A 106,115-nucleotide genomic window follows, 5' to 3' on the forward strand; every position below is an offset into this window, starting at 1 on the left:
CCTTGGCGCGCGCGGCGATGATCGAGATTTCGCGCTCGAAGGGCACGAAGCTTTCGAGAACCATCGGCACCGAGCCGAGGTCCGCATAGGCGCCATCGGCCTTGTCGTCGCTGGAGCGGAACACGCGCTGGCCCTTGCCGTCGTAGCCCATGCGGCGGGTCTTCAAGACACCCTTGCCGCCGAAGTCTGCAAGTGCCGCTTCGAGATCGGACTGGCTGTCGACCGCGTGAAACCTTGCGGTCTCGATGCCGCAGCCGTTGAGGAACTGCTTTTCAACAATCCTGTCCTGCGCCACTTCCAGGGCCTTGGCCGGCGGGTAGACCGGAACCGACTGCTGCAGGAACTCGGCTGCCTCGACCGGTACGTTTTCAAATTCGTAGGTCACGACGTCGCAGCGGCTGGCGAGATCGGCCAGCGCCGTCCTGTCGTCGTAGGCCGCCGTGATCTGTTCGTTCGCGACCTGGGCGGCCGGGCAGTCGGCCTGCGGCTCAAGGATGATGATGAGGTAGTTCAGGCGTGCGGCAGCGATCGCCAGCATGCGGCCGAGCTGGCCGCCGCCGATTATGCCGATGGTGCGGATCGTCATGATGTTTCTCAGGGTGCTTCGTCGATGGGATATTCGGCGACCGATGCGGTGTGGTGCGCGCGATAGGCGTCGAGCCGGTCGGCAAGGTCATCGTCGGAAAGGGCAAGCACCGCTGCAGCAAGAAGGGCGGCATTGATCGCGCCGGCTCGGCCGATGGCCAGCGTGCCGACGGGAATTCCGGCCGGCATCTGGACGATCGAGTAGAGGCTGTCGGTGCCGCTCATCGTTTTCGACTGGACGGGCACGCCGAACACCGGAAGCGGCGTCAGGGCCGCCGTCATGCCCGGCAGGTGGGCAGCGCCGCCGGCACCGGCGATGATGACCTTGAAGCCCTCGTCGCGGGCGCTCTTGGCGAATTCGTACATCCGGTCCGGCGTGCGGTGTGCCGAGACGATCCGTGCTTCGTAACCGATGTCGAGCGTATCAAGCGTGTCGGCGGCGTTCTTCATGGTCTCCCAGTCGGACTGGCTGCCCATGATGATGGCGACTGCGGGTCTTTCTGACATTCCAGGCCCTTTAAGGTGAACTCAAGCGATGATGTCGGGAATGATCTGGTCTTCGATCTGGGTCATCCGGTCCTTGATGGCCAGCTTCTTCTTCTTCATGCGCTGGATGCGAAGAGCCTCACAGCCGACCTTGATCATGGCATTGATCGCGGCGTCGTAATCTTCGTGTTCCTGGCGAAGTTTCGCGAGTACCAGCCGGTTATCCGCCTGTTCCTGATCACGCATGCTCAGTCCCCATTCTTTACGCCGGCTTTTTGCAAACCCCGGCTTCATCCGCAAGCTCCTACCATCAAACCGCGTTAACTGGAAGTTAGCCGACGCCACGAATTTGCCGCTGAGAGACCATGATTTCTCCTTCGACAAAGCGGACCAACCGTGTCACACTTCTGTTGCAAACCTGAAGCCTTGGCTCAGAGGAGTGCCAAGGCAGGTACCTAAGGAAGGAACATGCCACATGACCGTCCAGGCGCATATCGCATCGCTTGAAAAGAAGCACGGCGACCTCGAAGAGGAACTCCAGTCCGTTCTCGCATCTCCATCCGCCGACGATCGTGAGATCGCAGAGCTCAAGCGCCGCAAGCTGCGCATCAAAGACGAGGTGGAGCGGTTAAAGACCGACACCCGTCATTAGGCGATCAAAAGCGCCACGCGCCTCACGTACATTCGTGAGAGGGTGCCCACAGCGGCACGATAAATTCCAAGACTAAAAGCAACAGTTCTGGTCGTAACGTCACAGTCGCGGCCAGAATTCACGTCCAGAACTGGTCGAGCCACAGGTTGAGCCGGGTGAAGCCGCTGCCGTTCACGGCATAGATGCGCCGCGTTCCCTCTGGTGTGACAGTGACGAGATCGCTGTCCAGCAGTGCTTTCAGATGCTGCGAGACGGCCGGCCTGCTGATCGGCAGTCCTCGTGCAAGTTCATTCACGGTTTTCGGCGCGCGTCTCAGCTCTTCGAGGAGATGGCGCCGGTTCGGGTCGGCAATGGCTGAAAACGGATCGAGTGTCATAGTTTGAAGCTAAGCATAACTTGACGAAGCAGCAACCGTTTTCGTGTCTCGCGACCGGCGGAAGGCCTTATTGTAATTGGGTTTTTTATGACGTTCGGATGGACCGGTCAGATCGGCAGGCCGTCCCACAGAAGCTTTACGCCGGCAACGAGCGCGAGCGCGTAGGTCATCGGATAGAACACTTCCGACTTCAGACGCTTGACGATCGCGGCACCGAGCATGGTCGAGACCAGGGCTGCCGGCAGCAATGTCGCCGAGATCGTCAGGTTTTCGGCCCCCAATGCGCCAAGAAGGAAATAGGGGATGATCTTGACGGCGTTGACGATGGCGAAGAAGCGGATGCTGGCCCCGGTGTATTTCTTCGGATCCAGCTTCATCGGCAGAACGTAGATCTGGAAGGGCGGGCCTCCGGCATGCGCCACGAAACTGGCATAGCCCGACAGCGCGCCCCAGAACGTGGCGGCCGCCGGACGATGCGGCAGTGCGGCGGCCGGACGGTTCTTATCCGGGCCGTAGACCTGCCAGAAGTAGCGGAGGGCGAAGAAGATGGTTGCTGCCGCAATGACGATCCGCAATGCGTCGTCGGAGACATAGGCCGATGTTGCCCAGCCGAGCGCGATGCCGATGACACCGCCCGGCAGGATCATCAGCAGGGTTTTACTGTCGTTGAAATGGCGCCAGGACCAAAGCGCCACGATATCCATCAGGATCAGGATCGGCAGGAAGATCGCCGCCGCTTTGACCGGGTCGACGGCAAGCGACATCAGCGGCATGCCCATCAGGCCGATCGCGCCGCCAATGCCGCCCTTGGAAAGCCCGACCAGCATCACGGCGGGCACCGCTGCTGCAAAGAAGGCGAGGCTGAGCGTATCGGAGGAAAATATGTCTGGCATGGGCACTTCAGGCTTGCACCGTTGAGGCGGGCAGATGGGATGAGCGGTTGATTGCGCAATCCTTCCGGTCTATCGAATCATTCAAGAGAAAACGAGTGCGGATCGCCGGGTTGCGGTTCGCTGCATGGGAAGAAACATGAAGAAACAGGAAGAGCGTTGCCGTCTGGTGCTGATCGTGCCGCAGGATGCGGATGCGAAAGCGCAGGCGGACCGGTTGGAGAAGGCGCTTGCGGGCGGCGATGTCGCCTCGGTGATCCTGCCGCAATACGATGAAGACGATACCGCGTTCCAGGACCGCGCCGAACTCATGGTGCCGATGATCCAGGCTGCGGGTGCCGCAGCGCTGATCGCCGGAGACAGCCGCGTCGCAGGTCGCGTCAAGGCAGATGGCCTGCATATGGCCGGTTCGATGGAAGAGCTGGAAGAAACGATCGAGAAATTCAGCCCGAAGATGATCGTCGGCGCCGGTGGTGCATCCGAGCGTCACACGGCGCTCGAAGTGGGCGAGCGCCGCCCCGACTATATTTTCTTCGGCAAGCTCGATGGCGACATCAAGCCGGAGGCGCATCCGAAGAACGTCGCGCTTGCGGAATGGTGGGCTTCGATGGTGGAAATTCCCTGTATCGCCATGGGCGGCACGGACATTTCCTCGGCGCTCGAGGTTGCCGAAAACGGAGCGGAATTCGTGGCTTTGAGACTGGCTGTCTTCGATCATCCCGAAGGACCGCAGGAAGCAGTTCGACTGGTCAACGCCGATCTGGACGAAAAAGCGCCACGGTTTGAGGCTTGATGGTCTCCATGCCATCGATTCGTCGCGCCTCATCCACCGTCCTGATGCTTGCCGCCAGCCTTTCGGCGTCGGCCGTCTTGCCGCATCCGGCAATTGCGCAGGTGCAGCAACCCGGTGCGGTGGAGCAGGAGGGGCCGACGGCGGCGCAGTCGCGTCAGGTGGTGACGAGACCGGTCGCGCCGGATGCAATGGGCGTCGAACGCGGTGCACAGCCCGATGGCATCGTGCCGTCCGCCGGTGTCGAACTCTATCAGCGCATGGGCGTGACCTTGCCGCCGCTGCCGCCGGAGAAGCCCTATACGGGCCCGATCGACGAGGCCTATGGTGCGTTCCAGCGCGGCTTGTACGTCAAGGCGCTCGATGTCGCACTGAAGCGTGCGTCGGCCGGCGATGCGGCGTCGCAGACGCTTGTCGCCGAAATGATGAGCAAGGGGCTCGGCATCAACCGCGACGCAAAGACCGCGGCCTTCTGGTACGGGCAGGCTGCCGAGCGCGGCGATCCTGCCGCCATGTTCCAGTATTCGCTTCTTTTGATGAGCGGCCGTTACGTGCCCGCCGACAAAAAGAAGGCCGACGACTATATGCGCAAGGCTGCGGAAGCCGGCAATTCGTCGGCGCAGTTCAACTGGGGCCAGATCCTGGTGTCGGACAATCCGGGCGATAAAGGTTTCAAGCTGGCGCTGCCATTCTACGAGCGGGCGGCAAAGCAGGGCGTGGCGGATGCGCAATATGCGGTGGCCCAGCTCTACGTGAACATGAAGGGCGTGCCCGAGGAGAAGAAGGCCGAGGCTCGCCGATGGCTGGAGCGCGCGGCGAAGGCCGGGTTCGACACGGCGCAGCTCGACATGGGCATCTGGTTCGTCAACGGCGTCGGCGGCGAGCGCAACTACGACAAGGGCTTCGAATGGCTGCGGATTGCGGCCCATCGCGGCAATGTGGTTGCCCAGAACAAGCTGTCGCATCTCTATATCGAGGCGCTGGGCACGCGACCAAACCCGGTCGAGGCCGCCAAGTGGTATGTGCTTTCAAGGCGTGCCGGGTTGCAGGATGCGGCGCTTGAGGATTTCTACCTCGGCATCAACGACGAGCAGCAGCGCCAGGCGATCGACGCGGCGAACCGCTTCCGCCGCCAGTAGTCAACCGCCAGTAGTTCAAGTGGTCAGGCGGTTGCCTTCATCGCCGCCAGCGTGAACAGGGCGTGGCGGATGATAAAGCCGTGGGCAAGCGCCAGGATCAGCAGCGTTACCAGCCAGACGATCAGGTAGATGCCCGGCGAGGCCTTGATACGGCCGCCCATGCGGGGGCCAAGTGCGAACATGGCCGTCACGAACAGCGCGCAGGCCGGCAGCAGCAGCAGCGCGATCATGGCTGGTGCCGTGCTGGTCGGTGTACCGGTCAGGGTGAAGTGGATCGGCAGCTGGGTATCGGCCGGCAGAGCAGAGATCAGACCCAGCGACAGCATGGTCATCACGCCCACAAGTCCGAGGCTGATGCCGAATGGCAATGCGATCTTCACGGTGATACTCCTAAAATCTCGATAGCCGGCGTTCTGGCAGATCGCAGGCAGGCGGGCAATGTCGCATTTTGTCCGTTCACGCGGGGTTTGTCGGCTTCGACTTGAATTTCCCTTGGTTTTGTGGTCTTGAACCGGCCAATCAAGACAATTCGCCACAGACACGTCCCGGCTGATGCATGTTCGGGACCATACGATCAGGATTTCCCGCATGGCCCGCTCAGCCCTTCTCAACGTCATGGTTCAGGCCGCCCTCAAGGCTGGCAAGTCGCTCTCCAGGGATTTCGGCGAAGTTCAGAACCTGCAGGTTTCGGTCAAGGGACCGGGCGATTTCGTGACCCAGGCGGATCTCAAGGCGGAAAAGATCGTCCATGACGAGCTGATGAAGGCGCGCCCGACCTACGGCTTCCTCGGTGAGGAAAGCCAGGAGGAGAAGGGCACGGACGGCGCTCACCGCTGGATCGTCGATCCGCTCGACGGCACGACCAACTTCCTGCACGGCATTCCGCAGTTCGCGGTGTCGATCGCGCTGGAGCGCAATGGCGAAATCGTCGCCGGCGTGATCTTCAACCCGGGCACCGACGAACTCTATACGGCAGAAAAGGGCGGCGGCGCGTTCTTGAACGACCGTCGCATTCGCGTTGCCGCACGCCGGGTCCTGTCCGATTGCGTGGTTGGTTGCGGCGTGCCGCATCTCGGCCGCGGCGATCACGGCAAGTTCCTGGTCGAACTGCGCCATGTGATGGGCGAAGTGGCGGGCGTTCGTCGCCTTGGCGCTGCGTCGCTTGATCTTGCCTATGTCGCTGCCGGTCGCTTCGACGGTCACTGGGAAATTGGTCTTTCGCCGTGGGACATTGCTGCCGGCCTCGTCCTCATCCGCGAAGCGGGCGGCTTTGTCAGCGACATCAAGGGCTCGACCGACATGTTCGGCACCAAGAGCATTGTTGCCGGCAACGAGCTGATCCAGAAGGCGCTGCTGGAAGTTTCCAATCGTCCGGTTCCGTCGCGCTGATTGCTGATGCGGTGACGGCCGGAGTGCTGCTTGTCATTTGAAATGGCGAGGAAAAAACTTCGGCTTGTCCCGGTCTTTGCACCGTGGCGACACTTCAATTCGTCGCAATTTTGCTCTAGCCTCCGCGCGACGCGACCCAGAGGCGAGGCTTATTATGGCGAATGCGACAGTGGACGATCTGGACGAAACTGAAGCTAACCGCCGCCGTTTTACCGAAAAGCTTTCCAACCCGGCTTCCTTCCTCTGGACGATGCTGATCTTCCTGATCATCGTCGGTTTTGTCTGCTCGATCCTGTACCGCCAGGCCGCACAAGCGTTCCAGACCAATCCGGGTCTGAACGGTCTGATCCTCGGCGTCCTGTTGATCGGTATCGTCCTGGTTTTCCTGCAGGTCATCGGCCTCATTCCGGAAGTGCGCTGGTTCAACTCGTTCCGCGCTGCCGGCACCGTCGACAAGGTGGGCCGCGAGCCGAAACTTCTGGCGCCGATGCGCTCGCTGATCGGTGGTCGCCGCAAGACGGCGCTTTCGACCGCAACCTTGCGCTCCATTCTCGATTCGATCGGCACCCGCCTCGACGAATCGCGGGATACGTCCCGTTACCTGATCGGGCTCCTGGTGTTTCTCGGCCTGCTTGGCACGTTCTGGGGCCTGATCGGCACGATCGGATCAATCAGCGACGTCATCGGTGCGCTCGATCCGGGCGCCGGCGGCTCCAACGACATTCTGTCGGCAATCAAGACCGGTCTTGCGCAGCCGCTTGCCGGCATGGGCACGGCGTTTTCGTCGTCGTTGCTTGGTCTGTCAGGCTCGCTGATCCTCGGCTTCCTCGATCTCCAGGCAGGACGTGCGCAGAACCGCTTCTATACGGAACTCGAAAACTGGCTGTCATCGGTGACCGATACGGGATCGGACGCGCCGGTTGCGGCGGCAGGGCTTTCAGCTGGTTCCTCCGGCGAATTCAAGACGCTTGCCGACGAGCTGCGCAAGATTGCGGCGGCTCAGGGCAGAACCGGCAGCGGTGATGTCCAGCAGAACGAGAAGTCGCTTGCTGCCATGGCAAACCTTGCCGAAGGCATTCAGGGGCTGGTCAAGAACATGCGCAACGAGCAGCAGATGCTGCGCGACTGGATTGAGGCGCAGCAGGAGGAGTCCAAGGCCCTGCGGCGTACACTGGACCGGCTCTCCGACAAGATCGGTCAGTCCGACAAGATCGGGAGCAAGTAGACCATGGCGCTGGGCAAGAACCGTCGCCGCCAGCACGGCGTGGACTACTGGCCGGGCTTCGTCGACGCGCTGACCACGCTTCTGATGGCGATCATGTTCCTACTGACGGTGTTCGTGCTGGCGCAGTTCCTGCTCACCCGCGAGATTTCCGGTCGCGACGAGGTTCTGAACCGGCTGAACAGCCAGATCGCGGAACTGACAGAGCTTCTGGCGCTGGAAAAGGGCAACAATCAGGATATCGAAGACCAGCTCGCCAACCTGCAATCGTCGCTGGCGGTTGCTGAAAGCGACCGGTCGCGGCTGCAGCAGCTTCTCAACCAGGGCAGTGGTGCAAGCGACGCGGCCAATTCCCGGGTGACCACTCTGACGGGTGAACTCTCCAACGAGCGGCAGGTCAGCGCCCGGGCGATGAGCCAGATCGAGCTTCTCAACCAGCAGATCGCGGCGCTGCGGGCCCAGATCGCCGCCGTCGAACAGGCGCTGCAGGCGTCGGAAACGAAGGACGCCAACTCGCAGGCACAGATTTCGGATCTTGGTCGTCGCCTCAACGTGGCGCTTGCGGCCCGCGTGCAGGAGCTCAATCGCTACCGCTCCGACTTCTTCGGGCGTCTGCGTGAGATTCTCTCCGATCGCGAAAACATCCGCATCGTCGGCGATCGGTTCGTGTTCCAGTCGGAAGTTCTCTTCCCGATCGGCGGCAACGAACTCGATGCGGCCGGTCTCGTGGAGATGGACAAGCTTGCCGCCGCACTGCTCGATCTCGCCAAGGAAATTCCGGCCGAGATCAACTGGGTGCTGCGGGTCGACGGACATACGGACAACGCGCCGCTTTCCGGCACCGGACGCTACCGCGACAACTGGGAGCTTTCGTCTGCGCGCGCGACGTCGGTGGTCAAGTATCTGATCTCGAAGGGCGTGCCGGCCAACCGGCTGGTGGCCGCGGGCTTTGGCGAATTCCAGCCGATCGCGGCTGGCGATACGCCGGATGCTAGAAACCAGAACCGCCGCATCGAACTGAAGCTTACCGAACGCTGACATGACCTACAGCAAGCCTGACATCGACGCGATCGCCAAGGCGGTGGCAGATACGCCTCGCCGCGATAACACCGCCTATCACGAGGCGATGGCGCAGGCGCGTCGGGCGTTCGAGGAGGCGCAGGCTGCGTTCGGCGAGCAATCGGTGCAGCTGAAGATGAAGACCAAGATCAAGCGCAATGGCGATCATGTCGTCAAGTGGACGTTCAAGCGCGCGAAGTGATCAGGCGGCTGCGCTCTCGCCTCAGGCGGAGACATCGGGATAGCGGAATCCCAGCCGATCGAGGCCGCGGCGCACTTCCGGAGCGGCCATGAACAGTTTCCACAACAGACCCGAGCGGTGGTTCTCGATCATCGCGACGATCGGCCCCTGGTCGATAGCGATGTAGGTCGACGCGACCCAGCCTGTCTTCGGCGCAAACGCGTCGGCGAAGCCGAAGCGGTTGACCAGCCGTCCGTTCTCGTAGGCAAGGAGCGCGCGCAAGGCTTCTTCCGCATGGCCGGGCACGAAAGGAAAGCTCGACAGTGCTGCAGACGGTGCAATCGCGCCGAAATCGACCAGCGGCGAATTGGCGGCGTAGCCGGCCTGGGCTTCCGATGCCGTCAGGCCCCAGACGCCGGCTGCGGCATATTCCGGCACGGTCAGGCAATAGGCGCGGTTGATCCGTGAATGCGCGACAGCCTGGCGCCAGTAATCGGCGTAGCGATCGGACAGGCCGCGTGGATTGAGCGCACAGAAGGAATATTGCGACAGGAACAGCGGCCCGCCCATGGGTTCGCCCAGCGGCAGCTGTATGCCGAAATATTCCTCGCCGTTCTTCATGGCGCCGTTGCGTGCCCATCCGCAGTGATAGTTCTGCGGATCGATCGGAAACGTGTCCGAGCCGGCGGCAAAGACATAGGTTGAAAGCGCCTCGTTCCAGCCGGTGATCGGCAGGTTCATCGCCCATTCGTTGATTGGGCTCCAGTGCCAGTAGATCGGGCCGTCGGTCTTGCCGCGGGTGTACCAGGTCCACTCGACCTCGTCGAACAGCCGGGTGATCGCGGTGCGCAGCGATTTTTCGGAAATGGTCTCTGCCGCGAAATATTCCCGGGCGCAGATCAGGCCCTGAAGGAGAAGCGTCGTTTCGACGATGTCGCCCCCATCATCCAGCGCCGAAAACGGAATCATTGCGCTGGTAGCGGGATTGATGAAGTGAGAGAACGCGCCGTGGTAGCGCGGTGCCAGTTCGAGGCTCTCGACAATCGTGGTAATGCGAACCAGCGCCTCGTCGCTGGTGATCCAGCCGCGCTCGCAGCCAACCAGGATCGCCATCAGGCCGAAGCCGGTGCCGCTGATCGAGATCGCGTCGATACCGGGCGTGCCGTCGAGAAGGCATTTGTCATAAGGGAGGCCGCTCTGCGCATGGGCACCATCCCAGAAATACCGGAAGGTGCGCTGCTGAACGTCATCGAGCAGACTATCCAGATCTGCGGAGATGATGGGGGTCGCGTCCATCAGATCGCGCTGACGGAAGTTTGCTCGAGATCATGGAATTGCAGCCGCGCCAGCTTCGCATAGAGACCGCCAGCCGCCACCAGGCTCTGGTGCGTGCCTTCCTCGACGACGCGACCGTTTTCCAGGACCAGGATCCGGTCGGCTTTCAACACCGTCGCAAGGCGATGGGCGATGACGAGCGTGGTGCGGTTGCGCATGAGACCGTCGAGCGCCTTTTGCACCAGTGTTTCGCTTTCCGCATCGAGCGCCGAGGTGGCTTCGTCGAGCAGCAGGACGGGAGCATCCTTCAGGATGGCGCGGGCGATAGCAATCCGCTGGCGCTGGCCGCCGGACAGGGTGATGCCGCGTTCGCCGGCGAGCGTGTCATAGCCGTTGTCGAGCTTCGCGATGAATTCGTCTGCTTGGGCAGCGATTGCTGCGGCACGCACGGCGTCGCGAGTCGCGTTCGGTACTCCGAAGGCGATGTTGTCGTGGATGGAGGCCGCAAAGATCGTCACGTCCTGCGGTACGATCGCAAGCCGTGAGCGGATGTCTTCAAGGGTCGCATGGCGGAGGTCGACGCCATCGAGGCGGATCGATCCGGCTGTGGGATCGTAGAAGCGCAGCAGCAGCGAGAAGATCGTGCTCTTGCCGGCACCGGAGGGACCGACGATGGCAACGGTTTCTCCGGGCGCCACATGCAGGGAAAGCGCATTGAGCGTGATGGCGCTGACACGGGCGGGATAGGCGAAGGAGACGCTGTCGAACGCGACATCGCCGCGCGGGGGTGAGGGGAGGGCTTTCGGGTGTTCCGGTTCACGCACGGCGGACACTTCATCCAGCAGTTCGGACAGCCGTTCGGCGGCGCCGCCTGCAGAAGACAGCTCGCCCCAGACTTCCGACAGTGTGCCGAGCGAGCTTGCCGCAATCACCGAATAAAGCACGAACTGGCCTAGCGTGCCCGGTGTCATCGTGCCGGCAAGCACGCTCTGGGCGCCGTACCAGAGGACGCCGACGATCGAGCCGAAGATCAGCACGATGCCGAAGCCGGTCAGAAGCGCGCGGGCGCGGATCGACTTGCGGGCGGCTTCAAAGGCATTCTCCACCGTGTCGCTGTAGCGCGAGGTGGCGACAGCCTCGCCGGTAAAGGCCTGAACGGTGCGGGTGGCGCCGATCGTTTCAGCTGCATAGGCGGAAGTCGCGGCCAGCATGTCCTGGGCGGCACGCGACCGGCGGCGCACCGAGCGGCCGAAGCCAACGAGGGGGAACACGATCAGCGGGATGGCGCCAAGCGCCAGAGCCGAGAGTTTAGGGCTCGTATACACCATCATGCCCATCGCTCCGAGACAGAGGATGGTGTTGCGCAGGGCCTGCGATGCGGCAGAACCAAAGGCGGACTTGATCTGGGTCGTATCGGCGGTCAGTCGCGAGACGATCTCGCCGGACTGGTTGACGTCGAAGAAGGAAGCAGACAGCCGCGTCACATGCGAGAAAACCTCACGGCGCAGATCCGCCACCACGCGCTCGCCGATGGTGATGACATAATAGTAGCGCATGCCGCTTGCGATCGCGAGAAGGACCGCCAGCACGAACAGCATGACAAAATAGTTGTTGATGAAATGCCCGTCAGAGGATGCGAATCCATGATCCACCATGCGGCGGACGGCCAGCGGCAGCGCAAGTGTGGTGCAGGCGGCAAGGACGAGAAAAAAAGTCGCGCCGGCGACCATGGCTCGATAGCGGGAAAGATAGGGGAGCAGTCGGGAAAGCGGCTTGAGACTGCGGTTTTTCTTCTGATTTTCTCGGCTTTCGGCCATGTCGTCTCCATGGCCCCCGGGCAGCGGAATCTCAGCCTTTCGGGGACTTGTACTTGCGGCGCCCTTCCTGTATAGGCTCCGCATCCAATTGGGAAGCCGTGACCGCGCCGGTTTGCGGCTTCATTCATTAAAGAAGGTTCTTGCTCGCGCAATGCGACGAATGGACCTCGCAGAGCAGGAATATCGACATGAAGGCTGGCATCCATCCCGACTACCACAAGATCAAGGTCGTCATGACCGACGGTACCGAATACGAGACGTTCTCGACCTGGGGCACCGAAGGCGCCACCATGAACCTCGAAATCGATCCGACATCGCACCCGGCCTGGACCGGCGGCAACCAGCAGATGCTGGACCGCGGTGGCCGCGTTTCCAAGTTCAACAAGCGTTTCGGCGGTCTCGGCCTCTAATTGCTTTTTGCATTTTGACAAAAGAAGCCTGGCGAAAGCCGGGCTTTTTTGTTTTTCTAGGAGGCATGGAGGAGAATGTCGATCTTTTGTCGAAGCTACCCCATCCGCTTCGTCGCGTGCTGATCTTCGGCAATGGCGGATCGGGCAAGACGTGGCTTGCGACCAGATTGGGAAAGGTGCTCGGCCATGCTCCCGTCCACCTGGACGATGTCCGTTGGGAGCCCGGACGGTACGGCATCGGCCGCGACAGGCAGGTCGTGGACGAGGACGTGCGCAGCATCGCCGCACGAGATTTTTGGTTGATCGAAGGCGTGTATGGCAGGCTTGCCAGTCTCGCGATCACGCGGGCAACGACACTGATCTTTCTCGACTTGCCCGACGACGTCTGCCTCGAAAACATTCGCCATCGCGGTCTTCAGGGCGGGGGAAGCGTTGCGTCCTTCGAAGAGCTACTCCATTGGGTGGCGGGCTATCGCTTCCGACACAACAACTGGAATTCATTCGAGGCGCATGACCGGATGTTCAGCGCCTTCGAGGGCCCGAAACATCGGCTTGACTGTCGTGACAGTGTCAACGCCTATCTGGCGTCGCTATCTCTATAGTCCCAAACGCAAAAAGGCAGGCCAATGCCTGCCTTTGGACCGTCGACGTTCAGATCTCAGCCACCAAATGCGGTGTGAAGCAGGTTCTGCTGGGCGCGGACGCTGTTTTCGTTGTCGGAGATGACAACGGCTTCCGGGGCGCGATAGATTTCGCGGTCCAGAAGAGCGACGCGGTTCTGCAAACGAAGCGAGCGTTCGACAAGATCACGGAAGCTTTCCGGCAGATCGAGCCAGCCCGGAGCATTGCGATCGACATTGAAGCCGTCGAGACGCACCTTGCTCTTTTCCGAAAGAACCTGATCGCGGCTCATCTCGCCGTTGTTGACGGCACGCTGGAGCAGAAGCCACGACGCCATCTGCATCAGGCGAGTTGTCAGACGCATGGATTCAGCTGCATACAAAACTGAGGCCATGCGCGGCAGAACCTTGGATGCAGCACGACCCTGACCGTCCAGATAGCTTGCTGTCTCTTCAACAAGAGCCATGCCTTCGGAGTATAGTGACTTGAACTGGGCAGAGCTTGCGGCGCGGCCCGCAAAACTCACTGTGTTCAATCCCTGCTCGGACATCGAATTCATTCCTGCTAATGCTTTCTTACTCAGGCAATGGCGAAGTGGCTCAAAAAGTTCCATCTGGCCCGCTGAATGAAGTGAACATGATCCTTATACTGGAAATCCGCAAGGCGTTTCTTAATGAAAGGTTAATACCCACAGGAACCGGTAAACGCCCTCGATCTTCTTGAAATGAAACAGATCTTGCGAAAGCGCAAGTCCCCTGAAAATGGCCTTTGGCACGGGTTTTTGATGGCTGCGTGAGCTTGTACGGACTGACAGCCAAAAAAAAGAGCCGCAAAAGCGGCTCTCAAGGTAAAACAGGGAGAAATCAGACCATTCGCCGAGCGGTGAAACTGTCTGAGTCCGGCAGAACCGAACATCGCTATATTCTCTGTTAATGATTAATGTTTGCTTAAGATTGGTCGTGGTTTTGCGGTTTATTCTTAGTGCGGCACATCAGGTCCGGAAAAAGCTGTCAGCGGCCTTGCGACCCTCAGCCTTCCTCGCCTTCTCTGCTTCCAGTCTCGCGATCTCTTCCTGCAGGATGGTGATGCGCATCTGCAGTTCGTCCGCAGAGAGCAGCGATAGGTCGGCGCCGATCTCGTGAGCTGCGGGTTTCTTCGGGCGGTCGTCGTCGAGAAATGACATTTCAAGCCTCCTTGGCCGTTATGGCGTCGTCTGCTGTTCAGACGCGGCCGCATCCTTGGGTCTTGCACGCGGATCGAGCGACAGGCCCTCGGGTGTCGCGAGCGGTCCGTTGGTTCCTGTCACCGTCGTGTAGGCGTCGCGTTCGCCGGCAGGGACGGGTGCGCGCTGCCGGCTTCGGACGATCGCATAGACGGTGATCATCAGATGGGCGACAGCCGTGACGCCGAACAGGGCGTGCGGGCCGGCCCAGGTCATGACAGGACCTCCAAGCGTCGGGCCGATGATCGTCCCGATGCCGTAAAGAAGCAACAGGCCGCCGGAGACCTTTACGAAGTCCTCGGGCTGGGCGAAGTCGTTGGCATGGGCAACGGCGATCGGGTAGAGCGCGTTTGCGGCGGCGCCATAGGTCGCGACGAGGATAACGATCGTGTAGACGTTGGTCGGCGCAACCAGCACAACGGCAAGGCCTGCCAGAGCACTGACGCCGGAGAGGACTGCAAGGACATGACGGCGGTCCAGCCTGTCCGACAAACGACCCGCCGGAAACTGCATGATCGCGCCGGCAAAGATGGTGATCGATACCATTGCGGCGACCGATCCCTTGTCGAGGCCGACCTTGGTAGCGAACACGGCGCCAAGCGTGCCATAGGCGCCGTTGGCGATGCCGACCAAGAGAATGCCTACGCAGGAGATTGGCGAGTTTCGAAACAGTCCCTTGAGATCCAGCCGCGCGCGTTTCAGCGGTTGTGGTGACGCAGCCTTGGACAGCGTCGTCGGCAGGGCGGCGATCGAGTAGAGGATGCCGCAGACCATGAACAGCGTCGGCAGCGTCACATCGGCAAACGGCACCATCAACTGGCCACCGACAACGCCGAACAGGGTGATGGAGATATAGAAGGAAAAGATCGTGCCCCGGTTTTCCGGTGTGGCACGTTCGTTGAGCCAGCTTTCGATGATCATCGACGTACCGGCAGTGCAAAAGCCGGTGATTGCCCGCAGGATGAGCCACGCGACGTCATCGACCAGCAGGCCGGTCATAAGCACGTTGAGGCAGATCAGGGCCAGAAAGCCGGAGAAGGCGCGAACGTGCCCGATGCGGCGCACGACATTCGGTGCCACGAAGCAACCGATGACGAAACCTGAGGCCCAGGTTGTGCCGAGCAGGCCGAGAACCTCGTTCGAGTAGCCTTCGATCGAACCGCGCACCGGCAACAAAAGACCCTGCAGGCCATTGCCGAGGAACAGAAAGAGCGTACCAGTGAGGAGGGCGAGAACGGGAAGGAGATTACGGCTCATCGTCTATACTGTCAGCTCTCTTCGTGGTCGGTGATCCGCCCTGCCGTGCCGGAGCGATGTTGCGCAGACCGGCACAGGACGTTAACGAAGGTAAGGCAGATCAGAGATCATGACGCAACAGACCCCGATTCTCCTCCCGGTCTAACTGTGGTGGAGAGCAAAAATGTCCAGCCTGTGGCGAGCCTTTGAAACAGTGACGAAAGACAGATGACAAAAACAATCTCCGTCCTGTTGATGCTGGCCATGGTCGTGCAGATCATCAAGCCATTGAACCTCCCGGGCCTCAGGCGCCGGATGGATTTCTGGAAGCTGGCGCTGGTCGCCTTCGCGCTCTGGTCCTTAGCACTGCTGCTGCGCGAGTTCGTCGGCTGATTACAGCTCGATCCGGCCGCTCATCACCTTCACGCAGCTTCCGCTGATCCGCACATCGGTGACGCGACCCTGTCTTTTGACCATGGCGAGCTCGATCACGCTGCGGCGGCCCATCTCCACACCCTGTTCGACGGTCATGCGGATATCGGCTTCGGTTTCAGGGGCAAGCGTCGCGAGGAACGCGCCGAGCGCTGCAGACGCGCTACCCGTTGCCGGGTCTTCCGGCACATTGTCGAGCGGTGCGAACATGCGGGCACGGATATGCAGGGGATCCTTGGCATCACGGACATAGAGAAACAGCGAAAACTCCATCTGATCGCCCGGGCTGATCTCGGCTGCGCGATGGAATGACGTGAGATCCGGCCTGGCCGCGGCGAGCGCCTGCAGGCCGTCCAACTCAGCAATTGCGAATGGCAGGCCGACCGATGCGAAGACGGGTGCGTGATTGTGCATGACGACATGCCCGACGCCGATGGATGCGCAGTCGGCGATACGTTCAGGTTCGATCTCGGCGCCCAGTTCAAGTGGCCGCGGTGCCCGGATGGTTGCGCCGACAACCACACCGCCCTCCCGGATCAGGTCGATCTCGACCAGTCCGGCGATTTCCTCGAAGCGGAGCATTTTGCCTAAAGCGTTGCCGAACAGGTCGGGCAGATTGCCAAGGACGAAGGCAGTTCCGACATTCGGATGGCCGGCAAAGGGAACCTCTGTCGTCGGCGTGAAGATACGCACGCGCGCCGTGTTGGCTGGATTGTCCGGTGGAAGCACGAACGTGGTTTCGGAATAGCCGAACTCCGTTGCGATCGCCTGCATCTCGTCGCCCGAAAGGCCGCGGGCGTCTGTGATGACCGCAAGCGGATTGCCGAAGAAGCGCTGGTCGGTAAAGACATCGACGGTGACGAAATCGGCAACAGGCATGGACAGGCTCCCCAGTTAAGAACCCAACTTCTAGAGCCTGCGATCTCCCATCACCAGACAATGGTTTTGATGGAAGACATCAATCCTGATTGTCTGGGCAGGGTCTGGAAACGAGAAAGGCCGCACCCCCCGGTGCGGCCTCTTCCTCCCATGAAAAGGGCCAGAGCTATTAAAGCTGAGGCGGCCTTTTCCAGGTTCGTGTTCCCGATGCCGCAGCATCAGGGTTAGAGCATCAGGCCTTGTTGACGCTCGCGGAATAGATCCCGTCGATGGTTTCAGCCAGGCTCGCGTCGAAATCTGCATCGCTCATCGAGACGCGCAGGTTTTCGGTGAGCGCGCGCGAGAAGCTCGCGATCATGTCGCGGTTGTGGCTCAGCTTTTCGCAGGCATCGACGCGGCTGTAGCCGCCGGACAGGGCAACGAGGCGAACGACCGACTTGTGAGCGGCGAGATCCGCATAGAAATCGGCGACCGTTGGGATCGTTACCTTCAGCATCACGTCTTCGCCCGGACCGAGCGTGTCGAGCTGCTGGGCGATCTCGTCGCGCAGGATGGTCTCAGCTTCAGCCTTGGTCGGGCTGTTAATGAGGATCTCCGGTTCGATGATCGGAACGAGGCCCTGTGCGATGATCTGGCGCGCGACTTCGAACTGCTGCTGCACGACGTCAGCGATGCCGGCCTTGTCGGCAGAGGCAATCACCGAGCGCATCTTTGTGCCGAAAATTCCCTTTTCGCGGCCGCGGATCAGGAGAGCGTCAAGATCGGGCATCGGCTTCATCAGCTGCACGCCGTTTTCTTCGGCAGCAAGGCCCTTGTCGATCTTCAGGAAAGGGACGACGCCGCGCTTTTCCCAGAGGTAGGAGGGAACAGGTTCGCCATCGACATCGCCATCCATGGTGCGCTCGAACAGGATGGCGCCGACAACCTTGTCGCCTGTAAAGGCCGGTGCCTTCATGATGCGGGCGCGCATGGCGTGCATCAGGCGAAACATCTCTTCGTCGCCCTGGTATTCGGTTTCGGCAATGCCGTAGAGCAGCAGCGCTTTGGGTGTCGAACCACCGCTCTGATCAAGCGCCGCAATGAAACCGGGCGCCGACCTGACTTTGTCCAACATCTTCGCGTCTACCATAATCGCTCCTATCCCTCACAATGGCGCGTTGCGCGCGTGTGCCCATTCAATCTTCGGAGAGCCCGATATTGAAGAGCATATCCGAAGTTCTCTTCCGCCGATAACAGAAGTTCTTTTAAAGGGAAATGATGCTCTAAGCCATTGAAACGATTGAAATCGTTTCAATCGTTTAAAATATTGAATTTCTTTAAATCCGCCTTGCCGATCGGGCGCGGAAGCCTATGTCCCGCGCCTCTGACCCACCAAGAGGCATTCTCCGAACGCTGGCCGATCAGGCCTTTGTCAGAACCGAAACGCCGGGCAGTTCCTTGCCTTCCATCCATTCCAGAAAGGCGCCGCCTGCGGTCGAGACGTAGGAGAAATCGTCGGCCACGCCTGCATGGTTGAGTGCTGCCACCGTATCGCCGCCACCGGCGACTGAAACCAGCCTGCCGGCCTTCGTCTCAGCGGCTGCGAATTTTGCAGCGGAGACGGTCGCTGTGTCGAACGGGGTGATCTCGAAGGCGCCGAGCGGGCCGTTCCAGACCAGCGTCGAGGCCTTGCCGATCCATTCGTTGACGGCTTCGACGGATTTCGGGCCGACGTCGAGCATCATCGCGTCAGACGGGATGGCATCGATCGCGACGGTTTCGTTTGCGGCATTCGCCTTGAACTCGCGTGCCACGACGCCGTCTGTCGGCAGCACGATGGTGCAGCCGGACGCTTCGGCTTCCGCCATGATGGCGCGGGCAGTGTCTGCAAGGTCATGCTCGCAAAGCGACTTGCCGACATCGATGCCTTGTGCGGCAATGAACGTGTTGGCCATGCCGCCGCCGATCACCAGCGCGTCCACCTTCTTCACCAGGTTCTGCAGCAGATCGATCTTGCTCGACACTTTGGCGCCGCCGACGATGGCAACGACCGGGCGGGCAGGCTCGCCAAGACCCTTTTCCAGCGCTTCGAGCTCAGCCTGCATCGTGCGGCCGGCATAGGCGGGCAGGCGGTGGGCAAGACCTTCCGTGGAGGCATGAGCGCGGTGGGCGGCCGAGAAGGCGTCGTTGACATAGATATCGCCGTTCTTTGCCAGTTCCTCGGTAAAGCCGCTGTCGTTCTTTTCCTCGCCCGTGTGGAAGCGGGTGTTTTCGAGAAGCAGGACATCGCCGTTCTTCATCGAGGCGACAGCATCCTCGGCTTCAGGGCCGATGCAGTCGGATGCGAAGAGGATCTTCTGACCGAGCACCTGATTGACGGCCATGACGATCTGGGACAGCGACATGTCGGCGACCGGTTCGCCCTTGGGGCGGCCGAAATGGGCGAGCAGGATGACCTTGGCGCCTTTCTTCGACAGTTCCGTGATCGTCGGAGCAACGCGCTCGATACGGGTCGCGTCCGTCACCTTGCCGTCGCTCACGGGAACGTTGAGGTCGACGCGGACGAGAATGCGCTTACCTGCGATATCGGTGAGGTCGTCGAGGGTCTTGAAGGCCGGCATGGTACTGATCCCGTTGCTTGATAAAGGGTGGCGGGACCATACTATTCTTGTCCGACGGCGCAAGGCTGTCGGCTCAACGAAATAGCCTTTGCGCCGGTTGCCGGATGGCGGCCAGGGTTCAGGCGGAGGGGCGGCCGGGCACCGGCTTGCCGCGATACTTGCGGATCTGGTCCCTTATCCGGTGGGCGATTTCGCGCATGTTGATGAAGATCGGCAGCTTGGTGGCAGGCTCCACCGGTTCCAGCGAGACGCCGATCTTGGTGACATGGTCGAGCTCGTCGGTTTCCCGGACGATCAGCACGATCGAGCCGAAGCGCATGCGGTCGGCATATTCCGTCTTGCCGCCCAGCCGGGAATGCATCAGTTCGCCGATCGTCATTGCCTGCTCGGTTGCCGAGAGCAGGCCCGGACCATAGGCGAGGTCCAATTCGGTTGCGGGCCGTGTCGGCGAGATGGCGAAGGCGCCGAAGAACTCGGCATCGTCATCATCGACAGGCACGCGGCTCGCAAACAGCCGATCGAGCAGTTTCGTGTAGTTCGGCGTCACGAACAGATAGACCTGATCGTTCTCCCGCAGGCGTCCGGCATACTGGTAGCGCAGGCTGCGGCCGTCGCGGATCACCAGCGAGGGCATGGCCCAGCGGGGAATGCGTTCGCCGGACAGGATCGGGCTGTCTTTGAGGACGCGGTAGGAGATCAGCTCATGCGTCGCCTTGCCGGGAAGATCGAGTTCCAGCTTGTCGACGGCGCCGATCCGCGGCGGAATGATCAACCCGAGATACCGCGCCACCGGCTTGATCGTCCAACCCTGGAGAAGAAGCGAGACGAGCACGATGATGAAGGTGACGTTGAAAAAGACGGACCCGTTTTCGGCGCCGGACAGGATCGGCGTGATGGCGAGCAGGATGGAAACCGCACCGCGCAGGCCGACCCAGGAGAGAAAACCGATTTCCTGCTGCGTGAAGTCATAGGCCATCAGGCTGATCCACACGGCAATCGGGCGGGCGACGAAAATCAGGAACAGCGCCAGACCGATCGCCGGCACGAGCAGGATCGGGAACTGGGATGGTGTCGCGAGCAGGCCGAGCACCAGGAACATGATGATCTGCGCCAGCCATGTCAGCCCTTCGTTGAAGCGCGTGATCTGATGCTTGGCGAACATCTTGCGATTGCCCGAGTAGATGCCGGCCACATAGACCGCAAGGAAGCCGCTGCCGCCCATCGCACCAGTAAAGGCGAACACGAGCAGCGCAAGCGTCAGGACGAGGATCGGCGCCAGACCCCGATCGGAGGTGAAGCGGTTCAGCACCCAGACGATCATCAAGCCGCCGAGCAGGCCGAAGATCACGCCGAGCCCCATTTCCTCGAGGAACATGACGACGAAATGCAGATCGAGGCCGCCGAAGCCCTGGCCGGTGGCGAGAAGTTCGGACAGCGCGATCGTCAGGAAGATCGCCATCGGATCGTTGGTGCCGGATTCCACTTCGAGCGTGGAGCGTACCTTGTCGCGGATGTTGATGCCGCCGATGCGCAGCAGGAAGAACACCGCAGCAGCGTCAGTCGAGGCGACGATCGACCCGAGCAGGAAGCCTTCGAGCCAGCTGAATCCAAGGAAATACTTCGCCGCGACACCGAAGACGCCGGCGGTCAACAGCACGCCGACGGACGCGAGCGTCAGCGCCGGAACCGCGGCTATTCGGAAGGAGTGGAGCGAGGTGCCGAAGCCGCTGTCGAACAGGATGATGGCGAGCGCCAACGACCCCAGCATGAAGGTGAAGGAGTAGTTCTCGAAGCGGATGCCAAGACCATCGACACCGGCGAGCAGGCCGATCGACAGGAAGACGAGAAGCAGGGGAGCGCCGAACCGGAAGGCAAGCAGGCTGGAAAAGGCCGCAGCCAACACCAGAACCGTGCCGACCAGCAGGATGATGTAGAAAGCCTCCAAAGTCCCCGTCCTTCCTCTCGCCGCCGTTTACGGAAATCCATCCATCAGGCCCGGCGATTGCCGAATCCTGTGCCGCTGCCGCGATGCGGCAAGATAGCCATGGAGCAGATCCCGGTCAGTGGCCGGGCGATTCGATGTGCATATTCAAATAGACGGGAACAAATCCGGCAAGAGAAGGGCCGGGGCTAAGAAAAATCACGCCGGTGCGAAGTGAATGGTTGGCGCAGGCCGGTCCGGCAGCGACCTCGGCCACGATGGCGTCATTGTCGGTCAGCACGTCGTGAAGGTTGGTTTGGTCGCGGACACGCCGAAGAGCTGCTCGCAGCGCAGGTCTAAGGAGCGAAAAGCATTTCCCTTCGCTGCTATTACTCAGCGGCGACCCTGCCGATCACCGTCAGTGGATCGGCCGCACGTGCCGTGACGAACAGGAGTTCGCCGCTGGCAGGAACGATGTTGGTAAGCCCGGTTATGTTGACCTGGTGGGTGACCAGCACAACCGGCCGGCCGGGCGGCAAGCCCGTCATCCAGGCGCGCAGGGCCTGCGTCTGCGGCCTGCCATCTTCGGGACTGCCGAAAAACGAGTTGAGCAGCGGCTGCGGCTCGACCGGTCCAAGACCAAGACCTTTAGCGGTATCGAGGCAGCGGCACCACTGGCTGGAAAAGACCCGCGCCTGCGCCACGCCGTTCTCCCGGAAGAGCGTGCCGATACGGCCCGCCTGAGCGATGCCCTGTGCGGAGAGATTGCGCTGCGTGCTGCAGTCCCCGATCGCAAAATTCGCTGGATCGCCGGTTCCGGGTGCAATCGCGTGACGAAGCAGCACCAGAGCCGCGCCAGTGCGAAGCTCTGCCCAAGGATCGGATTGCGCCCTTGCATTGCTGGTCAGGGCAAGAGCGGAGGCGATCAGCAACTGGCGTCGCAGAAACATGGCGTATCTCCCGGTGGTGCTGGCGTTTGTCTGTCCAAAGCCAATACGTGCAATGATACCGCGTGGTTTACACCCTCACGGAAAATAACATCCCTCGGATGGGGTATGTACCGACGCCGGCAGTCATGATCGCAATTGGGTCGTGCCAGAAAGTGTGCTAAGCGCCGGCGAAACAATGACTGGAGCATGACATGAGCGAACCGACCGTAGCCGAAGCGACAAACCGAATTTATGAATCGCTTCAGGCCAACAATGCCGATCTCGACACGCATATCGCCACCCTCAAGGCAGCGCTTAACCAGGCTGGCCAGAAGGAAGCTGAGTTCGACCCGGCGCGGATCGTGCAGAACAATCGCCAGGGCCGCAAGTTGATGCAGGCCTATTTTCGCCAGCGCGGCGTGACGGTGAAATTCACGGCGTCCTGAAGGATTTTTGCGCGGGCGACCTCTCCCGAGCATGTCTCATAACGTAAAACCCCCTCCTTTTAAGGGGAGGGGGTTAAAAGCCTGAGCGTCAGGACCGGTCCTTGAGAACCGGCATTGGCGTTTCAGAGATTAGATCAGCTTGCCCATGGCAACTGCGGTGTCCGACATGCGGTTGGAGAAGCCCCACTCGTTGTCGTACCAGGTCAGGATGCGCACGAACGTGCCTTCGAGAACCTTCGTCTGGTCGAAGGCGAAGATCGAGGAGTGGCTGTCGTGGTTGAAGTCGCGCGAAACCAGCGGCTCGTCTGTGTAGCCGAGGATGCCCTTCAGCTTGCCGTCGGCGGCAGACTTGATGGCATCGTTGATTTCGGCAACCGTCGTGGCGCGCTTCGCAACGAAGTTGAAGTCGACAACCGACACGTTCGGGGTCGGAACGCGGATCGACGTGCCGTCGAGCTTGCCCTTCAGTTCCGGCAGAACGAGGCCAACGGCCTTGGCTGCACCGGTCGAGGTCGGGATCATCGACAGAGCCGCTGCACGGGCGCGGTAGAGGTCCTTGTGCATCGTATCGAGGGTCGGCTGGTCGCCGGTATAGGAATGGATCGTCGTCATGAAGCCGTGGTCGATGCCGACGGCGTCGTTCAGCACCTTCACGACCGGAACCAGGCAGTTCGTGGTGCAGGATGCGTTGGAGATGACCAGGTGGTCCTTGGTCAGCTGGTCGTCGTTGACGCCGAACACGACCGTGAGGTCGGCATTGTCGCCGGGCGCCGAGATGATGACGCGCTTGGCGCCAGCCGTCAGGTGGGCGGCGGCCTTGTCACGGGCGGTGAAGATGCCGGTGCATTCGAGCGCGATATCGACGCCCATTTCGGCGTGCGGCAGCTGGGCCGGGTCACGCACTGCGGTCACCTTGATCGGCTTGCCGCCGGCAACGATGATGGTGTCGCCTTCGACCTTGACGTCCGCCGGGAACTTGCCGTGGATCGAGTCGTAGCGGAGAAGGTGGGCATTGGTCTCGACCGGGCCGAGATCATTGATCGCGACCACTTCGATGTCCGTGCGGCCGGATTCGACGATCGCGCGCAGGACGTTGCGGCCGATACGGCCAAAGCCGTTGATGGCAACCTTTACAGTCATAGAGTTCTCCCGAGAAAATAGTTTGGCAGCTGGACGGGGCGGGCGTTTTACCGTCGCCCCGTCGTTTGAATGATCAGTCGAGCTTTGCTTCGGCCGCAGCGACGATGGCGTCAGCCGTGATGCCGAAGTGCTTGAAGACGTCCTTGGCAGGACCCGAAGCACCAAAGCCCTTCATGCCGACGAACGAACCTTCCGGACCGATAAAGGCATCCCAGCCTTCGCGGACGGCTGCTTCAACCGCAATCTTGACCGGCGAGTTGCCGAGGATCTCGCGGCGATAGTCGTCCGGCTGTTCGAAGAACAGTTCGGTGCAGGGCACGGAAACGACGCGTGTGCTGACGCCCTTTTCCTCGAGCGTCTTTGCCGCCGCAATCGCCAGTTCGACTTCCGAACCGGAAGCGAAGATGGTGACCTTGGCATCCGCATTGCCCGACAGCGTGTAGGCGCCGAGCGTGCAGAGGTTCTTTTCCGAATACTCGGTGCGGGCCGGTGCAAGGTTCTGACGCGTCAGCGCAAGAGCCGACGGACGGTCCTTGGTTTCAAGCGCGATCTGCCAGCATTCGGCTGTCTCGGTCGCATCGGCCGGACGGAACACCATCAGGTTCGGGATGGCGCGAAGGCTTGCCACCTGTTCGACCGGCTGGTGGGTCGGGCCATCTTCGCCAACGCCGATCGAGTCATGCGTCAGGACGTGGATGACGCGAATGCCCATCAGGGAGGCGAGACGGATCGGCGGACGGCAGTAGTCCGAGAAGATCATGAAGCCGCCGCCGTAGGGGATCAGACCGCCATGCAGGGTAACGCCGTTCATGGCGGATGCCATACCATGTTCGCGGATGCCCCAGTGCATGTAGCGGCCGGAGAAGTCCGTCGGCGTGATCGAGACCATCTGGCTGGTCTTGGTGTTGTTCGACGGCGTCAGGTCGGCGGAGCCGCCGAGCGTTTCCGGCACGAAACCGTTGATGACTTCCAGAACGTCCTCGGAGGCCTTGCGGGTCGCAACGGTCGGCTTGGTTTCAGCGAGCTTCTTCTTGAAGTCGTTGATGGCGGCGTCGAAACCTGCAGGCAGGTCACCGGCAAAGCGGCGGTCGAATTCGGCCTTGTGGGCAGACGCTGCAAGGCGGCCTTCCCAGGCCTTGACGGCTTCCAAAGAGCGGACGCCGGCTTCGCGCCAGTCGGACAGAACGTCGTTCGGGATGACGAAGGGTTCGTATTCCCAGTTCAGTGCCTTGCGGGTTGCAGCAATTTCCTCGGCGCCGAGCGGCGAACCGTGAACCTTGTGGCTGCCGGCCTTGTTCGGCGAACCGAAGCCGATCGTGGTCTTGCAGGCGATGAAGGTCGGGCGGTCGGACTTGTGGGCCTGCTCGATCGCGTCTGCGATGGCGGCCTGATCGTGACCGTCGATCTCGATCGTGTTCCAGTGCACGGCCTTGAAGCGGGCGATCTGGTCCGTCGAGTCCGACAGCGACACGGCACCGTCGATGGTGATCGAGTTGTTGTCCCAGAACAGGATCAGCTTGTTCAGCTTCAGGTGGCCGGCGAGTGCGATCGACTCGTGGGAGATGCCTTCCATCAGGCAGCCGTCGCCGTTGATCACATATGTGTAGTGATCCTGCAGGTCGGCGCCGAATTCTTCGCGCAGCTTGCGTTCGGCGATTGCCATGCCGACGGCGTTGCCGATGCCCTGGCCGAGAGGACCAGTGGTGGTCTCGATGCCGGTCGCATGGCCGTATTCCGGGTGTCCGGCAGTCTTGGAGCCGAGCTGGCGGAAGCCTTTCAGGTCGTCCACCGACATGTCAGGGTAGCCGGTCAGATACAGTACCGAGTACAGCAGCATCGAGCCGTGGCCGGCCGACAGCACAAAGCGGTCGCGGTCGGGCCAATGCGGCTTGGTCGGGTCGAATTTCAGGTATTTGGTAAACAGGACCGTTGCGACGTCAGCCATGCCCATGGGCATGCCCGGGTGTCCGGAATTCGCCTTTTCGACGGCATCCATGGCAAGGAAACGGATCGCATTGGCCATCCGGTCGTGTTGTTCGCGAGAAATCATGGCTAATCCACTATCGTCCGAGTGTCGGTCAGGCCCTATGATCGGGCCTCGTCAGGAAGCGTCCGATCCATATCAGGTGGGGCGCGCAAGTCAACAAAAGGCGGGCCACCGGTGGCACATAATGATCGGGTTTAGCACAGTCTGCCTGCTATTTCGGCAGGGCCGCCGAGTGCCCTTGATCAGCGACGATCCACAGTTCGATGCGGTATCGTCTGCGTGTTTTATTGACCGGCTTTCAAGCGGTGAATAGTCTACGGCGCTTGTTGGCGAGGCGCTGCCGTACGATTCGGCGCCGATCGCGACCTCACGGGATATACGCATGCCGGCAGAAAAGACGGTGGATCTGGCGCTTTCGGAACTTCGGGCTGCGATAAGCGGGCTGGAGAATGCCGTCGATGTGCGCATCGAGCAGCAAAGAGACCAGGGCGAGATGGAAGGCGAGGTCAAGCGCGTGCATGCCGATCGATCGCGCCTGGCGCAGGAGCTGGATCAGTCGCAGTTTCGGGCCAATCGTCTCGAAGAGGTCAACCGCGAGGTTTCCCGCCGTCTGGTGACGGCGATGGAGACGATCCGCGCGGTTCTGGACCGGTAAGGAAAAAGAGATGGCCCAGGTAACGGTAACGATCGACGGCAAAGCCTATCGGATGGCTTGCGAAGAAGGCCAGGAACAGCACCTGACGGACCTCGCCGACCAATTCGACCGCTATGTCGGACATCTGAAGGGCCAGTTCGGCGAGATCGGTGATCTTCGCATCACGGTCATGGCCGGGATCATGATCATGGATGAGCTTTCCGAGCTGACCCGCAAGGTCGGTGCGCTCGAAGGCGAGGTGCAGTCGCTGAAATCCAACCGCGCCGGTGCCGCTGAAAACCAGAGCCGCAGCGACGAGCTTGTCGTCTCCGCCCTGAGCGAGCTTTCATCCAGGCTGGAAGGCCTGACCGCCAAGCTCAACGGCCGTGTGCCGGCGAACTAAGATCGTCTCACGTCGGTGTTCAGCGTCGTTGAAAGCCTGCAAAAAAAATGCCTCGCGATGCCACTGGCGCGCCATCGACTTCAGCCTTATATTGAAAATGCGTTCTGCGCTTCTCGACAGGAACCACAATCCCTGGGGCCATACTCGATCCAAAGGGAGCTGTCCCTGGCCAGGCCCGTGGGCTTGGACATATGGCGCCCACCTACGTTTGTAGGCACCCAGGATCGTAAAAATCCATCGGTCGCCGCGGAACGCACCTTCCAGATTTACGGGCTCGATCATTTATCATGGTCGAGCCAAAAAAACGAAAAACCCCGCTCAAGGCGGGGTTTTGCACGTCTAGTCGATGGGATGCTTACGAACGCTTTTCGATCGAGCAGACCAGGACGCGGGAGAGAACGCGCTCATAGCCGACGATTTCGCGAGCGATCCGCATAACGCGGGCATGGTCGCCACTGGAGCTGACAACGCCTTCAAGAACAATGAAGTCGCCGGTCACGTCGACAGTGAGGTTGCTGCTGTCGAAGTTGGGGAGGTAACTCAGTTCCGTTTCGATAGCGGTCTTTTCCATCATCATGCCGTGGTCATGGGCAAAGGCGAATGAAGCGGTAGGCTGAAGGCTGCTCAAGAACATTGTCGAAACTCCCAACATGAACGTCTGATGAATGAACTGTTGTCTTACGTTTATGTTCCGAATGTGTCCGCGCTTTTTCTAATTTCTTTTTCCGGTACACGAGTTCGTCAGATTGCCAGTCCGGTTTTCCCCTGATGTGGCATCAGGCGCCCCTGTCTGACGCTTGACAATGGCCGCGCCGTTTCCGAGTAAGTCTGCGTGTTTTCAATCGGCGGACTTCTTCATGCCCAACGCAAAAGCCACGTTCGCCCGCTCGTCGCTCCTGATGCTCGTCATCGGCGCGGCCATCCTGCTCGGCATCGTGATGTCTTCTTTCTTCCTGGCGCAGATGACCAGGACCTATTTCGATGACGTCACGAAGCTGAGAGCATTGCGGGCGACCACTGCCGATCTGCTTTTGCTTGTGCAAACCGCCGAGACCGGACAGCGCGGCTACCTGCTGGTGCAGGATCCGCTGTTCCTCGAGCCCTACCGGACATCCATCGGTGCGCTGCCGCTCCAGCTGCAGAAGGTGGAGCGGACGGCGGCCAATCAGGACATCGTCAGCGTTCCGCTGGACGAGATCCGCAGCCTGATCGCGCTAAAGACCAATGAGATGCAGGCGACGCTGTCGCTCGCAAGTTCGGGTCAGGTCGAGCAGGCAGTCGCCATCGTTCGCAACCAGTCGGGCCTTGAGGCCATGCAGAAATTGCGCGCCCTGCTTGGCGGCGTGATCGGCGAACTGGATGGACACCTGATTTCCGGCATTGGCGAGATTCGCGGAAGTTCCGAAAAGCTGCAGTGGTTTACCGTCGGCGGCGGTATTCTGATCATTCTCGTTCTCGGCGGAGCGATTGCCATCGTCTTCCAGCATGTCCGCCAGCTTCAGAAGGCCCGTGCCGAGGTGGAAACCTTGAATGCCGGATTGGAGGAGCGGGTCAACGAGCGTACCGAAGACCTCATCCAGGCAAACCGCGAGATCCAGCGCTATGCCTATATCGTCTCGCACGATCTGAGGGCGCCGCTTGTCAACATCATGGGCTTTACCAGCGAGCTGGATAGTTCGCTCAAATCGATCTCCGCCTACGTGCTTGCCGATGACGTCAAGCCGAGCGAACTTCAGGTGAGGGACGCCCGGCTTGCAGTCGAGGAAGATCTTCCAGAGGCAATCGGTTTTATCCGTTCGTCGACCAAGAAGATGGATGGCCTGATCAACGCCATCCTGAAGATCTCCCGCGACGGTCGGCGTGAGCTGAAGCCGGAGAGGATCGACCTGAGCGAACTGCTGGAGGCAACTGCCGCGAGTGTCTACCATCAGGTCAACGAGGGCGGCGGCGAAGTGGCGATTTCCACGTCGGCCGCAAAGACCCTCGTCACCGACCGGTTCTCGCTGGAGCAGGTTTTCGGTAACCTGTTCGACAATGCGGTCAAATACCAACATCCTGACCGGCCGCTGGCGCTGTCGATCACGTCAACGCCGCTCGGGCGAAGCTTCGTCCGGATCGAGGTTGCCGATAACGGGCGCGGCATCGCGCCGGAAGACCACGAACGGGTGTTCGAGCTGTTCCGCCGTTCCGGGGTGCAGAACCAGCCCGGCGAGGGCATCGGCCTTGCGCATGTGCGATCATTAGTCAGAAATTTAGGTGGCGAGATTACGATCACGTCAACCTTGGGCGGCGGTGCGACATTCATCATCCGTCTGCCCACCGATCTGTCCCAATATGTCAGGAGTCATGGGTCATGAATGCTGCCGGCAAAGAAGTTACCATCGTTATGGTCGAGGACGACGAGGGGCATGCGCGCCTCATCGAAAAGAATGTCCGTCGAGCAGGCGTCAACAACGAGATCGTACCGTTCACGAACGGAAACGCAGCGCTCGATTATATTCTCGGCGCTGACCGCCTGGGAGCGGCCAATGCGGATCGGTATTTGCTGATCCTTCTCGACCTCAACCTCCCCGATATGTCGGGTATTGACATACTTGAGAAGGTGAAGTCCAACCCTCACTCGAAGCGACTGCCTGTGGTCATCCTGACCACGACCGACGACGAGCGAGAGATCCAGCGGTGCTACGATCTCGGTGCCAACGTTTATATAACGAAGCCAGTGGATTATGAGAGTTTCGCGCACGCCATCAGACAGCTCGGTCTGTTCTTTGCCGTGATGCAGATTCCCGGACAATGACGAGACGTGATGCAGCACACCATTCTCTACGTCGATGACGACCTTGCCCTTGCGCGGCTTGCCGTGCGCAATCTGGGTCGCTTCGGCTATCAGGTCGTCCATGCCGTGGATCTGTCCGCGGCAATGGAGACCGTTGAGAAGGGTGGCGTACACGCAGTGGTTCTCGACCACTATCTCAGCACCGGTACCGGCCTCGAAATCCTTCACAGGCTGAACGAGATGGGGGCGGGGCTCCCGGTCATCTACGTCACCGGTTCAAGCGATGCGACGATCGCGATCGACGCGCTGAAGAACGGCGCGTCCGACTATGTCATCAAGACGGTGGGCGACGAGTTCTGGCCGCTGATGCAGAGCGCGATCGGCCAGGGGATTGCGACCGCCGAGCTTCGCCGCGCCAAGGAGCGCGCCGATCAGGAGATCCGGCTTGGCAAGGAACGCGCCGAGGTGCTGTTGACGGAAGTCAACCACCGCGTCGCCAACAGCCTGGCGCTGGTTGCCGCGCTGATCCGCCTTCAGGTGTCGAGCAGCAAGAACGACGACGTCAAGGCGGCCCTGTCGGAGACGCAGGCGCGCATCTCCGCGATCGCCGGCATGCACCGCAGCCTTTATACGTCCGACGACGTGCGCCAGGTGGAGATGGACAAGTATCTCGGCACTCTGGTCAAGGAAGTGCAGGGTACGGTCAACGATCACCAGAGCGCGACGATCCTTTTGCAGGCCGACGAACTCGCGCTGAAGTCCGACCGGGCCGTCTCCGTCGGGATGATCGTGACCGAACTTCTCACCAATGCGCTGAAATATGCCTATCCGCCGGGCGCTGAGGGCGAGGTTCGCGTGCTTCTCAAGCGGCAGGATGATGACAAGGCGCTGCTTGCGGTGGAGGACGACGGCGTCGGCTGGAAGGAAGGCGACATGCCGAAGGGCACGGGTCTTGGCAGTCGGATCGTCAAGTCGATGGCGGCAACGCTTGGTGCTTCCATCCAATATGTGCCGCGCGAAAGCGGCACCCGCGCCGAACTGCTGATCGACCTGACGGCGTGATTTCTCCCTTTCCGACCGGACGCTGGCAAGTTCCACAGTGACGGCCATTGCATTGGACGCATGCTGACCCTATGATTTCCACCGCGAGCGAAGGTGCATAGCTCCGAGAACCCCCAAGGATTGCGGGCGGTTTTCCGAACTGTGCGCGAAGCAGCGCCGACGCGCCCATAGGGTGCGTTCGATAACGGTTCTCGTTGAAGTGGGCCGTGGCGTCAGTTTTGCAGGCAGGATATTGTTCCAGATTAAGAGCCCCTTTTGTTAACCGAAATATTCATCGTCGTTGCACTCACCATTCTCAATGGTGTCCTCGCAATGTCGGAACTTGCCGTCGTGTCATCGCGTCCCGTGCGCCTCCGGGTCATGGCAGAGCAGGGAAATCGTGGCGCAGCTGCCGCCATCAAGCTGGCTGAAGATCCGGGCCGCTTCCTCTCCTCCGTTCAGATCGGCATCACCCTTGTCGGCGTTCTCTCCGGCGCGTTTTCCGGTGCAACGCTCGGCACCCGTCTGACCAACTGGCTGTCCGAGCAGGGCATGCCGCAAAACTTCGCCGACTGGCTCGGCGTCGGCGGTGTCGTCGTGGTCATCACCTATATGTCGCTGATTGTCGGCGAACTCGTGCCGAAGCAGATCGCATTGCGGGCGCCTGAGCTCGTGGCCGCCAAAGTGGCGCCGGCGATGAAGATGGTCGCGACAATCGGTGCCCCGGTCGTGTGGTTTCTCGACATCTCGGGTCGGTTTCTTCTGGCCCTTCTCGGCCAGAGCGGGGAATCGAACGAGAAAGTCACGGACGAGGAAATCCGCACCGTGCTTGCCGAGGCGCATAGCGCGGGCGTGATCGAGACCGAGGAATCGGCGATGATCTCCGGCGTCATGCGACTGGCCGACCGTACCGCGCGCGGCCTCATGACCCCACGCCGCGATGTGGAGGTGCTCGATACCGAAGATGAGCCGGAAGAGCTTCGTGCGCAGCTGCGGGCGACGACACGCTCGCGTCTGCCTGTACGCAAGGGCTCGTCCGACGAGATCCAGGGCGTGCTCTTCGTCAAGGACGCCTATGAATTCATGGCCGGCGGCAGGGGCGGCGATCCCGCCTCGCTGATGCGTGAAGCGCCTGTCGTTTCCGACCTGACCGGCGCGCTCGACGTCATTCAGGCTTTGCGCAAGTCACCGGCACATATGGTTCTCGTCTATGACGAATACGGCCATTTCGAAGGTATCATCACCTCGGGCGACGTGCTCGAAGCCATCACCGGCGTGTTCCAGGAGGACGAGGTTGAAGAACCCGCCATCGTTGCGCGCGACGACGGATCCTACCTCGTTGCCGGCTGGATGGCGGTTGACGAGTTCTCCGCGCAGATGGGCGTGCCGATCGAGGATGACCCGGGTTACGAGACCGTTGCAGGCTTCGTTCTCGACGAGCTGAAGCATCTGCCGGAACTGGGCGAGAAGTTCACAACACGAGGCTGGACCTTCGAGGTGATCGATCTCGACGGACGTCGTATCGACAAGCTGCTGCTCAGCCGCGCACCAGACTGACGGCACGGGACCGATGAGCGAGGCTTTTTCCGACAATCGCATGCGCAAGACGGAACTGCGGCGCCAGAGCCTCGCCGCGAGAGACGCTCTGTCTGTTTCGGATAGGGTCGGAAAGAGCCAGGCGCTTGCCGTTCATGGCGCCGGGGCAATCGAGTTGCATGCCGGAGCGATCGTGTCGGGCTTTCTGCCGATCCGATCCGAGGTGGATCTCCATCCTCTGATGGCATTGCTGCGGGATCGCGGCGGGCGCATCTGCGTGCCGGTCGTCCTCGACAAGGAAACGATCGTGTTTCGCGAACTGACGCCTGAGACGGTGCTTGTGCCCGGTACGTTCGGGACCTCGGGTCCCGGGCCCGAGGCGGAAGAACTCGAGCCCGAGATCATGCTCGTGCCACTGGCCGCCTTCGACGCCCGCGGCCACCGGATCGGCTATGGCGGCGGATATTATGACCGGGCCATTCACCGTTTGCGCGAAAAAGGCTTGAACCCGCGGTTGATCGGCATTGCATTCGACTGCCAGGAAGTGGCATCAGTGCCTGAAGAACCTCATGATATGAAGCTCGATGCCGTCTTGACCGAAAGCGGCTATCGGCCTTTCGCGGATATGCCCGCGTAGATTGGACAAGCATGCGTCTTTTGTTTCTGGGTGACATGGTCGGCAAAACCGGCCGTACGGCGGTTTGGGACAAGTTGCCGGGGCTGGTGTCCGATCTGAAACTCGACTTCGTCATCGTCAACGGCGAGAATGCCGCTGGTGGCTTCGGCATTACCGAGGAGATCTTTCTCGAGACGATCAATGCCGGTGCCGACGTCGTCACGACAGGCAACCATGTCTGGGACCAGAAGGAAGCCGTCGGCTTTGCCGGTCGCCACGACCAGTTCCTGCGGCCTGCCAACTATCCTGCCGGCACGCCCGGCAAGGGATCCGGCATCTTCTACGGCCGCAACGGCGCGCGCATCCTCGTCGCCAACATCATGGGCCGGGTGTTCATGCATCCGGAACTCGACGATCCCTTCAAGTCCGCCGAGGCGATCCTTGCCGCGGCCCCGCTGAAGGAACAGGCGGATGCCATCATCTTCGACTTCCATGCGGAAGCCACCAGCGAAAAGCAGTGTTTCGGCCATTTCGTCGATGGCCGCGCCTCGCTCGTCGTCGGCACGCACACGCATGTGCCGACCGCCGATTGCCAGATCCTGAACGGCGGCACCGGCTACATGTCGGATGCCGGCATGTGCGGCGACTACGATTCGTCGCTAGGCATGGACAAGGAAGAGCCGCTCAACCGGTTCATCTCGAAAATGCCGAAGGGCCGTTTCGAGGCGGCAAACGGTCCCGCGACGATCTGCGGTCTCGGCATCGAGATTTCCGACACGACGGGACTGGCCGAGAAGATCGAGCCGCTCCGGATCGGGCCGCGGCTCGCGGAGACCATTCCGAGCTTCTGGCGGTAGAATGGTTCGGGCGCTGCTTCTGTTTGCGGTTCTGATGCTTCCGGTTTTCGGAGCATCGGCACAGCAAAGCGTCCAGCCTTCAGCCGGAACGTGGGCTCAGAAGAAGTGCAGTTTCTACGCCAAGGCTTGGCACGACCTGCTTTCGATGTCCGCTGACGGCGACGTTACCCGTGCTTTCATTGAGGGGAACAATGCTTTCATTGCAGCCGGCTGCTCCAACGGTGCGGATGTGTGCCCGTCGTCCAAGGGTGATATCGATCTTGCCAATCGCCTCACCATGGCCGCGATGAACTTTGGGACAGCGAGCTCGTTTCTGCCCTTCGTCTGCCGGACGCGTTGAGGCGCTAACCACTCAATGACATGATTGTGAGACGACCACGGCGCTTCGTCGCTGGACGCTTCGCCATGCTTGCCGCATCCTGAGCCCCGGAATGGCATGAACGCATCGGCTCGATTTTTCGCAACGCGGTTCGGGGTGTGGCATGAAGCTGCGAACGCTGGCATTCGGTTTTTCGGCTCTCCTTCTATCCGCCATATCGGCGCTGGCGCAGGAGGGCGGGTTGCCGGTCAGCCAATGCCAGGCGATTGCGCAGAACCTGCCGGGCGAGAATTTCCCCCATGTCCGCTATGCCAGCTTCAATCCCTCGGGTCCCACGTTTGCGCCAGTCATCAAACCGGTAAACCTGTCGGCGCGGGAAGAGGTGAAGATTACCTTCGTCGGCCACTCGACCTATTTCATCCAGAGCCCCGACGGTATCGGCATCGCCACCGATTACAGCGGCGTTCACCAGCCGTCACGGATGCCTGACGTAGTGACGATGAACAAGGCGCATGCCACCCACTATACGATGATGCCGGATCCTGCGATCGCCCACGTGATGCGCGGATGGAGCGATGTGCCGGGTGAAAAGGCCGAGCATCGGGAAATGGTCGGGGATGTCTATATCCGCAATGTCGTCTCGGATATCCGCAACTGGGGCGGCGGGATCGAGCCGGACGGCAACTCGATCTTCATCTTCGAGGTCGCCGGGCTCTGCATCGGGCATCTCGGCCATCTGCATTTCGAACTCAACGAGCAGCAGTACACGCAGATCGGTCGGCTCGATATTCTGATGGTGCCGGTCGATGGTGGTTTGACGATGGGGGCGGACAGCATGAGCCGCGTCGTTCAACGGCTGCGGTCGTCGCTGATCCTGCCGATGCACCGTTTCGGACCGCCGCTCGAGCGGTTCCTGTCGATGTTCGACGGCAAGTTCGAGATCGCCTACGCGCCAAGCGAGACGATCACCGTGTCGATGCGCAGCCTGCCGAAGAAGCCGACGATCATGGTGCCGCGAGGGCTGTGACAGGGGCTGTTTAAGCCCCTGTCTTTCGTTTGATCAGGCGTGACGCGTGAAGGTCAGGCGCTTGTTGACGCCGACTTCCGGCATCTTCTCGTCGTTGAGGTTCGCCTTGGCGATTTCCCAGCCGAACTTGAGCGTGCTGTCGGTCGACGCCCAGATTTCGGCGTCGTCGACACGGAAGGCCAGCATGGTGAGATGGGGATCGGACTTGCCGTGTTCGTACCAGGCAGCCGTCACGGCGCTCCAGTATTCATCGATCTTGGCCTCGTCCTTGCGGACTTCCAGGGTGCCCGACAGGCAGGCGTGGTAATCGTGATCCTTGCCGACCACGTTGAAGTGGGCGCGGGAGGCTGTGCCGAGCGCCTTCACCAGATCCGTATCGGTCCTGGTATAGAACCAGATCGTGTTGGCCTCGGAATCGACATTCGGCGCCATCGGCTGAAAATGCATGTGCGCACCTTCGATCCCGAGCATGCCCGCATGGATTCCGTTGATTTCGTCCCACATCTGACGTTCGGGGGCTTCGCGTGCTTCGGTAAGGCTCGCCATCTATAATTCTCCTTCTTTGTCGTGCGGTTGAAGAACGGAGGCGGGGCGGGGTTTGTTCCTCATCCGAAAGGCTCTTGAACGGCCTCCGCTTCGAAACTATAAGGCGGCACAATTCCAGATAATGATGCAGACAGGGGTGCCATGGCTGGCCATTCACAGTTCAAGAACATCATGCACCGCAAGGGCAAGCAGGACGGTATCCGTTCCAAGATGTTCTCCAAGCTTGCACGCGAAATCACCGTTGCGGCAAAATCCGGTCTACCCGACCCGGATATGAACGCGGCGCTGCGCCTTGCCGTTCAAAACGCCAAGGCTCAGTCGATGCCGAAGGACAATATCGACCGGGCCATCAAGAAGGCTTCGGGCGCCGACGCCGAGAACTACGACGCGGTGCGTTACGAGGGCTACGGTCCCGGCGGCACAGCCGTGATCGTCGAAGCGCTGACCGATAACCGCAATCGTACCGCCTCCAACGTTCGCTCGATCTTTACCAAGGCCGGCGGCGCTCTTGGCGAAACCGGTTCGGTGTCCTTCTCCTTCGACCATGTCGGCGAGATCACCTACAAGGCGTCAGTCGGCGATGCGGATACGGTCATGGAAGCTGCGATCGAGGCCGGTGCGGACGATGTGATTTCCGACGAGGAAGGCCACACGATCATCTGCGGGTTCGAGGCGCTCGGTGAAGTCTCCAAGGCACTCGACGCCACGCTCGGCGGTGCCGAGACCGTCAAGTCGATCTGGAAGCCGCAGAACACGATCGAAGTCGACGAGGAACGTGCGCTGTCGCTGATGAAGCTGATCGGCAATCTCGAAGACGACGACGACGTGCAGAACGTCTATTCGAACTTCGAAGTCTCTGATGAGGTCATGGCCAAGTTGTCGGCCTGATCGCCTCTCTAGTCATGAAATGAAGCGGGCCGGTCGTTGAGACCGGCCCGTATTCGTTTACGCGGCTCGCTGCAGCTGGCTATCCATCAGCGACAGCTGCGAAAACAATTCCACCGAGCGGAGACGCTTGTCGATATCGTGGATCGGCATCGAGATGATGAGCTCGTCGGCCTGGGTTTCGGCCAGGAACTCACCGAGCTTGCGTTCGATGGTTCGTGGCGAGCCGACCGCTGCGTAGCGCAACGTGTGCTCCACATTCATCTTCTCCATCGGCGTCCAGAAACCGTCCATCGTATCGAGCGGTTTCGGGAAAAGGCCGCGGACGTTCTTGCGCAGGTTGACAAACTGCTGCTGCGACGAGGTGAAGAGCCTGTTTGCTTCCTCATCCGTATCTGCTGCCACACCCATGACACCGGCCATCACATACGGTTTGTCGAGATCCGCCGAGGGCTGGAAGCGATCGCGGTAGATGGCGATCGCGTCGAGCAGCATATCTGGCGCAAAATGCGAGGCAAACGCGTAGGGGAGACCCAAAGCGGCCGCCACGTGGGCACTGTAGGTCGAGGAGCCGAGCAGCCAGATCGGCACATTCGCCTCGATTCCCGGCACGGCAAGGATTGCCTGGTTCGGGACGGGCGTTCCAAGCAGATGCTTGAGCTCGACGATATCCTGCGGGAAGTTTTCTGCGCCGGCATCGAGATTGCGTCTCAGCGCATTTGCCGTGCGCATGTCGGTTCCGGGCGCTCGGCCGAGGCCGAGATCGACACGGCCGGGGAGCAGCGCTTCCAGCGTGCCGAACTGTTCGGCGATCACAAGAGGAGAATGGTTTGGCAGCATGATGCCGCCGGAGCCAACCCGGATGGTCTTGGTCGCGGCGCCGACATGGGCGATGACGAGCGCGGTGGCCGCGCTGGCAATGCCCGGCATGCCATGGTGTTCGGCAAGCCAGAGGCGGTTATAGCCATGCTGTTCGGCCTTGATCGCAAGCCTGCGGGACTGGTCGAGAGCCTGGCTGACGGAATACCCTTCGCCGATCAGCGAAAGGTCGAGAATGGAAAACGGGATCATCGGCATATCCTGAAATGGATAGGAAAACGTGTTCTCCCTATCTAGGCAGCCGGTCTTGCAAATACGACCCCGCCGGCGATGAAAGTCGCTAGGCGGGGTCGGTGGAGGTCCGACAGTGAGGTCGCTGCCTCAGGTCTTGATCAGGCGCAGGAAGGGCTTGCGACCTCCCGACGACGGGGGCGATCCTTCAGGCGGAAAGACTGGTGGCGCCGGCAAAATGGTCACGTCGGAGTAGCGTGCGGCAGCGCGATCAATCTCGCCGATGCTGCGGTTCAGACTGTCGAGAACAAGCGGCGTGGTCAGGATTTCGGGGGCCCGGGCATCCTTTGCCTTGGCCATTTCGTCGAGCTCGCCAAGGATAGCCTCGGCCTCGGCCGCCTGAGCATCGGCGGATTCGGTCAGTTCCTCGACATTTTGGGCCAATGCATCGACGTAAAGGCCGATCGCACGCAGTTCGCGCTCGATCTCTTCGGTCTTGGCGCGGATTGCGCTCATGCCTGTAGCACTGGGCGTGCCGGCCGACAGTTCCATAGTCTCGATCAGCTTCAACGCGGCAGCGACCGCTTCGCGCGGTCGGCGCATGTCAAGCTTGGTATTGTGAGCGATCGTGCCGACGTGACGGGTGATTGCCTGACGCTGCTTGGCGCTTCTCTCATGCGCGCTCGTCTTTGACTTCGCGCGGGTAATTCTGTCTGCCTGATCCTGGCGGGCCTGAGCCTGGCTGCGCAGGATGGCGGCCATGGCTTCGGTGTCGGCCCGCATCGTCTCGACACTCGAAACGACGGTGCCGATGGTCCGGTCGATTGTTGCGAGGCCACGATTGAAATCGCGGCGCATGCCCTCGAAACGCAGGGGCATGGGTTCATCAAGTGTGGTGCGGATATCACCGCTTGCAAAGCGGCGCAGACCGCCGTCCAGGATGTCGGCGGTTCTGCGAAGATCGCGCAGCTCGGTCTCATTCCGATCATAGTCCCGTATCATTCGGGCGCCTCCTCGTGATTCTTAAGAAACCCTTTGTGACGAACCAACGCCATTAGGAAAAGGTTGTTGCGGTTGGATCACCACTTCTGCCCAAAACGATGCGGTTATGGTTAACAAAAGATGAACGCTTCCGACGGCTTCGGTCCGCATGTTGGCCTGCAGAGTCACTCCGCGTTTCGGCCTTGGCGCAGGATTCCCGGCGTGACACAACAGTTGCCATGACAAAACCGATTCGCATCATCGGCATCGATCCGGGGCTTCGCCGCACAGGGTGGGGTGTTATCGAGACACTGGGAAACTCGTTGCGCTTTGTGGCATCGGGGACGGTCGTGTCCGACGGTGACATCGACCTTGCCTCGCGCCTCTGCCAGCTGCACGATGGTCTGGCCGAAGTTGTGCATACCTACACGCCAGACGAGGCGGCGGTCGAGCAGACGTTCGTCAACAAGGATGCGGTGGCGACGCTGAAGCTTGGTCAGGCGCGTGGCGTCGTGATGCTGGTGCCGGCGCGTGCCGGGTTGCCTGTTTCCGAATATGCGCCAAACGCGGTCAAGAAAGCAGTGATTGGCGTTGGCCATGGCGAGAAGCAGCAGATCCACATGATGGTGAAGATCCTGATGCCGAAGGCGGAGTTCAAGGGTAACGATGCCGCCGACGCGCTGGCGATCGCCATCTGCCACGCCCATAACCGCGTTGCAAACCGCATGCGCCAAGCTTTGGCCGGCTGACGCATCATCCTCCTCTGTTCTTGACTTGTTCTTTAGCCCTCAGTAGGTATTTCGGCAGAGGCCGTACGCTCGCATCGGCTTCTGACGCGCGATGCAGCGCGCTATCGTGCCTGTTTCCCGATGCTCGGCATCATGATTTCCGGAACCCATTCTCCTTCATCCTCAGCGGCGGACCTAAGACATGATCGGCAAGCTCAAAGGCACTATCGACGAGATCGGCGAGGACTACGCGCTCGTTGACGTGCACGGCGTCTGCTACGAAGCCTTCTGTTCGGCCCGCACGCTGGCCCGCCTCAATGTGGGCGAAGCGGCAGTGCTGTTTATCGAGACCTATGTGCGCGAGGACCAGCTGAAACTGTTCGGCTTCCTGTCGGCACTGGAGCGCGAGTGGTTCAACCTCCTGCAGAGCGTGCAGGGCGTCGGCGCCAAGGTGGCGCTGGCCTTGCTCTCAACGCTGACACCGGGCGAACTGGCCAATGCGATTGCGCTGCAGGACAAGACCGCAGTTTCGCGGGCACCCGGCGTCGGCCCCAAGGTCGCCGTCCGCATTGTCACCGAACTCAAGAACAAGGCGCCCGCCTTTGCCGGCGAGGCATCCGCCAATATCGGCTTCAAGCAGGAACTGGGCGAGGGCGTGGCGTCTGCGCCCGTCAGCGATGCGGTCTCGGCGCTCACCAATCTTGGCTATTCTCGCGATCAGGCGGCCAATGCAGTCGCCGCAGCTTTGAAGGCAGCCGGTGAGGATGCCGACAGCGCCAAGCTGATCCGGCTGGGTCTGAAGGAACTGGCGAGGTCGTGATATCCGGGGTAAGCACTGGGATATCGATAGGGCCAGACGATTACGGGAAGTAACAGATTGGGTGCGTTCACGACTATGGCTCTTGAAGGTCAGATCAGGATAGCGATCAAGGGTCGCGACGTGCCGAGAGTTGCTGCTCCACATGGCCGGTGCCACTGCTCCATGACATCAGACACAAAGGCCGCATGCGCGCCCGAGATGGAATTTCTTGCATGACCGACGAAAACCGCCTCATCTCGCCGGAAAAACGGGGCGAAGATTTCGATACGGCGCTGCGCCCGCAGTCGCTCGACGAGTTTACCGGGCAGGCAGAGGCTCGCGCCAACCTCAAGATCTTCATCGAGGCCGCCAAGAACCGGGGCGAGGCCCTGGATCACGTGCTGTTCGTCGGCCCGCCGGGTCTCGGCAAGACCACGCTTGCGCAGATCATGGCCAAGGAACTGGGCGTGAATTTCCGCTCGACCTCCGGTCCCGTGATTGCCAAGGCCGGCGATCTGGCGGCGCTTCTCACCAATCTCGAAGACCGCGACGTGCTGTTCATCGATGAAATCCACCGTCTCAACCCGGCGGTCGAGGAAATCCTCTATCCGGCGATGGAGGATTTCCAGCTCGATCTGATCATCGGCGAAGGGCCGTCGGCACGGTCGGTCAAGATCGACCTGTCGAAATTCACGCTGGTTGCTGCCACGACCCGTATCGGGCTTTTGACCACGCCGCTGCGCGACCGGTTCGGCATTCCCGTGCGCTTGTCGTTCTACACGGTCGAGGAACTGGAAGGCATCGTCCGGCGTGGTGCGCGCCTGATGAACCTGCCGATGACCGATGGCGGCGCGCGCGAGATCGCACGGCGCGCCCGTGGCACGCCGCGTATCGCCGGACGGCTGTTGCGCCGTGTGCGTGATTTCGCCGAAGTGGCGCGTGCGGAAGCCGTGACCAAGGAGATCGCCGACGAGGCGCTGATCCGCCTCAATGTCGACCACGCCGGTTTCGACCAGCTCGACAAGCGCTATCTCAACATGATCGCCGTCAACTTCGGCGGCGGGCCCGTGGGTATCGAGACGATCGCGGCGGGACTTTCGGAGCCGCGCGACGCGATCGAGGACATTATCGAGCCCTACATGATCCAGCAGGGCTTTATCCAGCGCACGCCGCGGGGCAGGGTGCTGACGGCAGTCGCCTGGAAGCATCTCGGCCTGCAGCCGCCCAAGGATATGGAAGCGGCCCAGTTCAGGATCAGTTTCGACGATGAGTAAAAGCGACGAACCCCAGGATTTGCGCATCCGGATGAAGTTCAAGCCGAAGCGCATTTTTCAGATGCGCATCGCGGGGCTTGGTTTCCGCGATGGCCATGTGCTGGTGCACCGCGCCGTGCATGAGACGTTCTGGACCTTTCCCGGCGGACGCGCGGAAGTGGGCGAAACCTCCGAGGAAACCCTGAAACGCGAGATGGTCGAGGAACTCGGGGTCGAGGTGAAGGTCGGACGGCTGCTGTGGGCGGTCGAGAACTTCTTCCGCTACGAAGACCGCGACTGGCACGAACTCGGCTTCTACTACCTGATGGAGCTGCCGGAGAGCTTTCCGTTTCATCCGACCGATATCGTCCATCGGATCGTCGACACGCACGAACTCGAGTTCAAGTGGGTGAAGGCGACGAGGGTCTCGTTGAAGGCGCTGGATATCCCGCCCTATTTCATCGCGGACGAGATCGAAGATCTGCCAGCGAGCCCGAAACACGTGGTCTGGCGCGATGGCGATCTCGATCTGAAAGACTGATGTTGGAACATCCTTTGCTCGCTTGAGTTTTTTCAGGAGTAGAAGGAGATGATCCATGCAGAAGATCAGCGTCGGAAACGAAGTCGAATGGAAATGGGGAAAGTCGAAGGCCGAAGGCAAGGTCGCCGAGAAGTTCACCAAGGATGTCGAGCGCAAGATCAAGGGCAAGACGATCAAGCGCAAGGCAGATGCCGACAAGCCCGCCTTCCTCGTCAAGCAGGAAGACGGCGTCAAGGTTTTGAAAAGCCAATCGGAGCTGAAGAAGACCGATGGCTGAAAGATCTTCGCACGAACATCAGCACGAGCAGTCTAAGACTCGCGCGCGCAGCCCGTCCAAACCATCGCAGCTTGACCACAAGCCGCCGGCCGACGTTGCGGCTGCGGCAGAGAAGGGCTTGAAGCTGCGCGCCGAATACCGGCGTGGCGGCACGACGGTCGGGATAGCACGCGCTCGCGATCTTCAGCATCGCAAGCATCTGTCGGAACAGACGGTGAAGCGGATGGTAAGCTACTTCAAGCGTCACAATGTCGACAAGCGCTCCGACAATTTCGGCGACGACGGCAACCCATCTGCTGGTTACATTGCCTGGCTTTTGTGGGGCGGCGACGCCGGCCAGAAATGGGCCGAAGAGCACATGAAGCAGATCGACAAGACGAAGCACGAGGCCAAGACGCAACGCGCCTCGTCCCACTAGGGTCGTAGCGGGGATAAGATCAGGAGGAGGCGAGGCGGCGAATTGTTTGCGCAAGCGGCGGTTTGCCACCGCCCCTCCAGCCAAGCGCCTCGATCTTTGCCGTCGGCATGACGCGCACTTGCGACAGATCAGCCTTCTCGGGCAAGCGGCGGCCATTGTCGACGTGACTGAGGATCTCGCTTCGATCGGTGAGTATGTCTGACACGTTGAAACTTTCGCCGGCGATCCTGACGGCCTCGGCTTCCAGCATCAAACGAACGGCGGAGCCGACATCGCTGCCGTTTACTTCCGTTCCCGCACGCGGTTCGATGACGCCGCCGGAACGGTAGGTTTCAAACATCTGATCCCATTTGTTGGGTCTCAGATGTCCATAGACACCAGTCAACCGCAGGCTTGCAGTCGAAAAGTCCGGGTCGCAAAGCCCGGCGACTGCCAATTCGCCTTTATGCTTGATCTCGCCGTAGAGACTTGTCGGTGAAAGATCCGTGTCTTCGATCAGCGGCAACCCGTCAGGCAGGCCGTCATAGACAGCGCGGCTGGAGATGAGGACGGCGCGGCGGAGACCGGCTCGTTTGGCAGTCTCGAACAGTTTCATCGTGCCATCGAGGTTCATGCGGGCAAACCGCGTGGGATCGTCGCCTTCGCCGCCCCGGTATCTTCCCGCGACGTGGTCGAAGGCGGCGTGGACGAAGAAATCGGCACCGGTGAAGACATCACTCTGGTCGAGATCGGGATCGAGCGAGAGGGGGACGAATTCGACTGGTTTCGAGAACAGGTCGGTTTGCGGCCGTGTCCGGCCGCCGACAATCACCTCATAGCTGGCATCCAGCAGCGCCTCTACGACATAGCGGCCAACGAGCCCGGTTCCGCCGGAGACGAGGACCTTCATGGGAGGCGCGCCGGATTGGGGAGCGCGGCGATGTCAGGTGTGCGGCCTTCGTAGAAGTCCCGCCAGAGATCGATCAGCGGCTTCAACTGCTGCGCCTTCGGGTGATTCCGCTCCCAGGGCTTTTCATACTGGTAGTGGAGGATGCCGATGCTCTTCCAGTTCCAGAGATCCGGCATGGCGAACCATACATATTGCAGCATGTTCATGGTCACCGGCAGGCCGTGCCAGTCCGGAAAGAAGTGTTCCAGAAACGTCTGGTCGGTGCGGCGCCAGAAGACGTCGGGCACATCCAGCGCCGCCATCATACCGTCGAAGGTCTGCAGCGAGGGTTTGGCTACGAAGACGCCGGAGTTCATCCGGTGGAAGTCGGCCATGCTCTCGTAGACGTTCGGTGCCGCGGAAAACTCCGGATAGGCGAACAGCTTGTCTATGTTCTTCAGCACCAGCGCGTCCGCATCGACGAAAACGACCTTGTCGTAGTCGGTCAGCTGCCACAGGCGCAGCTTGCAGAAGTTGTCGAGCGGCGTGTGGAACTCCGGCTTGTTGCCTTTGGTAAAGGGCGCCGCCCCATGCAGGTTCTTTCGGGCGTGACGGTCGTTGAACGCGTCGGACAGCGGAAGGTGCGCGACTTCCACCAGCCTGCAGCCCAGGGCCTCGAGCGGGCCAAGGTCGGAAGCTGAGACCGCAGCCGTATGCAGCACGACGATCTCGGCCGTGGTCCCGGTCAGTTTGATCGACCGGGCCAGTGCCGTGGCGCCCATCGCGTAATCGGCATTGGTGACGAGGGTGACGAAGGCGTTTTTCATTGCGCCATCACGAGACGGATTTCAGCCGCATGCCTTCCGGATCGTGCTCCACTTTGGCGGCGATATCGCGCGTCCAGGCGGAAACGGCGGGGACACGGCTGCGATCGACGCGGTAGGCGTATTTCTTCGCGACATCAACGATCTCGGCGAGCAGGCCTTCGCCGAGCGTGGTTGGCTGCAGGCCAAGGCTCAGGAACTTGTCGTTCTTCACGACGAGATCGTTTTCGGGGGCTTCCTTGCGCGGGTTGGGCAGCCAGGCAATCTGCGCGCCACTCATCTTGGAGATCATTTCGGCCAGATCGCGCACCCGGTGGGTTTCCGTCATCTGGTTAAAGATCTCGACCCGGTTGTTGCGGGCAGGCGGTGTGTTGAGCGCGATCTCGATGCAGCGCACCGAATCCTGAATATGGATGAAGGCGCGCGTCTGGCCGCCGGTTCCGTGTACCGTCAGCGGATAGCCGATCGCCGACTGGATCAGGAAGCGGTTGAGAACCGTGCCGTAATCGCCGTCGTAATCGAACCGGTTGATCAGCTGCTCGTGGCGTCGGGTCTGTTCGGTGTGGGTTCCCCAGACGATGCCCTGATGGAGGTCGGTGATCCGCAGGCCGTCGTTCTTGGCATAGAAGGCAAACAGCTGCTGATCGAGGCATTTCGTCATATGGTAGATCGAGCCGGGATTGCTCGGATAAAGGATCTCCTGGCTGACGGTGCGTCCATCCATCGTCTCGATACCGACCGGGAGATACCCTTCCGGGATCGCCGCGCCGACGGTCGAGTAGCCATAGACACCCATCGTGCCCAGGTGGATGAGATGCGCGTCGAGATCGAGCTCGACCATGGCATTCAACAGGTTGTGCGTGGCGTTGACGTTGTTGTTGACAGTGTAGTTCTTGTGGCGGTCGCTCTTCATCGAATAGGGCGCTGCCCGTTGTTCGGCGAAATGGATGATGGCGTCTGGCCGGTTCGCCGCCAGCCAACCCTTCAGAAGCTCGTAATCCTTGGCAAGGTCGATCAGGTGAAAGTGGATGCGGCGGCCGGTCTCGGCGTGCCAGATGCGGGTCCGTTCCTGAATGCTGTCCATCGGCGTCAGCGACTGAACACCGAGTTCCGTATCGATCCAGCGGCGCGACAGGTTATCGAGAATATGCACCTCGTGGCCGGCATCGGACAGGTGAAGCGATGTCGGCCAGCCGACGAAACCATCGCCGCCAAGGACTGCAATCTTCATGAATGTTCTCTCCGTTCGCGGGTGCCCTATTTTATGCGGGCGGGAAGTATGACAGGACACCGAAAGTGGATCGGTATTCCGCCTTTATCCAGGGGATGAAGATGGAATTTCAAGGCAAGCTTATGACAGAGCAGAATTTTTTGTTATCCGGAGAACTGATCGAGGGCGGTCACAGCCTCGTCCAGCGGGTCTATTACGAGGACACGGACTTCTCCGGCCTCGTCTATCACGCCCGCTACCTGCACTTTCTCGAGCGCGGCCGAACCGATTATCTGCGTTGCCTCGGCTGCGTGCAGGGTGCGCTTCTGTCGGCGGATGAGGAGGGGCTGGTCTTCGTCGTGCACCGCATGGAGATCGACTTCAAGCAACCGGCCCGGATGGACGATATCCTGACGATCCGGACGATCACCGAAAAGGCAGGCGGCGCCAAGATGGTGCTGACCCAGGAAATTCGCCGCGGCGAAACGCTGCTGATCGCGGCGAAGGTGGTCATCGCCGTCATCAACAGACACGGCCGTCCACGACGACTGCCGGAGGCGATCGCGGAGAAGTTTCTGACAGTGCCGATCTGAGCTTTAGACAATAGAGCCAAAGCGCTGATCAAGCTTGCGGCCGTAACACATTATTAACGATAATGTAGTCTTACTAACCCGTGAGGAATTTGTGCAACGCACGCCTTCCTTTGACCAAATTTGAAGGCGAGAAGCCAAGCTGAAAACTCAGGACATCTTGGGCGTTAGGCGGCGATCTCGGCGGACAGAAACATTCTCGCGAGAGCGCGCTTTGGAACCCGCCCGGTTGTGAAATGCCGGGCGTTTGGATTCGGGGATTGAAGACAGATGGAACAGGTAGCTCTGGAAGCTGCGACGCATGACGTGAGCCTTTGGGCGCTGTTCATGCAGGCCGGACTGATCGTCAAGATGGTGATGATCGGGCTGATGGGTGCCTCGGTCTGGACCTGGGCGATCGTCATCGACAAATATATGAGCTTTGCCAAGGCGCGGCGCCAGTTCGATCAGTTCGAACAGGTGTTCTGGTCGGGTCAGTCGCTCGAAGAACTCTACCGCACCCTTGGCGAGCGCCAGAACACCGGCCTTGCCGCCATCTTCGTCGCTGCCATGCGCGAATGGAAGAAAAGCTTTGAGCGCGGCGCCCGTTCGCCGATCGGTCTCCAGATGCGTATCGACCGCGCCATGGACGTGACGATGTCGCGTGAAGGCGAGGCCTACGAGGCACGTCTTGGGTCGCTCGCAACCATCGGTTCGGCCGGTCCGTTCATCGGTCTGTTCGGTACCGTCATCGGTATCATGACCTCCTTCCAGGCGATCGCCGGATCGAAGTCCACCAACCTTGCGGTCGTTGCACCGGGTATCGCCGAAGCGCTCTTGGCAACCGCCATCGGCCTTGTTGCCGCTATCCCGGCAGTTATCGCCTACAACCGTTTCATGGGCGAGGCTGGCAAGCTTTCATCGCGGATGGAAGGTTTTGCCGACGAATTCTCGGCCATCCTTTCGCGCCAGATCGACGAGAAGCTGCAGCCACGCCAGGCCGCTCAGTAATCAGGCACAACGCCAGGAGTAAGCACCATGGGCATGTCGGCCGGAGGAGCAAAGTCGGGAGGCGGTCGTCGCGGACGTCGCGGTGGGCGAAGCCGTAGCGGCGCGATCAGCGAAATCAACGTCACGCCGCTTGTCGACGTCATGCTCGTGCTTCTCATCATCTTCATGGTCGCCGCACCGATGATGACTGTCGGCGTGCCGATCGACCTGCCTGAAACCCAGGCCAAGGCGATGAATTCCGATACGCAGCCGATCACCGTTTCGGTCAATCCGGAAGGGCAGATCTTCCTGCAGGAAACCCCGATCACGATCGACGAAATCCTGCCGAAGCTGCAGGCGATCGCCACGACCGGCTATAACGAGCGCATCTATGTGCGTGGCGACACTGCCGCTGCCTATGGCGTGGTGATGAAGGTCATGGCCCGCATTTCGTCTGCCGGTTACAAGAACCTCGGCCTCGTCACCCTTCAGGAACAGGAGCAGTGATCCCACGCCATGAAGGGTAGTATCGGCACATCGCTGGTTCTCCATTCGGTGCTTCTCGGCTGGGCGCTTGTCTCGCTGAGTTCACCGATGCAGCTCAACGTCGCCGACGTCGAGGCGCTTCCGGTCGACATTGTCCCGGTGGAATCGATCACCCAGATGCAGCAGGGTGACAAGAAGGCGCCTCTCACCGAAAAGCCTTCGGTGAAGGAAACTAAGAACCAGAAGGTCGTCGAAAACGCCGAGAATGCCGGCGAGAGCGACATCGACCTGAAGTCCCCGCCGACACCGGCCAAGAAGCCCCTGAAGACCGAAGCCGCCGCCGCGCCAAAGCCGGTGGAGCGCCCGACGCCGACCCCGACGGACGAGGACAACCAGGTCAAGGATATCGTCAAGGAAGAGACGGCGCCGAAGCCTCAGGAAGTGGCAGCGCTGCCGCAGCCGAAGCCGGAGCCGACCCCGCCAAAGCCCGAGCCGACGCCGCCCAAGGCCGAGACACCGCCACCGACCCCAACTCCGACCGAAGCCAAGACCGAGGAAGCGCCGCTCCCCGACAGCGTTCCGCTGCCGGCTGCCAAGCCGAAGCAGGAACCGCCGAAGGAGCAGGCAAAGCCCGTCGAAAAGCCGGTCGAGAAAAAGCCTGACCCGCCGAAGCCGACCGAAACCGCCAAGGCGGATACCAAGGCGACGGAAGCTTCCAAGCCGACCGACAAGAAGGAAGGCAAGAAGCAGGAGACCGCCAAGTCCTCGTCTTCCAAGGCCAGCGACTTCAATGCCGACCAGATCGCAGCGCTCCTCAACAAGCAGGACGCGTCCGGCGGCGGTGCGAAGCGTTCGACGTCGCCTGCTTCCACGGGCAGCACGAAGCCATCCACCGGTTCGAAGCTCAGCGTCAGCGAAATGGACGCACTGCGCGGCCAGATTGGCAAGAACTGGTCCTATATCGCCGGCATCGAAGGTGCAGAAGGCGTGGTCATCCGCGTCCATATGCGGCTCGACCAGTCGGGCATGATCGTCGGCGAACCCGAAGTTTCCTCAAGCGGCGGTTCAGATACGGCCCGCCGGACGCTCGAATCCAGCGCGCGCCGCGCTGTCTTGCGTTCGTCGCCGTTCAAGAACCTGCCGGCAGACAAATACGATGCGTGGAGCGAAGTCATCGTGAACTTCAGCCCCAGCGATCTTGATATGCTTTGAAAGGCCAAACCATGATCAGACGTTCCTTCCTCGGGCTCATGATGGCGTCCGCCGGTGCCGCCGCGATCTCCAACCCCGCAAACGCGGTGGTCGAGATCAACATCAACAAGGGCAATGTTGAGCCGCTGCCGATCGCGATTACCGATTTCCTGTCCAACAACGAGCTTGGCCCGCAGATTTCGCAGGTTATCGCCGCTGATCTTCAGCGCTCGGGCCTCTTTGCGCCTGTGAACAAGCAGGCGTTCATCGAAAAGATCACCGATCCGGGCCGTGCGCCGCGTTTCGAAGACTGGAAGGCGATCAACGCCCAGGCGCTGGTCGTCGGCCGTGTCAGCCGTGAAGGCGACGGTCGTCTGCGCGCCGAATTCCGTCTCTGGGATACGTTTGCCGGCCAGCAGATGACCGGCCAGCAGTTCTTTACTCAGCCGGAAAACTGGCGTCGTCTGGCGCACATCATCGCCGACGCGATCTATAAGCAGATCACCGGCGAGCAGGGCTACTTTGACACCCGCGTCGTGTTCGTATCCGAAAGCGGTCCGAAGACTGCCCGTCAGCGCCAGCTGGCAATCATGGACCAGGACGGTTTCAACGTCCGCATGCTGACCGGTACCAAGGATCTCGTTCTGACGCCGCGCTTTTCGCCGAGCCGTCAGGAAGTCACCTACATGTCGTTCGAGGGCAACCAGCCGCGGGTCTACCTGCTGCAGCTGGAAACCGGACAGCGCGAAGTGGTGGGCAATTTCCCGGGCATGACGTTCTCGCCGCGCTTCTCGCCTGACGGTCAGAAGGTGATCATGAGCCTTCAGCAGGAAGGCAACGCGAATATTTACACGATGGACCTGCGTTCGCGCACGACGACGCGCCTGACGTCGACGGCTGCGATCGATACCGCGCCATCCTATTCGCCCGATGGTGCGCGCATCACGTTCGAAAGCGACCGTGGCGGCCGCCAGCAGATCTACGTGATGGGGGCCGACGGTTCGGGCCAGAGCCGCGTCTCGTTCGGCGATGGTTCCTATTCGACGCCGGTCTGGTCGCCGCGTGGCGATCTGATCGCGTTCACCAAGCAGTCGGGCGGAAAGTTCTCGATCGGCGTGATGCGTCCGGACGGTTCTGGCGAGCGCATTCTGACATCGGGCTTCCATAACGAGGGTCCGACCTGGGCACCGAACGGGCGTGTTCTGATGTTCTTCCGCCAGAACGCCGGCGCCGGTGGTCCGCAGTTGTATTCGATCGATCTCAGCGGCTATAACGAGCAGATGGTCAAGACACCGGCATTCGGGTCCGACCCGGCCTGGTCGCCGCTTCTTGAATAGGAGGCACGTTTGAGGCGCGGCAGATCTGCCGCGCTTGCGTTCCAACCGGCAGCGAACGACTGAAAAATAGGGCACCGGAAGGAATTCGTTAACCATAAGCGTTTGATCATGGTTAACCTAAATCCGTTAGAGTTCGGCAACTCTGAAATTAAATTATCAAGGAGAGAACGGCCATGAGCCGCATTCATACCCCGGCGATGAGCCGTATGCAGACCCTCGCTCGCAACCCGGCCGTCATCGCTCTGACGCTGGCCCTCGCTCTCGCAGGCTGCGCCAACAAGAAGAACCTTCCGAACAACGCGGGTGACCTTGGCCTCAACGGCGGTGGCGCCGGCGGCTCGGCGACACCTGGCTCGAGCCAGGACTTCACGGTCAATGTCGGCGACCGGATCTTCTTCGATACCGACTCGACCTCGATCCGTGCAGATGCCCAGCAGACGCTCGATCGTCAGGCTCAGTGGCTGCAGCGTTACCCGAACTACGCGATCACCGTCGAAGGCCATGCCGACGAACGCGGTACCCGCGAATACAACCTAGCACTGGGCGCCCGTCGCGCTTCGTCCACCAAGGAATATCTTGCTTCGCGCGGCATTCCTGCCAACCGCATCAAGACCATTTCCTTCGGCAAGGAACGTCCGGTCGCAGTTTGCGACGACATCTCCTGCTGGTCGCAGAACCGCCGCGCGGTTACCGTTCTCGGTGGCGCTGGCATGTAATGCCGGTGAGGGGCGGGGCCAGTCCCCGTTCCACACATGACATTTTGGTGAGAAAAGGTGGCCTTCGCGCCACCTTTTTTGTTTTTCCTTAGTTTGGCCCCGTTTCCCTTGATTTTGAACGTCGACTTGGTTGCTTTTTGACGGCAGTTCAGAAAAATCCGTATTGCGCCAATCCGGCGCAAGCTACAGCGCCGCGCACCGGGTTTCCGATGCGCACAGCGCGTTGTAGAACATAGGTTGCGCTTCGTTCTTTCCGAAAGCCATTCCGGCTTGCGGGCCGAAGCGCGGGAAGCAGGACGGACGACATGAAGAAAATTGTCTTGGCAGCGATGCTGGGGCTGGCGGCGATGGCGGGCCCTGCTGGGGCCTTCTCATTTCCGAAACTCTTCCAGGGCGAGCAAAGCGTTCCGCAACAGCCGCAGGCCGAACAACGGCCTGTGATCCTCGCGCAGGGCGGCGATGCCGTCCGGACGCAGCAGCTTCAGGAAGAGGTACGGCAGCTTAACGGCCGTATCGAGGAAATGAGTTATCAGCTCCTGCAGATGCAGGAACAACTGCGCAAAACGCAGGAAGATAACGAATTCCGTTTCCAGGACCTGGAAAAGAAGAAGAGAAGCGACTTGGGCGACACGGGCGGGCAACCGGCCGTGGCGTCCAACCGCCCTTCGTCTTCGGCTTCCTCCGGCGAAACCTCCCCGCCCGCCGCGCAAAGCGCCGACGACGTGGCTCGCATCATCGGTGAGCCATCCAGCCCATCCGCGACCACAGGCAACCGCGCCGCACCTGCGCCAACAACGCTTGGATCGATGAATCTCGACACGAGCGGAAATACTGTCGGTGCGTCCCGCAACGACAATGCCCGCAATTCGGCCGGTCTTCCCGGTGTTGCTTCCGGCTCGTCGCGAAGCGGTGGGTCCCAGGATCCGCAGCAGACGGCCTCGCTCGGCAGTGAGGGCGACAGCTACAAGATCGCCTATGACCATGTTCTTTCCGGCGACTACCCGCTCGCCGAGAAAGAGTTCTCCAGCTACCTCGCCAGCTACCCGAAGAGCTCACGGGCCGCAGACGCCAATTTCTGGCTCGGCGAAGCGCAGTTCTCGCAGGCGAAATATGCCGATGCGGCAAAGACCTTTCTCAACGCGCACCAGACCTACGGCAAGTCCGCCAAGGCGCCGGAAATGCTGTTGAAGCTCGGCATGTCGCTTGCGGCACTCGACAACAAGGACACCGCCTGCGCGACGCTTCGCGAGGTTCCCAAGCGCTATCCGAATGCGCAGCGCGCCGTGCTCGGCAAGGTGACGACCGAGCAGAAGCGGCTGTCCTGCTGATCCTGCGGCGGTGACCACCCCGGATCCATCCCCGCAGTCAGCGGTTCGTGAATTTCTCGCCGGTCTTTCAAGGCCGGCGAAACTGCTTGTGGGGATCTCCGGCGGCAGTGATTCGACCGGGCTTCTGCTCGCGCTTCAGGAGGCGATGGCCACTGACCCGGAAGGCGGGATCGAACTTGCCGCCGCCACGATCGATCATGCGCTGCGAGCCGAATCAGGCGCGGAGGCCGGCGCGGTGGCATCTCTTTGCGCACGCAAGGGCATTCCCCACACGATCCGCCGCTGGGACGGCGACAAACCAACGACCGGCATTCCGGCTGCTGCACGAGAAGCTCGCTACCGGCTGCTGATGGAGATCGCTGATGAGATCGCAGCCACCGCCATCCTCACGGGCCATACGCTGGACGACCAGATCGAAACGGTGGCGATGCGCGCAGTGCGCAACGGCACGAAGGGCAAGCTGGGTCTGGCGGGCATGGCAGGTGCAGTCCTGCTCGACAGACGGCGCTGGCTGCTGCGACCGTTTCTGTCTGTGCGTCGCTCAGCGATCCGGGATTTTCTTGCAGCGGGAGGCGAGGGCTGGATCGACGACCCGAGCAATCTCGACAGCCATTACGAGAGGGTCAGAACTCGAAATGCCCTCACGGGCATCGAAACGGTGACGATGGACGAGATCGCTGCGGCCGGCGCTTCGCGAACGCGTCTGTCCCGCCAAGCGGCGGAACTGGCCCGCGAGCAGCTGACCATCAGCCATGGGGTTCTCTCCTACCTGCGGGTCGAAGCATTGGGCGGCGATCCACTGGCTCGGGACCATCTGCTCGGACATCTCATCGCGCTCCTGGGCGGACGGGAACACGTTCCGTCGACCGAGACGATGACACGGGTCGCGGCATTTTTGGATGGCCGGCACCTCGGCCGAATGTCTGCAGGGCGGGTCATCTTCGATCTGCGTCGGGATGGGCTGTATCTTTACCGGGAAAGCCGCAATCTGAACCCTGTTCGCATCGCGGCGGGGGCGGTGAAGGTCTGGGATGGCCGATACCGCGTCCACAACCCAACCAATAGCGAAATCGTGATCGGGCCGACCATTCCCGATCGCACGCTGGCGGGCTCGCTTTTCCCGAATGCGCCCGGGTCGGTCGCGATGCGGGCCATGGCGGCAATGCCACAGGTGCAAACACTCGAAACTGGCCTGCTGCACGCGATTGACATGCACCCGGTCCTGGGGACGTTCGAACGCTTCCTGTCGCAGTTCGAGCTCGAGATTGCAGCCCAGTTCGCCGATTTGGTCGGATGCGACGATATACCCCCGCTTCCGGTTAAGCTTTCGCAGCGGAAAAGCTAGGCGTCCGTACCGGTTCGCCTTGGCAATGCCAAAGCTCAACCCTATGTTAGGTTCCAAGAAGGGCGGTCGCCATGATGTGACCGTTGGCATACTGGGGAGTTCGATGAACCCAAATTTTCGTAATTTTGCCCTCTGGGCCATTATAGCCCTGCTGCTGATCGCTTTGTTCAGCATGTTCCAGACGGCGCCGTCGCAGACGTCCTCGCGCGAAATTCCGTATTCGCAGTTCCTGCGTGATGTGGATTCAGGTCGCGTTCGCGACGTCGTCGTGACCGGCAATCGTGTCCTCGGCACCTATACCGAGAACGGCACCAACTTCCAGACCTACTCCCCGGTCATCGATGACAGCCTGATGGAGCGTCTTCAGTCGAAGAACGTCTCGATCATGGCTCGCCCCGAGACAGACGGATCGTCTGGCTTCCTGAGCTATATCGGCACGCTGTTGCCGATGCTGCTGATCCTCGGTGTCTGGCTGTTCTTCATGCGTCAGATGCAGGGTGGCTCACGCGGTGCGATGGGCTTCGGCAAGTCGAAGGCGAAGCTTCTGACCGAAGCACATGGCCGCGTCACGTTTGAGGACGTTGCCGGCGTCGACGAAGCCAAGGCCGACCTCGAGGAAATCGTCGAATTCCTGCGCGATCCGCAGAAGTTCCAGCGCCTCGGCGGTCGTATCCCGCGCGGCGTGCTGCTTGTCGGCCCTCCGGGTACCGGTAAGACGCTGCTGGCCCGTTCGGTCGCAGGTGAAGCCAACGTGCCGTTCTTCACGATCTCCGGTTCGGACTTCGTGGAAATGTTCGTCGGTGTCGGTGCATCCCGTGTGCGCGACATGTTCGAGCAGGCCAAGAAGAATGCGCCCTGCATCATCTTCATCGACGAAATCGACGCCGTCGGCCGTCACCGTGGCGCAGGCCTTGGCGGTGGTAACGACGAACGCGAGCAGACGCTGAACCAGCTTCTGGTCGAGATGGACGGCTTTGAGGCGAACGAGGGTATCATCCTCATCGCCGCAACCAACCGTCCTGATGTTCTCGATCCCGCACTTCTGCGTCCAGGCCGTTTCGACCGTCAGGTCGTCGTGCCGAACCCTGACATCGTCGGTCGCGAACGCATCCTCAAGGTTCACGCGCGCAACGTGCCGCTTGCTCCCAACGTGGATCTCAAGGTTCTTGCCCGTGGTACGCCCGGTTTCTCCGGTGCCGACCTCATGAACCTTGTCAACGAATCTGCCCTGATGGCAGCGCGCCGCAACAAGCGTCTCGTCACCATGCAGGAATTCGAAGACGCCAAGGACAAGATCATGATGGGTGCCGAGCGTCGCTCGTCCGCCATGACTGAAGCCGAAAAGAAGCTTACCGCCTATCACGAAGCCGGTCATGCGATCACCGCCCTCAAGGTGGCCGTTGCCGATCCGCTGCACAAGGCGACCATTATTCCGCGCGGCCGTGCGCTCGGCATGGTCATGCAGTTGCCGGAAGGCGACCGCTATTCGATGAGCTACAAGTGGATGGTATCGCGCCTGACCATCATGATGGGTGGCCGCGTTGCTGAAGAACTGACGTTCGGCAAGGAAAATATCACGTCGGGTGCATCCTCGGATATCGAGCAGGCGACAAAGCTTGCCCGCGCCATGGTCACCCAGTGGGGCTTCTCCGACATCCTCGGTCAGGTCGCCTATGGTGAGAACCAGCAGGAAGTGTTCCTCGGCCATTCGGTTTCGCAGTCGAAGAACGTCTCCGAATCGACGGCCCAGAAGATCGACAGCGAAGTTCGCCGCCTGATCGACGAAGCCTATACGGAAGCGCGCCACATCCTGACTGAATACCACGATCAGTTCGTGGCCATCGCTGAGGGCCTTCTCGAGTACGAAACCCTTTCGGGTGACGAAATCAGAGCGCTGATTCTCGGCCAGAAGCCGTCGCGTGACCTTGGCGACGATTCGACGCCAAGCCGTGGTTCGGCTGTGCCGAGCGCCGGTGCAAAGAAGGACGAGCCGAAGGGCGATGCGCCCGAAGGCGGTCTTGAACCTCAGCCGCACTGATCTCTACTGCATCAAACCTATTGAAGCCGCTGCGGAAACATCCGCGGCGGCTTTTGCTTATCGACCTTAGCAGGGCTGGTTCGGTAACGGGATATAAGCGATTTTGACGGTAATTTAGGTGCCAACGCAGATGAACTGTGGCATGAGCCGATCTTGGACGGCAGTGCCGCCGATCCGCTCGGGCATGTTGCACATACAGACATAACCGGGCGAAGACCGCGCTTTTGAGAGCGCGTGTACCAGGGAGCTTACATGACACGCCGCTATTTTGGGACTGATGGCATCCGCGGGCATTCCAACGTCTATCCGATGACGCCAGATCTTGCGATGCGCGTCGGTATTGCCGTCGGAACAATTTTTCGCAACGGAACGCACCGCCACCGCGTGGTGATCGGCAAGGATACCCGTCTTTCCGGCTACATGCTGGAAAATGCCATGGTCGCAGGCTTTACCGCAGCCGGCCTCGACGTGTTTTTGCTTGGCCCGATCCCGACGCCCGCCGTTGCCATGCTGACGCGCTCCCTGCGTGCGGATGTCGGCGTGATGATTTCCGCTTCACACAACCCGTTCGAGGATAACGGCATCAAGCTGTTCGGCCCCGACGGCTACAAGCTTTCCGATGAGCTGGAAATGCGGATCGAGGATCTGCTCGACAGCGACCTCCATTCGCAGCTGGCAAAATCGGCCGATATCGGTCGCGCCAAGCGCGTCGAGGGCGATATCTACCGTTATATCGAACAGGCCAAGCGCACGCTCCCGCGTGACGTGACGCTGCACGGTCTTCGGGTCGCGATCGATTGCGCCAATGGTGCCGCCTACAAGGTCGCGCCGCTGGCTCTGTGGGAGCTCGGCGCCGAAGTGGTCACTATCGGCAACGAGCCGAACGGCACCAACATCAATCTCGATTGCGGCTCAACCAGCCCGGCGGCGCTGCAGCGCAAGGTCCACGAGACGCGCTCCGATATCGGCATTGCGCTCGACGGCGACGCGGACCGTGTCATCATCGTCGACGAGAATGGCGATATCATCGATGGCGACCAGCTGATGGCGGTCATCGGCGAAAGCTGGGCGGAAGACGACAAGCTGACCGGTGGCGGCATTGTCGCGACCGTCATGTCCAATCTCGGGCTCGAGCGCTTCATGGAGACCAAGGGCCTGACGCTTGCTCGCACCAAGGTCGGCGACCGGTATGTGGTCGAGCACATGCGCAATCACGATTTCAACGTGGGTGGCGAACAGTCCGGTCATATCGTGCTGTCGGATTTCGGCACCACCGGTGACGGTCTTGTCGCAGCCTTGCAGATTCTTGCCCGCGTCAAGCGGCTCGATCGCCCGGTGAGCGAAGTCTGCCGCCGGTTCGAGCCGGTGCCGCAGCTTTTGAAAAACGTGCGCTTTGCCGGTGGCAAGCCGCTGGAAAACGCCGTCGTTCGTCAGGCGATCGCGGATGCGGAAGCCGAGCTTGCCACCAAGGGCCGCCTCGTCATCCGCCCGTCGGGCACCGAGCCGCTGATCCGTGTTATGGCTGAAGGCGACGACCGGGCCCAGGTGGAGCGGATCGTCGGCGATCTCGTCACGGTAATTGCCAACGCCAGACCGGAAGCGGCCTGACGGATCGTTCGGATCTAAGCCTCTCCCGGCTATGACGGGAGAGGGGGCGCGACCTCGTGGCCGTTCGCTGTTACGGCCGCCACTGCCTAAACTTGCCGTCCAAAGCGCCGTCGAGGTAGAAGGCGGCGCTGATCAGGGCGAGGTGGGTAAAGGCCTGCGGGAAGTTGCCGAGGAACTCACCGCGCGGATCGAATTCTTCCGCATAGAGCTGCAGGTGATTGCCGAACAGGAGCAGCTTTTCCATGTTGATCTCGGCTTCCGCCAGGCGACCGGCGCGGGCGAGGCACTCCACATACCAGAATGAACAGGCGGCGAAGAAGCCTTCATCGCCGTCCAGGCCGTCCTTGCGCTTGTAGCGCATGACGAGCGCATCATCGGCCAGTTCGTTGCCGATTGCATCGAGCGTCGCCAGCCAGGCCGGGTCGGTGGCACTGATGAAGCGCACGAGCGGCATCATCAGCATGGACGCGTCGAGATCACTGCCACCCTTGGCATGAACGAAGTGCCCGAGATCGGCATTCCAGAAGTTTGCCCAGATGTCGTCGCTGATGGCATTGCGTGCCTCGACCCAGCGTCCGAACGGAGCTGTTAGCGACCGCTTCTGCGCGAGCCGGATGGCACGATCCACCGCGACCCAGCACATAAGCCGGGAATGCAGATGTTCCTGGGGCTCGCTGCGGATTTCCCAGATGCCGGCATCGGCGTCCTGCCAGATGTCGCATACGTGGTCGACGATACGCCGGACAGCATTCCAGTTGTCGTGAGAGATCGCCTCGCCGTATTTGTTGCTGATATAGACCGAATCGAGAAGCTCGCCGTAGATGTCGAGCTGGATTTGTTCGGCGGCATTGTTGCCGACGCGGATGGGTTTGGCGCCACCATAGCCCGAGAGGTGGTCGAGTTCCTGTTCGGTGTCGACGCGACTGCCATCGAGATTGTACATGATCTGTATTTCCCCACCTGGCGACCGGTCCGTCCTGTCGACGAGCCAATGGGAAAATGCGTTCGCTTCGTCCTGATAGCCAAGCCGCATCAGCGCGTAGATCGTGAAGGAGGCATCCCGGATCCAGGTCGCACGGTAATCCCAGTTTCGCGGGCCGCCCGGAGCTTCGGGCAAACCGAATGTGCCCGCTGCGGCGATGGAACCGTTCTTTTGCGAGGTCAAAAGCTTGAGCGCCAGTGCCGAGCGGGTGACGGAGGAGCGCCAGCGACCGGTATAGGTCGAGCGTTTTGCCCAGCCCTGCCAGTATTCTATGGCGTCCGCGATTGCAGCGCTGACAGCGTCCTTGTCCCAGACGTCGCCGTCGTTTCCGTCCAGAACAAAGTCGGCCGTCTCTCCGGCTTTCAATGAAAACGTGGCGCTGACACCGCCGTCTTCCTTTTCGAAGGTCACCGGGCCCGAGAGGCGAAGGGTGAAATCACCGCAGCGGAACGTTGACACGCCGCCGTCGACCGTGACCTCGGGCACCTTGCGGGCATAGTCGAAGCGCGGCCAGCAACGCAGCGAAAACGTCATCTCGCCGCGGGTGACTTCAACCCGGCGGATCAGGTTCTCCACCCCGTCCTCGGTTTTTGGCACCGGCATCAGATCGACCACTTCGGCGCTCTGGTGCTGTCCGAGCCAGCGGGTGAGGAGGACGTTGGTCTCGGGGATATACATCTGCAGACGACGGGCATCGTCGATGTCAGGCGAAAGCTCGAACGCGCCGCCCTTTTCCGGATCGAGGAGTGCGGCAAAGATGCTGGGACTGTCCAGATCCGGCCAGCAGAGAAAATCGATCGCACCATCGCGCGCAACCAGCGCTAGGGTTCTCAGATTGCCGACCGCACCATGTTCGGCGATCGGTCGCGGCACGTCGGCGTGGACCGCCAATGATTTCCCAGTATCGGTATTCAGTTGTGTCAAAACCTGACCCTTTCCTATGCAGAACGGACAACTCCGAAGCAGCAGATCGGTTCGCCGATAACGTCTTGGCTCGCCAAGAAGTTACCCCTGATTTTTTAGGGATCGAACTTCGAGATGGTGCGTTCACTTTCCCGCAAGGACGGGATGGAAGAGATGCAGCACGTGAAAATCGAAGCTGTCCGCAGGGCAGCGGTCAAACTTGTCGCAAGGCATGAGCAGGAAAAACTGAGGAATGCGCTCGCCGACCATCTTCGATCCGTGGCCGAGCTGAAACGCAAAGCCAAAGCGGACCGGGAAGGCTGACCGACGCGAGTGGGCGGCAGGCGAGGGCGTCATTCACGAAAAATTCGCCGATAATTTTTTAGAATTCACTTATATAATGTGAACATGTCGTTAAGAGCAGTGTGCTGTTAACCGCAAATCTTCACGAATATAACCTTGCTGGGGTTATAGTTAATCAGCATTTAACCTTTTTTCTTCATTCTTCATTGTCAAAGAGGTGGCCGGGCGTCGTGCCTGCCATTGACGCGACAAGCTTGGAGATGAGCCATGAAGAAGTGCCTAGCAGCCACGATGGCGTTCTTGCTGACGACCACCGTTGCCTATTCCGCGGATGTCTATCAGCCGCAGCCGGAAGCCTTTCAGGATGCACCGGAAGTGACCGTTCAAGAGTCGACCGGGTGGTACCTGCGCGGCGACGTCGGTTATTCCTTCAACAAGCTGCGCGGCGCCAAGTTCTTTCAGGGCGGCAGCTCGGAAAGCGAAACGGATTTCCGGTCGACGGATATCGACGACAGCTTCACGTTCGGCGGTGGTGTCGGTTACCAGATCAACAACTACCTGCGCTCGGACGTGACTTTCGATTACCTGACGAAGAGCGACTTTGAAGGGTCGACAAGCGGCAGCTGCGGCGTGGCGACGGACTGCATCTCCAAGGATCGCGCCTCGATGAGGGCGTATAGCCTTCTCGCCAACGTCTATGTCGACCTCGGCACCTATGCGTATTTCACGCCCTATGTCGGCGCCGGTATCGGTGCGACCTACGTGAAATGGGACAAGCTGCGCAACACGTCCTGCGCCACCGGAAACCCGGCGCTTTGCGATGATTCGGTTGAACACGGCGGCAAGGGCTCGTGGCGCGCGACCGGTGCCCTGATGGCTGGCGCGACCATCGACGTGACCTGCAACGTCAAGGCCGATGTCGGCTACCGCTTCCGCTATGTCGATGGCGGCGACATGTTCGGTTACGCTTCGAATGGTGGTCCGGGCCGCGACAAGGGCTTCTACAGCCACGAAGCACGCCTTGGCGCTCGCTACGTCTTCGGCGGCTGCGCGACACCCGTCGCCTACGAGCCGGAACCGGCTCCGCTGGTCTACAAGTAAGCTTCATCTCGATCTCGAGAAAAAAGGGTCGCCTTCCGGGCGGCCTTTTTTCGTTTGCGGCCCCGACGAAGACGAATTTCCGTCTGGCCCCGCTGCTTAGCCCTGTCATCTCACTGGGACACCGGAACCGTTACGGGGACTGCACGATAGAGCCCGGTCACAGCACCAACCGCATCGGCAGCCATTCACGAACTCTTGACGAACGCACTCTCCGCCCAAATTGTCGATAAACGCGATTTGATCGCGCAGTGGGAGTGGATGAATGAAGAAGTATTTTGTTTCGGCGGTTGTAGCTGGCCTTGCATTATCAGCGTTTGCCGGTTCGGCATCGGCCCAGAGATACCTTGATGACTACGTTGGACGGCGCATCAATGCCGTGAAAGACGATCTGCGCGACCAGGGCTTTCGCGATGTTGGGCGCATTTCGGACCGGCGCGGCAGCTACGCGCTGATGTTTGATGGCCGAACCTGCCTCGCGTTGCACGGAGGCAGAGGCGTGATTGACGACATCGACAGGCTTGATCGCCAGGATTGCGATCCAAGACGTCGGCCACGTTACTGACAACAGGTGAGTCTGATCGACGGTCAGTCATCGAATGGACCGTCGATCCTGTGTCTGTCGATTATGCGCAGGCTACGATCAGGTTCGATGACGTAAGTTTCGCTGATCCGTTCACCGAACTGGTTGCGAAATTCATGGGGTATCCTGCTGCCCACCGGTGCGTTTTTCAGCCGCGTGTGAGGCTGCCCTTTGTATGTGATGCTCCCGGCGATGGGGGAAAGGTCGACCTGTGATGTCGAGCAGGCCGTGAGGAGGCCTGCTGCAGCCAGTACAAGAAAGCGTTTCATGGTCTGCTCCTGGATTTGTAGGTAAGCTGTCAAACAGCCTGGGCGGAGAAAAGTTTCCCGATAGGCTGCGGGCTTCCGACTCATATTGGTGAAGACGCACTGACGTTGCAGGGCTGCACGCCATTTCGACAGTATTGGCGCGATAGCCTTTTGAACTTTGCAAGGGTGATCAGTCGGGGAATCGGCCTGTCAAACATATGCTCGCGGACCGATCTCGGTCTTGTGCTACTTCGGCTCCATCAGCGCGATCTTGCTAGCCTCTCCAGAAACCCATTTCCACTTGCGCTTTTCTCATCTTTCCACTATCCACAGCGGCGGGACACTCCTCCCCAACGAGGGTACAAGTCTTTCCCGCTAACCCTTTGTTTTGCCAATCGTTTGCATTGACGCAACGGCTCCCGGTGTCACTGGTGTGTCAGTCAGCCGATCCGCGAGGGTATCGTCGCTCATTGCGTGACCGTATGTCTCAAAGACGTGCTGCGCAGACTTCCACCCACCAAGCTTCGAAACTGTGATCGGATCGACGCCCTTGTGCAAGAGCGAGGTTGCGAACCCATGCCGGCAGCAATGAAAGCTGTAGAACGGAATGCCGGCGCGCTTGCAAGCTTTCATCCATTGAGGGTTGGCTGTGCTTCGCGTCGAATATTTGAAGACCTTTGACCCACGTTCCCGATCGCTCTCGATATTCGCAATTGCTGCGATGAGCGCGGCCGGCAGATGAGCATTGCGCTCGTCCCCGATCTTCGTCTGCCGGATTTTCGCGCGGCGCTTGACGAGATCCACATCCTCCCAACGAAGATTGATGGCCTCGCTTACTCTGGCGCCGGTCAAGAACATGAAACAGCAGAGCGCCGCCAGGTGCGGGTTCGATGCGGCCATGAAGGCCTGCACCCATTCCCATGTCACCGGCGTCTTGATTTTGTAGTTCTCCGGGAATCGCTCAACCTTGAGAGGGCTGCATAGATCGAGCGATGCGGCGTGATTGATTACCGCCTGCGTCGGCACAATCACGTGACGGTTCCGCGTTGCCCCTGTCGCCTTCGGGTAAAGTGCCATCGCAGCCTTGCGCACGGCTCCCGACGTGATCGACTTGACGAGTGTATCCTTCCAATAGTCCTCGACCATTGAAAGGAACCGGTGCGATCGTTCGGCCAGCCGGTAGTGGGCAGCCGCGTCGGAAAATCTCAGGATGGCTTCGGGGCCATCGAAATCACCTTTCCAGTGCTTTTCCTCGAGCTGGCTGATGAATCGTTCTGCGATTGCTTTCTTCGCAGTTCCAGTAGACCCGCGTAGCCTTTGCCCGTTGATAGAGCCACGGTAGTGGTAGATTTTACCGCCGGGGCGCTTGTAGAGGGTGAGGGGCATGGCCTGCTGGCCTCCATGATCGCATCAAAGTCTTGTTGGGTGAGCACCATACGATTGCCCAAAATTCGGCAGGCGCCAAGCTCTCGTGCCAGTTCGCGCAAGGTGCGCTCGCTGCAGCCGATGTGTTCGGCCACTTGCTCGGGGGTGAATACCGTTGGCAAACCCGTCATCATCTCTCCACCCTTTCTGTGTTCGGACCCAGCGCCCTCGATCGGAACCCGCCAGGCACTTTGGCAGGCTGGAAATCGCCCAACCAACTCCATTTCTTGCGAAGGGCAATCTTTGCCACCTGCTGAGGAGATATGGCGAAGCGTCGAGCTATCTGCTTCTGGCTGAACCCCTTCTCCGACAAAGCACGGATCATATGGACGTCCATCTCTTCAATCTTGGCATGGGGCGAGTTTTCCCCGACCAGAAAGGTGCCGTGCATCATGCTGTCCATGGTGTTCTCGGCAGGGGTTGCCCAGCGGAGGTGCTTCTTGGTGCAGCAGCCTAAATGCCCGTTTCCGCAGGAGTGAGCTGCGAAGAGGTCTGGACTCTCCGGCTGACCGTGGGCACGCTCGCAGATGATACGGTGGGGCTTCTTGTGCTTGCCATCAATGCAGACGGAGCCTCGTCCCTGGCCGTCCTGACCGAAGGGCCACGGCAAGCACTGGTCGCCTTCATACGCCATTGCGACTTCATCGATCCATCGCATGAGCGTCCCCGGAGAGACACCGCCACCGAGAGGGTCGCCGTGTCTTTGCCAGCGTCGATAGTGCGGCTTGCACAGGCCACGGGTTGCGGCATCGCGGTCGCATGCGTCCACAGAGCATGACCTATTCATCGGCACCCCCAACCATCTTCGGTTGGGGCGAGGGGTTTAGGCAGGCGCGGACACGCTCTTCAAAATCTGCGTTTGCCGCCCGCTGAAAGGCTTCGATAGAGTTATGAACTCCACCAGCTAACCCCGTCATTATCCATTGATCTCGGCTCTCGCGAGCAACGTAATGACCAAAAGGGGTCTGCGCCGTGAACTCCCAATCCCCTGCTGTCCATTCAAGCGGCGTTACCACCACATGCTGCGCGGGCGCTGGGGTGTCAGACTGCTTGTTCTGTTCGGTCATGGGGATTCCTCGCGGTATAGCTGGGGACGGGGAAGGGGTGGCATGCCCTTGTTCGGGGCGCCGCGGTCGGGCTTCTGGGTCTTGGCGAATGGCGCCGACTTGATGGTTTGTTTCGGCCTCGTGATGCCGATGTGCTTCTTGCGGATCGCCGCTACCTTCGCCTTTTCCGCAACGTCCTCTGCCGTCTTGGCGACGTGACACTTGCGGTGCGCGGGCTTCAGGTTCGTTTCACGGTTCTCGCCGCCGTTGATGAGCGCTTGGATATGATCGAGATCCCAAGTCTCGCCGGGTGCGATAGGCCGGCTGCAGAGATGGCAGGCGTTGTTCTCCCGCTTCATGATGCGATCTCGAACGCCGCCGGGTGCGCGGTGGTCATCGGTCTTGCCGATCCATTCGGCCACGGTGCGCGTCATACCTGCCTCCCGATCTGGGCAGCCAGCTTCGATAGCTCGGCAAGCTGCTCCGCGATCTCGGCAAGGCTCATAGGCGCCGGCCCCGGTACTGGATCGGGGATAGGTGCTGCCAGGCGATCGTCGTTTGCCGATACCATGGCGATGCCCCACTTGCTCTGGAACCGGCGGCGCTTTGCCTCGATGTCAGGGGTGAGGGGATCGGCCGGACCTCTCGTGTGTGCTTTGACTCGGACGCTCATGACTGGCCTCCGCGAGCGTCAACCCCATCCTTAGTGAGGCCATACCCAGCCCCGCCGACCACGCCCTCGTCGTTCCATGAAACACGGCTAAATTCCACAAGCCCCTTACGCGCCAGCCCACGAACAGCCCGGCGAACCTTGCTGATATCGATCTCAGCGCGATGGGCGATAGCCTTGAAACTTAGGATGCTGTAATCTTGATCGCATTCAGCCCAAGCCTTGAAAGCTGATTTTTCATAGCCAGTGAGTTTCATGCTGCTCGCTCCTCTGACAAAAAGCTCAATGGGTCAAAGCCGACGCTATCCGCGATCAGCGCCATGGCTTGGTTCATGAAATCGCAAAACTCGGCGTGTTCCATCTTGTCGAGCGCGATGCTGTCGGGCACGAGGGTGATCTCGCCTGTGGCGATGTTCACTGCCTTCTCCGTGTAGCCGAGCGTCATCTTGATATCGCGGTGCAGGTTCTCGGCGCTGGTCCACTTCTGTGTGACCTTGGCGACGAGACCCAACGCCTTCCAGTAGGTGCGGAGCTGCGGCGTCGAGCGCTTGGAGACCGGCGTGATCTCGAAGATGCTATCCATCGGAATAGCAGCCATCTTCTCGGCGTCGTCCGGCGTCATGGGCCGCAGACCGCGAGGCGTCATGTTCACCTGGATGAGAGGGGGCTTTTCCTTCTTGCGCTGGGTCATGATCAGCCGCCATTCATCGGATGGAGCTGCGCAAGACGCCGGGTCTTGATTGAGAACGCTGCATCGATCATGTCGGCATGACCCTCGCTTTCCAGCGTGGCCGGTGCATCAAAGTCGTTCCAGATCTCCTCGACGCTGGCCTCATCCGCCGCGCTTCCGAGCGCCGTTTCGATTTCCTCGAGATAGCCGCCGAGATCGAACTGATCTTGACCGGCATCGTCCTTCGCCGGCTCGGCTTCGATCGTCTTTGCTGACGGCGGTGCTGGCGGCTTCGGTGGCTTAGGAGGTGTGGGACGGATTTCAGATGCCGGGGTTACGTCCCGCATCTCGTCGGTGTCGGCAATCTCGCGTGCTTCGAACTCGTCGCGGATGCCGCCAAGGACGTCACCGAACAGTTCGCGAAGGCAGTAGCCAGCCGCGCGCCATGCAAGCATCCGCTTTGGAAAGCGATACCACGGGCTGTCGTTCGGCTTTTGCTCGTTTTTCTTGTCCCACTTGTTCCACTTCGTGACGATGGCTTCAGTCTGCCACAGGCCTGCCCGAACGGCGTCGTCCTGGCTGAACTCGACGCGCTTGTCTTCGCCGGTGTCGCTCCGCTTCGCTTCACAGAAGCCGATGAGCTTGCCGTTGACCTCGTCGCATCCGGTCCGCAGATAGGTAACCTTTCCGGACATCCGGACGACGTTGATCAGGCCATCGCCATAAAGCGCTGGCTTGCCATTGATGACGGTGAAGCTTCGCAGGCTGACCATAGGCTTGAGGCCAAGCTCGGCTCCGGACATGATGGCGACGGCGACGGCCGCAGCCGCCGCGTCACCTTCGAGCTTGCCGACTAGGGCGGAAGGCGCGAGGCCCGAAGCGACGACGGCGCGAGAGACACGCATCGTTTCTTCGAAGGTCTGCGGCACAATGGCCATGACCTGGCCGCCGGCGGATAGTGCAGGGACGTGAGCGTTCATCAGGCAGCCCTCTGTTCAGATTTGATTGCCATCCCGGCCAACTCATGGCCGGAACGCGCGGCGCGATTGGCGAGGCTTTCGACGACTTCGCGGATCTCCGCCCGGTCCTTCAGCGCAAGCAGAAGAGCGTCGAAATCTGTGATCTCGGCAAAGACGAAGGTGCGGAGCGAAACCTTGGCACCGGTGCGGCCGGCGCTGGCGTTTCGAGCCTGCGTTTCCTTCGCGGCGTCGGCAGCTTGCTGGGCGAGGCGTTCGGCCTCTGCTTCTGCTGCTGCCGCGCTGTTGTCGTTCTTCGCGGACGCTTGTTCTGCGGCGATGCGAGCGGCGTCAGCTTCGCGCTGGATGCGATCAGCTTCGGCGCGGGCATCGGCTTGGCGCTTCAGTTCAATGCGTTGCTGCTCCTGCAGGTAGGCATCGAGGTGGCGCTTGAGGCGCTTGGAGAGAGTGTCAGGCTCCTCCTTCAGGTCGCGCCATTTGTTGTCGACGTTCCGGCCTGCGTCGAGATGCGGCTGCTTCTCGACCTTGTGCAGATCCGCTGCTCGCTTCGAGATGCCAGCAATGCGCTTCGACAGAACGCCGATCTTGTTCGCCTGATCCTGGGTCTCGACCTTGGACTTGAGCAATACGTCCGCAAGCTCCTGCTCACCGGCAAATTCCAACTTCAAAGCTTCGAACGGATCGCTGGGCAGATTGTCGCCCATGCCGCGAACCTGCTCCGGCTCGTCGTCCCAGCCGCCACCTTCGATCGCCTTTGTGTAGACATCGTGGGTGATCGGGTTCCGGCAGCAGAACGTCCAGATTTCGGAGGCGTCGGTGGTGCGATCGCCGCGCATCGCGTTCCACTTGCCATCTTCAAACCAGATGGCAACCGGCTCCCAAGGCTTGTCCTTGTAGCGAGTGCGGTAGAATCCCTGCTGGGGGTCGCTGTCGTGGATCGGACCAAGGTTGCCGGCGAGGGCGTCCTGCCACCACTTCCAAAGGTTATCGTTTGGCATAGGAAACGTTCTCCTGTTGGGCCTTCGCCATCCGGTTGCTTTCCGGCAGGGCAGACGAGATAAATGCGGTTGAGACGAGGATGGCGAAGATCACCGTCCCGACCATCATCTGGACGGTGTCGGCATTGCGCTTCGCCATGAGGGTGTTGAAGACGGCCTTGCTTTCCTCGCGCTCGGCTTGGATGCGGCAGCGTTCTGCGCAGGTGCAGCCCGCGAAGGCTTTCGTGGTGCAATCACGCATCGGCTCCTCCTCCGCTCTTGGCGTCGGCCTGGGCGAGGGCAATCGCTGGATCGACGCGCCTGATCAACATGATGAACTGCTGGTCACCACCGCCGAAGCTTGCTTCTGCCGCCTCACCAACCGAAGGCATCTTGCCGTCAAACGCATATTCAGCGATGGCTTGGAAAAACTCGCTGGTGGCGTCCTTCGTCTCAAGAGCAAGGTTCGGGTCAACTCCGAAGCGCGCCAACACGATGCGATGCGAAAAGGGAGCAACGCGAATCCCGATTTTATCGAGTGCGCTCATGCCACCCACCCCATGGCCTGATGATCGCGGCGCTCGTCGTGAAGACGATCGGGATCGGGGAGGACCGGTGCTGATGCTTCAAGATCATCCTTCCAGAGCGCCCATGCCTTGCTGGTCTTGACGTAGGCGGGGAAGCGAACCTCGTCGTCGAGCTCGATGCCTTCTTCCTCGTCCATCGCGTAGAGGAACTGGCGGGCGCAATACTCGGTGATGTCTTCCGACTTCCATGTCGTGGTATCGACGCGAAGTACGGTGACGATCTCGTCGTCGGCCAGCTCGCCGAGGAGTTCTGCCGCCGTCATTGTCTTTCCGAAGAACGAGCTTTCCTGCAGGTACTGGCGCTTGATGCGCTGGCTGCAGACGACAGCGACGAGCGTTTCGTTCGCTTCGATCGGATGCTTGCGGGTGGTGGTTTCTGCTGCGGATGCCATATCGTTTCCCTCCGTTGGGATCGGTTTCTCACTCCCGCCTGGTTGCGAGAGGAAGAAGCGGATCAGGCGGCTAAAGCCGCATCGCGTGTGTTGACGTAGAGGATGATTGCTTCGTCGCAGCGGAAGTTGCCTACGACTTCACCCGTTCCTGCTTTGCGGACCTGGCGGGCATGGCCACCGTGCGGGAAGTGCTCAAGGCCAACCGACTTGAGAAGCTCAGTCAGGGGCACCTCAAGCTCGTCATCCGACATCTTGGAGACTGCAATCTGGTAATCGGTCTGCAGCATCTGCTCTCTCCTCACTGGCGCCGACCCGGTTTGATGGGCGGCTTCTATGAGGGCTATTATGCACGCAATAGCGTGCCACGCAAGCAATAAAACGCAATAGCGTGTTTTTAGCTAGTAAGCGGTTGGATAGTCAGTCGATTTTGTCGGTGAAGTTTTAAACGTCCCGAATCAAACGCTTGCGAATTCGGGCGCGAATGCCCCTTGAATGGACTCGCGATTGCGTTCACTCTTCGTTCTTGTGAGGCGTTGGTGGTGAGGTAATGACGCGTATCTATGACCGCATTCGACGGATCTATAAGACGCGCAACGAGGCTATCGTTGCGGGGCTAGTCGAATCTGCGGGCGCGTTGCCAGCTGCTGCACCGGAGGTTGTTATCCGCCGCAAGGCTGCGGAGATATCAACGCTTATGGCGTCGATACACGGTGGCGACTGGCGGGTTGAGATTGATCATCAGGCTGGCTTTGTGCTGGTGGCTCCTCGGCTTCCGGACTGACAAACCGGTCGACGATACTAACAGCAAGCGTCAGCTGACTGCGATCTACACCATATGCTAGCATTGCCGATCTAAGAGCGACGACAGGCTCCTGCGGTTCGGCCTTACGCTCTCCTGTCAGAACGTACATGATATGGTGCGACCCGAGCGCACTCATGATCGCCAAGAAGCGATCGATGGTCGGCTGCTTCCCGTCTTTGACCATTTGCTGGACGTAATTTTGGCCGAGCTTCGCCGCCTGGCTGATCACTTTGTAATCGCGAGGATCAGCTTCGATCAGGTCAACAAGTCGCTCGTACCATCCTTCTTTCATGAGAAATTGATAGCACGCCGAAAATTGTTTTGGCGCACGTTATAGCGTGCGTTGACAAACACGCAATGGCGTGCCAATGTTCTCTCCATGAGCACGAACCTTCTTATCGAAATCGAGAAATTTATGGCGGATGCCCAGATCGGGCCGCACCGCTTCGGGATCTTGGCTGCCAATAACGGCCGGCTCGTCGATCGTCTTCGTGAAGGTCGGCGGGTATGGCCTGACACAGAGCAGCAGGTCCGCAAATTCATGCGGGAATACCGCAAGAAGCGTGTCGCCCAGCCCGAACAGGCAGGTGCAGCATGATTGACGCGCACGTTGCCGACGTTCCTGAGCAGTGGAAAGAGATCGAAGGCTATGAAGGGTATTACTCGGTTAGCACGCTCGGCCGGGTCAAAAGTTTGGCTAGATCGGTCTCGGCAAAACCCTGCGTGAAGGCTCCGAATGGGAGGGTAATACCCATCCAAGAGCGCATCCTCAAGCAGAGCGAAACAGATGGACGCAGGTTCGTTACGCTTTGGAAGGATCACGTCAACCTTGCTGTAAGTGTGCACAAGCTGGTCACCTCGGCGTTTCTTGGCCCGATGCCAGATGGCATGGAGCGATGCCACAACGACGGCAAGCCGTCGAACAACCGCCTCTCGAACCTTCGCTACGATACGGCGGTCAACAACAATGCCGATAAACGCAAGCACGGCACGCATATCCAAGGCTCTGACATTCCTTGGTCTAAGCTCGATGAGCGAGCCGTAGAGTTTATCCGCTCCGAATATCAGAACGGCAGAACCCAGCAGTCTCTTGCAATTGCGTTTGGCGTCCAGCAGCCCGCCATCAGTCGCGCCATATCTGGCAAGCGATGGGCTCACGTCGGGGAGTCTCCTTAAATGACCGCAGACAAACAACTCAAGGCCTACATCGACCGCGTCCTTCGTTTGAAGGCAGAGCAGGACACGATCGGGGATGACATCCGAGAAGTTTATGCCGAAGCCAAGGGTGAGGGCTACGATAAAACCGTCATGGGCAAGATCGTCGCTCATCTGCGGAAGGTCGAGAAGTCCGGCGCGGACGCTGTTGACGAAGCTGAGACGATCTTTGAAACCTATCTCTCGGCCTATCATCGCGCATCTGGCACGGTAGTTGCTACGCATACGCATGAGGAAAACTTCGACCGCGATACAGGCGAAGTCCTCGACATCAATCCCCGCCTTGCCAAGCAGGTCGTTGACGGGATGCAGACCGAAGCCGGTCGCGCCGCGCTGATCGCTGCCGTCGATATCATGATCGAGCAGGAAGAGGCGGAAGAACAAGAATTCCCCACGAACCCCGAAGAGGTTGCCGAGGCCAAAGGCGCGGCAATTGATGACGCGGAGGATCGGGGCGAAGGCGACACAGACCGCCAGCGGTCGCCCGAGCCCGGAACGACTGGCGGCGGGAAGCAGGGTGCCCGAGAGCAGGTAGATTCGTCTCCTGTCCCTGACCGTAATTCCGAAATCGCTCCGGCCTCTCATGGTGAAGCCGAAGCCCCCAGCATCGAGAGCGAGCCACCGGCAACTGTGCCGGCACTTCATCGCCCCGACGCCAACACAGGAGGCGACCATGTAACCGCATCCGAGAACGCTCAACCAGATCAGGACGGGCCGGGCCTCGTCAGTACTCCCCGCCCGTCCAAACATCCCATTCTTCTTCTGCGACCTCATTGCCAGCATCCTGGCGAAGAAGTCTGCGGCGGATCGGGAAAGAACCACTGCCAGAAGTGCCTGGCCGCGATGCGGGAGCTCGAGACTGCATGACCCCGATCCTCTTCCCATCCTCGATCGATGCAATGGCACAGCGCGCAATTGAGCGCGGCGTTGGCCTCGATCGCAAACCCGTCCAACGCCCTGTGAGGTCAGCATGAGCATGTTTCTTCTCGGAGCATTTGTCGGCGGCGTCATTGGCGCACCTGCAGGATTTCTCACCGCAGCTCTTCTGATCGGCTCGAAAGCCGTGGCCTACGAGCACAAGAGCCAAGACGACAATATTCAGCCTGATGCCATTCAATTGGCTCGGCTCACCCACTGACGGGGTTGCCTCTTCACCCCGTCAACCGTCCCGGTCTTCACCCTCTCCTCCCAAGACGGAGACCGGGACGGAACTTTCAACATGAAGCCTGACGCGGTCGCTCGCCACTCTGAGAACTACGGCTTGAACGACGCTTCCAAGGCTTTCGAAATTTGCTGGTGTCGTCGGCGGAACGACACCAGCACCCGGGCCCCGCGAGGGAAGCTGGGTCGGGAATTGAATTACGGCACCCAGGCTGCGGTCTGAGCCGGCGGCAGAGGGCGAAGGCCCTGCAAGGTCTTTTCCTCTGCCGCTTAGATCATCGCTTCTGCGCATCTGAATGCTCCCGTTGCAAGGAGATCAATCGCACAGGAGCCGAGCATGAAATCGGAAATCTCACCCGGAAATTCGGGAAACTTAAAACAGGGCACCCGCAGGAAAATGAGTGACGTAGCAACAGCAAACTTCTTGGTCGAGGAGATCGGAGCGAGGCGCCATGTAGGCGACATGTTCCGCGCCGCCTGCCGCGAACTGCGTGCACGCTTTCCTCACCGCGACGACCCCGAAAATCAATGGACAGAACGCCGCCTTCGCGGGTGGTGGAACAACGAGAGCCGTGTCGTCAAGCACTTCCAGATGGTCGAGCTTTTCGAAACTGCCGAAGCCCTGAGGGAGGCGAGGGACGCCCATGCTGAATACAAAGCCAAGACCGCCGCTCTTCGTCAGATGGCTCAGCTTCGAGCGGAGACAGTCGCTCGCACTGTGGCTGAGGGATAGCGCCGCGGGCCTCGCGGAATGGATTTGCCCAGAGCTGAACGAGACAGACGAATGAACCAGATTGCTCGCCAACGCACCGTCGTCGACCTCATCGACGAATACGAGGAGAAGGTTGCCAATGCACCGGCAGCTATCGAAGCCGTAAAGAATGCCTGGAGCAGTCTGGAAATGGCTGCTTCGATCGGCGGTAAGTTTGGCGGCAACATCAGCCGGCACACCCCGCATGTCGATGAAAGGGACGTGAAGTCTGCGCTGCTTAAGTCTGGGTGGCGGGCGATCTACGACCGTTGCCAGATCGACCAGATCGCCAGCGCCGACGACAAGCGCCTGTTTGAGCGCACGTTCGAGAATCCGCCTGAACTGACCTATGACAACGCCAAGGCGACGTTCGGCGACTATCTGATGCGTCCGCGCTTTCACATCCTGCGGGGACTAGCGGAAGTCTTCAGCCAGCTGGATCCCGCATATAAGTCGCACAGCAAGGTCAAGGTCGGGGTGAGTGGGCTTCCGAAGCGCGTCATCGTTTCCAATGTTTCCGGCTATGGCTCGTATGGCCGGGACAAGATCAGGGATCTCATCAACGCACTTGCGGCCTACCGCGGCGACCGCCTTCTCGACCACAAAGAACTGAACGGCCTTGATGCTCTCCATAAATGGGACGGCGGTGTGGCCGGAGAGGTAGTGCTTGACGGGTCGCACCTCGTCCTCGCGAAGGACGAAGACGGAATCGAGATCAAGGCGCCGAACCGTGGCGTGACTATCCGCAAGTTCCAGAACGGCAACGCGCACGTCATTTTCGATAAGTACGCGCTACTCGACATAAATCGCGCGCTGGCCGAATTCTATGGTGATGTCCTTCCGGACGCTGAAGAGGAAGACGCGAAGCCACAGGCGAGCACTGCGGTATCGAAAGACTTGCAGTTCTACTGGACGCCAAAGGCCGTAGCGCAGGCGCTTTGCAATCGCGCCGGCATCTATGCGCCTCGCTATCCTGGCGACGAACCAAAGGCATGGCGGGTTCTCGAGCCTTCATGCGGCGATGGCCGGATCATGGACGAGCTTCGGGCCCGCGGCTGCCGCCCGTTCGGAATCGAGGTGCACGGTGGCAGAGCGGCTGAAGCTCGCGCTAAGGGGCACCATGTCCTCACCGGCAACTTCCTTGAGCAGCCAGCGCGCGAAGAGTTCGACTTTGTCGTGATGAACCCGCCTTTCTACGGCCGGCACTACGTTAAGCATGTCAACCATGCGCTGAAGTTTCTTAAGCCAGGTGGAACGCTCGTCGCTGTGCTGCCGGCAACTGCGCACTACGACCACCAGGAACTCAAGGGCCGCTGGGAAGACCTCCCGACCGCAAGCTTTTCCGAAACGGGCACCAACGTTCCTACGGGGATTTTGGCAATCGGGAAGGCAAAGCCATGACCGACATCGAGCTCCTCACCCAAGAGATCACCATCCAGACCGACATTGCGGAAGGCCTTAAGGCCCGCATGGCGAAGCAGGACAACGGCTACCAGCACATCAAGCTTGCTTGCGTCACCCGGACGCTTGAACGCCTCCGGTCGGCTCTCCAGCGTAGGGAGAAGGCAGAATGAGCGCCTACTACAACGAGATCGATCCCTACGCCGCGCAATGGCTGCGCAATCTGATCGCCGCCGGCCACATAGCGCCAGGCGATGTCGACGAACGGAGCATCGTAGATGTCCATGCCGATGACCTCAAAGCCTACACGCAATGTCACTTCTTCGCCGGTATCGGCGGCTGGTCCTATGCAGCTCGACTGGCTGGATATCCTGACGATCGCGAACTCTGGACCGGCTCGTGCCCCTGCCAGCCATTCTCCGTCGCCGGAAAAGGCGAAGGGCAGTCTGATGATCGCCACCTGTGGCCAGAACAATTCAGGCTCATCCAAGCGAGAAGACCCATTGTCTGGGTGGGAGAGCAGGTTGCGGCGGCGGTTGGGAAGCATTGGCTCGACGGAGTGCAATCTGACTTGGAAAGAATCGGCTACGCCAGCCGGGCGGCAATTATTCCGGCTTGTGCCGTCGACGCCCCGCATAGACGAGACAGAGCATGGGTTGTGGCCAACACCTACGGTGAGCGATGCAACAGCAGGCGCTCGGGCACCGAATGCGAAGAGAGGGCCGGCGCCTGGTCTAATAGCGGCGACTCGAATGCTCTGGCCAACTCCGGCAGCGCAGGACTCAACACGGGGCGCAGACCTTGTCAGGAGAGACAACGGGAAACCGAACTCCACGTTGCCGACAGCGATATCCCTTTGGCCGACTCCCACTTCGTTGGCGCCGGCGAAGAACGGCAACAACGAAGCGGGCAACTCAGCGGGCCTGGTAGCAATTCGCGCAGCGGCGCTTGGGATGGATCTGTTTGGGCAACCTCTGCCGGAAAAGCCCGGCGCATTGAACCCGGCATTCGTTTGCTGGCTCATGGGGTTCCCGCCCGAGTGGGAAAGCTGCGCGCCTACGGCAATGCCATCGTCCCGCAAGTCGCGGCCGAAGTGATCGGCGCCTACCTCGACATGGAAAGGGCTGCAGCATGAACGCCCTCGAACTCTTCCGAGCAGGTGCCTGCTACATCGAGATAGCCGCACACTTCGCCACCACTGAAGCCGTCGTCGAGCGTGTCATCCATCGCCTCCGTCAAGCCGAGAGGATGCAGGACCGCGCCCGCGCTGCCTCAATGAAGCAGGACGCGATCGCAATGATGAAGGCGAAGGAACGGCGCATCAGCACCCGTGACCGCCTTCGCGAGATCAGGAGCGCTCACGTATGACCGAGACGCTCACCCGCCACCAGTACCGCGCTGAGATCGCCATGATCGAACATGGCAAACGGCGCGAGAAGAAGACGAACAAGTTCGGCTCCAAGCGCACCGTGGTCGACGGCATCACGTTCGACAGCAAGCGCGAGAGCGAGGTCTACACGGACCTCAAGACACTTGAGCGCGCGGGCCGCATCTCTGGCCTCGTGCTCCAGCGCAAATTCGCGCTGATCGTCAATGGCCAGATCATCGGCACCTACCGCGCCGACTTCTGTTTCATCGACCATGACCAAGACGGCAGGTTTCGGACGATCGACGTCAAGGGCGTCATCACCAAGGATTTTCGCCGCGTCCAGAAGATCATCAAAGCGGCTTACAACATCGAAGTGGAAGTGTGGAAATGAGCAGGATTCGTTCAATCCACCCTGGCTTGATGAGCGACGAGGCGTTCATGACGCTGACCGTCGAGCATCCTCTCGGGGTGGCCCTATTGCTTGGCCTCTGGATGGAGGCAGACGACGACGGCGTGTTCGAGTGGAAGCCGCTCACGATCAAAGCCAAGACCATTCCTGCGCCTCTGGTCGATATCAACCTTCTCCTAGAAGTGCTCGTCAGCCTCCGTTTTATCCGAAAATTCGAGGCTTCAGGTAAGCCTTATGGCGCCATTCGGAACTTTAAACTCTGGCAAAGACCGAAGTTGCCGAAGGTGAAGTGGCCGAAAGACGCCGAAATCGCACGTTATGTTGGCGTGACTTCCCCAGCGCTTCCCCAGTCCTTACCCAGTGATGGAGAAGTTTCTCCGCAGAGGAAGGAGGAAGGAGGGAGGAGGGAGGAAGAAAAACCGAAAAGTGGTTTTTCTTCTGGCGCTGGCGCGCAAAAAAAATCGAACCAGATCCGGATGGTGGAGGCGATAGTCAATGGCTGATCTCGTTTCCCAAGACATCTTCGATCGCCTTCCAGAGCGATACCAGCGCAGAGCCAGAGAGATCTCGGCAAGGGTTGGTGAACTCAAGGCCATGCTCAAACGCTGTGACATCCCCGCAATCGTCGATGCAGCCGTTCGCCTTCAAGGGCAACTGCGCTGGCAGCCGGAAACGGATCACGAATCCTTCGGCTCCGAGTTCAAGACCTCATGTGCCGATCTGCCAGAGTGGGCGATATCGGAAGCGGCAAATGATTTCCTCGCCGGCCGTGTCGACAACCACACTGGCCAGTTCATGCCGACGTGTGCCGAGTTCGCCCGTCACGCTCGATCGATCATTCGGCCTTTCCAGGCTGAGATGAGCATCCTTCGCCGGGAAGCCGAGCAGCTGTTCGAGCGCGCCGAGGATGAGCGCCGCCGCCAGATCATCGAGCTTGAGCGCCAGGACCCAAACCAGCGCCGCCGAATCCGCGCCATGATCGACAAAGCCGTCAAAGGATCGGCCAAGCAGATCAGCGCCATCCCTCACACCCCGATCGACGAGAAGACGCAAGCGCAGATCGACGCGCTCAAGCTTCCGCAGCGGGACCACGTTTCGAAGATCCCTCAAACCAAAGCCGGGAGGCTGAAATGATCGTCACCGCGAGACCATACGATGCTGCCAACGCAGCTGAAATGGCGAGAAACGCCGCTGCTATCCACGCAAGGTTGATGAAACCGAAGAACCGTGTGGCGTCATCTTTGGCCGTTCAGCAGGGAAAACAGAAGACTATCCCGTTCATGGCCCGAAAGCTTCCTGAATGGCAGACGAGACCGACTTCGTTTGATGCTCATGTCCTGATCACCAAGCAGATTTTCGCGATGTTCGACGCCGGGATCATCCAACGAACAAACAAAAGCTTCGTCAGAATCGCTGAGGTGGTCGACGAGGTTTTGAAGTTCTTCCCAGGCGTCACGGCGCACGACGTGAAATCGCATCGCCGCACCCGCAAGGACTGCTTGCCGCGGCAGATCGCGATGTACGAGGCGAAGCTGCAAACCACGAAGTCCTACCCAGAGATTGGGCGCTGGTTCGGCGGTCGCGATCATACGACCGTTCTACACTCCGTGAACAAGATCGAGCGAATGATCGTCGATGGATACGTCGAGGCCGGTGGCATCCGGTACCCAATCAAGGGGGCTTCGGCATGACCAACAAATACAGCGCCTATCCCCACCGCATCCCGGGCGGCTTTGGATACTGGGCGATGCTCCGCCTATGCCGCGATGCTCACCCAGCTCCGATCATGGCCGAAGCCGACAGGCCGAAGGTGTTCGCCACCAAGGGCGAGGCTGCCGAAGAAGCGCTGAAGCACCTGGTCGCCTTCATGAATGGCCGGCCGATCCGCGGCGAGACATTCGATGCGAAGCCGGCCAGCTCGGCGCGCATGAAGGCTGAAATGCTGTTCCTCGGCGGGGGCAGAACTATCCAGGTTGAACGGGCTTAAGGCGAGGGAACGAAGATGGCGAGAATCAGAAAGAAGCGCGACACGAATAACAAACCGGGCCTGCCCGCACCGGGGTGCAAATCGCTGCCGGAGGATGACCCCACTATCCGCGTCACGGCAAAGCACAGACTGCACCCGCAACCTCCGCGCCGACCAGCGCCCGCTATCACGCAAGGCGCGCGTGTTTCCCGCACGGACGTCCAGGAGAGGCTTATCACCGCCCTGAAGACGTTGAGAGCACTTCCAGATCAGGAGAAACGGTTCTTCATCGTCAAGTCTTCGTCGCCGGATTACGTGCGGGAATACATGGACGCCTACGACCCAGACAATGACTACGGGCCGCGCTTCCTGCCGACGCCAGCCGACGTCTCCGACTGCCTCACGGCCTTGTCGTGGATACGTCATCTCGACAAGCGCGCATGGCAGATCGTGTGGTGGCGATCATTCGATGTTTCCTTCGGTCTGATCGGAAAGAGGATAGGGCGGAGCGATGAAACGGCCCGCCGTCGCTTTGAAGATGTGATCACTGATGCGTGGATTGCAGTGAATAAACCTAGAAAAGCCGCATAAGGCAGAGAAAATGGTTGGCAAACGTGGCAATATGTGGCCTTATCACCTATAAGATCAGGGTGATTTGCACTTACCGTTTACGTGGGGTGGAGCAGTTCGGTAGCTCACTTGGCTCATAACTCAATACGTGTTATGAGCCATCATGAGCGAAAAACCGATAGCAACCAGATCTGATCCTGAAGCTAGGCGCGCTTACACGCGTTGGCACTATCAACAAAACAAGGAAGCTTACAAAGCTAGGGCTCGGGCTAAAAACCTTGAAACCCGGGACGCTGTAAGACAATTCTTGTTCGAGTATGTTGGTGCGCATCCCTGTATTGACTGTGGTGAGGCTGACCCGATTGTCCTTGAGTTTGACCATAGGGGCGATGACGTAAAGGTCTTTGACATTGGTGATGCGATCAGACGAGGTTACTCGCTAAATTCGGTCAAGGCTGAAGTGAAGAAGTGCGACGTCCGCTGCGCAAATTGTCACCGCAGGATTACGTACAAAAGAGCAGGACGAACACATCGCGGGTGACGCAGGTTCAAATCCTGCCCCCGCAACCAAATCGGAATAGCGTGGTGCCCCGCATTTACCGGGCATACTGGCCGCAGCGCGACAGGCGGAGTTCCGACCAAACACTGCATGCGCTTCGAAGCCCTGGGTTTTACCAGTAGCCGGGCCACGGTTCGGATAGGGCGCATGCAGGACCAAATCGGGAAGCGGCGTGGAAGGACACGCAGCGCGGAACTATCCGAGGACGTTCCGAGAGAGGTGACGCCGGTTTGTATTCTCTCGCAAACGCACCGGCAGCAGGTTTCGAACCCTGCCTTCCCGTACCCATCCAAAGCCCGTCCTGTAAATCTGCAGGGCGGGCTTTATCGTTCCAACAAGCAGAAAGGAAACAGCATGCGCAGCCATAGCTTCATGTTCGGTTTTTACCGCCTGTATGACATCCTCGCATCCGTCGCCCTGATCGTTGCCGACTTCGCCCGGCTCGCGCTGCGCATCGACTACGGCCATGCATGGCGCTTCATGCGAGAGGCCGGCGTCACAGCATTCTGCAAGATCGGCGAACTCAAGCCGGCCTACCGCGAGAGCTACGACACCCACGGACTCAGTCTCGACCCAGGTCGAATGCGCTGCTGATTGCCGTTTCCCAGCAAGGAGGCTAGGCCACGTCGGCCTGCCTCCGTTTCAGTGTCTCAATCTGTACCCTGACATGGCAGAGATCGCGACACGGCCCGTTTAGCCTGAGGCATCCCATGACAGACTGGTCCACCATCTCCGACGACGAGTTCGTCGAGGAAGCCCAGCGCCGCGTCAACCAAGGCCAGTGGTCGCCGGATCGCTTCATGAGCCAATCCCAGTGCGATGACCGCGCCAAGCTGCGCGTTCTGGTCGGCGCCATCATCACGATGAGGGTCAACATCATCCGCGCAACCGGATCCTGCCCAGACTGGCTACAGGCCCTTGCATCCAAGTGCGACGAGCTTGACGGCATCTACGGCAATCCGCTCCCAGAGCGCGCGTATGCGATCAACACGACGTTCGTCGGGAAAGAGACCGCGTTCCAGGATCATTCGCCTAAGGCGGCTTAAGGCTCTAGGAAGGGCTTCCCCTGACCCGTGATGGGGCTGAAGCCGGTCAAATGTTGCCTCGTCCAAGAGAGCAATTCTAGCTGTTGGGTCACATCACCGTCGCTGTTGTCGCGCAGTTCGATGTAGGCGTCACGGAGCTTCAAGAGGAACCTGTCTTGGAACGTTGTGTCGCTTTCGTTGATCGTCTGCACGACGCAAGCGGCAAGCACCGATACGCCAGCTTTGATCTGTTGCAGTTCGCGGTGTTTCTCATCCATGCGTGTTTCCTCCTAGGTTGAGACCCGCATCATCCCACACGTCATCGAATCGCCCAAGCGGCGTTCGGTGGCTGACGACTTAACCACAGCTATCCTCAGCCCGCTTGACGAAATGACCGGCGGGCCTGGCTACCAAGGAGATGTGAGATGAAGACCGCATTCTGGAAAGCAGTCATCCGGGTGGCCAACGGCATGCTCGAAGCTGCGGGAGCCCGCTGAGATGGCCATCACGAAGGTCAACGACGTTCTGCAGTTCACCAACGAAGCTGGAACGCGTGAATATGCCGAGATCATCAGCACGGTCGCGATCGATCCGGCAACAGGCAACGTTCAGGGCTCGACGGCGAGCACCGGTGCGACTGTCGCGGTTGCCTCATCCGCGACGGCTGTCACCATCAAGGCTGCCAACGCTCTCCGTATCGGACTGACGATCGCCAACGACAGCACCTCAATCCTCTACATCCTGCTTGGCGCGGGCACGGTCAGCGCGACCAACTACACGTATGCGCTGCCAGCCAAGGGCACGACAGCGGCCGACCGCACCATCACTGGCTTCACCGGCATCGTCACGGGTATCTGGGCGACTGCTAACGGGAGCGCTCTTGTCACGGAACTGACCTGATGCCTTTCCTCACAAGCTTCTTTCAGCCGCAATCGGCGTCACGCTTCATCGATGGCAATTTCACCATTGCTACGCTCCCGCTGGCATCGGACAACGCGCAGAAATATGCTTGGGTAACGGATCTGCATGACGGCCAGCCAGACCTCGTGATCAGCGACGGTTCATTCTGGAAACCCGTCCGCCCTCTTGCCACGAGGGTCGTCGCCAATAGCGATGCCCCCATGACGCTCACACCGCTGGTGAACAGCCCGACGCAGATCATGCGGGGCACACTCACCGCAAGCCGCAACATCACGCTGTCGAGCAGCTTCGCCTATCCCGGTGCCAAGTTCCGTATCAAGCGGGAAGCAGGTGGGGTGCTCCTCAATCTCAACATCATCGGCGCGGTGACGACCGCTCTCGGGCTCACCGCACCATGGATGGATCTCGAATACGTCGCAGGCACCGGATGGGTGCAGACCGCAAGCGGCAGCATCCTCTAAGCCAAAGGAGAAGACCCCATGTACGTTTCACACACACCTGTCGGTGACAGCAACCGTCTGGCACTCGGACCAAACCCGGGAGACCTGATCGTCGATGGCGTCACCTTCAACGTGCACGACCTTGTCGGGCGGGAACCAGCCAAGGAGAATACCATGACCACCGAAAAGACCACCGAACTGGAAAAGCGCATCGCTGATCTCGAACGCAAGCAGGAAGCCATCGAGAACATCGGCGGCGGTAACCTGATCGTCGACGGCAATGTCGTCAACGCTGCTGAAGCACGCGCTCACGCGGCAACCGTTGCAGGTGTCGATCCGGCAGCCACTCCGGCCGTCGCTCTCGAAGACCTGAAGGCTGAACAGGCAGCGATCGACGCTCAGCGTGCGCTCGATGCCAAGCAGGAAGACATCGAAACCGCAGCCAAGGTCACGGCGAAGTCCGCCAAGGCCAAGAAGTAAACTCCCATCAACCCTCTTGAGGCACCAAGCCTATGAAAATCGCCCTGTATATCGAGGACGGTCTCGAACAGATCGTCCTCACATCTGAAAGCAAGACTGAGGAAGCCATCCTCGGCAGACTGCATGACGGATCGCGCGAGGTGTCTATCCATCAGGGCGCTTTCTACGCTGCATGCCGTGGCGGATGGGTCAGAGAGTTCAAGGACGACAAGAGCACCATGATCGTGCTGCGTCCTGCTCCTCCAGCGACTGAAGGCGCGAACGCTGAGGCGTCCCCCACGGTCTTCTGCGACTCGAACGGGATCCGTGAAGCGATCGAACGCTCCAAGCTGAGCAGAGAGCCAGGCAGCGTAACATGGGTGGAGCCCGACTGATGGCCTTCTCCCTAGACGAGTTCCGTAAGCAGGTAGACGCAGTCTACGCCAAGCACACGGCCGTTACGATCTCAGCTGCCCTTGCTTTCGGGCAAGAGATGGACTCCATCATGCAGCCTTTAGAACCGCTGCCTGTCGAGGACCAGAAAGCCGCCCTCGCAATTATCAAACTTCGTGAGCGCCAGATGGAACGCGAAGTCACAGAGGCGTGCAGCTGATGGCCGGTCGCCCCTCCGATTATAGCCAAGACATGGCTGACCTCATCTGTGAGCGGATCACTCAGGGTGAAAGCCTGCGCGCGATCTGCTCCGATGACGGTATGCCTCATGCGGGCACAGTGTGCCGCTGGTTGGCAAAACACGAAGCATTTCGCGAACAATATGCGCATGCAAGGCAAGCTCAAGCCGAATTGATGGCCGACGAGCTGCTCGAAATCGCAGACGACGGCACGAACGACTGGATGGAGAAGAAGAACGCTGACGGTGAGAACATCGGCTGGCGCGAGAACGGCGAAGCGATGCGTCGATCTCAGCTTCGCATCTCCACACGGCAATGGATTGCTGAGCGGTTGCTGCCGAAGAAGTACGGCACGAAGATCCAGAACGAGCACACCGGCAAAGACGGCGGGGCTATCCAGACTGAAGAGGTCAGCGGGTATGATCTGGCTCGCCGCATCGCGTTTGCTCTCGCCTCCGCGCCGAAGTGAACACCCTTGACGAGATCCTGGCGCGCTTCGACGCACTGCCAGACGAGACGAAGGCGCAACTGGTCAAGGATGCCGAGACGGCGACGGCTGGCCGCTACTTCATCCCGAACGTCGGGCCTCAGACAGACGCGCTGTATAGCGAAGCTGACGAGTTGTTCTTTGGTGGGTCTGCTGGCGGCGGGAAGTCAGCGCTGCTTTGTGGAACCGCAGTAGACGACCACGACGAATCGATCATCTTTCGCCGCGAATATCCGCAGATCAAAGGGCTCGAGAAGGAAGTCACGCGGCTGATCGGGTCGCGCAGCGGGTACAACGGGCAGGACAAGTTCTGGCGGCTGCCGAATGGCAACACGCTGGAGTTCGGCTCGGTTCCGCATGAGACCGATGTCGAGAAGTATCAGGGCCGTCCGCACAGCCTTAAGGGCTTCGACGAGATCACCCACTTCAGCGAAGGGCAGTACCGCTTCCTGATCGGCTGGACGCGCTCAACGAAGAAGGGGCAGCGCTGCCGGGTTATCGCAACAGGCAACCCGCCGACGACAGCGGAAGGCTACTGGGTCGTGCGATATTGGGCTGCTTGGCTCGATCCGAACCACCCGAACCCGGCGAAACCCGGTGAGCTGCGCTGGTACACAACGATAGACGGCAAGGACGTGGAATGCGCTGGCTCCGACGAGATTGAGGTCAACGGCCGAATGGTCAAGCCTCGATCAAGGACTTTCATCCCTGCCAGGCTGGAAGACAATCCTGATCTGATGGCCACTGGCTACGCTTCGGTTCTTGAGGCCATGCCTGAAGAGCTTCGGATCAGAATGCGAGACGGCCGGTTCGACGCCGAGGTTCGCGACTCTGATTTCCAGGTCATCCCGACCGAATGGATCAGGGCTGCACAAGCCAGATGGTCGCCTCAGAAGCCAGCGAACACGGCAATGACCATCCTGAGCCATGACGTCGCGCTCGGCGGTGGCGATGCCAACACTCGCGCCGTTCGATACGGCTGCTGGTATGACGAGGTGAACTCGGAGAAGCTCAAAGGTCTTGTTGACCCGATCGATCTTGCCGCCGGTGACATCGCCCTTATGCGCGATGGATGCGATGTGGTGATCGACATGGGCGGCGGGTATGGCTCCGGGGTCTACTCGCACCTCAAGAACAACGTCGCCGGCATCAAGCTCCATCCTCACAACGGGTCGGAGAAGAGCGCCAAGCGCACGAGAGACGGCAGATTGAAGTTCGCCAACAAGCGGGCCGAAGTCTGGTGGAAATTCAGGGAAGCGCTGGAACCCAACCTGGGCGAGCCTGTTGCGATCCCGATCGATCAGGAGCTTCTCGCCGACCTTGCCGCGCCAACGTGGCGGCTTGGGCCAAACGGCATCCAGATCGAAGAAAAAGCAGAGATCAAGAAGAGGCTTGGCCGCTCACCCGACAAAGGTGACGCGGTGGTTAACGCTTGGTCCTACGGCGAGACCGGCGTTTCAGTCCGGATCCGCGCATACACCGGCGGCAACAGCCTGCCAACCAGAGCGAGCCAAGGCTCAGCTGCTGCAAAAAAGGGAAGGCGATACTGATGAAGGGTATCTACGTTTACGGGGCGCTGCTCATGGCGTTCGCTTTCGCCACAGGGCTGCACCTGAATAGCCCGCTGCTTATGGCCGGCGCGATCCTAGCCTGTGCTATCGCGGCGCTCGGGGAGGTCGTCACGGAGGTGGCGGGGGTTTCCGATATCACCGTTGGCCAGTTCCGGCAGGTGCAGTGGGCAGTTTCCATGGCCTCGTGGCTGATCACTGCCGGCGTCACATTGCTCGCAATCGTTTCTCTGATCGGAGGCATCTGATGTCAGGACTGTTCCCCAAGGTTGAAAAGCCCAAGGCCGCCGCTGTCCAGCGCATGCCCGACCTCGAAGACCCGGCCAACCAGAACGCAGCGCAAGAGCGCCGTCGTCGCACCATGGCCAACCAGGGCAGGGCATCGACCATCATCGCCAACGACAGCAGCAGCACAGCTTACGCCAACACGAAGCTTGGGCAGTAAATGACCGACCTGCGCGCGAAAGAGCTGACAGAGATCGGGGATCGCCTTCGGTCCAAACGACAGCCGTTGATGAGCCTGTTCCAGGAGATCGCAGAGATCTTCTATCCGATCCGGGCAGACTTCACGACGACCATCCAGCTCGGCAACAACTATGCTGACGGCCTGTCGGACAGCTACCCCATGCTCGCGCGGCAGGAACTCGGCAACACGTTCTCCACGCTCCTGCGGCCGGCACAAACCGATTGGTTCATGCCCACCACAGGAGACGAGGACAAGGACGCAGACACCGCGATCGGTCAGGGCCTGCAGTATGTCGGCGGCGTCATCAAACGCGCCATGTACGATCCTCACGCCCGCTTCATGCGCGCCACGAAGGAAGGCGACCACGATTACGCCACCTTCGGGCAGTGCGTGATCTCGGTTGAGGAATCCCAGGCTCTCGATCACCTGCTCTATCGCAACTGGCATATCCGCGATTGCGTCTGGATGGACGACGAGGACGGCCAGACCAACTACATGGACCGCGAGTTCAAGGTCACGGTGCGCAACTATCTCCGCCGGTGGCGAGACAAGGCACCGCCGGCCGTGCTCGCGATGGAGAACAAGTCTCCCGATCAGGAGATCAAGGTTCGCCATCTCGTCATGCCGTCCGACGAATACGACCTGTCGAAGGGCAAGAAGCGCAAGCCGAAGCATCCGTTCGTCTCGATCTATTACGACTGCGAGCACAACGTGATGCTGAAAGAGACGAGCATGCCTCGTTTCTCCTACATCGTGCCACGCTGGCAGACGGTCAGCCAGAGCCAGTACAGCTATTCGCCGGCAACCACCATCGCTCTCCCCGATGCGAGAATGCTGCAGGCTGTAGCTTCTCTCATCCAGGAGATGGGTGAATACGCTGTCTCGCCGGCCATGATCGCCACCGAAGACGCTATCCGGTCCGACGTGAACATCTTCCCCAACGGCATCACATGGGTCTCAGAAGCCTATGACGAGCGCCAGGGTGAAGCGCTCCGATCGCTCAACCGGAATGCAGACTTCAACATCGGCGTCGAGCTGAAGCAGGATGCCCGCGACATGATCGCCCAAGCGTTCTCGCTCAACAAGCTGCAGCTGCCACCGTCAGAGAATGGCGACATGACGGCCTACGAGGTCGGGCAGCGCGTTCAGGAATACATCCGGGCCGCGCTTCCGTTGTTCGAGCCTGTCGAGGTCGAGTACAACATGCCGTTGGTCGAGACGACCTATGAGATGCTTGCCGAGCGCGATGCATTCGATCTCGATCGCATCCCAGCGGAGATGAAGGGCGGGGACTTCTCGTTCCGGTTCCTGTCTCCATTGCGCGAGGCAGAGGCCCGCAAGCGCACGACGCAGTTCACCGAGGTCATCGGCTTGATTGGAGCGCTCGGACCGGACGCGGCCATGAAGAAGCTCCCCAGCACGCTCCTGCTCGACAAGGCGCTGAAGGAAGCCATCCGCGGCACAGGCGCTCCGGCAGACTGGATCCCGACCGAAGAGCAGACCGCTACCGTTGAGAAATCTCAGGATGAAGAGGCAGCCAACCAGAACGCCATGGCTCAGCTCACGCAGGGCAGTGAGGCTGCGGTGAACATCGCCGACGTCACGCAGAAGCTCGCAGCAGCAGGTCAGCTTTGATGGGCGCAGTGATCTACACAGACGGCAACACCATGCTGTCAGACCAGGGGACCAACGAAGACACAGTCGAGTTCCTTGAGCGTCTGCTTCAAAAGGCCAAGGACGGCGAAATAGTCGGGGTCTGTGCAGCTGTTCAATACGCCGATCGTTCGACCGGAGATGGAAACGCCGGGTTCTTTTGGAATGCCCCAATGATCGGCGGGCTCACGAAAATCATCCACAGGCTGGTCAACGAATAGCCTGCTCCCAGAAATCCATATCATCCCCGACAGGGTGAACGATGTTGCGCAACGGGCGAGCGGGGTGTCGGTCCCGCTCGCCTATCCTTCCGACAAAGGAGAGACGATATGACCACAAGACGATGGGGTGATAACGATCGCCACTTCGGGCCGTTTCTGTTCGCCCGTGATCGCCGATGGAAGCCCACAGCAATCGTTCTCGGCTCCGGCCACGATGAGTACGTCGGCTGCAATCTGCGCGTTAGCGCATTCGGGTTCACTATGATTGTGGAAATGCCCGCGATCATCAAGCCATCTCGCGTTTGGGTGGACACGTCTGGCCGTTCTTGGTCCACCTCGCCAAATGGCGGATATTGGGACGAGCACGAGCGAGAATATGGGTTCACGCTCTCGGAGGGGCACCTCTCCGTCAGTCTTGGGCGCCAGACCCAAGACAGCAGCACCGAACAGCGTTGGGGATATTTCTTGCCTTGGACGCAATGGCGGTACGTGCGCAAGTCCTGGTACGGATTGGCCGGCGAACTCTTGCGGACTGAGGCTGAAAGTAAGGATATCGAGGTCCGGCGCAATTCATGGCAGGCCCAGCGCGAGTTCGAAGACACGATGCCCAAGGCGGTATTCGCGTTTAAGGACTTCGACGGCGAAGAACTATCCGCGACGACGCATATCGAACAGATGGAATGGAAGTTCGGCACGGGCTATTTCAAATGGCTCTCGCTCTTCCGCCCCCGCAAGGTCAGGCGTTCGCTCGATATCCAGTTCTCTGGCGAGACTGGCAAGCGCAAGGGCTCATGGAAGGGCGGTACGACAGGCCATTCGATCGACATGAATCGCGGCGAGCTGCACGAGTCCGCTTTCAAGCGGTACTGCGCTGAACACGGCATGACATTCGTTGGTGCCGCCGAATGATCAACACCAAGTCCGTCGCCATCACCCGTGATCAAGCCCACGCGATCAAAGCTCTCCGCGAGGGCACAGCAGACGCCAACCAGCAGACTGTCGCCCTCGACTGGATCATCTACCAAGCGGCAGGCCTTGCGGTCTCTCAGTTCGTTGAGGGCTCCGACGATGGACGCCGCGCTACCGACTTCATGACAGGCCGGGCTTTCACCGGTCAGCAGATCCTCGGGGTGGCAATGTCCCCGATGGACGCTCTGTTCAAACCAGGCAACGAAAAGGCCGATAAATGACCGACGCGAACCCCTCTCTTGACGCAACGGCAGCCGATACAGGCGCTGTTGCCGCAGACGTGACCACCGACGCGAATGCTGGTGCTGGCGCTGGTGCGGACACCGCAGCCGTAGACAACGCCGCTGGTGACGCTGCAGCCGCCGACACTGGCAAGCCGACCACCGCCAAGGCGGGCACGATCGCAGACGCTGGCGATGACACCGGTGGCGATGACGGCGCCGACGCACCCGGTGATGCAGACTGGCGCAAGGAGTTCGCCGGCGGCGATGAGAAGGTCCTCAAGCGGATCAGCCGCTACGCATCGCCACAGGGTATCGTCAAGGCTCTGATCGCAGCGCAGGACAAGGTCCAGGAGAAGCAGGCCAACGCCGGCAAGCTCCCGGAAGACGCGACCGACGAGCAGCGCGCAGAATGGCGCAAGGCTCAGGGGATCCCAGACAAAGCCGACGCCTACCAGCTGCCCAAGGTGGCCGGCTATGACTGGTCGGATGCGGACAAGACTGTCGCCAGCGACTTCTTCACCGCAGCGCACGAAGCGAACATGACGCAGGCCCAGGCCGAGCGCGCCTTCAGCTGGTATGCCGATCGCATGCAGACCATCACAGCTGACCAGTACGAGAAGGACACCAGCAGCCGCAATGCTCTGGAAGACGATCTCCGCTCCGAATGGGGCCCGGAATACCGCTCCAACGTGAAGATGCTCGCTCGCTATGCTGAGCAGACACCGGGCGCCGGCGCATCAATCCTTGAAGCCCGCCTGCCAGATGGTCGCCGTCTCGGTGAGGTGCCTGAGTTCGTCAAGGATCTCGTCGAGCGTGCTCGCGATCACTACGGCGACAGCTCGTTCATTGCCGGCGATGGCGGATCTTCCATGAACAACAGGAAGGCCGAGATCGAGAAGGTCATGAAGTCGGACATCAACCGGTATCGCTCCGAAGGTCTCGACAAGGAATACCGCACCATTCTTGAGGCTGAGCAGCGCTCCAACAAGCGCTAGCCTCCACGACATACCGGACATCCCGGTTGATATCCCCGCCCTCTGAGGCGGTTTTTTTACGGCCAAGTGACGCCCCGACGCGCTGATAGCGGCTCCGCAAGGACACCCCGCGATGCTCCCGCTCGGACACCCTGAACTGGACGTGCTCCCAAACCCCGATCCCAATCCTATAGAAGGTGAACACTGATGCCAGCAGCACCAGTCATTCAGTTTCGCAAGGAGACGGTCGCAGGCTTCGAGCAGCGCGTTTCGCTGCTCCGCGCCACGACCACTCGCGAAGCTGTTATCAAAGGCAACCAGGCCACGTTCCTCGTTGCATCCTCAGGCGGCCGTGGTGCCGTCACCCGCGGCGATAACGGCGACCTGCCGTATGGCCAGCCAAACAACGTCCAGCGCACCGTTACGCTGGTCGAAAAGCACGGCACCCACGAGGAAACCGGCTTCAACATGTTCGCCTCGCAGGGCGACCAGTTCGGCATCATGCAGGAATCTGCCATGACCGACATCAACATCGACGTCGACAAGGTCATCATCGCAGCACTCGCGACCGCCACTCAGACCGCCGGCGTTGCCGCAACGGGCTCCGTTGCTGTCGTAACCAAGGCTATGGCTATCCTCGGTGCAGCCGATGTCGACACCGACAACCCGGATGACCTGTTCGCCGTCGTCACCCCAGCAATGCGGGCCTACCTCATGCAGACCGCGCAGTTCTCGTCCGGTGACTACGTCGACAGCAAGCCGTTCGCCGGTGCCACTCGCAAGATCTGGCGCTGGGCTGGCTTCAACTGGATCGTTTCGACGAAGCTTCCAGGCGCCGGCACCAGCTCGGCAACGTGCTTCTTCTTCCACCGCTCTGCTCTCGGCCACGCCGTGAACATCGGGGAAGAGAATATCGATGCTGACTACGAATCGAAGCACGACCGGTCCTGGGCGCGCGTGACCCTCTACCACAACGCACTGCTTCTGCAGAACGCCGGCGTGGTGAAGGTGCTTCACGACGACAGTGCCATGGTCGCATCGTAAGGAGATCTGAGAGATGGCTTATTCGACCACACTGCCTCCGCAGAAGCTCGCTGCCGGCACTGGTGCCAGCATGCAGCTCTGGGGCTACACCTCGGCTGACACGCTCGCCACTGTCGTAGGCGCCGCCTACATCAGCAACGGCTCTCAGCTTGGTATGCGCGTTGGTGACGCCGTGCTCGTTCGCGACACGACCACCCCTGCATCCGGCATCCGCTTCGTCAGCGCTGTCGTCAAGGACGGTGCAGCGACTCTCGTCGCCGGCGCCTAATGGATTGGGGGTTTCGGCCCCCTTTCTCCTCCCCCCTATTTCTCCCTCGAGGCAATCAATGCTGACCCTTCCTGAGCGCCAGATGGCGCAGCGGGCCGAACACGCTCGGTCCATCTACCAAGCTGATATCCCAACAGGCATCACGTTCGAGCAGTGCATCGAGCCCACATTCTGGGCCCATTGTGTTGGGCGGCTGAAAAAGAACACCCTGATCGAACTCCTTTCCGAAGACGGAAGCTTTGACGCCCTTCTCCGCGTGACCGATCGGGATGTCGGGTTCGCCAAGATGCGGGTTCTTCGTGTCTGGAAAAACGAGGATGCCGCCCCGGCTGCCGGCGAGACTGAGACCAGCATTTCCGAGAAGCTTCCCCGCATCCTGTTCGTGCCGTCTGGCGCGACCAAGGGCTGGCGTCTGCTTGGCTTTGACGGGAACACCGTCAAGGAAGGCATCATCGAGAAGGCTTCGGCTCAGGCAGAGCTTGAAGCCTACAAGCAGCGCGCGGCTGCATAAGGAACCAAGATGGCATCGAGACTCGGTATCTACCAAAGCGCGTTGATGAAGATCGGGAGCCCTCGGCTTCTCGACCTCTCTGAAAACGTTGCCTCGCGGAAGACGATCGATGCCGTCTATGCTGATTGCGTCGAGTTCTGCCTTGAGCTTGGCACATGGGATTGGGGGACGCGCACTGTGTCCCTCTACTCCTCCACTGATATCGATCCGATCTTCGGCTATGAGCATGCGATCGAGAAGCCTGGCGACATCAAGAAGGTCGTGGCGATCTCCTCCGAGCCCACGCTGACCGATCCTCTGCAAAACCACACCGAGGACGCACAGTGCTGGTACACGTTCTGCAGCCCGCTCTACGTCTCCTATGTCTCGAATGATCCGGCTTATGGCCTGAACATCGGCGCATGGACGGAAGCGTTCGCTGACCTCGTCGCCATCCGGATCGCCATCGTCACCTGCGAGACCATCACGCAGTCGACCGCAAAGCTCGACGAGCTGAAGCGTGATTTCCGGACAGCCAAGTCCAACGCGATCGGCATCAACAATTTCGACGACGCACCGAAGCGCTTCCCTGAAGGCCGGTTCACTCAGGCCCGCCGAGGTGGCTATCGCAGTTCAAGGGTTGGTCGTTACTGATGGCAAAACAGTCCGTCCTTCTCCATGCGCTCACTGTCGGTGAGATCAGCAAGGAAGCGCTGTCACGCGTGGACCTGACCAAGACCCGGCTTGCCGCCGAGGTGCAGGTCAACCTCCTGCCGAAGACAATCGGTTCCGCCTACTTCCGCCCACCGTTCCAGTATCTGTCGACTGCTCCGGGCTTCGAGGTCATGCGCCCATTTGCGATCAGCGCGGCCCGCGATGCGATTGTGCATTTCCGCTCCGGTGGCGTGACGATCTCGCTTGATGGCCAGATGGTCAGCCGGCAGGCGGTCAGCTCGACTGTGGCCAACGGAGATTTCTCGACGACCGCTAGTTGGACCCTCGGTGTCCTGAATGGAGCCAACGCTGAAATCGCAGGCGGTCAGCTTCTTCTTCAAGGGCTCGCTCAGGGTGGCGCCGCAGCAGCCCGCCAGACGGTCACGACAAGCTCCGTGGGCCAAGAGCACGCAATGCGCGTTGTCGTCACCCGTGGCTCTGTGGAGTTCCGTATCGGCTCGACGCTGAATGGGCAGCAACTGATCAGGAGCACGATGCTCGCCGAGGGCACGCACTCCCTCACGTTCACCCCGACGACATCCTCCTATTTCATCCGCTTGCGCAACACGACGCAGCGGCCATGCTATGTCACGTCATGCCAAGTCGAAGGTGCTGGTGAACTATTTCTCCCAACGCTCTATGCCGAGGCAGATCTCCGCAAGATCCGGTGGGATCAGTCGGGCGACGTGATGTTCCTGGCTTGCGATGGGTATGAGCAGCGCAAGATCGAGCGTCGGTCTCTCCACTCGTGGTCCGTCACCCGATATTTGTCCGAAGACGGTCCATTCGGGCTGGTCAAAGACTCCCCGGCCAAGCTTCAGGTGACTGAGCTTTACGGCTCTGCAACGTTGAACGCCTCGCAAGACTATTTCACCAGCGATATGGTTGGCCGGCTAATTTACCTGTTTCATAACAAGCAGCGCCGCCGCACCATCCTTGCCGCTGACGAGGAGTTCACCCTCCCGATCCGAGTTGCCGGCATCAAGGACATCGAGCACGGCTACAACGATCGTGACTTCTCCTACACCGTCACCGGGACATGGGCCGGCACACTCACATGGCAGCGCGCCTATGGAACCGAAGACGGCGGCTATGCTCCCTACAAGAACAGCACTACGGACAACACGATTGGGTTCACGGCCAACCCCAGTGGCGTCGAGCGAAACGATGACTACGACAGCAATTCCATCACGTTCTATAAGCTCGGGTTCCAGAGCGGCGATTATACATCTGGCTCTGCAGTCGTCACGGTAGGCTACGATGGCGGAACGACGGACGGCATTGTCCGGATCACGAGCGTCACTGACGGCACAACCGCTCGCGTCGACATCCTCGACCCGCCAGGCGACGTGACCTACACCAGTACTTGGCGCGCGGGCCAGTGGTCCAATGAGACCTCGTGGCCTGCCGCTGTCTCGTTCTACGATGGGCGCCTGTTCTGGGCTGGCCTCGATCAGTTCTGGGGTTCGGTCTCCGACGAATATTATTCCTACGACGAGAACAAGGAAGGCGATTCCGCTCCGATCCTGCGCAACATGGCTGTCGGCCGCGGCGTGCAGAAAGCAAAGTGGATACTGCCGCTCTCTCGCCTGATCATCGGGACCGAGGGCTGCGAGATCGTCGTCAAGTCGTCGAGCTTGGATGAACCGATCACGGCGAACGGCATCACGCTTAAGGCGTTCTCTGACTTCGGCTCTGCGGACAACGTCTGCGCGGTCATCGCCGGAAACAATGGCCTGTTCATCGATCGCACGGAACAGCGGCTCATCGAGATCCGCGATGCATCAGGTGCTGGCGATTACACCTCGGACGAGATCACCAAGGTCAACCGGGACATCCTGAAGCCAGGCGTCGTCGATCTGGCGGTTCAGCGCAATCCCGACACCCGCGCATGGCATGTCCGCTCGGACGGCAAGTGCATCGTCCTCACCTATGACGAGGCAGAAGATATCAAGGCCTTCACCCCGATCGAGGCTGGCGGCAATGGCCTGATGCAGTCGATCTGCGTCAGCCGGCAGGACGGTCTCGATCGCGTCACGGCCTTGTTCAAGCGCACCATCAACGGCGCCACGGTCTACACGCGCGAGCGCATGATGCTCGACGACACCGCGGCAGGCGCGCGGATCAACTGCGAGATGGATTGCTACCGGACAGGTACGCTCGGGTCTCCCAGCAGCACGATCAGCGGCCTGGGGCTCTATGAGGGCCTGCAGGTCGCGGTCAACGTCGATGGCGTCCCGCTCGAGCAATACTTCACTGTCACCGGTGGACAGATCAACGTCGGCGTTCCCGTGACCAACTATGTCGTCGGGCTGCCGTTCGAATGGCGGTTCAAGAGCGCAAAGCTCGCTTATGCCTCATCAATGGGAACTGCGATCAACCAGCGCAAGCGGGTCGACAAGATCGGGTTCCAGCTGGTCAACACGCACAACAAGGGCATCAAGTACGGGCGAAGCTTCGATGATGCGCAGATGTATGCCCTGCCGAACCTCGTCGACGAGAACGACGTCAGCAACGTGACCCATTCCGAGTACGATCACGACATGACCTCGTTCGACGGAGCGTGGGGCACGGATAGCCGCATCTGCCTCAAGGGCAAGTCTCCGTTCTCCTGCACGGTTTCCGGTCTGACCTTCACCATCACAACGCATGATGCAGGCTGACCATGAGAGTTCTCGCAACGGCCGAGCTTGAGCAGTTCTACGACAAGCTCATCAACTTACCGGTGATCGCGTTCGGAGAGGATGACGATCATGGGCTCTACGCTGTCGGCGGCCTGGCCTACGACGGCGGTCAGTGGTGGGTGTTCTTCGACATCGTGAGGGAGCCAGCGGGCGTGGGGCCGAAGCTTCTGGCCGGCATTCGCCAGATCAAGCGCGTTGCAGACGCCATCGGTGTGGTCCCGAAGGTTCTCCGGAACAGCCAGTTTCACACATCCTCGCGCGTCGTCGCGCTTGCAGGCTTCGAGGTAGTTGAATGTCAGGACTAGAATTGCTCGCAGCCGGCGCCAGTGCGATCGGGACCGGCATTTCTGCGATCGGCCAGATCCAGTCTGGCAAGCAGCAGGATGCGATGGCTCAGTACCAGGCCGATCAGATGGAGCAGCAGGCCAAGGATAAGATGGCCGTTGCCTCCCGCGATGCCGAGCAGGAAGGCAAGAAGAAGGACGCGCTGCTATCACGCCAGGTGGCGCTTGCCGCGAATTCAGGTGGCGGCGTGCAGAACCAGTCGGTGCTCAAGATCCTCGAAGATACCGAGGCGGCAGGGCAGTACAACGTCAGCACGGCGATCTACAACGGCCAGCAGGAAGCGGCTGGGCTCAGAAGCCAGGCCGAGGCCACAAGGATGGAGGGGCGCGCCGCTTCGTCCGGAGCAGCCCTTGGCGCGGCTGGCACGCTCATCTCCGGCATTGGCGGTGCAGCCAAGTCCTACAACTCCTATAAAACGAAATACGGGTACACCTGATGCCAAAAATGCCAGGGGCTGATCAGCTCGGCGTAGCGCGACCACAGCCGAACACCCGGATTGCGTCTGCCGATCTTTCGGCGGTCGGCCGCGGTGCGCAGCAGTTGGGGCAGGGCATCCGCTCGCTTGGATCGGACATTGCTGAGATCGGGCAAGAGAACCGCCAGCAGCGCGGGACAACCGAGATCTCCGGTGCCAACGCGTTCTATGCCGACAACATCCTGTCGTCCGAACGCACGATCAAGGACAGCGGCGACTATTCCTCGTTCGGCAAGACCTTCGACACCCAGGCCGGCAAGATCTTGCAGGACGGCGCCAAGCTGATCGCGGACCCGACGTATCGTGAGAAGTGGATCGCGGACAAGCAGGTCGATCTTGCCAACCGCCGACAGTCCATCCTCGGTGCAGCCGACAACCGCCGGAACGAAGCCTATCAGGTCAATCTGGGCAATGCGCTCGAGAAGGATCAGAACATCTTTACCGATCCGGCGACCCCGGAAGCCGACAAACAGGCGTCGATGGCGCGGATCAACGACAGCATTGCGGCTGCCGAGCAGACAGGCCTTTTAAAGCCAGCACAGGCCCAGCAGTGGCGCGACACGTATGCGAAGGGCGGCATCCTCAAGGAAGCTGAACTGAAGATCCTGAACGACCCCGGCTTCCGTAAGGAGGTCATCTCTGGATCAGGTGCGGCGGTCTCAGGCGGCGTGATCGATCGGATCATCGGCGTGGAGAGCGGTGGCAACGCTACGGCCAAGAATCCCAATTCGTCTGCCACCGGCGCAGGCCAGTTCATCGCTTCAACGTGGATGAACATGGTCAAGCAGTATCGCCCAGACCTCGCTGAAGGCCGATCGGCAAACGAAGTGCTTCAGCTTCGCAACGATCCGGCGCTCTCTCGTGAGATGACGAAGCGCTATTCGGAAGAGAACGCGTCGTTCCTGCGTAATCAGGGCGTCGAGGCGACAGACGGCAACATCTATCTCGCCCACTTCCTCGGGCCCCGTGGCGCTGCACAGGTGCTCAAGGCAGATCCGAATGCTTCGGTCGAGAGCGTCGTCGGCGATGGCGTCGTCAATGCCAATGGCTTTCTTCGCGGAAAGAACGTCAGCGACCTGATCGCATGGTCGAACAAGAAGATGGGCGGCGCGTCCAACAGCTCCACCAGCGCTGCTCTGCGCCAGGGCAACTATGCCACGCTTGCTCCCGAAGACAGGCAGAAGCTCTATCAGCTGGCAGAGAGGACACAGAACCAGTACGCGGTCGAGCAGCGCGGCGTGATCGCTGATGCGGTCGAGAACGCGCCGATCGCCATTCAGAACACCGGCACCTATACCGGCAACCTGCCGACGCAGGATCAGTTCCTCGAAGCCTTCGGAGCGGATGAAGGGGTTCGCAAGTATGACGCGTTCAAAACGTCTGTGGATACGAGCCAACAGGTCTATAATTTCCAGACAATGCCCGCCGAGGCGATCACGCAGGCGGTAGCGGCTGCCCGCCCGACGTCGACCGGCGATGATGCAGCCCTTGAGCAGTCCAAGTATCAGGTGCTTGAGCGCGCGGGCGCCGAAGTGGTGAAGGCCCGCGAGGCTGACCCGGCATCCTACGTGCAGCAGGCATTCCCGGCCGTGCGGCAGGCATGGTCCGACGCTTCCACAAGCGGTGATTTCAGGGCGGCTATGTCTGCCAGCATCGCAGCTCAGCAGCAGCTCGGCATTCAGAACGTCCAGCCATTGCCCAAGGAAGTCGCCGGCAGCGCGCTCGACAGCTTCAAAAAGCCGGAATTGAGCGATGAGGACAGGCTCAACTCTGTCGCAGGCCTCGTGTTCTCCACCAGCGATCCACAGCAGCGCCAGGCCGTGTTCGGTCAGTTGCTGAAGGCCGGTCTGCCTCCGACGATGCAGGGCGCTATGGAAGCCTCCGCGCGCGGCGACACCGGTGCGGCCTACCGTCTGATGCAGGCGTCGATCGTGGACCCGGCCAAGCTGCCGAAGTCTGGCGAGACCAAGCCTCGCGAAGTCGATGAGGCGATCTATGCTGGCGTCTGGGCTCCGGGTGAGATCGGCGATGCGGCTTACGGCACGACCTATGGCGATGCATCCAGCCTTGAGCGGGCGACGGTCGGGACCGAGCTTCTGCGCAAGGCCGCACTGATCCGCGTCTCTCAGGGGCAGGATGTCGACACCGCCGTTGAAGGCGCGAAGAAGGATCTGTTCGGCGACATGACGGTGTTTTCCGGATCAGGCTCCGTCACTGCGAACCTTCCGATCCCGAAAGACATTGACCAGCAGAAGCTCGCTGACGGGCTTGAGGCATCGAAGGCATCGTTCAAGGCCGCGATCGAAGCAAGGCGCTCAGCGGTTATGGATGGGGCAAATAGCAAGGTTGCGGACGGCAGCAAGGCTGTGATCGACGCGGCTACCACAAACCGGGCAGCCGATATCGTCGACAGCGGGATATTCGTCCCGGTCGGCAATGGCATCGGCATGCGCGATCCCTACACCGGTGCCTTCGTCTCTGGTCCTGATGGCAACCCTCTGACGCTTCCTCTCGATCGGATCTTGCAGATGGGCGGCACAGTGCAGAGCAACACATCCAGCGGCGGTCGCGCTCCATTGGAAATCACCGTGACGCCGGCAGATGCAGCTGGTGCGCGTGGTGACCAGACGCGGCAGGAAATGGACCAACAGAATTACGGCACCTTCTCTGACATGCTGCCAGGGGCTTCCGAATGAGCTTTGCATTCATCCCGGGCCCAAGCGGGCGGGCGATGACGGATGGGGACTTCCTCACCTCGTCGCTCGATCAGCCGTTGTCGATGGGCACGACCTTCTGGGACAACACGAAGCAGGGGCTCAACGAGAGCTTTGGCATCGGCACGGCTATTCGCAGCCTCACCACGCCGGAAGCCGCGCCGCCAACCGATGGCGGGCTCGGTGACACTATCGGCGCCATCAACCGGGCGATTTCCCCAGACAGCATCATCCGCCGTGTGATCGGCACTGACTACGATGGGCAGGCTGCTCTGTCGGAAGACCAGTACAAGTCCTCGACATCGTTCCGCGAGAGCATCCCGTTTGCTCCCGGCATGACGGAAGACCGCGCTGCATCGCTGGCTCAGGCTGACGATCTCAAGAAGGTCCGCGAGTTCTATGCTGAGAAGCGCCCGATCACGGCATTTCTCGGCAAGCTGGCCGGATCAGCGGTCGATCCGATCAACTATATCCCGATCGCTGGTGAGGCTGTTGCAGCGGCCAACGCTGCCCGGTTCGGCCGGGTCGGTGGTGCCGCGCTCACAAGCTCGATCGACGCCGCTGCCAACACGGCAATCTTCGGCATTGGCACGGCGCCGGTGCGCGGGCAGCTTGGCGATGAGGTCGGGTTTCAGGATACCTTGACGCAGGTTGCGATGGCCGCGCTGATCGGTGGCGCATTCGGTGCTGTTGGCGGCGCATTGGGCCGGGCGCGCGGTTCTTCGCCTGAACTGAGGGCAGAGGCCGAGACGAAGCTCGCAACGCTCCAGCGGGTTCAGGAGAGCCGTGTCGCGCTTAATGATGCGATCGACGGCATGTTGAACCGGGGCGAGGTAGAAGTCTCGCCGGCCAGTGCCGACTTCGCTGCACAGGTTGCCGATCGGGAGCTTCCGAAGATCGCTATTGCTCGCATGGCGCGGGAAGCAGATCAGGCCGCATTCGATCGCCTCGATGTGCTGAACAAGACCTACGACATTAACGAAGCTGAGATCGCAAAGCTTCAGTCCCAGACGATGGACAATCAGCAGTTCGGCCCGACGCGCGCCGCCATGATCGAAGCAGACCGCCTAGCCGAACGGCTACAGAAAGCCGAGACAGCAATCGAGAAGGCGCCGAACGAGAAGCAGCGTGCTACGGCAACCGAACGCCGCGACACCGCCCGCGAGAGCCTACGCCAGCATCTGGCAAGCATAGACGACGCCAAGGTGCAGCAGATCGAAAGCGTTGATGAAGCCTTGGCCGCGCGCCGGTCGGCTCATGCATCGGTGGTTTCTGAGCGTCAGCAGCTTATTGCACGCACAACGCAGCTTAACGCGCAGGCCCGGGACGCATTCTGGCAGCAGCGTTTTGCTGAGCCCCGCGGCGAACGGCAGATAGCGACGACCACAGATGCGCAAGCAGGCCCCACACAGGCACTCAGCCGCGTCGACCGGTCTGTTCCCCAGCAGCCTGTCCGGCGCGCGGTGACGGAAGCTGCCGGCCGTGTCGGCAAGCCAGAAGCTGATCGGGCTATGGCAGAGCAATACCGGGTGAACCCTGAGACGGGCGAATATCCAGAGATTGCCGACATTGAGCGCCTCCGCTCCGAAGGCCGGCTCACGGAAGAAGACATCGCCGCACTCGAAGATGCCGATGCGATCCTCACCACCGCAAATTCATATGGCGAAGCGCTCAAGGCCTTCGCAGCTTGTGAGATCTGATGGCTGACGAGTTCAAGAAATCTGCTTGCTACGGCGCTGCCCAGGCTGCGGCCAAGGCTGCCGGCGAGGAACTGAGCGACCGCGACATGGCGGCTGCGTTTCGGGCGGCGCAGCAGGAGCGTGAACGCCTGCGCCAGTCTGGCACGACGAGCGGGATCGAAGACAAGATCAAGTCCTTCGCCGAGCAGACAGCCGAGAAGACCAAGATCGCGGCCGCCCTTCAGCGCCGGCATGCAGCGCTCAACATCCTTGCCCGTGACCGGCTGGACTCGTCGATCGAAGCGTTCAAGGCGGCTGGCCTGTCCCCCAAGGCTGCACTGCTCGCGGTCATGGAAGGCACGCAGCAGGGCGTCAAAGGCGCCAGAGACAGCGTGTTCGCGCGCCGGCTGGGCTATGAGGCGGATTACGTCGGCGGCATGCTGGCGGAGATCCAGAAAGACCGTCCGCATCTGGTGAACTCCCTGTCGGATCAGCGCCTGTCGGAGGATGTGTTCCGCGAGATGAGCGAGCTTCGCGAAGGCGGCAAGCCGGGAATGACCGGGAACGACGATGCCAAGTATCTTTCGGGCGTCTTTGCCAAGCACATCGAGGCCAGCCGGGTCGAACTGAACAAGCTCGGCGCATCGATCGGCAAGCTGGACGGCTGGGCAGGCGCTCAGGTTCACGACGATATCAAGATGATGAAGGCCGGCAAAGAGTCGTGGGTTGATTCCGTCGCGCCACTTCTCGATCTCAATCGCAGCTTTCCGGATGTATCGAGCCCTGCTCAGCTCCGCGAAGTGCTGGGCGACATCTACGACACCCTGATCACCGGCATGCCGAACAAGGCCACGCCGCGTGAGATGGGAAAGCGCGTCAATCCGGCCAACCTGGCTAAGTCGCTCGGTAAGACCCGCGTGATGCACTTCAAGGACGCAGACAGCGCCATCGCTTACCGGGACGCCTTCGGCTACGGGAACTCGATCTACGGCATTATGGCTCATCAGCGGCGCGCGGCTGGCATGGCAGCGCAGATGGAAGTGTTCGGGCCGAACCCGGAGATGATGCTCAACAGCCTGATCGAAGGCGAACGCCGCAAGCTCAAGGACGGGACGCTGCCTGATACCGAGAAGGTCAAGGCGATGCAGACGCTCAACGCTGACGCTGGCCCGCTGCGGAACGCAATGGACATCATGTCGGGTGCGATCTCTCGCCCCGGCAATGTCACTGCGGCAAAGATCGGCAACGATATCCGTGCGGTCCAGAGCATGGCCAAACTGGGCGGCGCTGTCCTGACCGCAATGCCAACCGACGTCATCGGAACGGCTGCCGCATCAATGTTCCGCGGTGGCGGCTTCTTCCCCGGCATGGTCAAGCAGATCGATGGCATCTTCCGCGGCCGGCCAAAGGGTGAGCAGGCGGAAATTTCGTTCCTCCTGGGCGAGGGCTTCGACAGCATGATTGGCGACGTCATGTCGCGCGGCTTCGTCAATGACGGCCCGGTCGGCAAGATGTCGCGGCTGACCGAATCCTTTTTCAAATGGAACGGCCTCGACTGGTGGACTGATGTTGGCCGGTCCGTCGCTGGGCGCATGGTCGCGGCTGAGATGGGCATGCGGGCCAGCAAGCCCTTCGGAGAACTGCCGGCCAACTTCTCCCACGTCCTGGGGCTGCACGGGATTGGTGAGGCGGAATGGTCCGCCATCCAACAGGTCAACCGCCGCGAAGTGAACGGCAACCGCTACATCACGTCCGACGCGGTGCGGGATCTTCCCGATGAGGCAATCATGCCGCTCGTTCGCGATCGGCTCTCATCGGCCAAGACAGACGCGCGCAAGGCCGAGATCATCGACGAGGGCCGTCGCAGCTTGCAGCTCAAGCTTCTGTCCTACGTGGCAGATGAGACGAACTATGCGATCGTGGAAACGGACGCAGCCAGCCGGCGCTTCTCGACGCTTGGCACGCGCCCCGGCACGGTCGCAGGCGAGGCCACGCGCTTCGTCATGCAGTTCAAAGGCTTTCCGATCGCGTTCTCCCAGCGCGTGCTTGGGCGGGCTCTATTCGGCGGGCAGGGCGCCAACAAGTGGGAGCGGGTGATGAACAACGCTCCACACATCGGCGCGCTTCTGGGTGGCCTCACAGTGGCCGGCTACATGGCCATGACGATGAAGGATGCAGCCAAGGGCTATTGGCCCCCACGCGACCCGACCAACCCGAAGGTGATGATTGCCGCGCTCACACAGGGCGGCGCGCTGGGTATCTATGGAGACTTCCTGTTCGGAGAGGCCAACCGGTTCGGGTCAGGCGCGCTCGAGACGTTCTCCGGCCCGATGATCGGAACCATGAGCGATCTCATCAATCTGCCTCTGAAGGCTCGCACGTCGCTGGAAGAGGGCAAGCAGCCGAAGATGGCCGGCGATCTGATCAACATGATGATCAACAACACGCCATTCATCAACCTCGTTTACACGCGGCCGGCGCTCGACGCCCTGTTCCTCAGCTCTCTGCGCAACTGGGCAAGCCCCGGCTACATCGCCAGACAGCAGAAGAACAGGTTCAAGGATTACCGCCAAACTTCAGCGCTACCAGTATACCGAGGGGTAGAGCGACTGCTGCCATAAGGCCCCACGCTTTGGCCGTTCCAAGCGCAAGGGCCTTGGCGCCGCGCAACCCGTCGATCGTGTAGCCGATACCCAACAGCGTGCCAGCGAGCCACAGGATAACGATCACCGGCTCAAAGCCGCGAGACCACCGCTCAGCCATTGCAGTCCCTGCCAGGAAGGCCGGAAGCAGCATAGCGGTCATGAAGGAAATGAACTTGCGGGCGTCTTTGCTCATGCGAGGCACACAACCACAAATCCAGTTCCAGAAGCAAGGCTCCACTCAGGGGCCTTTTCTGTTTCGCCCCGGAGAACACAATGGGATCTATTGAAATCAGCCGACGCGACGGGCTGTCGTCGACGACTGCATATAAAGGCCCGTGCCGGGTAGCCACTACCGGCAGCATCACCCTCTTCGGGACGCAGACCGTTGACGGTGTAGCGCTTGCGGAGGGCGAGCGTGTCCTGGTGACTGGCAACGGGATCGACAACGGGATCTGGATTGTCGTAGCCAACGGCGTCTGGCGGCGTGCAGCAGACTGGAATAAGGCCGGCGATATCGCCCGCGGCACTCGCGTCTGGGTGACGGCCGGGAATAACGGGCCGGCTGAGATGGAGGTGTCCAGCCTCAACCCCATTCCCGGCGTCACAGCCGTGACGTTCGATCTCTCCGCAGGCAATGTGAACGCGGCCGCTCTCTCTGCTGCAATGGCTGCAGCCGTAGCAGCGGCTGTCGCGGCAGGGGTTGCGCTCGACGCAATTGCCGGCATCGTTTCATCGGTCAACCCGATTACAGAGTATCCCGTCACCGTCTCGCTGGGCCAGACGTCGGTAACGATCCCAGGCGGATATGACGTGATCGGTTATGTGCTGCTCGAAGGCCTTCACATTTCGGGATGGACCGCGCCAGGCGGCGGGGTCGTGACCTTCCCGGCGATCACCACTGACGACACTGCCGGAGAAGCAACGGCAGAGATGATCGTGGGAGTCGGTAAAACTCCGATCGTAGGCTTCGACACATTGGACGGAGGGAGCATCTAATGTCCGCAAGAGACTTTCTACGCCGGCAGCTGACGGATGACGAGCGCTCCAAGCTCGGGGCGTTGCCCACGAACGACGCACTGGATCTGCTTCTCGGTGGGAGGCAGCCACTGAACAGCAGCCTCACGACGCTGTCGAGCAAGACGATTGGGACGAAGGGGCTTGATCTTCTCGCGTCTTCGACCAGCGCCGCAGCAATCAACGCGCTTGGCGGCTCCGCTGGCCTGATCGTTTCTGGAATGATCACGAGCCTTGACGCTGTGAAGCTGACAGGAACTGTTGATCTTGATCGGCTCCCCACAATACCGAACGCCAAGATCTCTGACCTTGATGCCGCCAAACTGACCGGCACAATTGACGTTGCTCGGCTTCCTGTCATCCCGGGCAACAACTCGCTGTCTGCCACGAGCATCGCGGGCCTCACGACGCTTCAGCAGGCGGCGGTTTCGCTCGGCACGATGGTTTACACGGCCGATGGTGGCGCGTGGCGCTACTCCGGCTCTGGGTCGAAGACAGCGGAAGCGAGCTACTATTACACGGCCGATGTCACGCCCGAATGGAACGCCATCGCCAACAAGCCGGCGCTTGCCACAGCCGCTCAAGGTGCGCTTGCAGATACAGCCCTGCAGGCCGGGGCGTCGGCCGAAGTCTTGACCGAGGGCGCGACCAAGAAGCTGCTGACGGCGACTGAACGGACGAAACTTGCCGGTATTGCTACGGGCGCAACCGCGAACGCAACAGACGCCAGTCTTCGCGATCGGACAACGCATACCGGCCTTCAGGAGATGGCGACGATTAGCGGACTTGTTGCCGCGCTTTCCACCTATGCGCAGGTTGCAGGCCCAACAGCAGATCTTGGGGCAGATCTTGGGCAGGCGTCACGCCGATACGGCACCGCGTACCTCTCGGCTTTGCAGCTCGGTGGCAATAGCCAAGTCAACACGTCTCTTCACATCAACGGGGCGGCGGGCAGTGACCGCCAGGTTCGTTTCAAAACGGCAGGCGTCGATATCTGGACGCTGTTGGCAGACAATTCGCCTCAGTCTGGGGGCAACGCTGGTTCTGATCTGCTGCTTCTGCGGCGTTCGGATGCAGGTGCGCAACTCGGTACAGCTTTCAGAGTGTCACGAGCTACTGGTCTTGCCACGTTTGAGGTAAGGCCTAGTGTATCGGGTGCCGGCTTGGTCGAAACGCAGAACAACAAAGGTGCGGCCAACGGGTATGCAGGCCTCGGGGCCGACGGGTTGGTTCCGTCCTCCCAGCTTCCAGTCAATGGCTCTTACAAGGGCAGCTGGAACGCCAACACTAACACGCCGACTATCACTGCCGGGGTTGGGGCGAACGGCGACGAATACACCGTCTCCGTCGCTGGCACGAATTCGATCACCGGCACGTCGACGGCATGGAGCGTTGGCGACCGCGCGAAGTTCACGACGAACGGCAACAAGTGGGAGCGCATCCCATCGGTCCAAGCCGTCAATTCGGTCAATGGGCAGACTGGGATAGTCGTTCTGGCCAAGTCGGATGTGGGCTTAGGCAATGTCGACAACACCTCAGATGCGAACAAGCCGGTCAGCACCGCGCAGCAAACCGCGCTCAATCTCAAAGCCAATACCGCCAGCCCGGCGCTGACGGGAACGCCAACAGCGCCCACGGCGGCGCTCGGCACGAACACCGACCAGATCGCCACGATGGCTGCTCTTAAGGCAGGCCTCGACGCCAGTAATTTCGACACTCTCGACGGAGGAGCCATCTGATGGTCACCAAATCCACACGCATGCAGTCACGTCGCACTTCGACGGCCAGCAAGGTGTTCTCGGCCGGGGAACTGCTGGAAGGCGAACTCGGCATCAACATGGCCGACCGCAAGCTCTATGCCAAGGACGCTGGCGGCACTGTATTCAAGGTTGCCCCGCCAGCCTCGGCGCTCGGAGACGGCATCGGTATCGACTGGAACGCCTTCCAGACGCGTATTCTCGCGACAAAGACACATGCCGCCGGCGAAGCCCAGTCTCTCCTGGACATTCAGGTAAACACGCGATCTGGCACGATTGACGGTGGGGGTGGGGTCGGCTCCGCGGTTTCGATAACTTCGCGCGCCGTAGCAGGGACGAAATACGGCCACTTCAATCTCGTTGCCCTGCTCGAAAACAACAGCTCATACGTCGAGGGCGTTGATCCGTTCTTTGCTCATTCGGCGGCAGTCTCATACATCAACCAAAACGTTTTGCAGGCCGCTCCCGGTTTTGCCCACGCGTTCGAAGTGAAGGAGACACACGGCCAAGCCAACCCGACGAATGGGTCGCTCGCCTCGGAGCACACTGTCATCGCCACAGGTACGGATGCGAACAACAAGAGAACGATGGTTTTCCTGCCGACCAACAAATTGAATGGCGGGGATGGCATTTTCACAGAGTTCGCTAACGGCATCTTCTGGAAAACAAGCGCGAATACCAAATATAAGCGCGCGATGTATCTGGAAGGCCAGTACGATGCGGTCCTGAGAGCCAGCGAGATCAGCGCGGAAAATCTGATCGTCGCGACTGGTGCATTCAGTAAACCGGTTATCGATCTGCACGCGCTCTCGGTGACGGGGGGAGCTGCAATCGCAATTAATGCAGCCCATTCGTTGCAGTTTCAGAATGCGGATGGCGTTGGATTGGGCGGGCTTGGCTACGACAACAACACGTTGACCCTGGCCGGCGTATTGACCCAGTCAGGCGCGGGCGCCGTTGCGACCAGAGCCGTCATCAACGTCAACGGCACGCGCTACGCAATCGACCTTCGCGCATTGGCATAAGGAGAAGCCAGATGGATCTTAAAGTTCAATACCCCCTCAAGAAGGGCAAGAAGTACGAAGCTTCGGACGGTAAAAGGTTCGACACCTACGAAGCCGCGCAAAATCATCAGGTGCCCATCAATCAGGCAGCTGATATTTCGGACCCATATCGGATGCTAGGCGATCAGAGCCAGAAGCTTCGCCCGTAGGAGAAACGCCAAGTGGACACGAACGTACAGCAAATCGCGAATGACCGTCTGGCTTTGGAGCTTGGGCGCCTCATGGTTTCTAAAATATTCCTAGAGGCGCAAGTCGAGGGCCTTGCTACTAAAGCAACGATCGATAAGTCTGCCACTATCAAGCAGGGGAAAAAGCTGGCGCCTTAATGCAAGACCGGGGGACGGGACCTTATTTTCTCCATCCCCCATTCCGCCAGTTCCTGGGCAGATATGCCGGGGTTCCGGATGACGTGTTCAAGCGCCCCGCTCTCGGGGCCGACACACCACCCGACGTATTCAGATGACCACCCTTTCTGGAGCATCCAGAGGGAGGCGTCTTCGATAACTTTAAGCGGGGCTGAACTGATCATTGACGAGCCTTTCGTTTGCCGGGTCTCAATCCGGGAACATCTTGTATGACGTGAACGACAGGTCAACAGGTTTTCCGGCAATGATGCTTTCGGCGTTGTTGCATCGTTCCGCCACCGCTGCAATGTAGTCGTGATCTTGAGCCGGCAGGCCGGGCACCGCCGCTACTTCGTTTATGTAGTTGCGATAGCTTTCGATGTTGCCGCCGAAAAGCGAACCGATTTGGACGCCGTGATTATTGCCCCAGTCCCATGCCCCGGTCAGGATTGAGTTGACGGCACCGATCTTGGGGCCGTGGAAATGGACAATCGCCGCGTCATCGTTTCGACCCCAGTAAGGCTTCCAGTTCATTCCGAGCGGGAGGCGGTCCCACTTTCCTCGATAGAACTCGTTGTAGGCGATCTGGTCGTGAAACCCGGTGGTCTTCTCTTCGATGTTCGCGCGCAGATAGGCTTCGAACTCGGTGTAGGACTCCCGCAGAGCCGGAATGTTGATGAGCATCACACCAGCGTTGAAGTAGTTCCACCCATCCTGCTTGAATTCCGGCGCCGCGGCGAAATATGCGGGTGTGAGGTTCGCTTCCGGATGTTTGCGGAAAACCACATCGATATCGGTATAGAGGATGATATCGTCGGTCTTCTCTTCCAGCGCGACATTCGTTCGGAGCCAATGGCCGACGCTGTGCATGTGATACCGACCTTCATCGGTAAG

Annotated in this window: 131 protein-coding genes, 1 other RNA gene and 1 pseudogene (2 of these 133 cut by a window edge); 88 read left to right on the forward strand and 45 right to left on the reverse strand. The window is 60.4% G+C overall.

The annotated features are described in order from the left end of the window. The 3 genes in view from G6K99_RS07320 to G6K99_RS07330 are tightly spaced (at most 21 nt apart) and all read right to left on the reverse strand, a layout consistent with a single transcriptional unit that may run on beyond the window. Nucleotides 1–586: the 5' portion of a 5-(carboxyamino)imidazole ribonucleotide synthase gene (locus G6K99_RS07320; protein WP_174196140.1), read on the reverse strand. The gene continues 488 nt to the left of window position 1, outside the view; the window shows 586 of its 1,074 coding nt (coding positions 1–586); it begins with the start codon at nucleotides 584–586; its stop codon lies beyond the left edge, outside the window. A gap of 8 nt (nucleotides 587–594) precedes the next feature. Next, nucleotides 595–1,092 (reverse strand): 5-(carboxyamino)imidazole ribonucleotide mutase, encoded by a 498-nt coding sequence (gene purE / locus G6K99_RS07325; protein ID WP_062582383.1) that lies wholly within the window; start codon nucleotides 1,090–1,092, stop codon nucleotides 595–597. A 21-nt stretch (nucleotides 1,093–1,113) separates the two neighbouring features. Beyond that, a complete protein-coding gene (locus tag G6K99_RS07330; protein ID WP_062461867.1) occupies nucleotides 1,114–1,317 on the reverse strand; it encodes a YdcH family protein in 204 nt (67 codons plus the stop codon). A 229-nt stretch (nucleotides 1,318–1,546) separates the two neighbouring features. Between G6K99_RS07330 and G6K99_RS07335 the strand changes: the two genes are divergently transcribed. Continuing rightward, a complete protein-coding gene (locus G6K99_RS07335; RefSeq protein ID WP_082471995.1) occupies nucleotides 1,547–1,723 on the forward strand; it encodes a YdcH family protein in 177 nt (58 codons plus the stop codon). Between the two features lie 118 nt (nucleotides 1,724–1,841). Here G6K99_RS07335 and G6K99_RS07340 read toward each other — a convergent pair whose 3' ends face one another. Together G6K99_RS07340 and G6K99_RS07345 are read right to left on the reverse strand one after the other, a co-directional pair. Further along, complete coding sequence (locus G6K99_RS07340) at nucleotides 1,842–2,099, reverse strand: helix-turn-helix transcriptional regulator (RefSeq protein ID WP_174196141.1); 258 nt, start codon at nucleotides 2,097–2,099, stop codon at nucleotides 1,842–1,844. A gap of 107 nt (nucleotides 2,100–2,206) precedes the next feature. Next, entirely contained in the window at nucleotides 2,207–2,992 is a 786-nt protein-coding gene (locus tag G6K99_RS07345) for a sulfite exporter TauE/SafE family protein (protein WP_174196142.1), read from the reverse strand. 136 nt (nucleotides 2,993–3,128) lie between these two features. Here G6K99_RS07345 and G6K99_RS07350 point away from each other — a divergent pair, with 136 nt between their 5' ends. Further along, nucleotides 3,129–3,782 (forward strand): thiamine phosphate synthase, encoded by a 654-nt coding sequence (locus G6K99_RS07350; protein ID WP_062460869.1) that lies wholly within the window; start codon nucleotides 3,129–3,131, stop codon nucleotides 3,780–3,782. Nucleotides 3,783–3,790: 8 nt separating this feature from the next. Next, nucleotides 3,791–4,918: a tetratricopeptide repeat protein gene (locus G6K99_RS07355; RefSeq protein WP_062461864.1), complete on the forward strand. Its 1,128-nt coding sequence runs from the start codon at nucleotides 3,791–3,793 to the stop codon at nucleotides 4,916–4,918. 23 nt (nucleotides 4,919–4,941) lie between these two features. Here G6K99_RS07355 and G6K99_RS07360 read toward each other — a convergent pair whose 3' ends face one another. Continuing rightward, nucleotides 4,942–5,298 (reverse strand): hypothetical protein, encoded by a 357-nt coding sequence (locus G6K99_RS07360; RefSeq protein WP_062460866.1) that lies wholly within the window; start codon nucleotides 5,296–5,298, stop codon nucleotides 4,942–4,944. A gap of 208 nt (nucleotides 5,299–5,506) precedes the next feature. Here G6K99_RS07360 and G6K99_RS07365 point away from each other — a divergent pair, with 208 nt between their 5' ends. From G6K99_RS07365 to G6K99_RS07380, 4 genes are all read left to right on the forward strand, one after another. Next, the gene (locus G6K99_RS07365) at nucleotides 5,507–6,307 is read left to right on the forward strand and encodes an inositol monophosphatase family protein (protein ID WP_062461861.1); all 801 of its coding nucleotides are present in this window, start codon (nucleotides 5,507–5,509) and stop codon (nucleotides 6,305–6,307) included. Nucleotides 6,308–6,461: 154 nt separating this feature from the next. After that, on the forward strand, nucleotides 6,462–7,532 hold the full coding sequence (locus tag G6K99_RS07370; protein ID WP_062460863.1) for a hypothetical protein: 1,071 nt from the start codon (nucleotides 6,462–6,464) through the stop codon (nucleotides 7,530–7,532). 3 nt (nucleotides 7,533–7,535) lie between these two features. Beyond that, nucleotides 7,536–8,567: a peptidoglycan -binding protein gene (locus G6K99_RS07375; protein ID WP_062582385.1), complete on the forward strand. Its 1,032-nt coding sequence runs from the start codon at nucleotides 7,536–7,538 to the stop codon at nucleotides 8,565–8,567. A gap of 1 nt (nucleotide 8,568) precedes the next feature. Then, entirely contained in the window at nucleotides 8,569–8,790 is a 222-nt protein-coding gene (locus G6K99_RS07380; RefSeq protein ID WP_062460856.1) for a hypothetical protein, read from the forward strand. 21 nt (nucleotides 8,791–8,811) lie between these two features. On the opposite strand, the gene G6K99_RS07385 is transcribed toward G6K99_RS07380, so the two are convergent. Continuing rightward, a complete protein-coding gene (locus G6K99_RS07385; RefSeq protein ID WP_174196143.1) occupies nucleotides 8,812–10,065 on the reverse strand; it encodes a glucoamylase family protein in 1,254 nt (417 codons plus the stop codon). Continuing rightward, on the reverse strand, nucleotides 10,065–11,861 hold the full coding sequence (locus tag G6K99_RS07390) for an ABC transporter transmembrane domain-containing protein (protein WP_174196144.1): 1,797 nt from the start codon (nucleotides 11,859–11,861) through the stop codon (nucleotides 10,065–10,067). The genes G6K99_RS07385 and G6K99_RS07390 overlap by 1 nt, the downstream gene beginning before the upstream one ends. Before the next feature lie 188 nt (nucleotides 11,862–12,049). Between G6K99_RS07390 and rpmE the strand changes: the two genes are divergently transcribed. Further along, nucleotides 12,050–12,271: a 50S ribosomal protein L31 gene (gene rpmE / locus G6K99_RS07395; protein ID WP_062460846.1), complete on the forward strand. Its 222-nt coding sequence runs from the start codon at nucleotides 12,050–12,052 to the stop codon at nucleotides 12,269–12,271. Nucleotides 12,272–12,336: 65 nt separating this feature from the next. Then, nucleotides 12,337–12,873 (forward strand): AAA family ATPase, encoded by a 537-nt coding sequence (locus G6K99_RS07400; protein ID WP_174196145.1) that lies wholly within the window; start codon nucleotides 12,337–12,339, stop codon nucleotides 12,871–12,873. Nucleotides 12,874–12,929: 56 nt separating this feature from the next. On the opposite strand, the gene G6K99_RS07405 is transcribed toward G6K99_RS07400, so the two are convergent. The 3 genes from G6K99_RS07405 to G6K99_RS07415 all read right to left on the reverse strand — a co-directional run bounded on the left by G6K99_RS07405 (nucleotide 12,930) and on the right by G6K99_RS07415 (nucleotide 15,371). After that, nucleotides 12,930–13,442 (reverse strand): DUF1465 family protein, encoded by a 513-nt coding sequence (locus G6K99_RS07405; protein WP_062461855.1) that lies wholly within the window; start codon nucleotides 13,440–13,442, stop codon nucleotides 12,930–12,932. Between the two features lie 441 nt (nucleotides 13,443–13,883). Beyond that, entirely contained in the window at nucleotides 13,884–14,075 is a 192-nt protein-coding gene (locus tag G6K99_RS07410; RefSeq protein WP_174196146.1) for a DUF1192 domain-containing protein, read from the reverse strand. A gap of 18 nt (nucleotides 14,076–14,093) precedes the next feature. Beyond that, complete coding sequence (locus tag G6K99_RS07415) at nucleotides 14,094–15,371, reverse strand: MFS transporter (RefSeq protein ID WP_062582392.1); 1,278 nt, start codon at nucleotides 15,369–15,371, stop codon at nucleotides 14,094–14,096. Between the two features lie 207 nt (nucleotides 15,372–15,578). Here G6K99_RS07415 and G6K99_RS07420 point away from each other — a divergent pair, with 207 nt between their 5' ends. After that, nucleotides 15,579–15,743 (forward strand): hypothetical protein, encoded by a 165-nt coding sequence (locus G6K99_RS07420; protein WP_174196147.1) that lies wholly within the window; start codon nucleotides 15,579–15,581, stop codon nucleotides 15,741–15,743. Here G6K99_RS07420 and G6K99_RS07425 read toward each other — a convergent pair whose 3' ends face one another. The 5 genes from G6K99_RS07425 to G6K99_RS07445 form a co-directional block, all read right to left on the reverse strand. After that, the gene (locus tag G6K99_RS07425; RefSeq protein WP_174196148.1) at nucleotides 15,744–16,661 is read right to left on the reverse strand and encodes a PhzF family phenazine biosynthesis protein; all 918 of its coding nucleotides are present in this window, start codon (nucleotides 16,659–16,661) and stop codon (nucleotides 15,744–15,746) included. It abuts the gene before it with no gap. 232 nt (nucleotides 16,662–16,893) lie between these two features. Beyond that, the gene (locus G6K99_RS07430) at nucleotides 16,894–17,790 is read right to left on the reverse strand and encodes a fructose bisphosphate aldolase (RefSeq protein WP_092659873.1); all 897 of its coding nucleotides are present in this window, start codon (nucleotides 17,788–17,790) and stop codon (nucleotides 16,894–16,896) included. A 271-nt stretch (nucleotides 17,791–18,061) separates the two neighbouring features. Continuing rightward, nucleotides 18,062–19,261 carry a phosphoglycerate kinase gene (gene pgk / locus G6K99_RS07435; protein WP_174196149.1) on the reverse strand — a complete coding sequence of 400 codons (1,200 nt, stop codon included), beginning with the start codon at nucleotides 19,259–19,261 and terminating at the stop codon, nucleotides 18,062–18,064. Nucleotides 19,262–19,379: 118 nt separating this feature from the next. After that, a complete protein-coding gene (locus tag G6K99_RS07440) occupies nucleotides 19,380–21,206 on the reverse strand; it encodes a potassium/proton antiporter (RefSeq protein WP_113109780.1) in 1,827 nt (608 codons plus the stop codon). Nucleotides 21,207–21,571: 365 nt separating this feature from the next. Further along, a complete protein-coding gene (locus tag G6K99_RS07445; protein WP_174196150.1) occupies nucleotides 21,572–22,132 on the reverse strand; it encodes a histidine phosphatase family protein in 561 nt (186 codons plus the stop codon). A 191-nt stretch (nucleotides 22,133–22,323) separates the two neighbouring features. On the opposite strand from G6K99_RS07445, the gene G6K99_RS07450 reads away from it, so the two are divergent. Then, entirely contained in the window at nucleotides 22,324–22,557 is a 234-nt protein-coding gene (locus G6K99_RS07450; protein ID WP_174196151.1) for a hypothetical protein, read from the forward strand. Nucleotides 22,558–22,686: 129 nt separating this feature from the next. Here G6K99_RS07450 and gap read toward each other — a convergent pair whose 3' ends face one another. Further along, entirely contained in the window at nucleotides 22,687–23,697 is a 1,011-nt protein-coding gene (gene gap / locus G6K99_RS07455; protein ID WP_062460824.1) for a type I glyceraldehyde-3-phosphate dehydrogenase, read from the reverse strand. Between the two features lie 73 nt (nucleotides 23,698–23,770). Continuing rightward, on the reverse strand, nucleotides 23,771–25,747 hold the full coding sequence (gene tkt / locus G6K99_RS07460) for a transketolase (RefSeq protein ID WP_174196152.1): 1,977 nt from the start codon (nucleotides 25,745–25,747) through the stop codon (nucleotides 23,771–23,773). Nucleotides 25,748–26,066: 319 nt separating this feature from the next. Here tkt and G6K99_RS07465 point away from each other — a divergent pair, with 319 nt between their 5' ends. The 3 genes from G6K99_RS07465 to ssrS all read left to right on the forward strand — a co-directional run bounded on the left by G6K99_RS07465 (nucleotide 26,067) and on the right by ssrS (nucleotide 26,978). After that, the gene (locus tag G6K99_RS07465) at nucleotides 26,067–26,339 is read left to right on the forward strand and encodes a DUF4164 domain-containing protein (RefSeq protein ID WP_062460818.1); all 273 of its coding nucleotides are present in this window, start codon (nucleotides 26,067–26,069) and stop codon (nucleotides 26,337–26,339) included. 10 nt (nucleotides 26,340–26,349) lie between these two features. Next, nucleotides 26,350–26,721, forward strand: a complete 372-nt coding sequence (locus G6K99_RS07470) for a cell division protein ZapA (protein ID WP_062460814.1) — start codon at nucleotides 26,350–26,352, stop codon at nucleotides 26,719–26,721. 98 nt (nucleotides 26,722–26,819) lie between these two features. Then, nucleotides 26,820–26,978, forward strand: a non-coding RNA gene (gene ssrS / locus G6K99_RS07475) — 6S RNA. A 98-nt stretch (nucleotides 26,979–27,076) separates the two neighbouring features. Here ssrS and G6K99_RS07480 read toward each other — a convergent pair. Then, nucleotides 27,077–27,355, reverse strand: coding sequence for a BON domain-containing protein (locus tag G6K99_RS07480; protein WP_062460811.1), 279 nt, complete (start codon nucleotides 27,353–27,355; stop codon nucleotides 27,077–27,079). A 223-nt stretch (nucleotides 27,356–27,578) separates the two neighbouring features. Here G6K99_RS07480 and G6K99_RS07485 point away from each other — a divergent pair, with 223 nt between their 5' ends. From G6K99_RS07485 to G6K99_RS07520, 8 genes are all read left to right on the forward strand, one after another. After that, a complete protein-coding gene (locus tag G6K99_RS07485) occupies nucleotides 27,579–29,078 on the forward strand; it encodes an ATP-binding protein (protein WP_174196153.1) in 1,500 nt (499 codons plus the stop codon). After that, nucleotides 29,075–29,518 (forward strand): response regulator, encoded by a 444-nt coding sequence (locus G6K99_RS07490; protein WP_062460808.1) that lies wholly within the window; start codon nucleotides 29,075–29,077, stop codon nucleotides 29,516–29,518. The genes G6K99_RS07485 and G6K99_RS07490 overlap by 4 nt, the downstream gene beginning before the upstream one ends. Nucleotides 29,519–29,527: 9 nt before the next feature. Continuing rightward, on the forward strand, nucleotides 29,528–30,559 hold the full coding sequence (locus G6K99_RS07495; protein ID WP_174196154.1) for a sensor histidine kinase: 1,032 nt from the start codon (nucleotides 29,528–29,530) through the stop codon (nucleotides 30,557–30,559). A gap of 255 nt (nucleotides 30,560–30,814) precedes the next feature. After that, nucleotides 30,815–32,095: a hemolysin family protein gene (locus tag G6K99_RS07500; RefSeq protein WP_082476442.1), complete on the forward strand. Its 1,281-nt coding sequence runs from the start codon at nucleotides 30,815–30,817 to the stop codon at nucleotides 32,093–32,095. Between the two features lie 13 nt (nucleotides 32,096–32,108). After that, nucleotides 32,109–32,711: a 5-formyltetrahydrofolate cyclo-ligase gene (locus G6K99_RS07505; protein ID WP_244631406.1), complete on the forward strand. Its 603-nt coding sequence runs from the start codon at nucleotides 32,109–32,111 to the stop codon at nucleotides 32,709–32,711. 11 nt (nucleotides 32,712–32,722) lie between these two features. Then, nucleotides 32,723–33,547: a TIGR00282 family metallophosphoesterase gene (locus tag G6K99_RS07510; protein WP_062460799.1), complete on the forward strand. Its 825-nt coding sequence runs from the start codon at nucleotides 32,723–32,725 to the stop codon at nucleotides 33,545–33,547. A gap of 1 nt (nucleotide 33,548) precedes the next feature. Continuing rightward, nucleotides 33,549–33,887 carry a hypothetical protein gene (locus G6K99_RS07515; RefSeq protein WP_174196155.1) on the forward strand — a complete coding sequence of 113 codons (339 nt, stop codon included), beginning with the start codon at nucleotides 33,549–33,551 and terminating at the stop codon, nucleotides 33,885–33,887. Between the two features lie 142 nt (nucleotides 33,888–34,029). After that, on the forward strand, nucleotides 34,030–34,893 hold the full coding sequence (locus G6K99_RS07520; RefSeq protein WP_174196156.1) for an MBL fold metallo-hydrolase: 864 nt from the start codon (nucleotides 34,030–34,032) through the stop codon (nucleotides 34,891–34,893). 33 nt (nucleotides 34,894–34,926) lie between these two features. Here G6K99_RS07520 and G6K99_RS07525 read toward each other — a convergent pair whose 3' ends face one another. Continuing rightward, entirely contained in the window at nucleotides 34,927–35,439 is a 513-nt protein-coding gene (locus tag G6K99_RS07525) for a pyridoxamine 5'-phosphate oxidase family protein (protein WP_174196157.1), read from the reverse strand. Between the two features lie 141 nt (nucleotides 35,440–35,580). Here G6K99_RS07525 and G6K99_RS07530 point away from each other — a divergent pair, with 141 nt between their 5' ends. Further along, complete coding sequence (locus G6K99_RS07530) at nucleotides 35,581–36,327, forward strand: YebC/PmpR family DNA-binding transcriptional regulator (RefSeq protein ID WP_062460788.1); 747 nt, start codon at nucleotides 35,581–35,583, stop codon at nucleotides 36,325–36,327. A gap of 57 nt (nucleotides 36,328–36,384) precedes the next feature. Here G6K99_RS07530 and G6K99_RS07535 read toward each other — a convergent pair whose 3' ends face one another. Then, on the reverse strand, nucleotides 36,385–37,395 hold the full coding sequence (locus G6K99_RS07535; RefSeq protein WP_174196158.1) for an LLM class flavin-dependent oxidoreductase: 1,011 nt from the start codon (nucleotides 37,393–37,395) through the stop codon (nucleotides 36,385–36,387). A gap of 129 nt (nucleotides 37,396–37,524) precedes the next feature. Then, the gene (locus G6K99_RS07540; protein WP_174196159.1) at nucleotides 37,525–38,376 is read right to left on the reverse strand and encodes a methyl-accepting chemotaxis protein; all 852 of its coding nucleotides are present in this window, start codon (nucleotides 38,374–38,376) and stop codon (nucleotides 37,525–37,527) included. 218 nt (nucleotides 38,377–38,594) lie between these two features. Between G6K99_RS07540 and ruvC the strand changes: the two genes are divergently transcribed. The 6 genes from ruvC to G6K99_RS07570 all read left to right on the forward strand — a co-directional run bounded on the left by ruvC (nucleotide 38,595) and on the right by G6K99_RS07570 (nucleotide 42,371). Further along, on the forward strand, nucleotides 38,595–39,104 hold the full coding sequence (gene ruvC, locus G6K99_RS07545) for a crossover junction endodeoxyribonuclease RuvC (protein ID WP_062460782.1): 510 nt from the start codon (nucleotides 38,595–38,597) through the stop codon (nucleotides 39,102–39,104). 181 nt (nucleotides 39,105–39,285) lie between these two features. Next, nucleotides 39,286–39,903 (forward strand): Holliday junction branch migration protein RuvA, encoded by a 618-nt coding sequence (gene ruvA, locus G6K99_RS07550; protein ID WP_062460779.1) that lies wholly within the window; start codon nucleotides 39,286–39,288, stop codon nucleotides 39,901–39,903. A 212-nt stretch (nucleotides 39,904–40,115) separates the two neighbouring features. Beyond that, the gene (gene ruvB / locus G6K99_RS07555) at nucleotides 40,116–41,156 is read left to right on the forward strand and encodes a Holliday junction branch migration DNA helicase RuvB (RefSeq protein ID WP_062460777.1); all 1,041 of its coding nucleotides are present in this window, start codon (nucleotides 40,116–40,118) and stop codon (nucleotides 41,154–41,156) included. Between the two features lie 31 nt (nucleotides 41,157–41,187). Beyond that, nucleotides 41,188–41,676, forward strand: a complete 489-nt coding sequence (locus tag G6K99_RS07560) for an NUDIX hydrolase (protein WP_305798283.1) — start codon at nucleotides 41,188–41,190, stop codon at nucleotides 41,674–41,676. A 55-nt stretch (nucleotides 41,677–41,731) separates the two neighbouring features. Then, nucleotides 41,732–41,953: a DUF2945 domain-containing protein gene (locus tag G6K99_RS07565; RefSeq protein ID WP_174196161.1), complete on the forward strand. Its 222-nt coding sequence runs from the start codon at nucleotides 41,732–41,734 to the stop codon at nucleotides 41,951–41,953. Further along, complete coding sequence (locus G6K99_RS07570; RefSeq protein ID WP_371816144.1) at nucleotides 41,946–42,371, forward strand: hypothetical protein; 426 nt, start codon at nucleotides 41,946–41,948, stop codon at nucleotides 42,369–42,371. Before G6K99_RS07565 ends, G6K99_RS07570 begins: the two co-directional genes overlap by 8 nt. 19 nt (nucleotides 42,372–42,390) lie before the next feature. Here G6K99_RS07570 and G6K99_RS07575 read toward each other — a convergent pair whose 3' ends face one another. From G6K99_RS07575 to G6K99_RS07585, 3 genes are read right to left on the reverse strand one after another with little or no spacing between them, the layout of a single operon-like run. Further along, on the reverse strand, nucleotides 42,391–43,260 hold the full coding sequence (locus G6K99_RS07575; RefSeq protein ID WP_174196162.1) for an NAD(P)-dependent oxidoreductase: 870 nt from the start codon (nucleotides 43,258–43,260) through the stop codon (nucleotides 42,391–42,393). Beyond that, a complete protein-coding gene (locus G6K99_RS07580) occupies nucleotides 43,257–44,066 on the reverse strand; it encodes a glycosyltransferase (protein ID WP_174196163.1) in 810 nt (269 codons plus the stop codon). The genes G6K99_RS07575 and G6K99_RS07580 overlap by 4 nt, the downstream gene beginning before the upstream one ends. Before the next feature lie 7 nt (nucleotides 44,067–44,073). Continuing rightward, on the reverse strand, nucleotides 44,074–45,294 hold the full coding sequence (locus G6K99_RS07585) for an NAD-dependent epimerase/dehydratase family protein (protein ID WP_113165977.1): 1,221 nt from the start codon (nucleotides 45,292–45,294) through the stop codon (nucleotides 44,074–44,076). 122 nt (nucleotides 45,295–45,416) lie between these two features. On the opposite strand from G6K99_RS07585, the gene ybgC reads away from it, so the two are divergent. The 10 genes from ybgC to glmM all read left to right on the forward strand — a co-directional run bounded on the left by ybgC (nucleotide 45,417) and on the right by glmM (nucleotide 56,881). After that, entirely contained in the window at nucleotides 45,417–45,866 is a 450-nt protein-coding gene (ybgC, locus tag G6K99_RS07590; RefSeq protein ID WP_174196788.1) for a tol-pal system-associated acyl-CoA thioesterase, read from the forward strand. A 267-nt stretch (nucleotides 45,867–46,133) separates the two neighbouring features. Further along, the gene (gene tolQ, locus G6K99_RS07595; RefSeq protein WP_062460759.1) at nucleotides 46,134–46,853 is read left to right on the forward strand and encodes a protein TolQ; all 720 of its coding nucleotides are present in this window, start codon (nucleotides 46,134–46,136) and stop codon (nucleotides 46,851–46,853) included. 27 nt (nucleotides 46,854–46,880) lie between these two features. Further along, complete coding sequence (gene tolR, locus G6K99_RS07600; protein WP_062460755.1) at nucleotides 46,881–47,339, forward strand: protein TolR; 459 nt, start codon at nucleotides 46,881–46,883, stop codon at nucleotides 47,337–47,339. 9 nt (nucleotides 47,340–47,348) lie between these two features. Beyond that, nucleotides 47,349–48,530 carry a cell envelope integrity protein TolA gene (locus G6K99_RS07605; RefSeq protein WP_062460751.1) on the forward strand — a complete coding sequence of 394 codons (1,182 nt, stop codon included), beginning with the start codon at nucleotides 47,349–47,351 and terminating at the stop codon, nucleotides 48,528–48,530. A gap of 11 nt (nucleotides 48,531–48,541) precedes the next feature. Beyond that, nucleotides 48,542–49,846, forward strand: coding sequence for a Tol-Pal system beta propeller repeat protein TolB (gene tolB, locus G6K99_RS07610; RefSeq protein ID WP_062460748.1), 1,305 nt, complete (start codon nucleotides 48,542–48,544; stop codon nucleotides 49,844–49,846). Between the two features lie 173 nt (nucleotides 49,847–50,019). Continuing rightward, nucleotides 50,020–50,562 (forward strand): peptidoglycan-associated lipoprotein Pal, encoded by a 543-nt coding sequence (pal, locus tag G6K99_RS07615; RefSeq protein WP_062460745.1) that lies wholly within the window; start codon nucleotides 50,020–50,022, stop codon nucleotides 50,560–50,562. Nucleotides 50,563–50,867: 305 nt separating this feature from the next. Next, nucleotides 50,868–51,890 carry a tol-pal system protein YbgF gene (ybgF, locus tag G6K99_RS07620; RefSeq protein ID WP_174196164.1) on the forward strand — a complete coding sequence of 341 codons (1,023 nt, stop codon included), beginning with the start codon at nucleotides 50,868–50,870 and terminating at the stop codon, nucleotides 51,888–51,890. A gap of 10 nt (nucleotides 51,891–51,900) precedes the next feature. Next, a complete protein-coding gene (tilS, locus tag G6K99_RS07625) occupies nucleotides 51,901–53,235 on the forward strand; it encodes a tRNA lysidine(34) synthetase TilS (RefSeq protein ID WP_174196165.1) in 1,335 nt (444 codons plus the stop codon). 103 nt (nucleotides 53,236–53,338) lie between these two features. Next, nucleotides 53,339–55,273, forward strand: coding sequence for an ATP-dependent zinc metalloprotease FtsH (gene ftsH, locus G6K99_RS07630; RefSeq protein WP_062461836.1), 1,935 nt, complete (start codon nucleotides 53,339–53,341; stop codon nucleotides 55,271–55,273). Between the two features lie 252 nt (nucleotides 55,274–55,525). After that, complete coding sequence (gene glmM / locus G6K99_RS07635; RefSeq protein WP_062460737.1) at nucleotides 55,526–56,881, forward strand: phosphoglucosamine mutase; 1,356 nt, start codon at nucleotides 55,526–55,528, stop codon at nucleotides 56,879–56,881. A gap of 70 nt (nucleotides 56,882–56,951) precedes the next feature. Here glmM and G6K99_RS07640 read toward each other — a convergent pair whose 3' ends face one another. Continuing rightward, nucleotides 56,952–58,787 carry a glycoside hydrolase family 15 protein gene (locus tag G6K99_RS07640; RefSeq protein WP_092659909.1) on the reverse strand — a complete coding sequence of 612 codons (1,836 nt, stop codon included), beginning with the start codon at nucleotides 58,785–58,787 and terminating at the stop codon, nucleotides 56,952–56,954. Nucleotides 58,788–58,901: 114 nt separating this feature from the next. On the opposite strand from G6K99_RS07640, the gene G6K99_RS07645 reads away from it, so the two are divergent. The 3 genes from G6K99_RS07645 (at nucleotide 58,902) to G6K99_RS07655 (ending at nucleotide 60,732) form a co-directional block, all read left to right on the forward strand. Beyond that, a complete protein-coding gene (locus tag G6K99_RS07645; protein WP_174196166.1) occupies nucleotides 58,902–59,090 on the forward strand; it encodes a hypothetical protein in 189 nt (62 codons plus the stop codon). 246 nt (nucleotides 59,091–59,336) lie between these two features. Beyond that, on the forward strand, nucleotides 59,337–60,170 hold the full coding sequence (locus G6K99_RS07650; RefSeq protein ID WP_174196167.1) for an outer membrane protein: 834 nt from the start codon (nucleotides 59,337–59,339) through the stop codon (nucleotides 60,168–60,170). A gap of 262 nt (nucleotides 60,171–60,432) precedes the next feature. Then, nucleotides 60,433–60,732: a hypothetical protein gene (locus tag G6K99_RS07655; protein WP_174196168.1), complete on the forward strand. Its 300-nt coding sequence runs from the start codon at nucleotides 60,433–60,435 to the stop codon at nucleotides 60,730–60,732. Nucleotides 60,733–60,755: 23 nt separating this feature from the next. On the opposite strand, the gene G6K99_RS07660 is transcribed toward G6K99_RS07655, so the two are convergent. The 16 genes and pseudogenes from G6K99_RS07660 to G6K99_RS07730 form a co-directional block, all read right to left on the reverse strand. Then, on the reverse strand, nucleotides 60,756–61,019 hold the full coding sequence (locus G6K99_RS07660; protein ID WP_174196169.1) for a hypothetical protein: 264 nt from the start codon (nucleotides 61,017–61,019) through the stop codon (nucleotides 60,756–60,758). A 354-nt stretch (nucleotides 61,020–61,373) separates the two neighbouring features. Beyond that, nucleotides 61,374–62,384, reverse strand: a complete 1,011-nt coding sequence (locus G6K99_RS07665; RefSeq protein WP_174196170.1) for a site-specific integrase — start codon at nucleotides 62,382–62,384, stop codon at nucleotides 61,374–61,376. A gap of 20 nt (nucleotides 62,385–62,404) precedes the next feature. Further along, a pseudogene (locus G6K99_RS23485) lies at nucleotides 62,405–62,647 on the reverse strand (helix-turn-helix domain-containing protein); the annotation flags it as partial. Beyond that, nucleotides 62,554–63,081 carry a hypothetical protein gene (locus G6K99_RS07670; RefSeq protein ID WP_174196171.1) on the reverse strand — a complete coding sequence of 176 codons (528 nt, stop codon included), beginning with the start codon at nucleotides 63,079–63,081 and terminating at the stop codon, nucleotides 62,554–62,556. The pseudogene G6K99_RS23485 and the gene G6K99_RS07670, both read right to left, overlap by 94 nt. Nucleotides 63,082–63,202: 121 nt before the next feature. Next, entirely contained in the window at nucleotides 63,203–63,490 is a 288-nt protein-coding gene (locus G6K99_RS07675) for a hypothetical protein (RefSeq protein WP_174196172.1), read from the reverse strand. After that, nucleotides 63,487–63,903, reverse strand: coding sequence for an HNH endonuclease (locus G6K99_RS07680; protein WP_174196173.1), 417 nt, complete (start codon nucleotides 63,901–63,903; stop codon nucleotides 63,487–63,489). Before G6K99_RS07680 ends, G6K99_RS07675 begins: the two co-directional genes overlap by 4 nt. After that, the gene (locus G6K99_RS07685) at nucleotides 63,900–64,142 is read right to left on the reverse strand and encodes a hypothetical protein (protein WP_174196174.1); all 243 of its coding nucleotides are present in this window, start codon (nucleotides 64,140–64,142) and stop codon (nucleotides 63,900–63,902) included. The genes G6K99_RS07680 and G6K99_RS07685 overlap by 4 nt, the downstream gene beginning before the upstream one ends. Then, complete coding sequence (locus tag G6K99_RS07690) at nucleotides 64,139–64,396, reverse strand: hypothetical protein (protein WP_174196175.1); 258 nt, start codon at nucleotides 64,394–64,396, stop codon at nucleotides 64,139–64,141. Before G6K99_RS07690 ends, G6K99_RS07685 begins: the two co-directional genes overlap by 4 nt. Then, on the reverse strand, nucleotides 64,393–64,830 hold the full coding sequence (locus G6K99_RS07695) for a hypothetical protein (RefSeq protein ID WP_174196176.1): 438 nt from the start codon (nucleotides 64,828–64,830) through the stop codon (nucleotides 64,393–64,395). Before G6K99_RS07695 ends, G6K99_RS07690 begins: the two co-directional genes overlap by 4 nt. Nucleotides 64,831–64,832: 2 nt before the next feature. Further along, entirely contained in the window at nucleotides 64,833–65,789 is a 957-nt protein-coding gene (locus G6K99_RS07700) for a recombinase RecT (RefSeq protein WP_174196177.1), read from the reverse strand. After that, nucleotides 65,789–66,784, reverse strand: a complete 996-nt coding sequence (locus G6K99_RS07705; protein ID WP_174196178.1) for a hypothetical protein — start codon at nucleotides 66,782–66,784, stop codon at nucleotides 65,789–65,791. The genes G6K99_RS07700 and G6K99_RS07705 overlap by 1 nt, the downstream gene beginning before the upstream one ends. Next, nucleotides 66,771–67,025 carry a hypothetical protein gene (locus tag G6K99_RS07710; protein ID WP_174196179.1) on the reverse strand — a complete coding sequence of 85 codons (255 nt, stop codon included), beginning with the start codon at nucleotides 67,023–67,025 and terminating at the stop codon, nucleotides 66,771–66,773. Before G6K99_RS07710 ends, G6K99_RS07705 begins: the two co-directional genes overlap by 14 nt. Beyond that, a complete protein-coding gene (locus G6K99_RS07715) occupies nucleotides 67,018–67,311 on the reverse strand; it encodes a hypothetical protein (protein WP_174196180.1) in 294 nt (97 codons plus the stop codon). The genes G6K99_RS07710 and G6K99_RS07715 overlap by 8 nt, the downstream gene beginning before the upstream one ends. After that, nucleotides 67,308–67,742, reverse strand: coding sequence for a hypothetical protein (locus tag G6K99_RS07720; RefSeq protein ID WP_174196181.1), 435 nt, complete (start codon nucleotides 67,740–67,742; stop codon nucleotides 67,308–67,310). The genes G6K99_RS07715 and G6K99_RS07720 overlap by 4 nt, the downstream gene beginning before the upstream one ends. A 62-nt stretch (nucleotides 67,743–67,804) precedes the next feature. After that, nucleotides 67,805–68,029: a hypothetical protein gene (locus G6K99_RS07725; protein WP_174196182.1), complete on the reverse strand. Its 225-nt coding sequence runs from the start codon at nucleotides 68,027–68,029 to the stop codon at nucleotides 67,805–67,807. Nucleotides 68,030–68,434: 405 nt separating this feature from the next. Then, complete coding sequence (locus G6K99_RS07730) at nucleotides 68,435–68,836, reverse strand: hypothetical protein (RefSeq protein ID WP_174196183.1); 402 nt, start codon at nucleotides 68,834–68,836, stop codon at nucleotides 68,435–68,437. An 87-nt stretch (nucleotides 68,837–68,923) separates the two neighbouring features. Between G6K99_RS07730 and G6K99_RS07735 the strand changes: the two genes are divergently transcribed. The 17 genes from G6K99_RS07735 (at nucleotide 68,924) to G6K99_RS07815 (ending at nucleotide 78,991) form a co-directional block, all read left to right on the forward strand. After that, complete coding sequence (locus tag G6K99_RS07735; protein WP_174196184.1) at nucleotides 68,924–69,142, forward strand: hypothetical protein; 219 nt, start codon at nucleotides 68,924–68,926, stop codon at nucleotides 69,140–69,142. Then, entirely contained in the window at nucleotides 69,139–69,720 is a 582-nt protein-coding gene (locus G6K99_RS07740) for an NUMOD4 domain-containing protein (RefSeq protein ID WP_174196185.1), read from the forward strand. The genes G6K99_RS07735 and G6K99_RS07740 overlap by 4 nt, the downstream gene beginning before the upstream one ends. Then, nucleotides 69,721–70,626 (forward strand): DUF2312 domain-containing protein, encoded by a 906-nt coding sequence (locus G6K99_RS23490; RefSeq protein ID WP_174196186.1) that lies wholly within the window; start codon nucleotides 69,721–69,723, stop codon nucleotides 70,624–70,626. A 103-nt stretch (nucleotides 70,627–70,729) separates the two neighbouring features. After that, nucleotides 70,730–70,897, forward strand: a complete 168-nt coding sequence (locus tag G6K99_RS07750; protein WP_174196187.1) for a hypothetical protein — start codon at nucleotides 70,730–70,732, stop codon at nucleotides 70,895–70,897. A gap of 360 nt (nucleotides 70,898–71,257) precedes the next feature. Next, on the forward strand, nucleotides 71,258–71,653 hold the full coding sequence (locus tag G6K99_RS07755) for a hypothetical protein (RefSeq protein WP_244631407.1): 396 nt from the start codon (nucleotides 71,258–71,260) through the stop codon (nucleotides 71,651–71,653). 51 nt (nucleotides 71,654–71,704) lie between these two features. Continuing rightward, nucleotides 71,705–73,072, forward strand: coding sequence for a DUF4942 domain-containing protein (locus G6K99_RS07760; RefSeq protein ID WP_174196188.1), 1,368 nt, complete (start codon nucleotides 71,705–71,707; stop codon nucleotides 73,070–73,072). Further along, the gene (locus tag G6K99_RS07765; protein WP_174196189.1) at nucleotides 73,069–73,245 is read left to right on the forward strand and encodes a hypothetical protein; all 177 of its coding nucleotides are present in this window, start codon (nucleotides 73,069–73,071) and stop codon (nucleotides 73,243–73,245) included. Before G6K99_RS07760 ends, G6K99_RS07765 begins: the two co-directional genes overlap by 4 nt. Next, nucleotides 73,242–74,207, forward strand: coding sequence for a DNA cytosine methyltransferase (locus G6K99_RS07770; protein WP_174196190.1), 966 nt, complete (start codon nucleotides 73,242–73,244; stop codon nucleotides 74,205–74,207). Before G6K99_RS07765 ends, G6K99_RS07770 begins: the two co-directional genes overlap by 4 nt. Continuing rightward, on the forward strand, nucleotides 74,204–74,440 hold the full coding sequence (locus G6K99_RS07775) for a hypothetical protein (RefSeq protein ID WP_174196191.1): 237 nt from the start codon (nucleotides 74,204–74,206) through the stop codon (nucleotides 74,438–74,440). Before G6K99_RS07770 ends, G6K99_RS07775 begins: the two co-directional genes overlap by 4 nt. Next, nucleotides 74,437–74,832 (forward strand): DUF1064 domain-containing protein, encoded by a 396-nt coding sequence (locus G6K99_RS07780; RefSeq protein ID WP_174196192.1) that lies wholly within the window; start codon nucleotides 74,437–74,439, stop codon nucleotides 74,830–74,832. Before G6K99_RS07775 ends, G6K99_RS07780 begins: the two co-directional genes overlap by 4 nt. Then, the gene (locus G6K99_RS07785) at nucleotides 74,829–75,353 is read left to right on the forward strand and encodes a hypothetical protein (RefSeq protein ID WP_174196193.1); all 525 of its coding nucleotides are present in this window, start codon (nucleotides 74,829–74,831) and stop codon (nucleotides 75,351–75,353) included. The genes G6K99_RS07780 and G6K99_RS07785 overlap by 4 nt, the downstream gene beginning before the upstream one ends. Next, the gene (locus G6K99_RS07790; RefSeq protein ID WP_174196194.1) at nucleotides 75,346–75,984 is read left to right on the forward strand and encodes a hypothetical protein; all 639 of its coding nucleotides are present in this window, start codon (nucleotides 75,346–75,348) and stop codon (nucleotides 75,982–75,984) included. Before G6K99_RS07785 ends, G6K99_RS07790 begins: the two co-directional genes overlap by 8 nt. Further along, nucleotides 75,981–76,541 (forward strand): helix-turn-helix domain-containing protein, encoded by a 561-nt coding sequence (locus G6K99_RS07795; protein WP_174196195.1) that lies wholly within the window; start codon nucleotides 75,981–75,983, stop codon nucleotides 76,539–76,541. The genes G6K99_RS07790 and G6K99_RS07795 overlap by 4 nt, the downstream gene beginning before the upstream one ends. After that, nucleotides 76,538–76,837, forward strand: coding sequence for a hypothetical protein (locus G6K99_RS07800; RefSeq protein WP_174196196.1), 300 nt, complete (start codon nucleotides 76,538–76,540; stop codon nucleotides 76,835–76,837). The genes G6K99_RS07795 and G6K99_RS07800 overlap by 4 nt, the downstream gene beginning before the upstream one ends. Before the next feature lie 15 nt (nucleotides 76,838–76,852). After that, a complete protein-coding gene (locus G6K99_RS23265; RefSeq protein WP_244631408.1) occupies nucleotides 76,853–77,407 on the forward strand; it encodes a DUF6362 family protein in 555 nt (184 codons plus the stop codon). Between the two features lie 685 nt (nucleotides 77,408–78,092). After that, nucleotides 78,093–78,539 (forward strand): hypothetical protein, encoded by a 447-nt coding sequence (locus G6K99_RS07810; protein ID WP_174196197.1) that lies wholly within the window; start codon nucleotides 78,093–78,095, stop codon nucleotides 78,537–78,539. A 116-nt stretch (nucleotides 78,540–78,655) separates the two neighbouring features. After that, nucleotides 78,656–78,991 (forward strand): hypothetical protein, encoded by a 336-nt coding sequence (locus G6K99_RS07815; RefSeq protein ID WP_174196198.1) that lies wholly within the window; start codon nucleotides 78,656–78,658, stop codon nucleotides 78,989–78,991. Here the strand turns inward: G6K99_RS07815 and G6K99_RS07820 are convergent. After that, on the reverse strand, nucleotides 78,988–79,248 hold the full coding sequence (locus tag G6K99_RS07820) for a hypothetical protein (protein WP_174196199.1): 261 nt from the start codon (nucleotides 79,246–79,248) through the stop codon (nucleotides 78,988–78,990). The genes G6K99_RS07815 and G6K99_RS07820 overlap by 4 nt on opposite strands. Nucleotides 79,249–79,468: 220 nt before the next feature. On the opposite strand from G6K99_RS07820, the gene G6K99_RS07825 reads away from it, so the two are divergent. The 24 genes from G6K99_RS07825 to G6K99_RS07940 all read left to right on the forward strand — a co-directional run bounded on the left by G6K99_RS07825 (nucleotide 79,469) and on the right by G6K99_RS07940 (nucleotide 101,018). Beyond that, nucleotides 79,469–79,870: a hypothetical protein gene (locus tag G6K99_RS07825; protein WP_174196200.1), complete on the forward strand. Its 402-nt coding sequence runs from the start codon at nucleotides 79,469–79,471 to the stop codon at nucleotides 79,868–79,870. Further along, nucleotides 79,870–80,352: a hypothetical protein gene (locus tag G6K99_RS07830; protein WP_174196201.1), complete on the forward strand. Its 483-nt coding sequence runs from the start codon at nucleotides 79,870–79,872 to the stop codon at nucleotides 80,350–80,352. Before G6K99_RS07825 ends, G6K99_RS07830 begins: the two co-directional genes overlap by 1 nt. Nucleotides 80,353–80,370: 18 nt before the next feature. Beyond that, the gene (locus G6K99_RS07835; RefSeq protein WP_174196202.1) at nucleotides 80,371–80,811 is read left to right on the forward strand and encodes a hypothetical protein; all 441 of its coding nucleotides are present in this window, start codon (nucleotides 80,371–80,373) and stop codon (nucleotides 80,809–80,811) included. 32 nt (nucleotides 80,812–80,843) lie between these two features. Further along, nucleotides 80,844–81,185 carry a hypothetical protein gene (locus tag G6K99_RS07840; protein WP_174196203.1) on the forward strand — a complete coding sequence of 114 codons (342 nt, stop codon included), beginning with the start codon at nucleotides 80,844–80,846 and terminating at the stop codon, nucleotides 81,183–81,185. Continuing rightward, entirely contained in the window at nucleotides 81,185–81,403 is a 219-nt protein-coding gene (locus tag G6K99_RS07845) for a hypothetical protein (RefSeq protein ID WP_174196204.1), read from the forward strand. Before G6K99_RS07840 ends, G6K99_RS07845 begins: the two co-directional genes overlap by 1 nt. Further along, a complete protein-coding gene (locus tag G6K99_RS07850) occupies nucleotides 81,403–81,891 on the forward strand; it encodes a terminase small subunit protein (protein WP_174196205.1) in 489 nt (162 codons plus the stop codon). The genes G6K99_RS07845 and G6K99_RS07850 overlap by 1 nt, the downstream gene beginning before the upstream one ends. Beyond that, nucleotides 81,888–83,459 carry a terminase large subunit domain-containing protein gene (locus G6K99_RS07855; protein WP_174196206.1) on the forward strand — a complete coding sequence of 524 codons (1,572 nt, stop codon included), beginning with the start codon at nucleotides 81,888–81,890 and terminating at the stop codon, nucleotides 83,457–83,459. Before G6K99_RS07850 ends, G6K99_RS07855 begins: the two co-directional genes overlap by 4 nt. Beyond that, on the forward strand, nucleotides 83,459–83,725 hold the full coding sequence (locus G6K99_RS07860) for a hypothetical protein (protein WP_174196207.1): 267 nt from the start codon (nucleotides 83,459–83,461) through the stop codon (nucleotides 83,723–83,725). Before G6K99_RS07855 ends, G6K99_RS07860 begins: the two co-directional genes overlap by 1 nt. Beyond that, nucleotides 83,725–83,922 carry a hypothetical protein gene (locus tag G6K99_RS07865; RefSeq protein WP_174196208.1) on the forward strand — a complete coding sequence of 66 codons (198 nt, stop codon included), beginning with the start codon at nucleotides 83,725–83,727 and terminating at the stop codon, nucleotides 83,920–83,922. Before G6K99_RS07860 ends, G6K99_RS07865 begins: the two co-directional genes overlap by 1 nt. After that, on the forward strand, nucleotides 83,923–85,578 hold the full coding sequence (locus G6K99_RS07870; RefSeq protein ID WP_174196209.1) for a portal protein: 1,656 nt from the start codon (nucleotides 83,923–83,925) through the stop codon (nucleotides 85,576–85,578). Continuing rightward, nucleotides 85,578–85,817 (forward strand): hypothetical protein, encoded by a 240-nt coding sequence (locus G6K99_RS07875; protein WP_174196210.1) that lies wholly within the window; start codon nucleotides 85,578–85,580, stop codon nucleotides 85,815–85,817. The genes G6K99_RS07870 and G6K99_RS07875 overlap by 1 nt, the downstream gene beginning before the upstream one ends. Nucleotides 85,818–85,925: 108 nt before the next feature. Then, the gene (locus G6K99_RS07880) at nucleotides 85,926–86,726 is read left to right on the forward strand and encodes a hypothetical protein (protein ID WP_174196211.1); all 801 of its coding nucleotides are present in this window, start codon (nucleotides 85,926–85,928) and stop codon (nucleotides 86,724–86,726) included. Beyond that, nucleotides 86,723–87,007 carry a hypothetical protein gene (locus G6K99_RS07885; protein WP_174196212.1) on the forward strand — a complete coding sequence of 95 codons (285 nt, stop codon included), beginning with the start codon at nucleotides 86,723–86,725 and terminating at the stop codon, nucleotides 87,005–87,007. The genes G6K99_RS07880 and G6K99_RS07885 overlap by 4 nt, the downstream gene beginning before the upstream one ends. Then, nucleotides 87,004–88,005: a hypothetical protein gene (locus tag G6K99_RS07890; protein ID WP_174196213.1), complete on the forward strand. Its 1,002-nt coding sequence runs from the start codon at nucleotides 87,004–87,006 to the stop codon at nucleotides 88,003–88,005. Before G6K99_RS07885 ends, G6K99_RS07890 begins: the two co-directional genes overlap by 4 nt. Before the next feature lie 186 nt (nucleotides 88,006–88,191). Continuing rightward, complete coding sequence (locus tag G6K99_RS07895) at nucleotides 88,192–89,028, forward strand: phage capsid protein (RefSeq protein ID WP_174196214.1); 837 nt, start codon at nucleotides 88,192–88,194, stop codon at nucleotides 89,026–89,028. Nucleotides 89,029–89,041: 13 nt separating this feature from the next. Then, nucleotides 89,042–89,296, forward strand: a complete 255-nt coding sequence (locus tag G6K99_RS07900; RefSeq protein WP_174196215.1) for a hypothetical protein — start codon at nucleotides 89,042–89,044, stop codon at nucleotides 89,294–89,296. Between the two features lie 58 nt (nucleotides 89,297–89,354). Beyond that, entirely contained in the window at nucleotides 89,355–89,807 is a 453-nt protein-coding gene (locus tag G6K99_RS07905) for a hypothetical protein (RefSeq protein ID WP_174196216.1), read from the forward strand. Nucleotides 89,808–89,816: 9 nt separating this feature from the next. Further along, the gene (locus G6K99_RS07910) at nucleotides 89,817–90,440 is read left to right on the forward strand and encodes a hypothetical protein (RefSeq protein ID WP_174196217.1); all 624 of its coding nucleotides are present in this window, start codon (nucleotides 89,817–89,819) and stop codon (nucleotides 90,438–90,440) included. After that, nucleotides 90,440–93,163, forward strand: a complete 2,724-nt coding sequence (locus tag G6K99_RS07915; RefSeq protein ID WP_174196218.1) for a hypothetical protein — start codon at nucleotides 90,440–90,442, stop codon at nucleotides 93,161–93,163. The genes G6K99_RS07910 and G6K99_RS07915 overlap by 1 nt, the downstream gene beginning before the upstream one ends. A gap of 2 nt (nucleotides 93,164–93,165) precedes the next feature. Further along, nucleotides 93,166–93,489: a hypothetical protein gene (locus G6K99_RS07920; RefSeq protein WP_174196219.1), complete on the forward strand. Its 324-nt coding sequence runs from the start codon at nucleotides 93,166–93,168 to the stop codon at nucleotides 93,487–93,489. Next, nucleotides 93,477–93,965, forward strand: coding sequence for a hypothetical protein (locus G6K99_RS07925; protein WP_174196220.1), 489 nt, complete (start codon nucleotides 93,477–93,479; stop codon nucleotides 93,963–93,965). Before G6K99_RS07920 ends, G6K99_RS07925 begins: the two co-directional genes overlap by 13 nt. Continuing rightward, nucleotides 93,965–96,700 (forward strand): hypothetical protein, encoded by a 2,736-nt coding sequence (locus G6K99_RS07930; RefSeq protein ID WP_174196221.1) that lies wholly within the window; start codon nucleotides 93,965–93,967, stop codon nucleotides 96,698–96,700. The genes G6K99_RS07925 and G6K99_RS07930 overlap by 1 nt, the downstream gene beginning before the upstream one ends. Further along, nucleotides 96,697–98,418: a hypothetical protein gene (locus G6K99_RS07935; RefSeq protein WP_174196222.1), complete on the forward strand. Its 1,722-nt coding sequence runs from the start codon at nucleotides 96,697–96,699 to the stop codon at nucleotides 98,416–98,418. Before G6K99_RS07930 ends, G6K99_RS07935 begins: the two co-directional genes overlap by 4 nt. Continuing rightward, nucleotides 98,418–101,018, forward strand: coding sequence for a hypothetical protein (locus G6K99_RS07940; RefSeq protein ID WP_174196223.1), 2,601 nt, complete (start codon nucleotides 98,418–98,420; stop codon nucleotides 101,016–101,018). The genes G6K99_RS07935 and G6K99_RS07940 overlap by 1 nt, the downstream gene beginning before the upstream one ends. Here the strand turns inward: G6K99_RS07940 and G6K99_RS07945 are convergent. After that, the gene (locus G6K99_RS07945) at nucleotides 100,954–101,235 is read right to left on the reverse strand and encodes a hypothetical protein (protein WP_174196224.1); all 282 of its coding nucleotides are present in this window, start codon (nucleotides 101,233–101,235) and stop codon (nucleotides 100,954–100,956) included. The genes G6K99_RS07940 and G6K99_RS07945 overlap by 65 nt on opposite strands. Before the next feature lie 80 nt (nucleotides 101,236–101,315). On the opposite strand from G6K99_RS07945, the gene G6K99_RS07950 reads away from it, so the two are divergent. Genes G6K99_RS07950 through G6K99_RS07970 form a run of 5 tightly spaced genes read left to right on the forward strand, consistent with a single transcriptional unit; the run spans nucleotide 101,316 to nucleotide 105,203 of the window. Beyond that, nucleotides 101,316–102,038 (forward strand): hypothetical protein, encoded by a 723-nt coding sequence (locus G6K99_RS07950; protein ID WP_174196225.1) that lies wholly within the window; start codon nucleotides 101,316–101,318, stop codon nucleotides 102,036–102,038. Further along, on the forward strand, nucleotides 102,038–103,795 hold the full coding sequence (locus G6K99_RS07955) for a hypothetical protein (protein ID WP_174196069.1): 1,758 nt from the start codon (nucleotides 102,038–102,040) through the stop codon (nucleotides 103,793–103,795). The genes G6K99_RS07950 and G6K99_RS07955 overlap by 1 nt, the downstream gene beginning before the upstream one ends. After that, nucleotides 103,795–104,838: a hypothetical protein gene (locus G6K99_RS07960; RefSeq protein WP_174196226.1), complete on the forward strand. Its 1,044-nt coding sequence runs from the start codon at nucleotides 103,795–103,797 to the stop codon at nucleotides 104,836–104,838. The genes G6K99_RS07955 and G6K99_RS07960 overlap by 1 nt, the downstream gene beginning before the upstream one ends. Nucleotides 104,839–104,849: 11 nt before the next feature. Then, on the forward strand, nucleotides 104,850–105,026 hold the full coding sequence (locus G6K99_RS07965; protein ID WP_174196227.1) for a hypothetical protein: 177 nt from the start codon (nucleotides 104,850–104,852) through the stop codon (nucleotides 105,024–105,026). Nucleotides 105,027–105,038: 12 nt separating this feature from the next. Next, nucleotides 105,039–105,203 (forward strand): hypothetical protein, encoded by a 165-nt coding sequence (locus G6K99_RS07970; protein ID WP_174196228.1) that lies wholly within the window; start codon nucleotides 105,039–105,041, stop codon nucleotides 105,201–105,203. Nucleotides 105,204–105,431: 228 nt separating this feature from the next. Here the strand turns inward: G6K99_RS07970 and G6K99_RS23270 are convergent, their stop codons facing one another. Further along, nucleotides 105,432–106,115, reverse strand: partial view of a glycosyltransferase gene (locus G6K99_RS23270; protein WP_174196229.1) — the 3' portion only. Its footprint extends 234 nt past the window's final position; only the last 684 of its 918 coding nucleotides appear in the window; its start codon lies beyond the right edge, outside the window; its stop codon occupies nucleotides 105,432–105,434.

This window comes from Neorhizobium sp. AL 9.2.2 (assembly GCF_013317225.1).
Taxonomy (GTDB): Bacteria; Pseudomonadota; Alphaproteobacteria; order Rhizobiales; family Rhizobiaceae; genus Neorhizobium; species Neorhizobium soli.

Excerpts from the sequence above, each read along its gene's own strand:
- purE (WP_062582383.1), bottom strand. The coding sequence starts at position 1,092 with ATGTCAGAAAGACCCGCAGTCGCCATCATCATGGGCAGCCAGTCCGAC.
- G6K99_RS07330 (WP_062461867.1), bottom strand. The coding sequence starts at position 1,317 with ATGCGTGATCAGGAACAGGCGGATAACCGGCTGGTACTCGCGAAACTT.
- G6K99_RS07335 (WP_082471995.1), top strand. The coding sequence starts at position 1,547 with ATGACCGTCCAGGCGCATATCGCATCGCTTGAAAAGAAGCACGGCGAC.
- G6K99_RS07340 (WP_174196141.1), bottom strand. The coding sequence starts at position 2,099 with ATGACACTCGATCCGTTTTCAGCCATTGCCGACCCGAACCGGCGCCAT.
- G6K99_RS07345 (WP_174196142.1), bottom strand. The coding sequence starts at position 2,992 with ATGCCAGACATATTTTCCTCCGATACGCTCAGCCTCGCCTTCTTTGCA.
- G6K99_RS07350 (WP_062460869.1), top strand. The coding sequence starts at position 3,129 with ATGAAGAAACAGGAAGAGCGTTGCCGTCTGGTGCTGATCGTGCCGCAG.
- G6K99_RS07355 (WP_062461864.1), top strand. The coding sequence starts at position 3,791 with ATGCCATCGATTCGTCGCGCCTCATCCACCGTCCTGATGCTTGCCGCC.
- G6K99_RS07365 (WP_062461861.1), top strand. The coding sequence starts at position 5,507 with ATGGCCCGCTCAGCCCTTCTCAACGTCATGGTTCAGGCCGCCCTCAAG.
- G6K99_RS07370 (WP_062460863.1), top strand. The coding sequence starts at position 6,462 with ATGGCGAATGCGACAGTGGACGATCTGGACGAAACTGAAGCTAACCGC.
- G6K99_RS07375 (WP_062582385.1), top strand. The coding sequence starts at position 7,536 with ATGGCGCTGGGCAAGAACCGTCGCCGCCAGCACGGCGTGGACTACTGG.
- G6K99_RS07380 (WP_062460856.1), top strand. The coding sequence starts at position 8,569 with ATGACCTACAGCAAGCCTGACATCGACGCGATCGCCAAGGCGGTGGCA.
- G6K99_RS07385 (WP_174196143.1), bottom strand. The coding sequence starts at position 10,065 with ATGGACGCGACCCCCATCATCTCCGCAGATCTGGATAGTCTGCTCGAT.
- G6K99_RS07390 (WP_174196144.1), bottom strand. The coding sequence starts at position 11,861 with ATGGCCGAAAGCCGAGAAAATCAGAAGAAAAACCGCAGTCTCAAGCCG.
- rpmE (WP_062460846.1), top strand. The coding sequence starts at position 12,050 with ATGAAGGCTGGCATCCATCCCGACTACCACAAGATCAAGGTCGTCATG.
- G6K99_RS07400 (WP_174196145.1), top strand. The coding sequence starts at position 12,337 with ATGGAGGAGAATGTCGATCTTTTGTCGAAGCTACCCCATCCGCTTCGT.
- G6K99_RS07405 (WP_062461855.1), bottom strand. The coding sequence starts at position 13,442 with ATGTCCGAGCAGGGATTGAACACAGTGAGTTTTGCGGGCCGCGCCGCA.
- G6K99_RS07410 (WP_174196146.1), bottom strand. The coding sequence starts at position 14,075 with ATGTCATTTCTCGACGACGACCGCCCGAAGAAACCCGCAGCTCACGAG.
- G6K99_RS07415 (WP_062582392.1), bottom strand. The coding sequence starts at position 15,371 with ATGAGCCGTAATCTCCTTCCCGTTCTCGCCCTCCTCACTGGTACGCTC.
- G6K99_RS07420 (WP_174196147.1), top strand. The coding sequence starts at position 15,579 with ATGACAAAAACAATCTCCGTCCTGTTGATGCTGGCCATGGTCGTGCAG.
- G6K99_RS07425 (WP_174196148.1), bottom strand. The coding sequence starts at position 16,661 with ATGCCTGTTGCCGATTTCGTCACCGTCGATGTCTTTACCGACCAGCGC.
- G6K99_RS07430 (WP_092659873.1), bottom strand. The coding sequence starts at position 17,790 with ATGGTAGACGCGAAGATGTTGGACAAAGTCAGGTCGGCGCCCGGTTTC.
- pgk (WP_174196149.1), bottom strand. The coding sequence starts at position 19,261 with ATGCCGGCCTTCAAGACCCTCGACGACCTCACCGATATCGCAGGTAAG.
- G6K99_RS07445 (WP_174196150.1), bottom strand. The coding sequence starts at position 22,132 with ATGTTTCTGCGACGCCAGTTGCTGATCGCCTCCGCTCTTGCCCTGACC.
- G6K99_RS07450 (WP_174196151.1), top strand. The coding sequence starts at position 22,324 with ATGAGCGAACCGACCGTAGCCGAAGCGACAAACCGAATTTATGAATCG.
- gap (WP_062460824.1), bottom strand. The coding sequence starts at position 23,697 with ATGACTGTAAAGGTTGCCATCAACGGCTTTGGCCGTATCGGCCGCAAC.
- tkt (WP_174196152.1), bottom strand. The coding sequence starts at position 25,747 with ATGATTTCTCGCGAACAACACGACCGGATGGCCAATGCGATCCGTTTC.
- G6K99_RS07465 (WP_062460818.1), top strand. The coding sequence starts at position 26,067 with ATGCCGGCAGAAAAGACGGTGGATCTGGCGCTTTCGGAACTTCGGGCT.
- G6K99_RS07470 (WP_062460814.1), top strand. The coding sequence starts at position 26,350 with ATGGCCCAGGTAACGGTAACGATCGACGGCAAAGCCTATCGGATGGCT.
- G6K99_RS07480 (WP_062460811.1), bottom strand. The coding sequence starts at position 27,355 with ATGTTCTTGAGCAGCCTTCAGCCTACCGCTTCATTCGCCTTTGCCCAT.
- G6K99_RS07485 (WP_174196153.1), top strand. The coding sequence starts at position 27,579 with ATGCCCAACGCAAAAGCCACGTTCGCCCGCTCGTCGCTCCTGATGCTC.
- G6K99_RS07490 (WP_062460808.1), top strand. The coding sequence starts at position 29,075 with ATGAATGCTGCCGGCAAAGAAGTTACCATCGTTATGGTCGAGGACGAC.
- G6K99_RS07495 (WP_174196154.1), top strand. The coding sequence starts at position 29,528 with ATGCAGCACACCATTCTCTACGTCGATGACGACCTTGCCCTTGCGCGG.
- G6K99_RS07505 (WP_244631406.1), top strand. The coding sequence starts at position 32,109 with ATGAGCGAGGCTTTTTCCGACAATCGCATGCGCAAGACGGAACTGCGG.
- G6K99_RS07510 (WP_062460799.1), top strand. The coding sequence starts at position 32,723 with ATGCGTCTTTTGTTTCTGGGTGACATGGTCGGCAAAACCGGCCGTACG.
- G6K99_RS07515 (WP_174196155.1), top strand. The coding sequence starts at position 33,549 with ATGGTTCGGGCGCTGCTTCTGTTTGCGGTTCTGATGCTTCCGGTTTTC.
- G6K99_RS07520 (WP_174196156.1), top strand. The coding sequence starts at position 34,030 with ATGAAGCTGCGAACGCTGGCATTCGGTTTTTCGGCTCTCCTTCTATCC.
- G6K99_RS07525 (WP_174196157.1), bottom strand. The coding sequence starts at position 35,439 with ATGGCGAGCCTTACCGAAGCACGCGAAGCCCCCGAACGTCAGATGTGG.
- G6K99_RS07530 (WP_062460788.1), top strand. The coding sequence starts at position 35,581 with ATGGCTGGCCATTCACAGTTCAAGAACATCATGCACCGCAAGGGCAAG.
- G6K99_RS07535 (WP_174196158.1), bottom strand. The coding sequence starts at position 37,395 with ATGATCCCGTTTTCCATTCTCGACCTTTCGCTGATCGGCGAAGGGTAT.
- G6K99_RS07540 (WP_174196159.1), bottom strand. The coding sequence starts at position 38,376 with ATGATACGGGACTATGATCGGAATGAGACCGAGCTGCGCGATCTTCGC.
- ruvC (WP_062460782.1), top strand. The coding sequence starts at position 38,595 with ATGACAAAACCGATTCGCATCATCGGCATCGATCCGGGGCTTCGCCGC.
- ruvA (WP_062460779.1), top strand. The coding sequence starts at position 39,286 with ATGATCGGCAAGCTCAAAGGCACTATCGACGAGATCGGCGAGGACTAC.
- ruvB (WP_062460777.1), top strand. The coding sequence starts at position 40,116 with ATGACCGACGAAAACCGCCTCATCTCGCCGGAAAAACGGGGCGAAGAT.
- G6K99_RS07560 (WP_305798283.1), top strand. The coding sequence starts at position 41,188 with ATGAAGTTCAAGCCGAAGCGCATTTTTCAGATGCGCATCGCGGGGCTT.
- G6K99_RS07565 (WP_174196161.1), top strand. The coding sequence starts at position 41,732 with ATGCAGAAGATCAGCGTCGGAAACGAAGTCGAATGGAAATGGGGAAAG.
- G6K99_RS07570 (WP_371816144.1), top strand. The coding sequence starts at position 41,946 with ATGGCTGAAAGATCTTCGCACGAACATCAGCACGAGCAGTCTAAGACT.
- G6K99_RS07575 (WP_174196162.1), bottom strand. The coding sequence starts at position 43,260 with ATGAAGGTCCTCGTCTCCGGCGGAACCGGGCTCGTTGGCCGCTATGTC.
- G6K99_RS07580 (WP_174196163.1), bottom strand. The coding sequence starts at position 44,066 with ATGAAAAACGCCTTCGTCACCCTCGTCACCAATGCCGATTACGCGATG.
- G6K99_RS07585 (WP_113165977.1), bottom strand. The coding sequence starts at position 45,294 with ATGAAGATTGCAGTCCTTGGCGGCGATGGTTTCGTCGGCTGGCCGACA.
- ybgC (WP_174196788.1), top strand. The coding sequence starts at position 45,417 with ATGACAGAGCAGAATTTTTTGTTATCCGGAGAACTGATCGAGGGCGGT.
- tolQ (WP_062460759.1), top strand. The coding sequence starts at position 46,134 with ATGGAACAGGTAGCTCTGGAAGCTGCGACGCATGACGTGAGCCTTTGG.
- tolR (WP_062460755.1), top strand. The coding sequence starts at position 46,881 with ATGGGCATGTCGGCCGGAGGAGCAAAGTCGGGAGGCGGTCGTCGCGGA.
- G6K99_RS07605 (WP_062460751.1), top strand. The coding sequence starts at position 47,349 with ATGAAGGGTAGTATCGGCACATCGCTGGTTCTCCATTCGGTGCTTCTC.
- tolB (WP_062460748.1), top strand. The coding sequence starts at position 48,542 with ATGATCAGACGTTCCTTCCTCGGGCTCATGATGGCGTCCGCCGGTGCC.
- pal (WP_062460745.1), top strand. The coding sequence starts at position 50,020 with ATGAGCCGCATTCATACCCCGGCGATGAGCCGTATGCAGACCCTCGCT.
- ybgF (WP_174196164.1), top strand. The coding sequence starts at position 50,868 with ATGAAGAAAATTGTCTTGGCAGCGATGCTGGGGCTGGCGGCGATGGCG.
- ftsH (WP_062461836.1), top strand. The coding sequence starts at position 53,339 with ATGAACCCAAATTTTCGTAATTTTGCCCTCTGGGCCATTATAGCCCTG.
- glmM (WP_062460737.1), top strand. The coding sequence starts at position 55,526 with ATGACACGCCGCTATTTTGGGACTGATGGCATCCGCGGGCATTCCAAC.
- G6K99_RS07645 (WP_174196166.1), top strand. The coding sequence starts at position 58,902 with ATGGTGCGTTCACTTTCCCGCAAGGACGGGATGGAAGAGATGCAGCAC.
- G6K99_RS07650 (WP_174196167.1), top strand. The coding sequence starts at position 59,337 with ATGAAGAAGTGCCTAGCAGCCACGATGGCGTTCTTGCTGACGACCACC.
- G6K99_RS07655 (WP_174196168.1), top strand. The coding sequence starts at position 60,433 with ATGAAGAAGTATTTTGTTTCGGCGGTTGTAGCTGGCCTTGCATTATCA.
- G6K99_RS07660 (WP_174196169.1), bottom strand. The coding sequence starts at position 61,019 with ATGAAACGCTTTCTTGTACTGGCTGCAGCAGGCCTCCTCACGGCCTGC.
- G6K99_RS07665 (WP_174196170.1), bottom strand. The coding sequence starts at position 62,384 with ATGCCCCTCACCCTCTACAAGCGCCCCGGCGGTAAAATCTACCACTAC.
- G6K99_RS07670 (WP_174196171.1), bottom strand. The coding sequence starts at position 63,081 with ATGCGATGGATCGATGAAGTCGCAATGGCGTATGAAGGCGACCAGTGC.
- G6K99_RS07675 (WP_174196172.1), bottom strand. The coding sequence starts at position 63,490 with ATGACCGAACAGAACAAGCAGTCTGACACCCCAGCGCCCGCGCAGCAT.
- G6K99_RS07680 (WP_174196173.1), bottom strand. The coding sequence starts at position 63,903 with ATGACGCGCACCGTGGCCGAATGGATCGGCAAGACCGATGACCACCGC.
- G6K99_RS07685 (WP_174196174.1), bottom strand. The coding sequence starts at position 64,142 with ATGAGCGTCCGAGTCAAAGCACACACGAGAGGTCCGGCCGATCCCCTC.
- G6K99_RS07690 (WP_174196175.1), bottom strand. The coding sequence starts at position 64,396 with ATGAAACTCACTGGCTATGAAAAATCAGCTTTCAAGGCTTGGGCTGAA.
- G6K99_RS07695 (WP_174196176.1), bottom strand. The coding sequence starts at position 64,830 with ATGACCCAGCGCAAGAAGGAAAAGCCCCCTCTCATCCAGGTGAACATG.
- G6K99_RS07700 (WP_174196177.1), bottom strand. The coding sequence starts at position 65,789 with ATGAACGCTCACGTCCCTGCACTATCCGCCGGCGGCCAGGTCATGGCC.
- G6K99_RS07705 (WP_174196178.1), bottom strand. The coding sequence starts at position 66,784 with ATGCCAAACGATAACCTTTGGAAGTGGTGGCAGGACGCCCTCGCCGGC.
- G6K99_RS07710 (WP_174196179.1), bottom strand. The coding sequence starts at position 67,025 with ATGCGTGATTGCACCACGAAAGCCTTCGCGGGCTGCACCTGCGCAGAA.
- G6K99_RS07715 (WP_174196180.1), bottom strand. The coding sequence starts at position 67,311 with ATGAGCGCACTCGATAAAATCGGGATTCGCGTTGCTCCCTTTTCGCAT.
- G6K99_RS07720 (WP_174196181.1), bottom strand. The coding sequence starts at position 67,742 with ATGGCATCCGCAGCAGAAACCACCACCCGCAAGCATCCGATCGAAGCG.
- G6K99_RS07725 (WP_174196182.1), bottom strand. The coding sequence starts at position 68,029 with ATGCTGCAGACCGATTACCAGATTGCAGTCTCCAAGATGTCGGATGAC.
- G6K99_RS07730 (WP_174196183.1), bottom strand. The coding sequence starts at position 68,836 with ATGAAAGAAGGATGGTACGAGCGACTTGTTGACCTGATCGAAGCTGAT.
- G6K99_RS07735 (WP_174196184.1), top strand. The coding sequence starts at position 68,924 with ATGAGCACGAACCTTCTTATCGAAATCGAGAAATTTATGGCGGATGCC.
- G6K99_RS07740 (WP_174196185.1), top strand. The coding sequence starts at position 69,139 with ATGATTGACGCGCACGTTGCCGACGTTCCTGAGCAGTGGAAAGAGATC.
- G6K99_RS23490 (WP_174196186.1), top strand. The coding sequence starts at position 69,721 with ATGACCGCAGACAAACAACTCAAGGCCTACATCGACCGCGTCCTTCGT.
- G6K99_RS07750 (WP_174196187.1), top strand. The coding sequence starts at position 70,730 with ATGAGCATGTTTCTTCTCGGAGCATTTGTCGGCGGCGTCATTGGCGCA.
- G6K99_RS07755 (WP_244631407.1), top strand. The coding sequence starts at position 71,258 with ATGAAATCGGAAATCTCACCCGGAAATTCGGGAAACTTAAAACAGGGC.
- G6K99_RS07760 (WP_174196188.1), top strand. The coding sequence starts at position 71,705 with ATGAACCAGATTGCTCGCCAACGCACCGTCGTCGACCTCATCGACGAA.
- G6K99_RS07765 (WP_174196189.1), top strand. The coding sequence starts at position 73,069 with ATGACCGACATCGAGCTCCTCACCCAAGAGATCACCATCCAGACCGAC.
- G6K99_RS07770 (WP_174196190.1), top strand. The coding sequence starts at position 73,242 with ATGAGCGCCTACTACAACGAGATCGATCCCTACGCCGCGCAATGGCTG.
- G6K99_RS07775 (WP_174196191.1), top strand. The coding sequence starts at position 74,204 with ATGAACGCCCTCGAACTCTTCCGAGCAGGTGCCTGCTACATCGAGATA.
- G6K99_RS07780 (WP_174196192.1), top strand. The coding sequence starts at position 74,437 with ATGACCGAGACGCTCACCCGCCACCAGTACCGCGCTGAGATCGCCATG.
- G6K99_RS07785 (WP_174196193.1), top strand. The coding sequence starts at position 74,829 with ATGAGCAGGATTCGTTCAATCCACCCTGGCTTGATGAGCGACGAGGCG.
- G6K99_RS07790 (WP_174196194.1), top strand. The coding sequence starts at position 75,346 with ATGGCTGATCTCGTTTCCCAAGACATCTTCGATCGCCTTCCAGAGCGA.
- G6K99_RS07795 (WP_174196195.1), top strand. The coding sequence starts at position 75,981 with ATGATCGTCACCGCGAGACCATACGATGCTGCCAACGCAGCTGAAATG.
- G6K99_RS07800 (WP_174196196.1), top strand. The coding sequence starts at position 76,538 with ATGACCAACAAATACAGCGCCTATCCCCACCGCATCCCGGGCGGCTTT.
- G6K99_RS23265 (WP_244631408.1), top strand. The coding sequence starts at position 76,853 with ATGGCGAGAATCAGAAAGAAGCGCGACACGAATAACAAACCGGGCCTG.
- G6K99_RS07810 (WP_174196197.1), top strand. The coding sequence starts at position 78,093 with ATGCAGGACCAAATCGGGAAGCGGCGTGGAAGGACACGCAGCGCGGAA.
- G6K99_RS07815 (WP_174196198.1), top strand. The coding sequence starts at position 78,656 with ATGACAGACTGGTCCACCATCTCCGACGACGAGTTCGTCGAGGAAGCC.
- G6K99_RS07820 (WP_174196199.1), bottom strand. The coding sequence starts at position 79,248 with ATGGATGAGAAACACCGCGAACTGCAACAGATCAAAGCTGGCGTATCG.
- G6K99_RS07825 (WP_174196200.1), top strand. The coding sequence starts at position 79,469 with ATGGCCATCACGAAGGTCAACGACGTTCTGCAGTTCACCAACGAAGCT.
- G6K99_RS07830 (WP_174196201.1), top strand. The coding sequence starts at position 79,870 with ATGCCTTTCCTCACAAGCTTCTTTCAGCCGCAATCGGCGTCACGCTTC.
- G6K99_RS07835 (WP_174196202.1), top strand. The coding sequence starts at position 80,371 with ATGTACGTTTCACACACACCTGTCGGTGACAGCAACCGTCTGGCACTC.
- G6K99_RS07840 (WP_174196203.1), top strand. The coding sequence starts at position 80,844 with ATGAAAATCGCCCTGTATATCGAGGACGGTCTCGAACAGATCGTCCTC.
- G6K99_RS07845 (WP_174196204.1), top strand. The coding sequence starts at position 81,185 with ATGGCCTTCTCCCTAGACGAGTTCCGTAAGCAGGTAGACGCAGTCTAC.
- G6K99_RS07850 (WP_174196205.1), top strand. The coding sequence starts at position 81,403 with ATGGCCGGTCGCCCCTCCGATTATAGCCAAGACATGGCTGACCTCATC.
- G6K99_RS07860 (WP_174196207.1), top strand. The coding sequence starts at position 83,459 with ATGAAGGGTATCTACGTTTACGGGGCGCTGCTCATGGCGTTCGCTTTC.
- G6K99_RS07865 (WP_174196208.1), top strand. The coding sequence starts at position 83,725 with ATGTCAGGACTGTTCCCCAAGGTTGAAAAGCCCAAGGCCGCCGCTGTC.
- G6K99_RS07870 (WP_174196209.1), top strand. The coding sequence starts at position 83,923 with ATGACCGACCTGCGCGCGAAAGAGCTGACAGAGATCGGGGATCGCCTT.
- G6K99_RS07875 (WP_174196210.1), top strand. The coding sequence starts at position 85,578 with ATGGGCGCAGTGATCTACACAGACGGCAACACCATGCTGTCAGACCAG.
- G6K99_RS07880 (WP_174196211.1), top strand. The coding sequence starts at position 85,926 with ATGACCACAAGACGATGGGGTGATAACGATCGCCACTTCGGGCCGTTT.
- G6K99_RS07885 (WP_174196212.1), top strand. The coding sequence starts at position 86,723 with ATGATCAACACCAAGTCCGTCGCCATCACCCGTGATCAAGCCCACGCG.
- G6K99_RS07890 (WP_174196213.1), top strand. The coding sequence starts at position 87,004 with ATGACCGACGCGAACCCCTCTCTTGACGCAACGGCAGCCGATACAGGC.
- G6K99_RS07895 (WP_174196214.1), top strand. The coding sequence starts at position 88,192 with ATGCCAGCAGCACCAGTCATTCAGTTTCGCAAGGAGACGGTCGCAGGC.
- G6K99_RS07900 (WP_174196215.1), top strand. The coding sequence starts at position 89,042 with ATGGCTTATTCGACCACACTGCCTCCGCAGAAGCTCGCTGCCGGCACT.
- G6K99_RS07905 (WP_174196216.1), top strand. The coding sequence starts at position 89,355 with ATGCTGACCCTTCCTGAGCGCCAGATGGCGCAGCGGGCCGAACACGCT.
- G6K99_RS07910 (WP_174196217.1), top strand. The coding sequence starts at position 89,817 with ATGGCATCGAGACTCGGTATCTACCAAAGCGCGTTGATGAAGATCGGG.
- G6K99_RS07915 (WP_174196218.1), top strand. The coding sequence starts at position 90,440 with ATGGCAAAACAGTCCGTCCTTCTCCATGCGCTCACTGTCGGTGAGATC.
- G6K99_RS07920 (WP_174196219.1), top strand. The coding sequence starts at position 93,166 with ATGAGAGTTCTCGCAACGGCCGAGCTTGAGCAGTTCTACGACAAGCTC.
- G6K99_RS07925 (WP_174196220.1), top strand. The coding sequence starts at position 93,477 with ATGTCAGGACTAGAATTGCTCGCAGCCGGCGCCAGTGCGATCGGGACC.
- G6K99_RS07930 (WP_174196221.1), top strand. The coding sequence starts at position 93,965 with ATGCCAAAAATGCCAGGGGCTGATCAGCTCGGCGTAGCGCGACCACAG.
- G6K99_RS07935 (WP_174196222.1), top strand. The coding sequence starts at position 96,697 with ATGAGCTTTGCATTCATCCCGGGCCCAAGCGGGCGGGCGATGACGGAT.
- G6K99_RS07940 (WP_174196223.1), top strand. The coding sequence starts at position 98,418 with ATGGCTGACGAGTTCAAGAAATCTGCTTGCTACGGCGCTGCCCAGGCT.
- G6K99_RS07945 (WP_174196224.1), bottom strand. The coding sequence starts at position 101,235 with ATGAGCAAAGACGCCCGCAAGTTCATTTCCTTCATGACCGCTATGCTG.
- G6K99_RS07950 (WP_174196225.1), top strand. The coding sequence starts at position 101,316 with ATGGGATCTATTGAAATCAGCCGACGCGACGGGCTGTCGTCGACGACT.
- G6K99_RS07955 (WP_174196069.1), top strand. The coding sequence starts at position 102,038 with ATGTCCGCAAGAGACTTTCTACGCCGGCAGCTGACGGATGACGAGCGC.
- G6K99_RS07960 (WP_174196226.1), top strand. The coding sequence starts at position 103,795 with ATGGTCACCAAATCCACACGCATGCAGTCACGTCGCACTTCGACGGCC.
- G6K99_RS07965 (WP_174196227.1), top strand. The coding sequence starts at position 104,850 with ATGGATCTTAAAGTTCAATACCCCCTCAAGAAGGGCAAGAAGTACGAA.